Genomic DNA, 113995 nt, shown 5'->3' with positions numbered 1-113995 from the left:
AAAGGCCGGCGTGATGGCGCTGACCAGGTCCGCGGCCATGGACCTCGCCCCGCACGGGATCCGGGTGAACGCCGTCTCGCCGAGCCTGGCGATGCACCCGTTCCTCGCCAAGGTCACCACGGCCGAGTTCCTGGCCGAGTTGAAGGCCCGTGAGGCGTTCGGGCGGGCCGCCGAGCCATGGGAGATCGCGAACGTCATGGTCTTCCTCGCCGCCGACTACGCGTCCTATCTCACCGGCGAGGTGGTGTCGGTGAGCAGCCAGCACCCCTGATCTCGCCGTACCCCGACCCCTGAGGAAGGTTCACATGGCCGAGGCCTACATCATCGAGGCGGTCCGCACGCCGGTCGGCCGCCGTGGTGGCGCACTCTCCGCCGTCCACTCCGCGGACCTGGGCGCCCACGCCATCTCCGCACTCGTGGACCGCAGCGGCGTCGATCCGGGACGCGTCGACGACGTGATCTTCGGTTGCACCGAGACCATCGGCTCGCAGGCCGGGGACATCGCCAGGACCGCCTGGCTGGTCGCCGGCATGCCGGACCACGTGCCGGGCGTGACCATCGACCGGCAGTGCGGGTCCAGCCAGCAGGCGGTGCACTTCGCCGCGCAGGGCGTCATGTCCGGCACGGCCGACCTCATCGTCGCGGGCGGCGTGCAGAACATGTCGGCGATCCCGATCTCGGCCGCGATGGCGGTGGGGGAGCAGTACGGCTTCACCACCCCGTTCGCAGAGTCGCCGGGATGGCGCGCCCGCTACGGGGACCAGGAGGTGTCCCAGTTCCGGGCGGCCGAGATGATCGCCGAGAAGTGGGAGATCTCCCGCGCGGAGATGGAGGAGTTCGCGCTCCGCAGCCATCACCGGGCCATCGCCGCGACCGACGAGGGGCGGTTCGCCAAGGAGATCGCCCCGATCGGCGGTGTCTCCGCCGACGAGGGACCACGCCGCGACACCGACCTGGAGAAGATGGCGGCGCTCCGGACGCTGCGCGAGGGCGGGCGGATCACCGCCGGCGTCGCCAGCCAGATCAGCGACGCCGCGTCCGCTGTCCTGATCGCCTCCGAACAGGCCGTCACCGACCTCGGGCTGAAGCCGCGGGCGCGCATCCATCACATCTCCGTCCGCGGTGACGACCCCGTCTGGATGCTGACCGGCCCGATCCCGGCGACCCGGTACGCCCTCCAGAAGACCGGCATGTCGATCGGCGACTTCGACCTCATCGAGATCAACGAGGCGTTCGCATCGGTCGTCCTCGCCTGGGCGAAGGAGACCGGCGCCGACCTGGACCGGGTCAATGTCAACGGCGGCGCAATCGCCTTGGGGCATCCCATCGGAGCCACCGGGACCCGGCTGATGACGACCATGCTGCACGAACTCGAACGCCGCGGCGGACGCTACGCCCTCCAGACCATGTGCGAGGGCGGCGGCCAGGCCAACGTCACCATCATCGAGCGGCTCTGACCCCGGGCGGACCACCCGGCTTGCGCGAACGTCTACACAGGGAGCAACCATGAACGATACCGGGCGTCAGATGCACCTCGCGGTCTTCGCCCGAGGACTGGGAACGGCGCACTCGGTGTGGCGGTCCCCCCGGACCCGACCCGAGAAGATCCACACTCTGGAGCACTGGACGCGCGTCGCCCAGGTCGCCGAGCAGGGCAAGTTCGACGCGGTGTTCATCGCCGAGGCGCTGAACCTGAGCCCGTCGATCGGCTCCGACGCCACCGAGTGGCCGGACGCCGTCAGCCTGGTGGCCGCGCTGTCGGCGGTGACCTCGCGCATCGGCCTGGTGGGCACCGCCTCGACGACCTACAGCCATCCCTTCACCGTGGCCCGCCAGTTCGCGACCATCGACCATTTGAGCGGCGGCCGGGTCGGCTGGAACATCGTCACCACCGCGATCGCCGCGGCTGCGGGCAACTACGGCTCCGCGGACCTGCCCGAGCACGAGGCCCGCTACGAGCGCGCCGACGAGTTCGTCGACGTGGTCACCCGGCTCTGGGACGGCTGGCGGGACGATGCGATCGTGCTCGACCGGGAGGCGGGTGTGTACGCCGACCTCGACCGGATCCGGCGGCTCGACCACGAGGGCGATCACTTCACCGTGCGCGGCCCTCTGACGATGCCCCGGTCCCCGCAGGGCCGCCCGGCGCTGGTGCAGGCGGGGTCCTCACCGACCGGCATGAACCTGGCGGCCGCGTACGCGGACATGGTGTTCACCACGCAGTTCGACATCAAGGCCGCCACGGCCTTCGTCGACCGGATGCGGGAACTGGTGAGCGCCAAGGGCCGCGACCCGCACGCGGTCGCCGTCATGCCGGGGCTCACCCCGATCATCGGCAGGACCGTCCAGGAGGCCCGGGAGCTGGCACGGGAACTCGGCGGCTTCGTCCAGATCGACGCGACCCTCGCCTTCATGCAGCAGATGTTCGGCGGGATCGACTTCACCGGTTACGACCTGGACGAGCCGTTTCCCGACGTCAGCGGTCTGCTGCCCGCGCACGCCGGTGTCTCGCGTCCCCGGCTGTTCATGGACATGGCGAAGGAGGAGGGGCTGACCCTGCGCCAGGTGGCGCAGCGGATCGGCCTCAGCATCGGCCACCGCTCCTTCGTCGGGACTCCCGACCAGGTGGCGGACGAGATGACCGCCTGGTTCACCGAGGGGGCGGCCGACGGCTTCAACATCCTTCCCGCCGACCTTCCCCGCGGGCTGGAGGACTTCGTGGAGGAGGTCGTCCCGCGCCTGCAGGACCGCGGGCTCTTCCGCAAGGACTACACGGGGACCACTCTCCGCGAGCACCTCGGCGCCCCTGCGCCGGCCCCCGCACCCGGGGACGGCCCCACGTTGAAGGATGCCCGATGAGCGGCCCGTCCGCGCCGTTCGACGGACGGCGGTTCCGGGACGTCCTCGGCCACTACCCGACGGGCGTGGTCGTCGTCACCGGCATCTGCGACACCGGCGAGCCCACCGGAATGGTGGTCGGCTCGTTCTCCTCAGTGTCGCTCGATCCGCCGCTGGTCTCGTTCCTGCCGAGCAGGACGTCGAGCACGTTCGCGCGGCTGCGCACCGCCTCGTCCTTCTGCGTCAACGTGCTCGCCGCCGACCAGGAGCACGTCTGCCGGCAGTTCGCCGCGAAGAGCGGCGACAAGTTCGCCGGCATCCCGTGGCGTCCCGGCCCGTCCGGCGCGCCTCTGCTCGAAGAGGCCGTCGCCTGGATCGACTGCGAATTCGAGGCCGTCCACGAGGCCGGCGACCATCTGATGGTCCTCGGCAGGGTGCGGGACCTCGGAGTGCTCGAACCGAGGTCACCGCTGCTGTTCTTCCAAGGCGGGTACGGCGGGTTCTCACCCGGCGCGCTCGTCGCCCCCTACGAGAGCGACCTGCTGGGCCACATCCGGGTCGCGGACATCGCGCGCGAGCACATGGAGGCGGTATCGGCCGACCTCGGGCTCGAGTGCTACGCGCAGTGCGTCGTCGCCGACGAGATCGTCATCGTCGCCGGCTCCGCCGGTTCGCAGAAGAGCACGGTGCACGGGCACATCGGCCGCCGGATGCCGTTCGCACCGCCCTACGGCGCCCTGTTCGTCGCCGGACGCGAGGACGGGGCGATCGACGCCTGGCTCGCGCGGCGCAACCTCCCCCTGACCGGGGAGGACCGGAACCACTACCGGCGGGCGTTGCAGCGTGCGTCGTCCCGCGGCTGGTCGATCGCCCTACGCGCCCCTGAGCACGACGAGGTCTGGGACGAGATCGACGGGTTCTCCACCGCACAGCGCACCCCCGGGCTGGAGCGCCGGGTCGGTGCCCTGCTCGAACGTCTCAAGGAGCACTACGAGCCCGACGACCTCGATCCCGCCGGCCTGCACGACGTCCGCCTGCTGGGCGCACCCGTCTACGGCCCGCACGGTGATGTCGTGCAGGTGCTCGCCCTGTTCCAGATGCCGCCTCGGGCGAGCGTCGAGCGGATCGCCGGATGGCGGGACCGGCTGGTCCGTGCGGCGGACACGGTCACCGCCGCGATCGGCGGGCGACCCCCGAAGACCCGCTGACAACCGAGCGGCGACCTGCTCCGACCCGGAGCCCGCACATCGATGAGGGAGATGAACCCATGCCCGAAGGACACGTGCCGAGTGAACACGCGGTCGTCACCGGCGGTAGCAGCGGCATCGGACTGGCGGTCGTACGCCGGCTGATGAAGCGGGGGCTCGCGGTGACCGTCCTGGACATGCAGCCGCCACCGGACGGCGTGCCGCAGGCATACCGGATCGACGTGACCGACGAGGCGAGGGTGCGGGAGGCACTGGCCGAGGCGGCGCGCGCGGCCGGGACCCCCACCCGCCTCGTGACCTGCCACGGCATCCGCGGCGAGTTCAAACCCGCGCTGGAGTTGGATCTCGACGTCTACCGGAGGGTGCTCGACGTCCACCTGGTCGGAACGCTCGTCACCGCGCGTTCGCTCGTCGCGGGAATGCTGGCGGCAGGGCTCGGCGGCGGGTCGATCGTGACCATCTCCTCGACGACCGCCTACGGCGGGTGGCGCGACCAGGCGGACTACGGCGTCGCCAAGGCCGCGATCGAGCAGCTCACGCAGAACCTCGCGATCGAGTGGGCTCCGCACGGGATCCGCGTCAACGCGGTCGCCCCGGGGCACACCCTCACGCCGATGGTGCAGGAGATGGTCGACAAGGAGGGCTATGACCTGTCGGCCACCGAGGCGCGGATGCCGCTCGGCAGGCTGTGCACCCCCGACGAGATGGCCGCGGCGATCGAGTTCATGCTGCTCGACGCCACCTTCTCGACGGGCGTCCGGATGCCGGTCGACGGCGGGTGGACCGTGGTCGGCAAATGACGGACGTCGCCCGCCGGCGGCTCGGGGATCTGCGCGTCTCGGCGATCGGCCTGGGAGCGATGACCCTGACCCAGGTGCCGGGCTACGACGAGGAGCGCGGCATCCGTACGGTGCATGCGGCCCTGGACGCGGGTGTCACCCTGCTCGACACCGCCGACGTGTACGGTCCGGCAGGCGGCGATTACGGCGTCAACGAACTCGCGCTCGCCAAGGCGCTCCGGCTGTATCCCGGCTCCACGGACCATGTCGTCGTCGCCACCAAGGGCGGCCATGTCCGGTACTTCGACACCGACACGTGGTGGGTCGACGGCCGTCCCGAGTGGCTGCGCCGTGCCTGCGAGGCGTCCCTGCGCCGGCTCGGCTTGGATGTGCTGCCGCTTTACCTGCACCACCGCCCTGATCCGCGGACCCCGTACGAGGAGAGCATGGGCGGCCTCAAGGAACTGCACGACAAAGGTCTCGTGGAGCGCGTCGGCGTCTCGAACGCGAGCGTCGAGCAGGTCCATATCGCCCACGAGATCCTCGGCGACGTTCTGGTCGCGGTGGAGAACGAGTACTCGCCGCGGGCCAGAGCCGCCGAACCCGTGATCGACCTGTGCGAACGGCTCGGCCTGGCGTTCCTCTCCTGGGGACCGCTCGGCGGGATGCGCGGCGCCAAGGATCTCGGATCGGAGTTCGCCGCCTTCGACGCCGTGGCGAAGGCCCGTGGCGTCAGCCCGCAGCGAGTCGCGCTGGCCTGGCAGCTGCACAGGTCTGCGGCGATCATCCCGATCCCCGGGGCGAGCCGACCGGAGTCCGCGCTGGACTCGCTGGCCGCCGCCGACCTCACCCTCACCCCCGACGAACTCGAACGACTGAACCGGAAATGAGAAGGACCCAGTGACCTCAACGCAGGAGCATCCGGCCGAGAGCACGGACGTCATCGTCGTCGGCTCCGGCGGCGCGGCCCTCGCCGCCGCCTACACCGCCGCGGCCAACGGGCTGCGCACCATCGTGTTGGAGAAGACGGAGTATTTCGGCGGCACCAGCGCGTACTCCGGGTCGGGCATCTGGCTCCCGGGCAACCAGGCGCAGCAGCGCGCGGGCGTGCCCGACAGCGTCGAGCTCGGGACGGAGTACTTCACGGCCCTGGTCGGGGACCGCACCCCCGTGGAACTGCAGCGGGCGTACCTGGCCACCGGCCCCGAGCTGGTCGAGTTCCTCGAACGCGATCCCGCCCTCCAGTTCCAGTACATGCCCTTCCCCGACTACTTCGAGGCTCCCGGCCGCATCGAAAACGGACGGGACATCTTCCCCGTGCCCCTCTCCGCCGCCGAACTCGGCGACGGGCTCGCCCGGCTCCGCCCCACCATCGCGCTCGACCAGCACGGCATCGAGCAGGACCGCGAGACGCTCACCGGCGGCCAGGCGCTCATCGGCCGGTTCCTGCTCGCGCTGGACAAGACCGGTAACGCCGACCTCCGCACCGGCACGCGGATGCGGTCCCTGATCGTCGAAGACGGGCGGGTGACCGGCGTCGTCGCCGACGGCCCGGAGGGCGCGGTGCGGCTGCGTGCCGGCCGGGGCGTCGTGCTCGCCGCGGGCGGTTTCGAGCGCGATCACGAGCTGCGCATCCGGCACCACGGGCTGCCGGGCGGTGGCTGGACATCGACCGCCGTCGGAACGAACACCGGCGATGCACTGGCCGCGCTCCGTGCCGCCGGCGCGTCGGTCGACCTGATGGATGAGGCGTGGTGGTGCCCGGCGACGCTCTTCCCGAACGGGCGCGCCGAGTTCACGCTCGGCCTGCGCGGCGGGATCTTCGTCAACGCCGCGGGACAGCGGTTCGCCAACGAGTCCCTGCCCTACGACCGGATGGGCCACGAGATCCGCCGCGGTCACGCCACCGGGGTGTCCCACCTGCCGGTCTGGTTCGTGTTCGACGACAGGTTCGACAACGTGCCGGCGCTGTGCGAGCCGCGTCCGGATCCCGCCGCGTTCCGCGAGGCCGGCCTGTGGCGCACCGCCGGCACCGTCGCGGGACTCGCCGATCTGATCGACGTTCCCGCTGGGGCGCTGCAGCGCACGGTCGAACGGTTCAACGGCTTCGCCGCCGACGGGACGGACGCGGACTTCCAGCGGGGGGAGGACCCGTTCGACCGCTTCTTCGCGGCGGGCGACGGACCGAACCCCTGCCTGGTTCCCATCGACCGCGGGCCGTTCCACGCCGTCCAGATCGTCCTCGGCGACCTCGGCACCAAGGGCGGGGCGCGCATCGACGCGGACGCCCGGGTGCTGGACGAGTCCGGCGACCCGATCCCGGGCCTGTACGCGGCGGGCAACTCGGCCGCGTCCGTCGCCGGGCATGTGTACCCCGGGCCCGGCGTCCCCCTCGGTTCCGGAATGGTGTTCGGGTACCGCGCCGTACGCCACCTCCTGGCCGGTTGACCTGCCCCGGACATTCCGCAGGCCGGTGAACCGGAGGCGCTGCCTCTAATTCACCGGCCTGCGGGGTTCACGGCCCGGGCGGCGTCACTTACCAGGCGGCGTGAACGCGGCCAGCGGCTCGGAGCCCGACCAGTCGTGGCCCCAGTAGCTGTCGGCGGTGATCTCCTCGGCGGTGTAGTGGGTCTCGTCGACGAGCATCCCCTCGGTGCCGTACTCGATGTCCCAGCCGCCGGGGGCGCGCACGTAGAACGACACCATCTTGTCGTTGGTGTGGCGCCCGAGCGTTGAGGAGATCGAGAAGCCCAGCCGATTGACGTTGTCCAGCGCCCGGCCTACCGCGTCCAAGGTGTCGACCTCCACCATCAGGTGCACCAGCCCGGGATCGCCGTCATGCGGGGCGGGGGCGACGGCAAGGCTGTGGTGGCGCCGGTTGACCCCCATGAACCGGACGCGGACCGGGCCGGCCGGAGTGTCGGCGACCTTCATCGCACCGCGCGGAAGGAAGCCAAGCACCTGGGCGTACCAGGCCACTACCTCCTCCGCGGCGGGAACGGGCAGGACCACGTGGCCCATGCCTTCGGCTCCGGTGATGAACCTCTGGTCCAGGCCCAGCCGCAGCGGGCTGTGGTCGAGCACGGGGCCGAAGAACACCTCGACGGGGGTGCCGCCCGGATCGGTGAAGGCGATCGCGGCCTCGACATCGCGTCCGGTGGCCTCCGCGTGCGAGAGCGCGGAGACCTCCACCCCGGCCTTCTCCACGGCCTCCCGGACGGCGGCCAGCGCGAACTGGTCGCGCACCTCCCACCCCACGGCCAGCACCCGGTCGACGTCGCCCGGCAGGACCGCGAGACGGTACCGGCGCTCGTCCATGCGCAGGTACAGGCCGCCGGAGACCGGACCGGACCCCTCGGCGAAGCCGAGCCCGTCGATGGCGAGTTCACGCCAGCGCTCCAGGTCCCGGGCCTGGACACGCAGATACCCGAGCCCTCGAATGTGCGTCACTGTGCCTCCTGTTGAGCAATGGTCCCCGCCGGTCGCCGGCGGCGACATCCCGGTCAGTGGGAAACGCGTGTCAGATCATCGAGCGCATCGGACCCTCGGGCGGCTCGATGTCCAGGTCGGTCAGCGCGGATACGTGGTAGACGGCGCCGGGGACGTGGATGGCGTGCGCGAGGCCGACATGGACGTCGCGCCAGAACCGCTGGATCGGGTTGTCGACGCGCATGGCGTTGCCGCCGGAACGGATCACCAACTCGTTCGCCGCGCGGGCCGCCCGCCACGCCGACCGGACCTGGAGCCGGCGCCCGGCGGCCCGCTCGCCGAACGAGATCTCCTCGCCCGCGGCGGCCTTGTCGTACATGCGGGAGGCGAAGTCCAGGATCCGGGTGCGGGACGCGGCGATCTCCTCGGCGGCTTCGCTCATCGCGTACAGGACGTACGGGTCGTCCTTGACCTTGGTGCCGACGATCTGCACCCGGTCGCGCTGGTAGGCCATGTGGTGCGCGAGGACGCCCTCGGCCATGCCGATCACGGCGGAGGTGATGCCGAGGGGGAACGCGCAGGAGAACGGCACCAGGTAGGTGGGGTTGGTCAGCCCGGCCTCGCGCGGCGCGGAGCCGTCGATGACCTTGGCGAATCTCATGACGCGGTAGTCGGGGACGAAGGCGTCCCGGACGATGATGTCCTTGCTGCCGGTGCCCTTCAGACCGGCGACCTCCCAGGAGCCCTCCACGATCTCGTAGTCCGAGCGCGGCAGGATCAGGTGCAGACCCTGGAACGGCTCGACGGGCTTGCCGTCCTTGTCGCCCAGGATGCCACCGAGAAAGATCCAGTCGCAGTGGTCGGTGCCGGAGGAGAACTGCCAGCGGCCGCTGAAGACGTAACCGCCGTCCACGGGACGCGCCACGCCCATGGGCGCGTACGGCGACGCGATCCACGTGTCGGGGTCGTCGCCCCAGATCTCCTCCTGGACCTTCGGGTCGGCCATCGCCATCTCCCATGGGTGCAGGCCGACGATCCCGGCGACCCAGCCGGTGGACCCGTCCAGCGCCGCGATCCCCATGACGGCCTCGGCGAACTCCCGCGGGTGTACTTCCAGACCCCCGTGCGCCTTGGGCTGCAGCATCCTGATCACGCCGGAGTCGCGCAGCACCTTGGCCGCCTTGTCGTCGAGCTTGCCGAGGCGCTCGTTGACGGGCCCGAGTTCGCGGATCTCCTCCGCCCGTTCCATGATCGTGTCGAGCACGCGGTTGGTCATCGCCTGTTTCTCCATTGCTCTCTCATGTCGGCCGTGGGACGGCCGGAAGCCGATAAGGCCGGGGCGGGAAGGGGCGTCGAGCCGGCCGCGGCTAGGCGTCGTCCGCACGGGTGAGGAAGGCCAGGACGGCGCTCTCCCAGGCGTGCTTCTGCTCGATCATCACCCAGTGCCCGCAGTCGGGGAAAATGTGTACTTCGACGTTGGGAATGGTCCGCATGGGCAGTAGAGCCATGTCGACCGGGCTGACCCGGTCGTCCCGGCCCCAGGTGATCAGCGTCCTGGCCTTCAGCTTGTGCAGCATCGCCCAGTAGGGCGGCGCGTCGCTCGCGGCGGCCGCCGACGCGGCGGCGGCGAAGGCCGCCTTGCCGTACATGCGCCGCGCACTGGCCAGCGTGGCGGGGTTCGTGGCCTGCCGCCAGCGCTCCTCGATGAGGTCCTCGGTGACCAGCGACGGGTCGTACACCATCGAGTGCAGCCACTGGACCAGGCGCTCGCGAGTGGGGTGCTCGGTGAACTCCGTCAACAGCCTGATGCCCTCGCCGGGAGCAGGGCTGAAGATGTTGCGGCCGATCCCGCCGATCGTGACGAGCCGCCGCACCCGGTCCGGATCGGCCAGAGCCGCCTGGGCGCCCACGATGCCGCCCATCGAGTTGCCGATCACGTCGACCCGGTCCAGGCCGAGGCCGTCCAGGAAACGGGCCACCGCGCCCGAGGCCGCCATCATGGGGTGCTGGTCGGTGGGGTCGCTGACGCCGAAACCGGGGAACTCCAGGATCAGGCAGCGGAAACGCGCGGCGAACAGCGGCAGGTTCCCGCGGAAGTTCCGCCAGCCGGTGACGCCTGGACCGGAGCCGTGCAAGAGCAGCAGGGGAGGGCCCTCTCCTGCCTCGTGATAGCGCAGTACTCCCTGGTCAGTGGCGAGTTCTCGCAGCGTGTTCTCGTACGTCAGCGGCTCGTGGGTCGTCTCCGTGGTCATGTCCCTCAGTTCCTCGGGTGGCTTATTCGGAACGTAGGCGCGGCCGCGGCCCCACCGCCCCGTACCCTCCCAATCAGCGGGAGGCCATCCCCGGAACACCCCTGAGGAATGGACGATGGGGCAGGCAGGACGTCGTCCGCGGACCGCCGTCCCATCTGGCCGACCGACACGCGTGTGCCCCGGCCGGGTTAACGGCCGGGGCACACGCGGTGAGATCAGGACGTGGTCGTGCCGCCGTTGAGGCCGATGGTCTGCCCGGTCATCCAGGACGCCTCCTCGGAGGCCAGGTAGGCGACGAGGTGAGCGGCGTCTTCGGGCGTACCGAGCCGCCCGACCGGGATGGGGTCGGCGAGCTTCCTGACCAGTTCGGGGTCCTTGACGTTGCGGAGGACGAGGCCGAGCGCCACGGTGTTGGCGGTGATACCGGACCGGGCGTTCTCCTTGGCGATATGGCGCATGAACCCGATCGCTCCCGCCTTGGCCGCCGCGTAGGTGGACACGCCGATGTCCAGGCCGACCGTTCCGGCGCCCGACGAGATGGTGACGATCCGGCCCCATCCCTTCTCCACCATCGGGTCGAGTGCGGCCTTGCAGCAGTTGAGGACGCCATACAGGTTGACATCGATGATCTGCGACCAGTAGGCGACCGGCATCTCGCGGAACTGGTGCATCTCCATCGTCCGGTCCGGACCGCCCGTTCCGGCGTTGTTGACCAGGATGTCGACCGCTCCCGCACGGTCGGCGACCTCGGTGAAGCCCGCGGTCACGGCCTCGAGGTCGGTGACGTCGAAGGGGACCGAGAACGCGCTTCCTCCGTCCGCGGCGATGCCCTCGGCGACCCGCCGGGCGCGGTCCGGGTGGTAGTCGTTGACCGCCACTGTGGCTCCCTGCCGTGCCAGGGTGCGGGCGATCCCCTCGCCGACGTTCTGGCCGGCGCCCGTGACCAGCGCGACCTTGCCTTCGAGATTGAACATGGCTGTCTCCTGCCTGTTGGAATGCCGGACCTGCGCGGGTGTGGGGACAACCCGTCCGCGCGTGGTCAGGGCTCGCCCGCCGCACGGGGAACGGCCGAAGCCTCGATCTCTGCCAGCAGCATGTGCGGGTCCGGCGGCGGTGCCCGGTGCGCCAGCTGGTCGGCGCGGGCCCGCAGCGAGGCGATACCCGCGCCGTCGTCGGAGAAGACCCAGAAGTCCCCCGCTGCGAGGGCGTCGGTCATGTGGGCCGCCGCTTCCACCGGATCCATCCCGGCGGCGGCGTTGGCCGCCTGCATCGCGTCGAAGAGCCGGGCCGCCACGGGATGGCCGGTCGGCGCGGACGCCTGGGCGCTCGTGAAGATGCTGCTCCGCACCGAGTACGGCAGAATCGCGGAGATCCGGATGGGGGCTCCCGCCAGTGCCACCTCCTGATGGAGGCACTCGGTGAGCGCCAGCACCGCGTGCTTGCTGACGATGTACGGCGCCTGCAGCGGCGCCGACGACACTCCGCCGACCGAGGACATGTTGGCGACGACCGCGGGCCGCCCCAGCTCGATCATCCGGGGCAGGAAGGCGCGCACCGAGTGGAAGACCCCGTCGACGTTGACCGACATCAGCTGCCGCCAACGGGCGTCCGGGATCTCCCATAGTGGTCCCGCGGTCTCCAGACCGGCGTTGTTGACCAGCAGTTCGACCGAGCCGAACCGGGCGAAGACCTGCTGGGCGAGCATCGACACGGCGTCCGCATCCGTGACGTCGGCGTGCGCGGCGACGACCGCGCCGGGCCCGCCGCCGAGTTCGCCGGCCAGCCGTTCGGCGCCGGCGGTGTCGAGATCGGCGATCACGACGTTCATCCCCAGGCCGGCGAGATGGCGAACGAAACCCTCGCCGATCCCGGCGGCGCCCCCGGTGACGACGGCCGTGCCACCGGCGAAGCGCTTCCTCGCGGCGCGGCGTGCCACGCCGCCTCCGACGTCCTGGCCGGTCATGTCAGCTCCTCGAATTTGGCGCGGGCGAGCGCTCCGATCTCGGTGAAGGCGACGCGGGCCCGGCGGAGGCGGGCGGCCTGCGACAGGAAGCCGTGGCACACCCCGGGGTAGCGCAGCAGCGCGGTCGGGACGGCGGCCTCCCGCAGCCGCCGCCCGTACTCCTCGGCCGCGTCGCGGAGCGGGTCGACCTCCGCCGTGACGACGATGGCGTCCGGCAGATTCGACAGGTCGCGGGCCAGCGCGGGCACCCCGTACTCGGTATCGGCCGCCTCGTCGGGGCCCAGGTACTGCTCCTTCATCCAGATCACGTCCGGGCGGGTCAGGACGGGGCCGTCGGCGAACTCGATCATGGACGGACGGTCCACGGCGCGTTCGAGCCCCGGGTAGAAGAGCATCTGGACGGCGATCGGTGGGCCGTTCTCATCGCGGGAGCGCAGGGCGGCGCCCGCCGCCAGCGCCCCACCGGCACTGTCGCCGGCGACGGCGATCCGCCCCGGGTCGATGCCCAGCGCGGCCGCGTGGGCGTGGGCCCAGGCGACCGCGGCGTACGCCTCATCGCTCGCCACCGGGTATCGATGTTCGGGCGCCAATCGGTACTCGACGCTCAGCACGACCGCCGCGCAGGAGGCGGCCAGATTGCGGGCCAGGCCGTCGAAGGAGTCGAGAGTGCCCATGATCATGCCTCCGCCGTGCAGGTACACGATCGCCGGGCCGCCGCCGGGGTGCGGGCGGTAGAGCCGCACCGGCACGGTGCCGTGCGGCCCGTCGAACACCAGGTCCGCCACTTCCGCCATCTCCGGCGTGCGTGCCGGAGGAAGGGATTCCATGCGCGACCGGACGCCCTCGATGCCGATCTCCCGGAAGGTCTTCGCCCCTGCGGCCTTCGCGGCCTCGACGAGAGCCTGTGCGTCCGGGTCCAGAACCACCATCGCCTGGTCTCCTTTCTCCTGCCGGAGGGTCCGGGCCGGTGAGGGGCGGTGATCGGGGTCACCCATTGAATCGGCGCCGCCGATCACTTGTCAACAATCCTGTTTATCAAGATAGGATCCAATCCAACCCGCCCGTCGGACGTGAGGAAGAGCGGTCACGTGGCACTGAGGATCACAGCGGTCGACGAGCCGCCCGGGGCGCTGCACGAACTGAGACGCGAGGTCGCGGAGTTCCTGGAGCGGGAGATCGCCGCCGGCGGCTTCTCCCCTGAGGCCGATGCCTGGATGTCGGGCGTCGACCCCGCATTCAGCAGGCGGCTGGCCGACCGCGGCTGGGTGGGGATGACGGTTCCGGCGCGGTACGGAGGGCACGGACGCTCGGCGTTGGAGCGGTACGTGGTGACCGAGGAACTCCTGGTCGCGGGGGCACCGGTGGCGGCGCACTGGATCGCCGACCGCCAGATGGCGCCCGGGATCCTGCGCAACGGCAGCGAGGAGCAGAAACGCCGCTACCTGCCCGGGATCGCGCGCGCCGAGCAGTTCATGGCGATCGGGATGTCCGAGCCGGATGCCGGCTCGGACCTGGCTTCCGTCCGGACGCGGGCGGTCGAGGTCGGGGCGGGCTGGCGGCTCACGGGGAGCAAGGTCTGGACGAGCGTCGCGCACGTCGCCACGGCCATCGTCGTGCTCGCCCGGACCGACGACGGCGACGGTGACCGGCACGCCGGGCTGTCGCAGTTCATCGTGGACCTGCCGCATCCCGCGGTGACCGTCTCGCCGATCATCACGATCGACGGGGCGCACCACTTCAACGAGGTCGTCTTCGACGACGCGGTGGTACCAATGACCGCGCTGCTGGGGCGCCGCGGTGACGGCTGGCGCCAGGTCACCGCCGAACTGGGCAACGAGCGGTCGGGTCCGGAACGCGTGCTGAGCACGATGCCGCTGCTGCTGGCCTGGGCGCGCACCGGTGCCTTCGGTGACGACCCCGTCGCACGCGCCGATCTCGGCAGCCTCGTCTCCCGTCTGACCACGCTGAGGCAGTTGTCCCTCGGGGTGGCGGGGCGGCTCGCCGCGGGGGAGGACCCCGCGCTCGAAGCAGCCCTCGTCAAGGACCTGGGCACCGCGTTCGAGGGAGAGGTGGTTGAGGTCGTGCGACGGCATGCCGATCCGGCGTCCGGCACGGTGCCGGACGAACTCGCGGCCATGCTCGCAAAAGCGGTCCTGCACGTGCCCGCGTTCACGCTCCGCGGCGGCACCAGTGAAGTACTGCGGAGCATCGTGGCGAAGGGACTGGCGGGCCGATGACCGATCACCTGACCGACCTCGCCGAGGCCGTCCGCGGAGTCCTGGCGCCGCGGCGGGCCGCCGACGCCTCCGCACCGCCCGGCCTCGACACCGCCCTGTGGGCCGAACTCGAACGGCTGGGATTCATCTCCATCGCCGTCCCCGAACGCCTGGGCGGCGGGGGCGGCACGCTCCGCGAGGCCGCCGTGCTCGTCCGGGAGGCGGCCGGTGCGGGCGCCGCCGCCCCCGTCGCGGAGGCCGCGTTCATCGCCGCACCGCTGCTCGCGGCGGCCGGGGCGTCGCCACCGGACGGCCCGTTCACCGCCGCGCACGGCGAGGTCTGCGCCGAACCCGGGCCCGGCGGTGCGTGGCGTGTGGGCGGTTCGCTGCCCGGCGCCCCCTGGATGCGGCGCGCGGAGCATCTCGTCGCGCTCGCCGGCACGCCGGACGGCCTCGCCGCGGTGATCGTACCGCTCGCCCATCCGGCGGTGCGTCTCGTCGAGTGCCCCGATGTCGCGGGCGAGCAGCGCGCCGGCGCGGTACTTGACGGCGTCGAGACCAGCCAGGTGTTCCCGCTCCCCGAAGGGATGCGGTACCGCGACGTTGAACTGCTCGGCGCCGCCGCGCGGTCCGTTCAGCTGGCCGGTGCCGCCCGCGAGGTACTCGATACGACGCTGCGCCATGTGGGGGAGCGAGAGCAGTTCGGCCGTCCGCTGGCGAGGTTCCAGGCGGTGCAGCACCGGCTGGCGGCCCTGGCCGCCGATGTCGTGACGATGGAGGTCGCAGCAGACGCGGCCGTGCTGGCGCTCTCGCACTCGAGCCGGAACCGCCAGCTCATGGTGGCCGCAGCCAAGGCGGAGACGTCGGCGCTCGCCCGGTCGGTGGCGGCCGCCGGTCACCAGCTGCACGGCGCGATCGGCTTCACGATGGAGCACCGTCTGGGCGCGTTCACCCGGCGCCTGTGGGCCTGGCGGGACGAGTACGGCAACGAGCTGTACTGGCACCGCCGGCTCGCGGACCTGGTGGACGGGCACGGCGGTGACGTGTGGGCGCTCGTGGCCGGGAGCGGCCGCGTGCCGGAAGGAGCACGGGCACATGCCGATGACTGAACCGGCGGCCGGAAGACACGCCGCCTGGGCCGTCCCAGAGCAGGCGACCGGGGTCCTGCACGGGCTGCGCGTCCTCGATCTCAGCCGGGTCCTCGCGGGGCCGCACTGCGCCCAGATGCTGTCCGACCACGGAGCCAGCGTCATCAAGGTCGAGGGCCCGGCCGGTGACGAGACCCGCGGGTGGGGCCCGCCATTCCACCCCGACGGGACGAGCGCGTACTACCACGGGCTGAACCGCAACAAGCGCAACATCGAACTGGATCTGTCGACCGATGCTGGTCGCGAGGTGCTCACCCGGCTCCTCGCCGAGGCCGATGTCGTCGTGGAGAACTTCAAGACCGGCACCATGGCGCGCTGGGGCCTCGGCTACGAGGAAACCCTCGCCGAGCGCCATCCCCACCTGATCTACTGCCGGATCAGCGGGTTCGGTTCGGACGGCCCCATGGGCGGCCTGCCCGGCTATGACGCGGTGCTGCAGGCGTACGGCGGCCTCATGAGCGTCAACGGCTACCCCGACCGGGAACCGCTCAGAGTCGGGGTGCCGATCGTCGACCATGTCACGGCCAACCTGGCATTCGGCGGCATCCTGCTCGCTCTCCACGCGCGCCGCGACGACGGCCGCGGCCAGCTCGTCGACATCGCACTGCTCGATGCCGTCATATCGATCCTGCACCCGCACGCGGCGAGCTGGGCGGCCGACGGACGGGTGCCGCTGCGGACCGGCGGAGCCCATCCGATCGTGGCCCCGTACCAGGTGTTCACCACCCGCTCGGGCGACTTCTTCATCAGCGCGGCCAACGACCGCCAGTTCAGGTCGCTGACGGGCGTCCTCGGACGTCCGGAAATGGCCGACGATCCCCGGTTCGCGGACAACGCGGCGCGCATCACCCATCTGGACGAGCTCGTGCCGTTGCTGGCGGAGCTGATCGAGGCACGCGACGGTGGTGAACTGGCCCGGGAGCTCATCGCGGCAGGCGTCCCGGCGGGCCCGGTGAACGACGTCGGGGGTGCGCTCCGCACGGCACAGGTCGCTCACCGCGGCTTGTTCGTCGACGCCGGCGGCTACCGGGGCGTGGGCGTTCCCATCTCGCTCGGCCGTTCCCCGACACGGCGTCCCACCCCACCGGTGGCGCGGGGTGCGGACACGGAGTCGATCCTGTCCGGGCTCGGCTATGGCCGGACCGACATCGCAAGGCTCGTCAACGCGTCCCACCACGAGACAGAGGCCGGTGCCGCATCGTGATCATCACGTCCTTCGACCGGGGAATCGCCCGGATGACCCTGAGCAACCCGCGGCGCAAGAACGCCATCACGCTGGAGATGGCCGCCGCGATGGAGGAGTTCTGCGCCCGTGTCCGCGCAGACGAGACGATCGGCGCGGCGGTCATCGACGCCGAGGGCGGCTACTTCTGCAGCGGCGCCGACACCCGCGACCTGGCGGACTCGTCGGCCGACCCCGCCTCCCCGGAGGCGGTGGCCCGGACCTCGGCCGTCTACAACGCGTTCGTCGGCGTGGGGCGGCTGCCGGTGCCGTCGGTCTCCCTCGTCGCCGGCGGCGCTGTCGGTGCCGGGCTCAACCTCGCGCTGGCAACCGATCTCCTGATCGTCACGCCCGACGCGGTCCTGGACAGCGGCTTCCTCGCGCGCGGCATCCATCCCGGCGGCGGGCACCTCGCCCTCCTCGGGCGCGCGGTCGGCTACCAGCAGGCCGTCGCCCTCGGCGTGCTCGGCGCCGCGCTCACGGGGACCGAGGCCGTCCGGCGCGGGCTCGCTTGGGCGGCCGTCGAACCCGGTGAACTGCTCGGGACGGCGACAAGGCTTGTCGCCAAGGCCGCCGCCGACCCCGCGCTCGCACGCCGCATCAAGGACAGCGCCACGCTCGAACTCGGCCCTCCGGCCGTCCCGTGGAGCGCGGCCGTCGAGATCGAGCGCGGGGTGCAGATGTGGTCGCTCGGCCGCAAGGGGCACGACGGCTGGGCGCGGAAGCCGGCCGCCCCGGGGACCGGCGCTGACGGCGGTTGACGGGCGGGCCTCACGAGCCGCGCTCGCGCCGATCTTCTGCGTAGAGCTGATCCAGTAACGTGTCCACAGCAATGTCAGGGGTGGGGAGGGGCAGGGTGCCGGCCGAGAAGACCGCCGCCCGCGGGCGCACCAAGGCGGTCGAACGCGTGGTGGCAGAGCTCCGGCGGATGATCATGTCGGGCGAGCTGCTGCCCGGCCAGCAGATCCGCCAGGAGTACATGGCCGAGCGCCTGGGCGTGAGCCGTCTGCCCATCCGGGAGGCCCTGCGCCAGCTGACGGCCGACGGACTGATGAGCCACGTGCACAACGTCGGCTACACCGTCGCGCGGCTGAGCCAGGCGGAGTTCGACCAGATCTACCGGATGCGGCACCTGCTCGAGAACGAGGTCATCGCTGGCCTGCCCAAGCCCGACGAAGAGCGGTTGCAGCACATCATTGGCCTCAATGCCGAGGTCGCCGCCGCCGCCGAGCGGCTCGACCTGGTGGCGATGCGGCTCCGCAACCACGACTTCCACTTCGCGATCTTCCACCTCGACGACCGAAACTTGATCATCGACGAGATCGAGCGTCTGTGGAACTGGGCCGCCCCCTACCACGCCGTCTACCTCTTTTCTCCGGACAGCCGCCGCGCCGTGCTCGACGAGCATGAGGCGATGATCGAGGCCTTGCGCGATGGGGACAACGCTCGGCTGGCCCAACTCATGGACCAGCACCGGCACGGCTCCGAGACCCAACTCGGCCTGATACTGGGCTCTGGTCCGATAGCCCGCCCAAGCTGAACACCGTCCGATAGCCCGCCCAAGCTGAACACCGGACCGCCGGGCTCGGGCGATCGGTGGATGCCCGGTGGGGTCTCTCACCACGGCAAGGGATGCCGGAACTTGGCGTCCAGGAGGGCTCCGATCTCGGAAATCGCCAGGCGGGCACGGGCGAGATGGTCGACCTGCATGACGAAGCCGTGCGTCAGGCCCGGGTAGCGGGTCACCGTGGTCTGGACCCTCGCCTTGACGAGGCGCGCCGCGTACCTCTCGCCCCAGTCCCGCACCGGGTCGCACTCGGCCACGGCCACGATCGTCTGCGGAAGCCCGGACAGGTCTTCCGCCAGGATCGGCAGGACGTAAGGTGACGTGACACCGGCCCCTTCGCCCGCGAGTCCGCGGAGATAGCGGATGTCCTCCAGAGTCAGTCCCGGTCCTTCGGCGAACTCTGTCACCGACTCCGCCGCCATGTCGGCATCGACGCCTGGGTAGATCAGGACTTGGCAGAACAAGTCCGGCCCGCCGCTGTCGCGTGCTTTGAGAGCCACTCCGGCGGCGAGCGTACCGCCCGCACTGTCGCCCATGACGCAGATGCGCTCGTGGTCGATGCCCAGTTCGGCCGCATTGGCCGCTACCCACTCGGTGGCGGCATAGCAGTCCTCCAGTTGAGCGGGCACGGGGTGTTCGGGCGCGAGGCGGTAATCGACGGCGATCACTTTCGCCCCCGAGCTATGGGCGATGTTGATGGCCGTAGGACGGAACGAGTGGTTCGACCCCATCACCATGCCCCCGCCATGGAAATAGACCACCGCCGGCAACGATGGCCGCTCGCCCGGTGTGTAGACGTCCAGCCGCAGATCCCCGCCGGGACCGGGGATTTGGAGGGTGTCGGTGCCGGCCATCTCCGGCAGTCCCGTCGGATGCGGCAGGTCTTCGAGCCAGTCGCGGATGCTCTGGTAGCCGGCGTCTGCCATCCGCACGGGTTTCGTTTTTGCCCGAGCCTCCTGCAAAGCCCGCACATCCGGGTCGAGCCTGGGATCCATCGGCGCTCCGGCTCAGCTCGACGGTTCGATGATCTCGACCAGGTTGCCGCCGGGATCCTTCACGAACACGACCTTGACGCCGTGCTCCGTGATGGTCTGAAGGGGTCTCGCGATCGTGCCGCCGGCCTTCACCGCACGTTCCAATGTCCGGTCGATGTCGGCGACACGCATTCCCAGGATGACTCCGCCGGGCTCCGGAATGGGCCTGGCGAGGAACTTCAGTAGAACAAGCGTGCATCCCCGGTCGTCCGCCGCATGGGTGAGGATCTCTTCCAGCTCCCATTCTGTGCCCGCACTGGACTTGACCCGCCGGACCATCTTGAAATCGAAGACATCGGAGTAGAACGAGAGCAGCCGCTCGGGATCGTCGGTGACGACTTTGACGAAGGGCATCATGGCGGTCTCGGTCGTGGGCGTCATGTATGAGCAGCTCCTTGAAGTCCGATCCACCGGACGGCATTTCGGCGGGGTATTCCGGTCGTCCGCGCACCGGTCGGTTCTTTGCGACCGTAAGAGGTCGTCACGCACCGGTGGCACGCAGTAGTTCACTCAGTGGAACACCCCGCCGGGCCGTCCGGCTTTTGTCCACGCTGGCCGGTGCGGCCAACTACCGGGAGCTGGGGTCGGTGGCCTCTGACATGAGATTCCTCGGGGGTTTGGAGACCGTTGTGCATGGTCGGTCCGCCCGTTCCGAAGGAACACCTTCGGAACGGGCGGGCACGGTCGATTCGGACGAGGTCAGCGCGAGACCGGCACCTGCCGGTAGGGGGTGAGCCGGACCGGGCCGATCAGGCCGTACCGCTGGCGGGGCTGCTGTGCCTGTCCGGGGAAGCCGTCGGTCACCCTCAGGCGGTTGCGCAGCGGGGTGGCCACCTTGACCGTGATGGTGTTGGCGCCTTCGTGCACGTAGCCGGTGAGATCGAGCCGCCCGGTCACCTGGTCGGCCGGTGGCAGGGCTCGTCCGTTCACCGTCACCTCGAAGGTGTCGGTGACCTCGCCGAGGTCGAGGTAGGCGCCGTCCAGGCGGGCGAGTGTCACCGTGGTGCTGTAGGTGCCGACTCCCGACACGTCCTGCAACTCGGGGATGTCGCTCCATGGTGTGAGCCGGGCGAGGTCGAGCTGATGGCGAGTGGTTTCGCGCTTCCCGTCGGCGCCCCGGTGCCAGTCGTCGACCGACAGCGTCCAGGAGTTCAGCGTCCGCAGGGCGTCCGCCTCGGGTACGGTCACGCGGACCGTCCGACCGTTGTCCAGGCTCACGGTGTAGGGGCCCGCCTCTGACGCACGCAGAGCCAGGGCGCGGCCCTCGGTGACGATCTCACCGCCGGTTGTCGCGGTCGCGTGCCGGCCGCCGGGCTTCCCGAGCGCGATGATGGTGGAAGCGCCGGGAGCGAGGCTGACCGGCACTGTCGTGCGCGGGCCCTCGGTGCGGTATCGGCCGATCGCGGTGATCTTCCCGGTCCATGCGTCCAGCTCGTACGGGCCGCCCCTGCCTTCCAGGGACAGCTGCGTGGAGATCGCGGCCGAGGTCGGGTTGTACAGGTAGTAGAGGTCGCCGCCGGGGCGGGCCCGCCGGACGTTCAGCAACCCGGGCGCCGTCGGCTCGGCCGAGGCCCGTACCCCGAGGTCCGCCAGCGTGTCGGCCAGGTCGCCTTGGGCGGCGATGTGCCGGACGGACGGCTGGGCGAGCAGCGCCTTGACGGTCCGGCCGAGTTCGGCGTCCTGGGCAGTGGCCTCGTAGGCACCGGGCGTCCGGCTGGGCGGATCACCGACGATCACGATCGGCAGCCCTTGGCGGGCGTGCGCGAGAAGGAGACGGGCCGTTCCCACTGGAAGCGTCTGCTGCCTGCCGAGGACCAAGGCCCGGTAGGCCGGACCGCCCGGGGCCAGGCGGCGGTTCTCGACGCGGGTCCCGTCGAGCTGACCCGGGCCGGTGAAATCGTAGGTGAACCCGGAGGCGCCGGCGGGCTCGCGGACCTTCGTCCCGTAGCTCTGCCGGTAGACCGCCAGATCGACCCGGGGACTGCCCTGGCGCAGGACGTACTGTGTGCGCGCCGTCCAGTCGCTGATCTTCCGGGTGTCGTCCCAGGTGGGCTGCCGCGGCCCCCAGGCCTCGGAGAACCCGTTTCCGCCCTGCGTCGTGAACGGGGAGAAGCCGGGCCACTGCGCACCGAAGCCCTGCTCGGTGGGGAACCCGTGGTAGACGACCTGGTTGACGCCGTGCGCGAAGGCAGTGTTGAAATGCTTGAGCATCTCCGGCCACGTCTGCCCGTAGGCCTCGCCGTAGGTGGCGCAGCACTCGAGGGAGAACACCTCGCGCCCGGCGAGATGGACCGCACCCGACGATGTCCAGCGGCTCGGCTCGTCGTCGTAGCCCGCCCACATCCCGAGCGATTCGGTTTCGGGCACGTCGAGCGCCGCGTCGACGCTGGGCGTGTCGATCGTCGTCCCGTACGGCTGGGCGCGGAACCGCAGCCCGCGTGCGTGGGCCCAGGTCTGCAGGGGCTTGACGTGCTCGGCGATGTAGAGGTCGGTGAGCGTGCGGTAGTAGTCGTCGCGGACGCGGGCACCGCTGCCGTCGGTGAACTCGAAGTCGGGCGTGTCGTCGGGCGTCACCGCCGTGTACTGCCGGTGGATCTTGTCGATGAACAGGACGGGGAGGTTGTCGCGCAGCGAATAGCCGCGCAGGACGCGGAAGCGTGCCGGCAGGTCTGCGGTCCAGTGCTGGCCGGAGTCCAGTTCGAGGGAGTCCTCGAACAGGTTGCCGCCGTTGAGGAGGCGCCGCATTGCTGGGGTCAGGATGTGCTGGTCCCAGTAGTTCGTCGCGGCCTTCGCTCCCGCAGTGCTGAAGTGGTCCACGACGAAGGCGGGCCGGCCGGAAACGGCCTGGCCCGCGACGGACGCTTGGCCGGTACCGCGCCACCAGTAGGCGAGCAGCAGCCATTCGCCGTCGGCCGGGGCCGTCCATGACACCGACCCATTGCGTACCCGCCCGGTCAGGTCGATCAGGGAGCTCCGATCCAGCTTGACGGGTTTTGCCCCCGTGCAGGCGACCGCACAGCGGACCGCCTGCACGGCCACGAGGGTCTGCTTCTCGACCCCCGCGTGAGGTGCGGGCGCTGCCGGGACCGGACCGGTGTGGGAGGTGCCGCCCTCGACGACGGTGCTTCCATAGGCGATCTCCTGAGCCGCCCCCGGGGAGTCGGGGGTGAGTCCGGGCACGACGAGCGGCCACGATGGCCCGACGGTGAAGTCGATGTTCACGCCGTGCCGCCGACCCGCCTGGACGGCCTTCTCGAGCCGATCGGTGAGCGCGGAACTTCCCCAGCCGTACTCGCCGGGGTTCGAGCTGAACATGCAGGAGATCTCGGCGGCGGAGAATCCGCGGGAGGCGATCTGCCGCACCTCCGCCTCGATGGCCGCGGGCGTGATCTCCCCGCAGGGCCACCAGTAACGGATCTTCGGCCGGGCATCGGTGGGAGGGGAGGCGAAGCCGCGGGCGAACGACACCCCGAACGGCGCCGCCGAGGCCGCCGAGGCCGCGGTCGGGGCGGCTGAGAGGGCCGCGGTGCAGGCCAGTGCCATGACGCCGGCCTGGAGCCGGCGACGAGGGGTGGGACTCATGAAAGCTCCTGGCGAGATCGATGGAGGGGGTGGGAACGCCGGAGTAAAAGGACGCGATGGAGTATTAAAACGTTTTAATTGAACCCTATGTGGTGAAAGTACGGTGCGATTCGCAGGTACGTCAAGGCCAAGACCGAATATTGCTAGGTTTTCGGATTCGAGCTCGGTGTGAGCGAAGAATTCGCGTTCCGCTGAGTGGGAGGTGGGCTTTCCGGTCCGCTCGCACCGGCGGAACCGTGAGGGCGGCCCTCGGGCGCGGCCTGCTGCCGCCCCGGCGAGGACCAGATCATCGGGCGGCTCCTCTCGGAGCCCGGCGAGGAGGGCAGATGGAGCGTTACGCCGGCCGGCGCGTGCTGGTGACGGGAGCCGCGTCCGGGATCGGTCAGGCCGTGGTCCTGCGGATCCTCGCCGAGGGCGGTCGGGTGGTGGCCGCGGACGTCGCCAAGGAGGGCCTGGAGGAGACCGTCCAGCGGGCCGCGGCGGCGGGGAGCGGGGAGCGGCTGGTCGCCGAGGTGATCGACATCTCCGACGAGGCGGCCGTGAACGCGGGCGTGACCGCCGCGGTCGACGGGCTCGGCGGTCTGGACGTCCTGGTGAACGCCGCAGGGATGCTGCGCGGTGCGCACACCCATAAGTGCGGGCTGGATCTGTGGAACCGAGTGATCGGCGTCAACCTGACCGGCACCTTCCTGATGACCCGCGCCGCCCTGCCTGCGCTGCTGGGGTCCGGTAGGGGCGTGGTCGTGAACTTCAGTTCCACCGCGGCCCAGTTCGGCCATCCGTTCATGGCGGCCTACTCCGCGAGCAAGGGCGGCATCCTGTCGTTCACCCACTCCATCGCCCAGGAGTACTCCAGACAGGGGCTGCGGGCCGTCAGCATCATGCCCGGCGGGGTCAGCAGCGGCATCACGAACAACATCGCCTCCCTGGTGCCCGAGGACGTCGACTGGAATCTCTTCCTCAAGCTCAATCCGGCGATCAAGGAGGGGTTCGGGATGCCCGAGGACATCGCCGGCGTGGTCGCGATGGTGGCCTCGGACGACGGCGCTTTCATCACCGGTACGGAGATACGCGTCGATGGGGGCGCCCACCAGTGATGGCGGGCCCGCCCGCCGGCAGCGGGGTTCAGCGGGCGGGCGCGGTCAGCCCGGCGGTGAGGAAGGAGATGAGGGTCTCGGACGCGACCGGGGGGCGGCCGGCGGCGGCGCGGCCGTAGATCTCCAGGAGGAGGGTGAAGGCCAGGCGCCAGCGTTCGGAGATCTCCCGGGCCGGCAGTTCGGGCATGGCGCGGGCGAGCATGACCTCGAAGGGGGCCGCGCTGAACCAGGGGGAGGAGACCGGCAGCCGTCCTTGGGGGAGGGCGGTTCTGGCCAGCAGGTGGCAGAGCATCCGCCCCTTGTCGGTGCGGATCAGCTCCTCGAACGGCTCGACGATCGCCGCGACGAGGTCGGCGACCGGGAGCGGAGACTCCGCGCCGAGCCGTTCCGAGGCTTCGGCGATCGGCGCCAGGCGGTCGGCCCAGACCGGGACGAGTTCGCGCTCCAGGAGGGCGGTGATGAGCCCCTCGCGCGACCCGAAGTGGTAGTGCACCGCTCCGGGGTTCAGGCCGGCCTCGGCGTTGATCACGCGGAGGGAGACCTTGTCGGGGTCCCTGGCGGCGAAAAGCCGCTCGGCCGCGGTCAGCAGGCGGTCCCTGGTCGAAGCAATCTCCTCGGACATCTGGTCATTCCACCACACCTTGCGCAATCATCGTTCAATCAGTGATTGAATGTTGATTGAAACCGGCTTCAGGGAGCCGGCGGAGACAGGGAGGTGAACGATGGCGACCTTCGCAGTCACCGGTTCGGCATCGGGGATGGGCGCGGCCACCGCCGCCCGGCTGGCGGCCGCGGGGCACGCCGTGATCGGGGTGGACCTGCGCGATGCGCAGGTGATCGCCGATCTCGGCACCGCCGAAGGCCGGGCCGAGGCGGCCGCCGCGATCCTGCGGGCGTGCGGGGGCGCGCTGGACGGCGTCGCGGCGATCGCAGGCGTCGGCCCGGACATGCCCGACCCCGCCGCCGTGATGTCGATCGACTACTTCGGCCCGGTCGCGCTGCTGGAGTCGCTGCGGCCCGCGCTGGAGCGCTCGGGCGCGGGACGGGCCGTGGTGATCGGTTCCAACTCGGCGTCCACCGTCCCGCTGGTCGACGACGCTCTGGTGGAGCTCTCGCTCTCGGGCGATGAGGAGGCCGCCCGGGCTCGGGCGGTGGAGCAGCAGGCCGCCATGCCGGCGGAGATCACGCAGATCGTGCCGTCGATCACCGCCTATGCCTCGTCCAAGCTGGCGATCGCGCGCTGGGTGCGCCGCACCGCGGTCACCCCCGAGTGGGCGCGCAACGGCGTGACGCTGAACGCGATCGCCCCCGGCGCGGTGCTCACCCCGCTCATGCTCGGCTCGACCGGCAAGCCCGAGGACCTGGACGCCGACTCGTTCCCCACGCCGATGCCGCTGGGCGTCTTCGGCGAGCCGGAGGACATCGCCTTCTGGGTGGAGCAGTTCCTGAAGCCCGAGGCGCGCTACACCACCGGTTCCGTCCTGTACGTCGACGGCGGCACCGACGCGGCCATGCGCCCCGACGCCTACCCCACGCCCATGACCTTCTGATCCTTGGAGTGCACATGACCGCCCCGGACGTGTTCGCGCCCGCCAAGCTCGGCCCGGTCGAACTGCGCAACCGCATCATCAAGGCCGCCACCTTCGAAGGCATGACCAAGAACGCGCTGGTCGGCGACGAGCTCATCGAGTTCCACCGCCGCCACGCCGCCGGAGGCGTCGGCATGACGACGGTCGCCTACTGCGCCGTGGCCCCCGAAGGCCGCACCGAGCGAGACCAGATCTGGATGCGACCGGAGGCGCTGCCCGGCCTGCGCCGCCTCACCGACGCCGTGCACGCGGAGGGCGCCGCCGCCTCCGCGCAGATCGGGCACGCGGGGCCGGTCGCCAACGGCAAGTCCAACGGGCTGCCCGCGCTCGGCCCGTCCCGCGCCTTCAACCCGCAGGCGCTCCGGATGCTCCGCGCTGCGAGCAAGGCCGACATCGAGCGGATCACCAAGGCGCACGCCGACGCCGCACTGCTGGCGGTCGAGGCCGGCTTCGACGCCGTGGAGATCCACTTCGGCCACAACTACCTGTCCAGCTCGTTCCTCAGCCCGAAGATCAACAAGCGCAGGGACGAGTACGGCGGTTCGCTGGAGAACCGCGCCAAGGTCGTGCGCGGCATCGCCCGCGCCGTCCGCGACGCGGTCGGGGACCGCATCGCGATCCTGGCCAAGCTGAACATGGACGACGGCGTACCCGGCGGCTTCTGGCTGGACGAGAGCCTGCGGGTGGCGCAGTGGCTGGAGCAGGACGGCGGCCTGGACGCGCTGGAGCTGACCGCCGGCAGCTCCCTGCTCAACCCCATGTACCTGTTCCGGGGCGAGGCGCCGTTGCGGGAGTTCGCCGCCGCCATGCCCCAGCCAGTGAAGCTGGGCGTCCAGCTGGTGGGCGGGAAGTTCATCCGCAGCTACCCCTACCGGGAGGCCTACCTGCTGGAGAGCGCCCGCCAGTTCCGCGCGGCCGTGAAGATGCCGCTGGTCCTGCTGGGCGGCATCAGCCAGCGCGAGACCATGGACCTGGCGATGGCCGAGGGCTTCCAGTTCGTGGCGATGGCCCGCGCCCTGCTGCGCGAGCCCGACCTGCTCAACCGCATGCAGGCCGAGCCGGGGACCCGTTCACTGTGCATCCACTGCAACAAGTGCATGCCGACCATCTTCAGCGGCACCCACTGCGTGCTGGCCTGACTCCAGAGAGGAGAGACGATGACGAACGGACGCCTGTCCGGCCGGGTGGCCCTGATCAGCGGTGCGGCCTCCGGCATGGGCGCCGCTCACGCGCGGGCCTTCACCGCGGAGGGCGCGCGCGTCGTGCTGGGCGACATCGATGACGGCAAGGGCGCCCGGCTGGCCGCGGCATTGGGCGAGAGCGCGGCCTACGTACACCTGGACGTCACCAGCTCCGCGGACTGGACGGCGGCCGTGCAGGCGGCCATGGAACGGTTCGGCATGCTGAACGTGCTGGTGAACAATGCCGGCATCCTCGACGGAGGACCGCTGGGCGCCTACACCGAGCAGCAGTGGCGCCGGATCCTCGACGTCAACCTCACCGGTGCGTTCCTCGGCCTGTCCGCCGCACGCGACGCCCTGGTCGCCGGACGGCCCTCGTCGGTGATCAACGTGTCCTCTGCGGCCGGCATGCAGGGGGTTGCGGGGATGCACGGCTACACCGCCTCCAAGTACGGCCTGCGCGGGCTGACCAAGTCCGCCGCACTGGAGCTGGCCGAGCACGGGGTGCGGGTGAACTCGGTGCACCCGGGCGCCGTCATGACCCCGATGATCGCCGGGATGGCCGCCGAGCAGGGCGTGGCCGACATCGACCGCGCCCAGAGCACCCTCACCCGGCTGGCGCACCCCGAGGAGATCTCGACCCTCATGGTGTATCTGGCGAGTGAGGAGTCCAGCTTCTGCACCGGCGGGGAGTTCCTCGCGGACGGCGGTCTCACCGCCGGCTCCATCCACATGTGACGATCCGGCCGTGCCCGCCGCTCGCGACGATGAGCGGCGGGCACGGCCGGTTCGGCGATCACGAGCGCACGTCGGCCGCCTCCGTACGCTCGACCGGGCGCAGTGCCTCGGCGAGCTGGTCGGTGCGCGCCTGCCCCTCGACGAGCTGCCGGAGCAGCCAGAGGCGGAGCACCTGCGCGAGGGCCGCCGCGATGTAGAAGCCGACCCCCGCGATCGCGACCGTGGCGAAGGCCGTCGCGAGGACCTGGCTCGACGCGATGTCGCGCAGGTCGTCCTGTGAGAGCGAGGCGTTGTAGGCGACGAACGCGCCGACGACCCCGACGAGCATCAGCAGGACGCCGACGACGCGCAGCGGCCGGTCGGACCTCGCTGAGCCGGTCTTGAGCCGGTGCGCCGCGACGGCGTCGTGGAACTCGGCGCGGCGGGTCTCGGTGGTCATGTCATCCTCCCAGGTACGTGGTGGAGAGTTCTTCTTCGATCTCGGCCGGAGGACCGGTGCGGACGGCGCGCCCGTTCACCATCAGCACGGCCAGGTCCGCGAGCGGCAGGACGACGCGGGCGAACTGCTCGGCCAGCAGGATCGAGACGCCGTCCGCCGCGAGCCCCGCGACCACCTCGTACATCTCGGTGACCACGAGGGGGGCGAGCCCCATGGAGAGCTCGTCCAGCAGGAGCACGGCGGGATTCCTCCCGAGCGCCCGAGAGAGCGACAGCATTTGCTGCTCGCCGCCCGAGAGGGAACCCGCGAGCTGGTTCCGGCGCTCCCCTAGGCGGGGGAAGCGTGCGTAGGCCACCTCCTCCATGGCGTCGAGGGAGGTGTGCCGGCCCGCGGCGACCCAGAGGTTCTCGCGGACGGTCAGGTTGGCGAAGACGCCCCGTCCCTCCGGGATCGAGCACACGCCGAGCCCCGCGGCCTCCGCGGCCGTGATCCCGGTGACATCGCGCCCCGAGAAGTGCAGCGTGCCCGAGGCGGGGCGCAGGAGCCCACTGACGATCTTCATCGTGGTCGTCTTGCCGGCGCCGTTCGGTCCGAGGAGGGCGACCACCGCCCCTGCCGGCACGGCGAGATCGATGCCGTGCAAGACCTGGATGTCGCCGTACGCCGCGTGGACGCCGCGCAGTTCGACGACGGGGTCCGGGATCGTCATACGGCCGTCTCCGTTCCGATGTAGGCGGCGATGACCTCCGGCGACCGGCGCACCTCCGCGGCCGTCCCGGAGGCGATGAGCGTTCCGTGGTCGAGCACGTGGACGGTGGAGCAGAGGGACATCACGAGCGGCAGGTCGTGCTCCACCAGGCACACGGCGATGCCGTCGCCGGCGAGCCCGCGCAGCAGCTCGGCGAACCGCTCGCTCTCGTGCTCGGTCTGCCCCGACGCGGGCTCGTCGAGCAGCAGGAGCCTCGGCCGGGTCATCAGCGCCCGGGCCACCTCGACGACCCGCGCGCGGCCCGTCGGGATGCCGGCGACGTTCTCGTCGGCGATGTCGGCGAGTCCGGCGAGGTCCAGGATCCGGTCGGTCTCCGCCTCGACGTCGATCCGCTTGCGGGTGTTCGCCCGGATGATGTCCCCGGCGACCCGGACGTTGTCGCGGACGCTCAGCGACAGGAACAGCTCCAGCCGCTGGAACGTGCGCGCCATTCCCATCCGCGCGCGGCGGCCGGGCCCGAGGCGGGTGATGTCCTCGCCTTCGAACAGGACGCTCCCTGACGCCACCGACTGCATGCCCGTGATGCAGTTGAACATGGTCGTCTTGCCCGCCCCGTTGGGGCCGATGAGCCCTGTCACCTGGCCGGGCTCGATGGTGAGGCCGACGTCGCAGAGCGCGGTGTTCCCACCGAACCGGACGGTCACGCCCCGGGTCTCAAGCACTGGCATGGGGCACCCTCTTCTTGTCGCGCAGGGCGTTGATGCCGAGCTGCTCGTCCAGCCGGTCCGCGAGGCCGGACGGGTAGTCGGCGCCGATGCCGACCAGTTCCGGAACCTCGCTCCGCGCGGGTCCGCCGCCCGAGGCGGTCTGCGGCCGCAGCGCCGATCCAATCCGCGGCAGGGCCAGCCAGAGGACCGCGCTGAGGACGAGGAACGACGCCGTGCCGAGAACGCCGAACCAGGCCAGCGCGTAGAGCGCGCACTGCGCGGCGATACCGCCGTACCGAACCTCGGGCGCCTTCGCGAGCCGTCGATGGGCTGCGAAGACGTCGTGGAGGATGCCGCTGGGGTTGCGTGCGACCCCGATGCCGGCGAGTGCGGCGCTGACCGGCACGAGATGGGCGAGGAGCCCGAGCGTCCCGCCGAATTGCGGGTTCGCGGTCTCGGCGTCGCTCAGCAGCGTCACGAGTGCCGTCATCCCCGCGCCGACGACCAGCCCGCCGAGCAGCGCGCCGCTGACGTACCCGATGCCGCTGACGACGGCGAGCATCACCAGCGACAGGCTCAGCGTGAGGATGAAGTGCTCCTTCGTGACCGACCTGAGGGCCATGGCCATGAGGATCCCGCCGAGACCGGCGATCGCGGTCGAGGTGGCGAAGACCGACAGCTTCAGCCACAGCAGCCGCTGGCCGAGCATCGCGGAGGCCGCCGGGCTGTCCTTCATCGCGGCGAGGCGGCGGCCGTAGCCGCTGTTGCGCAGCGCCACCAGCCCGATGCCGAGAACCGCGAACGCGGCCGCGGAAACGAGGAGGAAGACGTCGTCGTCGGCCAGGTCGACCGGCCCGATGGCGAGTCGCGGGAACAGCAGGTTGCCGTTCGGGAAGATCGAGAACGTCCGGCCGAAGAGGGTGTGCTCCTCGATGTCGCGCAGGAGCATGGCGGAGACGAACACGCCGAAGGCCAGCGTCGCGAGTGCCAGGTAGAGACCGCGCAGCCGCAGCGCCGGAACGGCGACGATCGCCCCGGTCACGGCGGCCGCGGCGACCCCGGCGACCAGGCCGCCCATGCTCAGGCGCGTGTCGGCTCCCTCTCCCTGGACCCCCGCGTGGAACGCGACGATGGTGGCGATGGCGGCGAAGGCCAGTGGCGCGAGGTTCAGCTCTCCCGCGTAGCCGGTGAGCAGCGTCTGCGAGAGCGCGATGACCGCGAAGGCGATGCCGAGCTGCAGCAGCCCCACGGACGACGGGTCGATGATCTGGCGGAATGCCAGGACCGCCAGGACGAACACTCCGCCCCACAGCGCCGCACGGCGGACGGTCGGCACCTCGTAGCGCTCCCGCGAGCGGGTCGCGATGCCGCGGAGCCGGTCGTGCCTGAGCACGAGCAGGACCGCGAACAGGACGACCATGGCGAGTGATTGGCGCAGGTTGCTCACCCACGTCCAGTCGGTCGGCGCGTAGGCGACGAGGTAGCTGTTCATCAGTCCGAGCACCACCGCCCCGAGGAAGGTGAGCGGGATACTCCGCAGCCTGCCGAAGAGCGCCGCCGCGAACGCGTCGACGACCAGGAGGGTCAGCGCGTTCGCCTCCAGCGGGCCTCCGATGACCGGCGTGGTGAGGACGCCGGCCAGGACGGCGAGGGTGGACCCGAGCGCCCACGCGCGGGCCGACACCCGGTCGGGGGCGTGCCCGGCCAGGCTCAGCAGGTCGGGGTCGTCGACGGTCGCCCGCATGAGCACCCCGAGCCGCGACCGGACGAACAGCGCGCGCAGGCCCACGGCCAGGACGGCCGCGATGACCAGGCAGATCACCTCGTGGTAGCGGAGCACGACACCGAAAACGGTGACCGTGCGGTCGATCCCGAAGAACATCTCCGGAACCCGTGCCTCCTGCGGATCCCACAGCCACTGCGACAGGGCGACGAGGCCGAGCATCACGGCGACCGTCACCACGATCCGGGTGATCTGCTCGGTGTCGCGAAGCCCGCGCATGATGAGGGCGTGCTGCAGCAGGCCCATCGCGGGGCCGAGCACGCCCAGGACGACGACCAGGGCGAGCCACGCGGGAAGGCCCCACTGCACGTCGAGCTGGTAGTAGGTGAACGCGCCGATCATCGCCTGCGCGCCGTGCGCGAAGTTGAAGATCCCGGAGGTGTTGTACGTCAGGACCAGGCCCGACGCGGCGATGGCGTACACCGCGCCGAGCACCAGGCCCAGCGCGGTGTACGTGAGGAAAGCGGTCACGGCTACTTCTTGAGGAACCGGGTGGAGAGGCGGTCGTCGTTCAGCGTCACGCCGGAGAGCTTGGGATCGAGTTCGACGACCTTGCTCTTGTCACAGCCGAACTCACCCTGCTTCTCGGGGGACACCTGCTTCCACGTGCCGCCGTCGAGCCGGACCACCAGCGCGCAGTCGCTCGGCAGGTTGGCTCCCGGATCGCTGGGTGCGTGCAGGCCGCCACCGGTCCACTTGTGCACCTGGGAGAGGCCCTTGACCATGCAGTCGCGGGTGAGGGTGTCGCCGCATCCCTTCGCGGTGGTCGCCCAGAGCAGGAACGCGGACGTCGCGGACATGCCCAGCAGCGCCGGCTTGTTGCCGTCCGCCTTGACGAGGTCGAGGTACTGCTTCACCGCGGGAACCTGGGCGGCGTTCTCGAAGGGCTGGAAGTACAGGGAGGTGACGAGCCCGTCCGCCGCGTGGGACTTGCCGTTCCACCCCGAGGCGACCTCGCCGTACCACTGCGACTCGACCACCTTCGGCGGCTTGGCGCCGATCCTGCCGAGTGCCTCGAACAGCCCCATCTGGCTGGGGATGGGGCCGTTGCTGGTCCAGAGAGCTGAAGCGCCGCAGTCCTTGTACTTCTGGGCGAACGGCACGTAGTTGGCCTCGCCGTTCTGGCTCATCGAGATGCCGCAGTCCTTGACCTTGACGCCCAACTGCCCGAGGACCGCGGCGACCTTGGCGCTGGCGGCCTTGACCGGCGGCGAGTCGGAGAGCACCATCGTCGGGCTCTGCCCGAACTCGGGGACGAGCTTCAGCGTCTGGGCCAGGCCGGAGGCGTTGTAGCGGTCGGCGGGGAACGGCATCGGCTCGAACTTGTCGGGTCCCATGCCGGCGTTCGGCCCGACGGTGTAGGACGGCACGGAGGGCAGGTCGCAGCCGACCCGGATCGGCTCGGCGGCCTCGTCATAGGCGAACCCCTGCCCGACCAGCATGAAGTCGGACTTGCAGGCTTTCTGCATCACCGCGGCGGCGTTGGTCAGCGCGGCGTCGTACCGGGTTCCGGTGATCTTGCGCCCGAGGATGCCGCCCTGCGCGTTGCACCACTTGATCATCGCTTCGATGGCATCGCCGTTCTCCTCGCCGAGACCCGGCGCGGAGGTGAAGCCGCGGTCGTCGCCGTATCCGATGCGGATCTCGGCGCCGGTGACGCCCTGGTCGGTGGCGCCCTTGGCGGAGCCCGGCCCGCACGGAGTGGGAAGGTCGCCGAACGCCTTGGCCGAGGCGGCCGGGGTCGAGCCGTCAGCGCCGGTGACCGAGTCCCCCGATCGGCTCGATCCGCATGCGGTGGCGGCCAAGGCGAAGGCGAGGACGACTCCTCCGGCCTTCGTTGTCGTGCTGAGTTTCATGACGACGTGGTCTCCTTCGCTCCCGCGCTGCCCTGATCGGCATTGCGTGCAGGGAGACTTTGGGTGTGACGGCGAACACATGTACACGGTGCCTCCCGTTCATCGGGCACACCCCCGCCAAGTGGCGTGGCAGGCGAGGAGGCGTGGGGGGCGGCGGCAAAGGTCTCCCGCTGAGAGGGAGGAAGCGGAGGCCGATCAGAACCAGTCGGTCAAGCGGGGCCAGGTGGCCCAGGCGTCGAGCATTCCGGCGGGCCAGTCGCCGGAGGCGGCCGGACCGCCGCCGTTCCGCCCGGGCCTGGGCGCGCTGAGCCCGACCGCCCGCCAGATCCGCAGCGCGCTCTGCTGGACGGCGGGAGCCAGCCGGTTCAGGTCGAGCTGGCGGATCGGCCCGCACACCGACAGGGCCGCGACGGCCTTGCCGGGCCCGCGCACCGCGGCCGCGACGCACCCGACGCCCTGGACGGCCTCCTCGCGATCGAAGGCCGCGCCGCGCTCCCGCACCTGACGCAGTTCGCGAAGGAACCGGGTGCGATCGGTGATCGTGAAGCGGGTGCGCGCGCGCAGCCCGCCGTCGAGTACCTCCTGCACGGTCCTCTCGTCCGCGTAGGCGAGGATCGCCTTGCCCACGCCCGTGCAGTAGGCGGGCGCGCGCCCGCCGATCCGGGACGGCAGGTCCATGTGCGGGGGATCGCCGATCTTCTCCAGGTACACGATGTCCGTGCGGTCGAGCACGGCGAGGTGGACGACCTGCCGGGTGGTGGCGTGCAGCCGGCGCATCACGGGCAGCGCGGCGTCGTGCAGGGCGTCCTGCCGGAGGGCCAGGGAGCCCAGTTCCAGCATGCGGATGCCGAGCCGGTAGTCGTTGCCCTCCCGGGACAGCCAGCGGACCGCGACGAGCTGGTCCAGGATGCGGTGCGTGGAGGAGCGCGGCAGTCCGCTGCGCTGGACCACCTGGGCCAACGAGAGCCGGGTGGCCCCGTCGAACGTGTCGAGCACCCGCACGACCCGCTCGATCATCGAGACCGGAGTACCGTCCGAGCCTTTGGTCATGCGATTCCGTCCTGCTCAGCAAGATGTGATCTGAGCGACATGCGACCAGATCGGATGAGACGGGGGCTGGTGCGTCTCCCGCTCTACGGGAGGGATTCCACTCCCCGTCTGATCGAGCAAGGGCGGCGGCGGGCGAGGGCCCTCCTTCCCAACCAGTGGGAAGGTGGCCTCATCAGGCGGGCGAACCTCTCCCTACGCTGGCGGCCACCGGCGTTCCGGGGCGCGCAAGGGCGGACAGCCGGAAGCGTCCATGAGGGGATCCACATGACGAACGACCATGCCGAAGCTCCGTCACCCGACCTCCGGGCCGCAGCCGAACCGGTGGCCCTGGCCTCGGTGGAACGGTTCGACCACGAGACCGACGTCCTGGTCGTCGGGTTCGGGTGCGCCGGTGCGGCCACCGCCTACGAGGCCGCGGCCGCCGGCGCCCGTGTCCTGGTGCTGGAGCGGTTCTCCGGACCGGGCGGATCCACGGCCCAGTCCGGCGGAGAGATCTACCTGGGCGGCGGCACCCGCGTGCAGAGCGCGTGCGGGTTCGAAGACACTCCCGAGGACATGTACGCCTACCTGCACGCCGCACTCGGACCCCACCCCGACGAGGAGAAGCTGCGGCTGTACTGCGAGGGGAGTGTGGAGCACTTCGAGTGGTTCCGTGCCCGCGGGGTGCCTTTCGAGGAGTCCCTGTACGACGAGCCGGGCTGGATGGCTCCGACGAAGGACGGGCTGATGTGGCTGGGCGAGAACGCCTGGCCGTACACCACCTTCGCCCGTCCGGCTCCGCGAGGCCATCGTCCTCCCGTGGAGGGGTACGCGGGCGGCATGCTCATGGAGAGGCTCGCCGCCGCGGTGACCGGGGCGGGTGCGCGCGTCCACACCGACACTCGGGCATCCGCGCTCGTCGTCGACGGCTCGGGGCGTGTGGCGGGCGTGGTGGCGAGGCGCTTCGGTGCGGAGGTGCGTTACCGGGCCCGCAAAGGCGTGGTCCTCACCACCGGCGGCTTCGTCGACGACGAGGAGATGCTCGCCGAGCACGCACCGCTGCTATTGGGCCATGGCAAGGTCAGCGACGGCGGCGACGACGGCAGCGGGATCCGCATGGCCGGCGCGCTCGGAGCCGCGACCCGGCGCATGGCGGCCGTCGAGGCGGCGCTGATCGTCACACCCGAAGCGGCGTGCCGGGGACTGCTGGTCAACGCGCTCGGGCAGCGCTTCATCAACGAGGACGTCTACCCCGGCCTGTTCAGCCACGCCGCGCTCCACCAGCCTGCTCCCTGGTGGGTGATTCTCGACGAGGACAGCTTCGCCTCCCTCTCCACCCGGAACCCCGCAGGCCTGCCACCGGACCATGCCGCCGAGACCCTTGCCGAACTCGAGAGGGAACTCGGCATGCCGGACGGTGCACTAGAGAGCACGGTCACGATGTACAACCGCCATGCGTCTCTTGGGCAGGACCCCCTCTTCCATAAGAACCCCAAATGGCTGCGCGAACTGAAGGCCCCGTTCGCGGCGATCGATCCACGCGTCCTGGCGCGGATGGCGGAGAACCGCCGCGAGGCCACCGGGATCTCCGGTTTCACCCTCGGTGGGCTCCACACCACGGTGGACGGGGAGGTGCTGCATGTGACGGGCCGTCCGATTCCCGGCTTGTACGCGGCGGGACGGGCCGCGTCCGGTATCCACGGCGAGGGCTATGTCAGCGGTACGTCGATCGGGGACGGGACGTTCTTCGGCCGACGTGCCGGACGCGCCGCGGCCCGTTAGCGTCCAGGTCCCGGCGCACGGCACCAGATGCGCTCCCGGTCAGCGGGAGAACTTCTCGTCCAGGACGGGAGGAGTCCGAGGGCGGGGAAGTCTTCCGTGCGGAGCGCTTCCCTTTGGTGCGACCGCATGCCTATGCTGTCGCCTCAACATCGCTTCCCACGTGGAGACCCCTCCACATTCCGGCGCCGGGGACGCGCCGAGGAAACCGGTGTTCCTCGCGGGTCGAGGCCTGGCCGCCACCCGCCTTCTCTCTGTGACGTGCTCTCTCCATGAGATCCGACCAACCCACCAAACGGCATTGATTGAGGGTTCATGGAGACTTACACCGCCGAGCGCCTGGCGCAGGGGTTCAGTTGGACCGAGTGCCCGCGCTGGCACGAGGGCCGCTTCCACTTCTCCGACATGTACAACCGCCGCGTCGTGTCACTGACCGAGAACGGCGTGGGCGAGACCATCGCCGACCTTTCCGGCCGGGAGGCCCTGGACGGGGCGGAGATCGTCCCCGTCGGCACGGGCCATCTGCCGGACGGCCGCCTGCTCGTGAACTCCATGTTCGAGAAGGTCGTGCTGGTGGTCGAGAACGGCAGGGCGGAGGTCTACGCCGACCTGCGGGACCTGGCGGTCGGTCCGATCAACGACATGGTCGTCACGGCCTCCGGGCGCGCGTACGTGACGCAACTGGGCTTCGACCTGTGGAAGGGCGAGGAGCCCGCGCCGTCCCCGATCATCATCATCGAGCCGGGCGGCGCGGCCAGGGTCGCGGCGGGCACGGAGCACCTCATGGGCGCCAACGGCATCGCGGTGACCGCGGACGGCACCGGGCTCGTCACCGCCGAGGCGTTCGCCAACAAGGTCACCGCCTTCGACATCGCCGGTGATGGGGAGCTGTCGAACTACCGGCTCTTCGCAGAGCTCGACGAACTGCCCGACGGCATGTGCCTGGACGCCGACGGCGCCGCCTGGGTGGCCTTCCCGATCAGCGGCCGGGTGACCCGGTTCGCCGACGGCGGCGAGGTGCTCGGCCAGGTGTCCGTCCCCCAGGCCGAGGCCGGTTCCAGCACCGCGTGCGTACTCGGCGGCGACGACCGCCGAACCCTGTACGTGGCCTGCGGGTTCGAGGTCTACGACTTCGCCAAGTCCCGGGAGGGCGGCCAGGGGTCCATATGGCAGGCCCGCGTCGGCGTCTCCGGCGGCGAGTCCCGGCCCTGACCTTTCGGCGGCCCCGGAAACGGCGACCGGCCGACCGGGGCCGCGCCGCACCCCTCGACTCTTCCACCGATCCAAGAGGACTCTTCCATGCTCGACTTCACCGGCCGCGTCGTCATCGTGACGGGCGCCGCCCGCGGCATCGGCCGTGCCTACGCCCACCTGCTGGGGGCCCGCGGAGCCTCCGTCGTCGTCAACGACCTGGGCGGCGACACCGATGGCCGCGACCCCTCGGCCGAGCCCGCCGCCGCCGTGGCCGCCGAGATCGAGGCCGCCGGCGGGACCGCCGTGGCCAGCGCCGACTCCGTCGCCGATCCCAAGGGCGTGGAGGCCATCGTCGCCCTCGCCGTCGAGAGGTTCGGACGCGTCGACGCCGTCATCAACAACGCCGGCAACTACCGCCTCGGGACGTTCGAGGAGCTGGAGCCCGAGGTCTACCAGTCCTTCCTCGACGTGCACTACCTCGGCAGCCTCCTGCTGTCCCGGGCGGCCTGGCCGCACCTCGTGGCCTCTGGGAGCGGACGCGTCGTCAATACGGTGTCGGCCGCGCTGACCGGCCAGCCGGACATGGTGCACTACGGCGCGGCAAAGGGGGCCGTCTACGGCTTCACCCGCAACCTCGCGGTCGCCGGCGCTCCCCACGGCATCAAGGTCAACGCGGTCGCCCCCGGAGCCGGCACCCGGATGATGGACATCGCCGGCCCCGCCCTCCCGCCGGGCACCGTCGAGTTCATGCATGAGCAGATGCCCCCGGAGAAGGTGGCCCCGGTCGGCGCCTACCTGGCCCACCCGGACTGCTCGATCACCGGGGAGGTCCTCAGCGCGGCGGGCGGCTACGTCTCCCGCATGGTCATGGTCGGCACCCCCGGCATCCACGACCCGGAGCTCAGCCCCGAAACCGTCGCGGCGCGCATCGGCGAGATCACCGACCCGGCGAACGCCCAGCCCGCCGAGCTCGCCTTCCCGGCCTGACCGGCCGCCGGCATCCAGGAGACACATGAAAGCCCAGTACCCGTTCGGGCCGGTCAGCGCGCGAGAGGCGCAGGAGATCATGCGCGCCATCCGCACCGACCGGCCGATGACGAAGGTGGCCTTCGCGGTCGGTGGTGACGCCTGGCTGGTCCACCGGCACGACGCCTGCCGGGAACTGCTGGAGAACCGCGCCTTCGTCCGCAAGCCCTTCGCGGACGGCAGGCCCGTGCCCTACGGGTTCGAGTTCCCCGAGTTCCTCACCAAGACGATCCAGTTCATGGACCCGCCGGACCACACCAGGCTGCGCCGGTTGGTGGCCAAGGCCTTCACGCTGCGGCGGGTGGAGCGCCTGCGGGACTCGACCCAGGCGCTCGCGGACGGGCTCATCGACGCCATGACCGCGGGCGATGCCAAGACCGCCGACCTCGTCGACGCCTACCTGCTCCCGCTGCCCATCCGGGTCATCGGCGATCTGCTCGGCGTCCCCGAGGAGGGCAGGGACAACTTCGTGACCTGGAGCCACGCCCTGCTGGCGACCTCCGGGCTGGAGGAGTCCACGCTCGTCGAGCACACCACGGCGCTCTACATCTACCTGTCGGAGCTGATGGCGGCCCGGCGCGCCGAACCCCGGGACGACCTGCTGAGCGCACTGGCGGCGGCGAAGGACGCCGACGAGCAGCTGACCGACGCCGAGATCGTCGAGATCGCGATGCTGCTCGTCGTCGGCGGCTTCGACAACACCGCCAACTTCATCGGGATGGGCACCCTGTCTCTCCTCCTCAACCCGGAGCAGCGCGCTGTGCTCACCGAGGACATCGACGGCAGGATCGGGACGGCGGTCGAGGAGATCCTGCGGCACAGTGCCATGGAGGTGGGGCGGCCGATCACCGCCCGGCCCGGCCTGGTGCCGTTCGTGGCGAGCGAGGACACCGAACTCGCCGGCGCCGCGATCAAGGCGGGCGAAGCCGTCATGGTGGACCTCGACTCCGCCAACCACGACGACGGCGTCTTCGACGATTCTGCCGCGTTCGACCTGCGGCGAGCCCGCAACCAGCATCTGACCTTCAGCCACGGGCTGCACCGCTGCCTGGGCGCCGCCCTGGCGCAGATGGAATTGCAGGTCGGGATCGGCACCCTGTTCAAGCGGCTGCCGGGCCTCGCCCTGGCAGGCGACCCCGTCTATCTGAAGGGCGTTCTCACCGGAGGTATGACGGAGTTCCCCGTCACCTGGTGACGGAGGGGCATCGAAAACGGAAGGGCCGTCCGCCGGTTCCAGCGGGCGGCCCTTCCGCCTTCCGCCGATACGCCGGCCAGAGCGTGGCGCGGAGTGTCGGGTCCGGTCTCCCAGTCAGTGGGAGAACTCCTGTTGAGGGGCTTGGCGTGCGACCTAACTTCAAAACGGAGAGAGATGCACCTCACAGTTCCCGAAACGGCTCGTCGCGTGCGTCCCCGGTACGCGACGAGCCGTTTCCAAATCGACATCGCCCCTCGACTCAGGAGCTTTTTTGTGACCACTCCTCACACCGCCGACGGCGACGGAGTCCGTGTCATCGAGGCGACCGCGCCGCCGGCGCGTTACGCGCGGGGCTGGCACTGCCTCGGCCTCCTGGAGCAATTCCGTGACGGCAAGCCGCACGCGGTGGAGGCGTTCGGCGCCAAGCTCGTCGTCTTCGCCGACAGCGCCGGCAAGCTGAACGTCCTCAACGCCTACTGCCCCCACATGGGCGGCGACCTCAGCCAGGGCACGGTGAAGGGCGACGAGGTCGCCTGCCCGTTCCACGACTGGCGCTGGTCGGGCAACGGCCGGTGCGCGAAGATCCCGTACGCCCGCCGTGTTCCGCCGCGGGCCCGCACCCGCTCGTGGACGACGCTGGAGCGCAACGGCCAGCTGTTCGTCTGGCACGACCCGCAGGGCAACCAGCCCCCGCCGGAGGTGACGATCCCCGAGATCGAGCAGTTCGGGTCGCCGGAATGGACGTCCTTCACCTGGAACCGGGTCCTGGTCGAGGACTCCCATTGCCGGGAGATCGTCGACAACGTAGTGGACATGGCCCACTTCTTCTACATCCACTACTCGTTCCCGACCTTTTTCAAGAACGTCTTCGAGGGCCACACCGCCTGGCAGTACATGAAGAGCAGTTCGCGCCCGGACGTCGATCTGGGAACGGGCTCCTCGGCCGACAAGATGACCATTTCCGAGGCCGCCTACTACGGGCCGTCCTACATGATCAACCCGCTGCGGAGCATCGTCGCGGGGCGGACCATGGAGAGCATCCTCATCAACTGCCACTACCCGGTTTCCCCGACCAGCTTCGTGCTCCAGTGGGGCGTGATGGTCAAGAAGGTCGACGGGATGAGCGACCGGGAAGCCGAGCAGTATTGCGCCGCGGTCGCCAAGGCGGTGGAGACGGGCTTCCTGCAGGACGTGGAGATCTGGAAGAACAAGACCAAGATCGACAACCCGCTGCTGTGCGAGGAGGACGGCCCCGTCTACCAGCTGCGCCGCTGGTACGAGCAGTTCTACGTGGACGTGGAGGATGTCACGCCGGAGATGACCCAGCGGTTCGAATTCGAGATCGACACGGCACGCGCCAGAGAGTTCTGGCAGAGGGAAGTCGAGCAGAACCTGGCCGAGGGCCGTCTCGTCACGGTCGGATCCCCGCGGGCCGAGTCCTGAACGGGCTGGAGGGAAACGGCGTGCATCCGGTGTCCTGTCGCCGCTGCGGGACCTGCGTGCTGGTGAAGAAGAACAGCCTCGCGCACACCGAGATCCAGTGGACGACCGACACGAGCGCCTGCGCGGAACTGTGGCGGGACCACCGCCCGGACGTCATGCACAGCGTCACTCCCACGTGCGAGGCGATGCGCGGCAGTGTCGAGCAGGCCGTCCGCGACGGGTTGGTCCCGGTCCCGGGTGAGGAGGAGCGGGTGCCATGACGGTGGTCGGCGGCCGCGAGGTGCTCGCCGGCCCGCCGGCCCACCGGGGAGAAGGGAGACCGATGTCCGTCGAAGCGACGCGAAAGGCGCTTGCCGACGTCCTTCCCCTACTGCGGGAGAGAGCCGCCCAAGCCGATCGCGACCTTGCCGTTCCGCATGCGTCGATCGAGGACCTCGCCTCGGCCGGGGTGTTCCGGATACTGGCACCGAGCGGCTTCGGTGGGGCCGAGTCCGCAGTAGTGGACTTCTTCGAGGTGATCCGCGACATCTCGGCGGCCTGCGGGTCGACCGGCTGGCTCACCAGTTGGTTCGCAGTGCACGCGTGGCATCTGGCCCTCTTTCCCCCCAAGGCGCAGCACGACGTGTGGGGCTCCGCGCCCGAAGCTCTTCTTACGGCCGCCTACGCGGCGACGGGCCACGTCGTCGAGGTACCGGACGGGTACCGGCTGGAGGGGCGCTGGAGTTGGGCGACGGGCTGCGAACACGCGGACTGGGCGCTGCTCGGGGGCATGATCGCCGCTGCGGACGGCTCACCCGCAGATCTCGCCACCTTCCTGGTTCCCATGGCAGACCTGCGGATCGAGCACAACTGGGACACCGTGGGACTGCGCGCGACCGCAGCCCACGACCTCGTCGCCGTCGATGTCCTCGTCCCCGCCCACCGCGCGCTCAGCTTCGCGCCGTGCCTGCGGTGCGCCGCGCCGGGCCAAGAGATGAACGGCGGGCCGCTCTACCGGCTGCCGCTCCCGTCGATGTTCGCCGTCGCCGCGGCGGCGCCCGTCATCGGCATGGCCGAGGGGGCGTACTCCATGCTGGTCGGATGGTTGCGCGCCCGCCTCGGCATGGCATGGGAGGGGCTGGAGTTCGGCAGCGATGACTTCAACAGCGCCCGCCTGGCCGCGGCGAGCGCCGACATCGACGCCTCATCGCTGCAACTCGTGCGCGACATGCGCGAGCTGACCCACTACGCGGAGACCGACCAGCCCATTCCCATGGCCATGCGCCGCCGGATCCGCCGCGATCAGGTGGTCGCGACGCAGCGCGCCGCCGCGGCGGTGGACCAGCTTTTCGAGCACTCCGGGGGAGCGGTGGTCCGCACCGGCAACGCCATCGAGCAGGCATGGCGCAACATCCACACCACCCAGGCCTTCGCCCTCAACGATCTCGACCGCACCCTGGCCATGTACGGAGCAGGCGAGCTCTCAGTCGAAAGCCAACCACCCATGGTCTGAGTCCGACTGGATCGAGCCCCCCGCTCCAACCGGCAAGCACGTCGCTGGATGAGGCGTTCGAGACGAGAGAACATCCTGGCCGGGGCGAAGTCAGGCTCCCTCGCCGGTTCTCGCCTCCTCGAGGCGGCGCAGCCCAGGGATCAGCCCCACGGCCAGCAGGCCGGCGGCGGCGAACCCGGCGGCCAGCCAGAAGCCGTTGGTGAAGCCGCTGTCCAGGTAGAACTGGGTGCCCTTCAGCACCCTGCCGTCCTGAGCCAGCACGACGAAGATCAACTGCGTCACCACGGTGAGGAGCGTGCCCTGCATCATGTTCTGCAGGCCGTTGGCCCGTGCCTGCTCGGTCGGCGACACCACCTCGATCACCATGACGGGGACCAGGGCGACGATCGTTCCGAGTCCGACCGCCGTCACGATCCCCACCATCATGAGCTGCGGCACGGTGTCGTGGAACCGTGCCGAGAGCCCGTAGCCGAACGCGGCGAACAGTGCTCCGGCCGCCAACAGGAGCCGGCTGTCCGTGCGGCGGGCGAGCCACCCCGTCGCGATCGCCACCAGGACGATCACGACGCTGGCCGGTGCGCCGATCCAGGCCAGCTTGGTCGCGCTGAAGCCCAGTCCGTCGGAGATGGTGGGGATCTTCGGCATCAGGCCGAGCAGCTGGCTGATGGTTCCGGCGGACAGTACGGTCCCTGCGAGCAGAGCCGTCGCCAGGAAGACGGACCAGACGGACCGCCGGGAGAGCATGGAGAGCTCGTAGAGGGGGTGAGCGACCCGGCTCTCCACCACGACGAAGGCGGTGATCGCCACCGCCCCGCCGATGACGAAGGCGAGGAACGCGCTGCTGGTCCAGCCCCAGTCGCTTCCCTTGCCGACGCCGTACACGATGGCGGTGATGCCTGCGCCCAGCAACAGGCCGCCGGCCCAGTCCATGGGCGTGCGCTCCGCCCGGACGGGGCTCTCCGGGACGAAGGCCAGCAGCAGTGCCAGGCTCACGGCGGACGCCGCGACGAGGAACCACATGACGCTGCGCCAGCCATGGTCGTCGAGGAGCCATCCGGACAGGAACGGGCCGAACAGCGCGACGAGGCCCACCCCGCCGCCGATGAGGCCGCTGGCAGGCCCGACGAGACGGGGAGGGAAGACGTCCCTCGCGATGGCGAACACCAGGGCGGCGATCGGCGCGTAGAACCCTGCCACGCCACGACCGATCAGAAGGGCGGTGTAGTTCGGCGCGAGGGCCGAGACCAGGTCTCCGATCAGACCCAGCACGGTGAGGACGAGCATGACCCGCCGCTTGCCGTACAGGTCCGCCGCCTTCATCGCGAACGGGGTGAAGAACGCGCCGATCAGCGAGCCGACCAGGATGAACCAGGCGATCTGCGTCGTGTGGAAGTGGAGCGCGATCTTTGATTGGGCGTTGCCGGCGAGCAGCCCGATGACGGAGAGCAGTTGGGCGGGCCAGAGCAGGGCGATCAGCAGCAGCGCATGGCGCGCCGTGAAGCCCGTGCCCTCCGCTCTCTGAGGGGAGGTGGAGGCGGTCGATGTCATGGGGGTGGTCCCTCCTCCGAGGGGTGGGTGGGGCGTCGCGTTCGCCGCGTGCTCCGATCTCGTATGCCGCCTGCCGCCACCCGCTCTGAGCGGTCTCGGTCACCCATGACAGCCGCGGATGTGGCGATCCGACGCCGAGGGGCTCGCGCAGGTGCTCGAGACGAGGGGCCGACACAGACGTTCTCATCGTTGTCCGCAAGTCAGGTAACACGTGTAAACGACGGGTCGGCGAAGCGAAAGGACGGAAGGTGTCGGGCATCCGGGTCTCCGGGACGGAGCGGTGGTAACACGTGTAACTACAGAGTGGGAGGACGTTAACATCGGGGTGGCGCCCCGGCAATAGTCCGGGGCCGGCGAGCGTGAGCGGGGACGGCGGTGGCAGGGAAGAAGGCTTCGCGCAGGGTCACCAGCGCCGACGTCGCGCGGGAGTCGGGACTCTCGCGCGCGACCGTCAGCTTCGTCCTCAACGACAAGCCCAACAAGTCGATCCCGCCGGCGACCCGTGAACGTGTGCTCCAAGCCGCCGCCCGGCTCGGGTACACGCCTTACGCTCCGGCTCGCACGCTGCGCAGCGGCCGCAGTGACATCGTGGTCCTGGTCCTGCCGCCCTGGCCGCAGGGACCCACCGTGAGCGATCTCGTCGAGCGGGCGGCGGAGGTGCTGACCGAGGCCGGCTACACCCTGGTCACTCATGTCCATTCCGGTGGGCCGGACCGACTGGCGGCGATCTCGGTGGCGCTCGCGCCGGCCGCGCTGGTCGGCCTTCAGCCGTTCAGCGCCGCCGAACTCGACGGTGTCCACCGAGCGGGGACCACCAAGGTGTTCCCTCCCCCCGAATCGTCCGCCGGCTACGATCCCGCCGCCACGCTGTGGAGCCGAGGGGTCGGCCGCATGCAGGCGGAACACCTGATCGCCCGCGGACATGCGCGGATCGCCTTCGCCCTGCCGGACGACCAGAGGTTGTCCGAGCTCGCCCGCGGGCGGCTGGAAGGCGTCGCACAGGCATGCGCCGAGGCCGGGCTGCCGCCCCCGGCGGTCTCCACCGTCCCACTGGAAACGGAGGCGGCCGCTCGTGTCGTCGAGGGATGGCGAGATGCGGCGCCGCCCTCCACCGGCGTGTGCGCCTACAACGACGAGACGGCGCTCGCGGTCCTGGCGGGGATGCGGGCGACGGGGCTCTCGGCGCCCGCCGACCTGGCCGTGATCGGAGCCGACGACATCACCGCGGCCCGCTTCGCCGTACCGCCGTTGACGACCGTCGCCATCGACAGCGGCAATGTGGGCGCCGAACTGGCGCGAGCCCTGCTCCTGGCCCTGGACGACGATCGGGGGGACTTCGTCGTGAACCCGAGCGACATCCATGTGGTCGAGCGGGAGTCGGTGTAGCGCCCGCCCTAGGGCGCGGCGGGTGGCAGGGTGATGGGAGTGTCCCGGAACCGTTCGCGATAGGTGCTCGCGCTCAGCCCGAAGTGGGCTTTGAATCGGCGGGCGAAGTAGTTGGGATCGGGCCAGCCGACGGCCTGGGCTATTTGCGAGATCGCACGGTCGTCGCGAATCAGCATGGCGGCGGCGACCTCGGCGCGCTGCTGGGCCAGATACGCCATTGGGGGAAGGCCCACGGCGGACTTGAAGAGGCGCACCAGGGAACCGGGCACCATGTGCAGTTCGTGCGCCAGGTCGGCCAGCGTCCAAGGATCAGCCAGCCGGCTCTCCAGCAACCGCATGGCCTGGCCGACCGCCGGGTGGGGCGGCGGGGTGGCCGAGCGCACGGAACCCGCTGCGGCCCTTGCGAGGCTGCTGAGGAACAGGGTCAGCCGCCCGACGACATCGCCCTGATACGCCTCCGCGGCACAGGGCCGTAGTTCTTCGAGTGCCCGCAGATGGTCGACGCACTCAGCCGCAGAGGTGCCGTCGAGCCGGACGCTCATCATGCCGCGCTGGCCTGTGGCGTAGGGGCCGATCCATAGCAGGTGCGCCAGCAGCGGGTTCTCCCGTGCCCAGGCGAGCTCGCGCTGCAGGAGGCCGGGGCTGAAACAGCAGTTGTAGAGGACGAGATCCGTGCAGTCCTCGTATTCGTGCCAGACGCCGGGCCGCAGCAGGATCGCGTCACCGGCTGCGAGCCGGGTGCGTCCAGCAGGGGAGCGGTGGGTGCCCACGCCGTCCACCACGACCGCCACCTCGATGAAGCTGTGCGTGTGGGCGGGGTAGGCGCTCTCGTGCAGGTGGCGTCCCGCGTAGGCGAGGGAGCCGTCGGTGAAGTACACCAGGCCGCTGGTGTCCACTACGGGGGGCGCATCCATGCAGGCAGGCTACTTGATGGACCCCAGCTTGTTAATTCTGTGCTACTTCCGGTGCACTTCGGGCTACTCGTCCGAGCGGCGGCGGGCGCATCATCTCTTCACCGACCGGCAGAAGTGACACTTCCGCTCCGGGGTTGATTAAAACGTTTTAGTGATCGAGATGAGATGATGACGGACATCTACGAGGTCGCGGCGCCGACGCGCGGGCCGGCCGAGGCCCGAGAGAGGCCGCGGCGGCGGACCAAGCGCACGCCGCTGCGCTCGGTGCCATGGTGGTTCGTCCTACCTGCCCTGGCACTGTACCTCTACGTCGTGCTGATCCCGTCCGTTGAGGGAAGCGGCTATGCCTTCACCGACTGGACGGGCGTCGGCTCCACCGCGTCCTTCACCGGGCTACGGAACTTCCGCAAGATCTTCGCCGACCCGCAGGCCATTGATGCGCTGTGGCAGACGGTCGAACTCACGCTGGCGATCACGGTCGTGCAGAACGTGATCGGACTTGCGCTGGCGCTGGGCGTGCACTCGCGCATCCGCAGCCGAAACGTGCTGCGGGTGCTCTTCTTCGCCCCCGCGGTGATGACGCCGGTGGTGACGGCCTACTTGTGGAAGTACATGTACGCGCCGGACGGAGCGCTGAACTCCGCGCTTCGCGGAACGGGACTGGGGGCATTCGCGCAGAGCTGGCTCGGTGATCCGGACCTGGCGCTGTGGTCGGTGGCGGCCACGGTCATCTGGCAGTTCTCCGGGTACTCGATGGTGATCTTCCTGGCCGGGCTGCAGGGCGTGCCGCCCGAACTCCACGAGGCGGCGGCCGTGGACGGCGCGAGCGCCGTGCAGCGGTTCTGGCACATCACCCGCCCGATGCTCGCGCCGGCGATCACGATCAACCTGATGCTGTCGATGATCGGCGGGTTCAAGCTCTTCGACCAGGTGTACGTCACCACGGGCGGCGGCCCCGGCCACTCGACCGAGACCCTCTCGACACTGATGTACAAGAACGCCTTCCAGTTCGGCGACTACGCCTACAGCACCGCGATCGCCGTGGTGCTGGCCGCCATCGTCGCCGCCGTCTCCGCTGTGCAGTACCGCGGCCTGCAGCGTCAAGGAGGCGCGGCGTGAAGCGCTACACGATGAGGACGGCGGTCCTGGAGGCCGTGATGATCGCGGCCGGCATCGTCGTCGCCTTCCCGATCTACGTCCTGGTGAACCTCTCGGTGCGCGGCGGGCACGACACGGCCTCTCCCGTGGCGCCGACCACCGCGCCCACGCTGTCGAACTACGCGCGCGCCTGGCGCGAGGCCGGATTGGCCTCGGCCCTGGGGAACAGCCTGGTCGTCACGCTGGTGAGCCTGGTCGTGATCGTCACCGTCTCGTCCATGGCCGCCTACCCGCTGGTGAGAGCGACCGGTCGCTGGTCCCGTTGGACGTTCCTGCTGTTCGCACTGGGGCTGCTGCTACCGGCACAGCTGGCGCTCATCCCGCTCTACCACACCGTCCGCGACCTCGGACTCCTCGGATCGGTGTGGTCGCTCGTGCTGTTCTACAGCGGGGTTCAGGTCCCCTTCAGCGTCTTCCTGTACGCGGGGTTCCTCCGGGCGATCCCCGCCGAGTACGAGGAGGCCGCCGCGGTCGACGGGTGCAGCCCGGTACGGGTCTTCTTCTCCGTGGTCCTGCCACTGCTGCGCCCGGTCACCGGCACGGTCGTCATCCTCAACGCGATCTTCATCTGGAACGACTTCCTCACCCCGCTGCTCTACCTGTCCGGCAGCACTCAGCAGACGCTCCCGGTCGCGATCTTCCAGTTCGTCGGCCAGTACGTCGCCGACTGGCAGCTCGTCTTCGCCGGGCTCCTGATCAGCGTCGTCCCGATCCTGTGCTGCTACTTCCTCATGCAAAAGCGGATCATCCGCGGTTTCGCCGGAGGCCTCAAGGGCTGACCCGCCCCATTTGAACCCCTGCGCATCTCCGGCCTTGAGGAAACTCCGATGACCCTGACACCTTACGAACTCACCTGTGAGCAGCGCATCACCCCGCTCGGTCTGGACGAGCCGCACCCACGGTTGTCCTGGAAACTGCGCGACCCGCGCAGGGGACAGCGCCAGAGCGACTACCGCCTGCGGCTCGAAACGGCGGACGGTCCGCTCTTCGACAGCGGCGTGGTCGCCGACGCCGGATCGCTCAACCACGTACCGGCCGGAATCGCTCTCGCGCCCGCGACCCGGTACCGCTGGTCCGTCACCGTCTGGGACGCCGATGGTGCCGAAGGAGGAACGGCCTCCTCCTGGTTCGAGACCGGACTCATGTCCTCCAGCGGTTGGAGCGGGACCTCCTGGATCGAACACGACCCGGCGGCCGATCCCGAGGTCCAGCCTCCGCAGCACCGCGACCCCCTGCCCGCGCGGCTTGCCACCTGCTCGCCGGCCCGGTTGTTCCGGCGGGTCTTCACGGCCCGGACCGCGCCGCTCCGTGCCCGCCTGTACATCTCCGCTCGCGGGCTCTACCTGCCGTTCCTCAACGGCGTCCGTGTCGGCGACGCCGAACTCGCCCCCGGCTGGACCGACTACAGGCACCGGGTGCTTTACCAGACCTACGACGTCACCCACCTGGTGCAAGAAGGCGGCAACGTGCTGGCCGCCCAACTCGCCGACGGCTGGTGGAGCGGATACGTCGGTTTCGACCAGCGTCGCCACGCCGAGCACTACGGCCCGCGGCCACAGTTCATCGCCCGGCTCGTTCTCGACTACGGAGAGGGCGATGGCGACGTCGTCGTCACCGACGGCTCCTGGTGCGAGGCCGACGGGCACGTCCTTCACGCGGACCTGCTCATGGGCGAGGTGCAGGACGCCCGGCTCGAACCTCACGGGTGGAACCGCGATCCGCATTTCGACGTGAGCGGCTGGCGTCGGGCGGCAGTCGCCGCCACCGACCACGACATCCTCTTCGGAGCACCGGATGAGCCCGTCCGGGTCCTGCAGGACGTCGAGCCGGTGTCGGTGACCGCAATGGACGCCCAGCGCATACTGGTCGACCTCGGGCAGAACCTGGTCGGGCGGGTACGGCTGCTCGTCCGCGGTGCCGCCCGAGGTAGCAGGATCACCCTCCGGCACGCCGAGGTCCTCGACGCGAACGGCCGCCCGTACGTGGCCAACCTGCGGACGGCCGAGGCGACCGACGTCTACATCGCTGCGGGCAGGCCCGAGGAGGTCTTCGAACCGACCTTCACGGTGCACGGGTTCCGGTACGTGGAGGTCACCGGCCACACGGACGTCGCGGTGACCGGCCGGGTGCTGCACAACGACACACCCGTCGTCGGCTCGTTCAGCTGCTCCGATCCCGAGATCGAGCGGCTGTGGTCGAACATCCTCTGGAGCCAGCGCGGCAACTTCGTGTCGGTCCCCACCGACTGCCCTCAGCGGGACGAACGACTCGGCTGGTTGGCCGACGCACAGGTCTTCCTGCCCACGGCGTGCTACAACGCAGACGTTTCCGCCTTCTTCGCCCGTTGGATGCGCGACGTCGTCGACGGTGCCTCCGGGCAGGGCGCCTTCCCCGACGTGGCCCCGGTCCTCGACCGGCCGGTCGTCGGTCGCGAAGGGGCGCCGGGCTGGGGAGACGGTGGCGTACTGATCCCCTGGCACCTCTACCGGATCTATGACGACCGCCGCACCCTCGAACGCGCCTTCCCGGCCATGACCCGCTGGATCGACTGGATCGCCCAAGGCAATCCGGACCTGATCTGGCGTGCGCGAACCGGCAACAACTACGGCGACTGGCTGGAGATCGGCACCCGGACGCCCCGCGAGGTGCTGGCGACCGCCTACTTCGCGCACACCACCGCCGTCGTCTCCCGCGCCGCCGGGGTGCTGGGGCGTTCCCGGGACGCGGAGCGATACGGAAAGCTCGCCACCCGAATCCGCCTGGCGTTCCAAAACGCCTTCGTCTCCGCCAACGGGACGATCAAGGGAGACACCCAGGCCTGTTACCTGCTGGCCCTGGCGTTCGACCTGCTCACGCCGGAGATGACGCGATCGGCACTGGGGCGGCTCGCGGCCGCTGTCCGGGGCAACGGCGAGCGGCTGACCACGGGCTTCCTCGGGACGGCGCTCCTCTGCCCGGTCCTCTCCCGCCATGGACGGGGGGATCTGGCCCATGCCCTGCTCCAGCAGACGGAGCCGCCGTCCTGGCTGCATCCGATCCGGCAGGGTGCGACGACCATTTGGGAACGCTGGGACGGCCTGTCCGGCGATGGGGACTTTCAGGCGCCCGACATGAACTCCTTCAACCACTACGCCTTCGGGTCGGTGGGCGCCTGGCTCTACACAGGGGTCGCCGGCATCGACCAGTGCGACGGATCGGTGGCGTTCGCCGAGGTCGAGATCGCCCCCACACCAGGAGGCCGGATCACCTCGGCGGCGGCCCGCTACGACTCGCCTCGCGGCCTCATCGCCACGTCCTGGGAGCAGTCCTCCAAGAGGTTCGAGCTTCACGTCGCCCTCCCTCCCGGTACACGCGGGACGGTTCTGCTCCCAATGCCCTCCGGAGCCGACCCGTCCGGAGCCCGCGAAGGAGACCTCCCGCTCGACCAGGCCCCCGGACTCACCGTCGCACCGCCACAAGGCGATGGCGTCCTCCGCTGCCGCATCACCTCCGGCACGTACCGCTTCACCGTGCCGTCCCACCCCGACACCACAGGAGAACTCCGATGAGACGAACGATCCTCGGTGCGCTCGGCGCACTCACGGCCACGGCCGTTCTCACTTCATGCAGTAACTCCGCCGGCGGCACCGGATCGGACACGCTCCGCATCGCCTCGAACTCCAGCGAGAAGGCGGCGCTCGACGCCACCGTCGCCGCCTTCGAGAAGGCCAACCCGGGAATCAAGGTCAACGTCACCTACGCCGACACCGACCCCTACCTGAGCACCCTGCGCACCCAACTGTCCTCCGGCACGGCGGCCGACGTCTTCTTCACGTTCCCGGCCAAGGGCAACGCCGGATCCGTCCAGCTCCTGGCCCCCGCGGGCTACCTGGAGGACCTGTCGGGCCGGTCGTGGCCGAGCAAGGTTCCGCAGGACATCAAGTCCGTCACCCAGTCCGGAGGCAAGCAGTACATGCTCCCGGTCACCTTCACCGGCATCGGGGCGGTCTACAACAAGAAGGCCTTCAGCGAGGTCAAAGCGACGGAGCCGACTACCTGGACCCAGGTGCTCGCCCTGTGCGACAAGGCGAAGACCGCCGGAAAGGTCGCGTTCGCCCTCGGCAACCAGACGCCATGGGTCACCCAGCTCATCGACTATGCGCTGGTCTCCACCCTCGTATACGGCCAGAACCCCGCATTCGACAGCGAGCAGGCCGCGGGCAGGGCCACCTTCGCCGGTTCGGCGTGGAAGAGCGCCATGAACCAGTACCTGGACATGAACAAGCGCGGCTGCTTCTCGAAGGACCCCGATGGGACCTCCGTCGACGCCGCGGTCAAGCAGGTCGCCCAGGGCAAGGCCCTGGCCGCAGTCCAGGTACTCGCCACGGCAGCCCAGATCAAGGAGACCGCTCAGTCAGGCACCGAACTCGGCATGTTCCCCCTGCCTGCGACCGACGACCCGTCCGCCACCAGGATGCCGGGCGCGGTCGGCAGCTCGTACGCCGTCAACGCCATGGCCAAGAACAAGGAGGCCGCCGAAAAGTTCATCGACTTCCTCGCCACCCCTCAGGCCATGAACGACTACGCCGCCAAGAGCAATGCCGCGGCGGCCATCACCAACCCCTCCTTCACCCCGGATCCGGCCTTCAAGGCGCTCATCGACTACCAGAAGGCCGGCCGGACCGTTCCCTTCATGGATCAGATGTGGCCCAACCCCAAGGTCCAGCAGACCCACCTCAGCGGAGTCCAGGACCTGTTCGCAGGCAAGGCCACCCCGCAGGACGTCCTGAACCAGATGGACAAGGCGTACAAGAACGACTGACCTCGTACCCGTCCAGCCTCGAAGGATCGACATGAACACTCCCACCCCCCGACCTTCGCTCAACCGCCGCGGCTTCCTGCTGGCCTCGGCCGCCGCCGGCGTCGCCGCCGCCGTCCCGCTCACGGGCGCCCGCGCCGCGAGCAGCCCGGCATCCGCGAGCGGCCCCTTCCGGACCGCATTGTCGGTCAGCCCCTTCACCGAGAAGGTGCTCGACAGCGTCTCCCTTACTGACGGCGCGCGGACCGCGAGCACCGTCACCGACGTCCAGCGCCTCTTCAAAGCCCACGGCGCCACCGAGGTCTACGCCCGCATCGCGACCCGCCGGCAGGCACAGTCGGGCGATGCGCAGCACGGCTTCGACCGGGGACTGCAGCGAGCCAGGCTCGCCCGCAACCTCGGCCTGCCCTTCAACCCCGAACTCGGCCTGTGGGCCGTCTACGGCGACATGTCGTACCAGCCCGAACCCGACTTCACCGACTACCCCGCCATCAAACTGCCCGGCCAGTGGACAACGCTGACCATCGACCAGATGGTGCCTGCCCTCCGACGCTACGGAGCCTTGGTCGCCGCGCAGATCCTGCTGACCGGTGCCCAGGTCAAGACGTGGGACCTCGGTAACGAGGTCGAGTTCGGAGTGGCCGGCGTCGCGATCCGCAGTCTGGTCACACAGTCCGACGGCTGGACTTACAGCCCGCCGGACGCGGTCGACCCGGCCATCGGCGAGATGGACTTCTACACCCTCATCTCCATGGCGGAGGACGACCGCATCGCCTGGCTGCAGACCCACCTGTGGCCCCACGTCGGCCGCCTGCTCGCCGCCACCGCCGAAGGCATCCGGTCCGTCTACCGCGGGGCCCGTTTCAGCACCCACACCAGCACGGTCGCCGCTGCCAGCAGCAAACTCTCGACGGCCTTCTGGCAGGCCATGTCCGCCGCCGGCTTCCGGGCCGACGAACTCGGCACGTCCTTCTACCCGACGAGCAACGACTACGGCGACCGTCTGGCCATCTTCAAGGACGTCACCACCACTCTGCAGAGCACCTTCGGCAAGAAGGTGTTCGTGGCCGAACTCGGCTACCCCTCTGCGACCATGTCCGATCCCTACGCCTGGAACAGCCCACTGCCCGGCTACCCGATCTCGCCGCAGGGCGCGCACGACTTCGTCCGCGACCTCGTGGCATGGGGCGGCGGCACCAGCGGCCCCCTGTCCGGCGTGCGCCCCTGGGCCCCCGACTACTGCACCGCGGGGTGGCAGCCGATGAGCCACTTCACCGTGACCGGGACGACCGCAACGGCCGACCCCGTTCTCAACGCGATCGCCCAAGGCCTCCAGCAAGCTGCTGGAGGCTGACTGCACAGACTCACACGTACGAACGCGACTCTGCCATCGGCGGCAGGAAATGCGAACAAGCCGGTGTTGCTCCTGGTCGGCGCCACGCTGCCAGAAGCAACACCGGCGCGCCGCCGTGAGCGTGATCAATCGCGTCGAGCATGCCTTCGCGCCGAAGTGGTGGAACACCTCGCGCGACTGCCGCCGCAAACGCGACGGCGTCTACCTGCCACCCACGGCATCGCCCTCGTGTGCAAGTTCCGCTGGACCCGACCGAGAAGGACCTTTTGACCGGTGTCATGTGCTCGGCACGCATTTCCGGCCAACGTGATCTATCCAGTGAGACGAAAGCCGCTTTCTGGGCCCGAGCCTGCGGGCGTTGGCTCCCCCTGTGGCTCCCCACCCCTGTTGGGGGAGCCGTGGAGCGACTCTGCTTTAGCCCTCTGACCTGCATAAACTCTGTCGGGACGGCGGGATTTGAACCCACGACCCCTTGACCCCCAGTCAAGTGCGCTGCCAAACTGCGCTACGTCCCGGTGCCTGGTGGAGCAGGCGTGAATTACTGTAGCGCAGTCTGCGGGGTCGTGCGTACCGAGATACGGGGGCGCGGATCTCTGGTAGGCAGGCCGGATGGTGCGTTTGCGGGTGGTGCTGGCCGGGGTCGTGGGCCTCGGGCTGGTTTGCGGGTGCGGGGGCGGTGGAGGGGCTCGGCCGGTGGGCGCTAGTCCTGAGCCGCCAGCGTCGCAGGGGAGTTCTGAGCCGCGGGTGTCGGAGACGCCGTCCAGGGCGCCGGTCGTGCGGGTGCCGGCGGGGGTGCGGGCCTCGTACGAGGTGTTCGATCGGCGCTCCGGGCGGGTGGTGGCGGCGCGGGCCACGGCGCGGACGTTCCGGTCGGCCTCGGTGGTGAAGATCCTCATCGCGCTGGACTACATGGACCGGCACGAGGTGTCGGCGGCCGATCGGCGGTTGCTCGTGCCGATGCTGCGGTCGAGCGACGACGGGGCGGCCACGGAGTTCTGGCGGCGGGGCGGGCAGAGGCGGGTCATTGAGCGGATGGTGCGCAAGGTCGGGTTGGAGGACACCGCGCCGCCGCCCGCGGAGAAGCCCGGGTTCTGGGGGTACACGGCGCTCAGCGCGCGGGACGTCGTGCGGATGTACCGGTATCTCCTGGACGAGGCGCCGAAGGGGCAGCGGGAGTTCGTCCTCGAGCAGTTGCGGAGGTCGACGCCGTGCGGGACGGACGGGTTCGACCAGACGTTCGGGATTCCGCGGGCGGTGAAGCGGCCGTGGGCCGTCAAGCAGGGGTGGTCGGGGTTCGGGGAGACGCCGGCGGAGCCGTGCCGCGGTGTGCGGCCGGCGGCGTGGGGGCCCGACCTGGGGCTGGGGCGGCCCGTCCTGCACACGACCGGGGTCGTGGAGGACCGGATCGTGGTGGTGCTGACCCTGCATCCGGCGGGCACCTCGTTCCGGGCTGCCGCAGCGCGGATCACCGCGCTGACCAGGCAGGTCGCGGGGGTGTGACGCCGGTCACACGGTGGGGAACGGTTCGGTCCTGAGAAGGTCACCGGAAGAGGTCGGGTTCGGGCATGAAGGGAAAACCCGGGCAAAGGTACGGCCTCTTTATGAAGAGATGGGCGAATAGTCCCTCACTGACGTATGTAGCTTTTTTCTCCCAGAGGCAGGTGACGCCGAACGGGGGACAGGTTGGCGGAAGCGGAGGGCGTCCAGCCCGGGGCGCACGTTGCGGACCTGGAGGACCTGCACCGCGCGGCGCACGACCGCGCGGTGATGGCCGAGGCGCGGGTCGTGCTGGCCCGCCGGCTCGGCGTCCCGCCGGGGGAGGCCCTGCAGCATCTGATCTGGCTCGCGCGCGACCTCGACATGGACATGGCCGAGGCGGCGTCCCTGCTGGTCAAGGACGGGGGCGGCGGGCCGGTGGGGGCGGTGGCCGCGGGGCGGCGGGCGCCGCGCACCGAGGAGGTCCCGGCGGAGCGCCAGGCGGTGCTGTCGGAGGCCGAGGACGTGCTGCGCCGGGTCACGGCCGAGGACACCGCCGGGGACGCGGAGATCCTCGCGCGGGTGCCCGATGACCCGGCGGCGGAGGCGGTGCTGGACGGGGCGCTCGACTCGGCGGCCCACCTGGTCCCGGTTCGGGGGCCGGACGGCAACGTGGCCGACTTCCTGTTCGCCGAGCTCAACGGGGTCGCCAAGGACATGTTCGGGCGGGGCCGGGAGGAGCTCACCGGGCTGCGGCTGCTGCGGACGGACCCGGGGGCGGTGCTCAGCGGCCTGTTCGACGACTACGTGGAGGTGCTGGAGTCCGGGACGCGGCTGGAACGGCCCTCGATCCAGTACTCGACGGCCCAGCGCGGCCTGTCCCGCTCGTCGCGGATGAGCGTCCGGTGCGTCCGGGTGCCGACCGGCATCTGCGTGACCTGGCGGTACCACCTGGTCGAGGACCGGATCGCGCGGCGGCTCGAGCGGGTCGAGCGGCTCGCCCTGATCGGGTTCGGGGAGTGGGACCTCGCCACCGGTGAGGCGGACTGGACCCCGCAGATGCTGGCCAACTACGGCCTCGCCCCCGACGAGGTGCCGCCGATGCCGCACGACCTGCCGAAGGTCGTGGCCGACGACGACCTCCCGCTGGTCGAGGAGGCCGTCCAGACGATGTTCTCGCGGCGCGAGCCGGTGGAGGCGGAGCACCGCGTGATCGGCCACGACGGGACGCCCCGCCACCTGTGGGTGTTCGCCGAGCCCGTGCTCGGCGAGTCCGGGCTGCCCGTGTCGATCAACATCGTCTCCCAGGACATCACCCGGCGGCGCGGGGTGGAGCGGGCGCTGGCGGAGACCCGGCGGCAGATGCTGCGGCAGCAGGCGCGGACGGCGCAGGAGCGGCGCGTGGCGGTGACGCTGCGGCGGGCCATCCTGCCCGACGAGGACGAGATCGAGCAGCTCCCCGGCCTGTGCACGTCGATACGCAGCATGGCGGCGGAGAGCACGGCCCGCATCGGCGGGGACTGGTTCGCGACCAAGGCCCTGCAGGACGGGCGGGCGATGTTCGCCATCGGGGACGCGGCCGGGCACGGCCTGCCCGCGGCGGCGGCGATGGCGCGGACCCGGAACGGCCTGCTGGGGCTCGCCTGCACCGGCGAGCGGGCGGGCCGGCTGGTCGGCTGGCTGAACGAGCTGATCGGCGCGCTGAACCCGCCCGCGACGGGCACCGCCATCGTCGCCCACTACGACCCCGCCCGGCACGTCCTCGAGTGGACGTGCGCGGGCCACCCGCCGCCGATCCTCGTGCGGGACGGCCGGGCGGCACCGCTGGAGGTGGTCCGCGACCCGATGCTCGGCGCCATGCCCGGGTGGGAGTACACGACGGTCACCACCCGGCTCCACCCGGGCGACATGCTCTTCCTGTACACCGACGGCCTGGTGGAGCGCAGGGACGCGGACCTGGACGAGCGGATCGCCCGCCTGACCCGCATCCTGCGGGACTGCGCCGCGCGCCCCGCCCAGGTGCTGGACGAGGTGCTGGGGCGGATGGAGCACGACCGGGCCGCGGACGACACCACGCTCTTCGCTCTCCACGTGGAGTGACCGTCCGGGCCTCCCGGTGACGAACGCCATGCCCGACCAGCGAAGATCGCCGTGTGTGACGTGTGCCTCACTCGGCGGGTCGGCCGAGGCTCTCCGGGGCCCGGCACAGAGCGCCGGCCGCGCCCTTTTCGATCTTCTTTACCCTTTCTCGGAAGACCTGTAAGCCCGGTGGGCAAGGGCCGGGCGGCGTGTCGGCAAAGATCGGGAAGACGCGCCGCCCCGCCGGTGTTGGGAGTCTCTTGGAAGGGCTTTGAGCAGGCAAGACTTTACTTTATGCCTGGTTTGCTTTTCTTGGGATGGTTGGTACGTTCGATCCCAATCACGCAACGCGTCCCATGCGTTGCCACCGGCCGCACCATGCGCGGCCGAGGATCGCGGAGCGGTATCCGCACGCGATGCGCGCCATGTGATGCGCGCCCCCTCATCAAGATCAGTCAGTGAGAACATCCGTATACCGGCACCGCCCAGGCGGTGCCAGGCCGAGTCCGTCCGGTCGAGGAGATCGGAAACGGAGCCGGGGACCCACGTTTCTGGGGTGAATCGGCGCGCCCGAGAGTCGCGCCGTAGGGCTCTTCCATGCCCGAATCCGTCAGCTAACCCGGTAGGCGCCATGGAAGACAAGGAGATTCCCTGCATGACCGGTCGTTTCGATCGACTTTCGCTCAACCGCTTCTCGTCCGAGGACAAGGCCCTCGGCATCGCCGCCGGGGCCGTCCTCGCGGGCGCGGTCGGGCTCTCCGTCCTCAACCCCCTCGGCGGCGGCCGCGCGGTCGCCGAGACCCCCGCCAATGCGGCGGCGGTGGCCGAGCAGGGCACCGCTTCGCAGAAGTCCTCCAACGTCAAGACCGTGAAGGCCTCGGCCGCCGCCGAGGCGCGCCGCGAGGGATTCAAGGTCCCGCCGCACGCCGTCAAGGCCGACGAAGTGATCAAGCTGGCGAAGAAGCAGGTCGGCGTGCGCGAGGGCAGGGGCGGCGAGACCAAGTACCACAAGTGGTATGTCTCGACTCCGCATGCCAAGGCCACCGCCAAGCGTGACGGCGGATTCTCGGTCAAGGAGTACAACGGCGCCCAGTGGTGCAACATGTTCGTCTCCTGGCTCGGCGCCCAGACCGGCGTCAAGAACATGGGCTGGGACGCCTACACCGTCCAGCACGCCAGCTGGTTCAAGCAGACCGACCGCTGGGGCCACAAGGCCAAGCCGGGCGCCGTGGTGTTCTTCGACTGGCAGGACGGCTCGAAGGCCGGAATCGGCGACATCGACCACGTCGGCATCGTCGTCAAGGACAACGGCAACGGCAAGATCACCACTATCGAGGGCAACACCGAGAACGCGGTGAAGCAAAAGGTCCGCGACAAGTCCGAGGTCGTCGGCTACGGCTACCCCGACTACGCCCGCTGACCTGACACCGACCCCAGAAGGCGCCCTTCCTCCCGGGCGCCCGCCCCACGAAGGCGCCCGGCCTCCCGCCGGGCGCCTTCTGGCGTTCCGGGTGTTGTGCCCTTTGTCTCCGGAGACGGTGGGTAATGGCAAGCGTTGACAGGCTTTGATCCCTCTTGGACCTCACTGCGGCGTTCCTGGAAAGGAATCCAGCACGCCGGAGTCTGCGGAGGGGGGATGCCCATGGGGGCGCGCCCGGATGTCAGCGTCGTGGTGATCGCCTACAACGACGCCCGGAGGCTCCCGAGGGCGGTGGCCTCCACGCTGGAGCAGTCCCTGGGCGGCGTCGAGACGCTGATCGTCGACGACGCGAGCACCGACGGCACGGGCGAGGCCGCCGACCGGCTCGCCGCGGCCCATCCGGGGCGGGTGCGGGCGGTCCACCTGCCGGTCAACTCCGGCGGCTGCGGACGCCCGCGCAACACCGGGATCGAGGCGTCGGCCGGCCGGTACCTGATGTTCCTCGACAGCGACGACCTGCTGGACCGGCACGCCTGCCTCAACCTGCTCGCCGCCGCCGAGGACACCGGCGCCGACATGGTCTCGGGGCTCTGCGACCGGATCTTCCTCGACGTCCCGAGGGGGGCGAAGGGGCGCGTCCGCCCCTGGTATCCGTGGCTCTACCGGCACAGCGCCGTCCACGAGTCCCTGAGCGAGAACCCCGACCTCCTCTACGACACCCTTTCGACCAACAAGGCCTACCGGCGCGGCTTCCTGGAGGAGCACGGGCTTCGGTTCGTCGAGCGGCTGCACTACGAGGACCTGCTGTTCACCGCCGAGGCCTACCTGGAGGCCGGACGGACGGCGCTGATCCCGCACCGCGTCTACAACTGGCTCGTCAAGGAGCGGACGCGGGCGCCGTCGATCTCCAATCGGCGCGCCGAGCTGGCCAACTTCGCCGACCGGCTGGAGATCCACCGCCGCATCGACATGCTCTTCGCGCTGCGCGGCGCCTACGACCTGCAGCGGGCCAAGGACGTCAAGTTCGTCAACCACGACCTCGTGCTCTACCTGCGGGAGCTGCGCGGACACGACCACGCCCACCAGGCCCGCTTCCTGGACCTGGCCGCCGCCTACCTGGCCGAGCTGGACCCGCGGGTCCTCGAGCAGGCCAACCCGCTGCCCGCGATCGCCGCGCACCTCGTCCGCGAGGGCGACCACGCGGGGGCGCTCGCCGCCGCCGAGTACGACCCGGCCAAGCGCCCGGAGCTGCGCGCCCGCCTCGTGGAGCGGGACGGGCGCGTCTACTGGGGCGCCGGCCGCCCGCGGGGCCGGCTCGGCCGCCGCGTCCTGGACGTCACCGGCTTCGGCTTCCACGTGCGGCCCCTCAGAGAGCTGCGCCCGGCGAACACGGTCACGCGGCTGGAGGCCCGCGGTGACCGCGTGCTCATGGCCGGGTACGTGCTGAACCCGCTGGGTCGGGTCCCGCAGGAGGCCGAGCTGACCGGGACGCTGGAGTTCTCCGACAGGCGCCGGCGCTCCAGGAGGGCGCGGGTCCGCGCGTCCGTCCGGCACGAGGGCGACCGGCTCACCTGGCGGGCCGAGTTCGACCCCGCCCGGCGGATCCGCCCGTTCGGGTTCGTCGACCCCGTCTGGGACGTCCGGCTGCGCGTCCGGGTGGACGGCGAGGAGGTGGTCACCCGCCTCGGCGCGGGCCGGGGGTCGCCGCGGCTCGGCGGTGCCGCGCTGCCCGTCCGGCCGCGGCTGACGCGGTTCGCGGGGGACCGGCTCCGCTCGTACGTCACCGAGGGAGGGCACCTGGCGTTCGCCCTGGAGACGGGGAGCCCGTGGGCGAGGCTCTCCCGCGCGGTCGCGCGCCGCGCCGCCGGGTCCCGGCCGGGACGGCTGGCCAGGCGCCGCTGGAGGAGGGTCTCCACGTCGGCGCGCCGGACGCTGACCGGCCGGAACACCAAGATCATCGTCTTCAACGGGGTGCTGAGCAGGCTGCCCGTCCGGACCGGGCTGGCGGTCTTCGAGAGCCAGCTCGGCCGCCACTACGCCGGCAACCCGAAGTACCTCTACCGGGAGCTGCGCAGGGCCGGCCGGCCGGTGACGGCGGTGTGGTCGTACTCGTCGTCCCCCAAGGGGTTCCCGGACGACGCCCGGGTCGTCAAACGCGGATCATGGGCGTACTACCTGGCGCTCGCGCGGGCCCGGGTATGGGTCGACGACCAGGGCTTCCCGGACGGGCTGCGCAAGCGCCCCGAGACCACCTACGTCCAGACCTGGCACGGCTCGGCGTTCAAATTGATGGGGCTGGACCAGCCGCGGCTGAAGTCGGGCCCGGCCTCCGACCAGGCGCGGCTGCGGCGGATGGTGGAGCGGTTCGACTGCTTCCTGGTGCGCTCCGGGCACGACGCCGAGACGCTCTGCAACGGGCTCGGCGTCCGCTCCGAGCTGCTCCCGGCGGGTTACCCCCGCAACGACCCCCTGGTCAACGGGGTGGAGGGGGATCCCGAGCTGGCCGCCGAGGTCGCGGCGCTGCGCGACGCGCTCGGCCTGGACGACGGGCGCCGCGCCGTCCTGTACGCGCCCACCTACGCCACCGGGCCGAGGGGCCGTCCGGTCCGGCTGCTGGACCCGCCCGTGGACCCGGCGGTCTTCGCGCGGGAGCTGGGGGAGGAGTTCGTCCTGCTCGTCCGGCCGCACTACCTGTGCCGGGCGAACGTGCCGCCCGGCGCCCGCGAGGTCATGCGGGACGTCGGCGCGGTGCCCGATGTGACTCCGCTGATGCTGCTCGCGGACGCGCTCGTCACCGACCACTCCTCGATCATGTTCGACTTCGCGCTGCTCGACCGGCCGATCGTCCTGCACCTGCCGGACGGCCGGGACCTCGCCACCGGCTACTTCGACCTGGAGCGGCACGCCCCCGGGCCGATCACCCGCACCGAGGACGAGCTCGTCGCCGCGCTCGCCGGCCTGGACGCCGCCGAGGCCGGGCACGCCGCGCGGCGCCGCGCGTTCGCCGCGCGCTTCGGCGAGCACGACCGCGGCACCGCCGCCAGGACGCTGGCGGACCGCTACTTCCCGGCCGCGCCGCCGAGCGGGAGGGGACCGCGAAAGAGGAGGGAACGCCATGGCCGCGCCGCGTGACGTCTTCATCGTGTGCAACAACGCCGACGAGATGGGCGGCCTCCAGCGCTGGGCGCACCACATGGCGCGGCTGCTGGCCGGGCGCGGCGACCGGGTCGCCCTCGTCGGGATCACGCGGGGCCCGGAGCCGTACTACCACCACGGCCGCGACGGCTCCTACGCCGTCGAGGTGCTGCACGGGGAGTGGCGCCCGCCCGCCATGGCGTGGCGTCCGCGGAAGGCGCTCCGGCGGCTCGATCCGGTGGCGCTGGCCCGTGACCTGTGGCGGACGGCCGTGCAGCGGCGGGGGGCGGCGCGGCTGTCGGAGCTGTTCGCCGCCGCGAGGCCGGGGGCGGTCGTCATCGTCGCGCAGGTCTGGGCCATGGAGTGGGTGCGGCTGGCCGACACCTCCGGGCTGCGCGTGGTGGCCATGAGCCACGAGTCGTACCAGGCGACCCGCGCCTCCTCTCGGTACGCGCGGGTCAAGGAGCACTACGCCCGCGCCGACCGGATGCTGGTGCTCACCGCCGAGGACGCCGACGCCTGGGCCAGGGCGGGCATGACCAACGTCGACCACATCCCGAACCCGCTGCACGTCACGCCCGTCGTGCGTCCGACGCTCGACCTGCCCGTCGTCGCCTGCGTCGGCCGCCTGTCCTACGAGAAGGGCGTGGACCTGATGCTGGAGGCCTGGGAGCGCGTCGCCTGCCGGCATCCCGGGTGGCGGTTGCACATCTACGGCACCGGCCCCGACGAGGCGGACCTGCGGGCACGGGCGGACGCCGCCGGGCTGTCGGGCTCCGTCGAGTTCCGGGGCGCGGTGTCCGACGTCGAGGAGGCGCTCGTCGAGGCGTCGGTGTTCGCGCTGCCCTCGCGGGCCGAGGGCTTCCCGATGTCGGTGCTGGAGGCGATGGCGTACGGGCTGCCCACGGTCGCGTTCGACTGCGCGCCGGGCGTGCGCGTGCTGATCGAGGACGGCCGGGACGGCCTGCTGGCCCCGCCGGGCGACATCGCCGCGTTCGCCGCGGCCCTCGACCGGCTCATCGAGGACCCGGAACTGCGCCGCGCGCTCGGGAGCGAGGCCCGCGCGTCGGTTCCGCGGTTCGGCCCGGACGCCGTCCTGGCCCGCTGGGACCGGCTGTTCGACCTGCTCCACCGCGACCTTCCCGCCCCCGCACCGGGCCCCGCGCCGGACCCGGTGCGGGCCCCGGCACCGGCTCCCGCGCAGGGCCCGGCCGCCTCCCCGGTCCCGGGCCCGGCCGCCGTACGGGGAGCCGAACCCGCGCTGGGGGGTGATTCTTTCTAACAACTGTTTGGTAGAGTTCGCGGCGTGAAGCAGAACGAGTCGCCCGCGGACCGGGCCTTCCGCGCCGAGGTCCGCGACTGGCTCCAGGCCAACCTCTCGGGCGAGTTCGCGCACGCCCGCGGGCTCGGCGGGCCCGGCCGCGAGCACGAGGCCTTCGAGGAGCGGCTGGCCTGGGAGCGGCACATGGCCGCCGCCGGGTGGACGTGCGTCGGCTGGCCCCGCGAGTACGGCGGGCGCGGCGCCACCGTCGAGCAGCAGGTGATCTTCCACGAGGAGTATGCGCTCGCTGATGGGCCCGCCCGGGTCAACCACATCGGCGAGAACCTCCTCGGACCCACGATCATCGCGTTCGGCACCGACGAGCAGCGCGCCCGCTTCCTGCCGCCGATCGCGGCGGCGCGGGAGCTGTGGTGCCAGGGGTACTCCGAGCCGAACGCGGGCTCCGACCTCGCCAACGTGCAGACCCGCGCCGAACTGGCCGGCGACCACTGGCTGGTCAACGGCCAGAAGGTGTGGACCTCGCTGGCCCTCGAAGCCGACTGGTGCTTCGCCGTGTGCCGCACCGAGCCCGGCTCGTCCCGGCACAGGGGGCTGTCGTACCTGCTCGTCCCGATGCGCCAGGACGGCGTGGACATCCGGCCGATCGTCCAGCTCACCGGCACCTCCGAGTTCAACGAGGTGTTCTTCGACGGCGCCCGGACCGACGCGGCCAACATCGTCGGCGCGCCCGGCGACGGCTGGAGGATCGCGATGGCGACGCTCGGGTTCGAGCGCGGCGTCGCGACCCTCGGCCAGCAGGTGGGGTTCCGGCGCGAGTTCGAGGGCGTCGCCGACCTCGCCCGGCGCACCGGCGCCATCGACGATCCGCTGCTGCGCGACCGGTTGACCAGGTCCTACATGGGCCTGGAGATCATGCGGCTGAACGCGGTGCGCACCATGGCGGGCGTCGCGACGGGCGCGCCCGGCCCCGAGTCGTCCATCTCCAAGCTCGTCTGGGGCACCTGGCACCGCGAACTCGGCGAGCTCGCCATGGACGTCCTCGGCGCCGCCGGGCTCGTCGCCGACGGGGCGCCGGGCACGGGCCCCGGCGGCGGGACCGCCCAGGCGGGGCCCTACGACCTGAACGACTGGCAGCGGCTGTTCCTGTTCTCCCGCTCCGACACGATCTACGCCGGGTCGAACGAGATCCAGCGCAACATCATCGCCGAGCGCGTGCTCGGCCTGCCCCGTGAACCGGCCGCCGACAGGAAGGCACGCGGATGACCCCGCCCCCCTACGTTCCCGGGCACGGGCTGCTCGCCGGCCGCGCCGTCGTGATCACCGCGGCGGCCGGAGCCGGGATCGGCGGCGCCACGGCCCGCCGCTGCCTGGAGGAGGGCGCCCGCGTCCTGGTCTCCGACGCGCACGAGCGGCGGCTCGCCGCGACGGCGCAGGAGCTGGAGAAGGAGTTCGGCGCCGACCGGGTCGCCGCGCTGCCCTGCGACGTCACCTCCGAGGAGCAGGTCCAGGCCCTCTACGCCGCGGCCGTGGAGCGGTTCGGGCGCGTCGACGTCGCGGTCAACAACGCGGGCCTCGGCGGGACGGCCGACCTCGTCGACATGGCCGACGAGCAGTGGGGACGCGTTCTCGACATCACCCTCACCGGCACGATGCGCTGCACCCGCGCCGCCCTGCGCCTCATGCGGGACCAGGGCTCCGGCGTCATCGTCAACAACGCGTCGGTGATCGGCTGGCGGGCGCAGAAGGGCCAGTCGCACTACGCCGCCGCCAAGGCCGGAGTCATGGCGCTCACCCGCTGCTCCGCACTGGAGGCCGCCGAGTTCGGCGTCAGGGTCAACGCCGTCTCCCCGTCCCTCGCCATGCACCCCCACCTGGTCAAGGTGACGTCCGAGGAGCTGCTGGAGGAGCTGACCCGCCGGGAGGCGTTCGGCCGCTACGCCGAGCCGTGGGAGGTGGCCAACGTTATCGTCTTCCTGGCCAGCGACTACTCGTCGTACATGACGGGGGAGGTCGTCTCCGTCTCCTCCCAGCACGCATAGGGGCACCGGCACATGAGGAACAGCGCATGAGTCCACGACGGCGCGACGCCGAGGGCACCGCCGCCGCCCGCGCGGGGCGGCGGGCTGAGCTGCTCGCCACGGCCGCCGAGGTGTTCGCCTCCCAGGGGTACTCCGCCACCACCGTCCGGAAGGTGGCCGACGCCGCCGGGATCCTCGGCGGCAGCCTCTATTACCACTTCGACTCCAAGGAGTCGATGGCCGACGAGATCCTGTCGACCTTCCTGGACGACATGTGGGCCGCCTACGACCGCGTCCTGGACGCCGGGCTCAGCGCGCGCGACACCCTGGAGGCCGTCGTCGTCGAGTCGTTCCGCTCGATCGACAGGCACCGCCCCGCAGTCGTCCTCTACCAGAACGAGTCCAAGCACCTCGCGACCAGCGAGCGGTTCCACTACCTCCTGGACTCCCAGCGCCGGTTCGAGGAGATGTGGCTCTCCCTGCTGGACCGCGGCGTCAAGGAGGGCGCCTTCCGCGCCGACCTCGACCGGACCCTCATCTACCGCTTCATCCGCGACACCGTCTGGGTCGCGGCCAACTGGTACCAGCACGGCGGGCGGCTGTCCGCCGACGACATCGCCAAGCAGTACCTCGCCATGTTCCTCGAAGGGATCCAGGCGAGCTAGCCCCGTACGAAGGAGACACCCCCCATGGCCGAGGCATACATCGTCGACGCGGTCCGCGCCCCGGTCGGGCGCCGCAACGGCGGGCTCGCCGGCGTGCACCCCGCCGACCTCGGCGCCCACGTGCTGACCGCGCTCGTGGACCGGACGAGGATCGACCCGGCCGCCGTCGAGGACGTGGTCTTCGGCTGCGTCGACACCCTCGGCCCGCAGGCCGGCGACATCGCCCGCACCTGCTGGCTCGCCGCGGGCCTCCCCGAGGAGGTCCCCGGCGTGACGGTCGACCGGCAGTGCGGCTCGTCCCAGCAGGCCGTCCACTTCGCCGCGCAGGCCGTGCTGTCCGGGACGTCGGACCTGGTCGTCGCGGGCGGCGTCCAGAACATGTCGCAGATCCCGATCGGCTCGGCGATGACCGCCGCGGCGCCGCTCGGCTTCACCGAGGGGCCCTTCGCGGGCTCGGCGGGCTGGACGCGCCGCTACGGCGACGCGGAGGTGTCGCAGTTCAACGGCGCCGAGATGATCGCCCGCGACTGGGACATCTCCCGCGAGGAGATGGAGGCCTTCGCGTACGAGTCGCACCAGCGCGCCATCCGCGCCATCGACGAGGGCCGCTTCGAGCGCGAGACCGCCCCCCTGGAGGGCGTGACCGCCGACGAGGGCCCCCGCCGCGACACCACGCTGGAGAAGATGGCGGGCCTGAAGACGCTCGTGGAGGGCGGACGCCTCACCGCGGCGGTCTCCTCGCAGATCTCCGACGGCGCCGCCGCGCTCCTCATCGCCTCCGAGCAGGCCGTCAAGGACCACGGCCTCACCCCGCGCGCCCGCATCCACCACATTTCCGCGCGCGGCGAGGACCCCGTCCGGATGCTGTCCGCGCCCATCCCCGCCACCGCGTACGCGCTGAAGAAGACCGGGATGACGATCGGCGACATCGACGCCGTCGAGATCAACGAGGCGTTCGCGTCCGTCGTGCTCGCCTGGCTCAAGGAGACCGGCGCCGACCCGGCCACGACCAACCCCAACGGCGGCGCCATCGCCCTCGGCCACCCCCTCGGCGCCACCGGCGCCCGCCTGATGACCACGCTTCTGCACGAGCTCGACCGCACCGGAGGCCGCTACGGCCTCCAGACCATGTGCGAAGGCGGCGGCCAGGCCAACGTGACCATCATCGAAAGGCTCTGAATCCCGTGGAGGTCTTCGAATCGGTGCGGCTCGGACCGGTGACGTTGCGCAATCGCGTGATCAAGGCGGCCACGTCCGAGGGGGTGACGCCCGAATCGCTCGTGACCGACGAGCTGATCGAGTACCACCGGCGGCCGGCCGCCGGGGGAGTGGGCATGACCACCGTGGCCTACTGCGCGGTCGCGCCCGAGGGGCGCACGTCCCGGGGGCAGATCTGGATGCGGCCGGAGGCCGTCCCCGGGCTGCGGCGCCTCACCGAGGCCGTCCACGCCGAGGGCGCCGCCGTGTCCGCGCAGATCGGGCACGCCGGCCCGGTCGCCGACGCCAGCTCCAACGGGCTGCCCGCGATCTCGGCCGGACGGTTCTTCAACCCGCTCGGCATGGCCTTCACCAAGGTGGCCACGGCCGAGGACATCGAGCGCATCACCCGGGCCCACGCCGAAGCGGCGAGGTTCGCGATCGAGTCCGGCTTCGACGCCGTCGAGATCCATCTCGGGCACAACTACCTGGCCAGCTCGTTCCTCAGCCCCCGCCTCAACCGGCGCGGGGACGGCTTCGGCGGGCCGATCGAGAACCGGGCCAAGGTCGCGCTCGGCATCGCCCGCGCCGTCCGGGACGAGGTCGGCGACCGCATCGCGATCACCGGCAAGCTCAACATGCGCGACGGCGTGCGCGGCGGCCTGGAGATCGACGACAGCCTCTACGTCGCCCGCAGGCTCCAGGAGGAGGGCACCGTCGACGCGCTGGAGCTGACCGCCGGAAGCTCCTTGCTCAACCCGATGTACCTCTTCCGCGGCGAGATGCCCGTCCGGGAGTTCGCGGCCAGCTACAAGCCGCTCATGAGGCTCGGGCTGCGGATGTTCGGCAAGCGGTTCCTGCGCGGCTACCCCTACCAGGACGCCTATCTGCTGGAGCATGCCCGCAGGTTCCGCGCCGAGCTCGACCTGCCGCTGATCCTGCTGGGAGGCATCACCGACCGGGCGAGCATGGACACCGCGATGGCGGAGGGCTTCGAGTTCGTCGCCATGGCCCGCGCCCTGCTCCGCGAGCCCGACCTCGTGAACCGGATCGCGGCCGACCCGTCCACGCCGTCCCTGTGCGTCCACTGCAACCGCTGCGTCCCGACGATCTACATGGGCACGCACTGCCCGCTCGTCCCGAAAACGAATTGACCTGGAGCGCGCTCCAGCTTCTAGCTTCGGGGGCATGACCACTCCACAGCACACGATCGGATCGGGATTCGGCTTCGGGAGCACGGCCCGGGAGGTCCTCGAGGGCATCGACCTGTCGGGCCGGCTCGCCGTCGTCACGGGGGGCTACTCCGGGCTCGGACTGGAGACGACGCGGGCGCTGGCGGGCGCGGGAGCGCGGGTGGTGGTCCCGGCCCGGCGGCCGGAGGCGGCGAAGGACGCCGTCGGCGGCATCGACGGCGTCGAGATCGACGAGCTGGACCTGGCGGACCTGGAGAGCGTGCGCGGGTTCGCCGAGCGCTTCCTCGCCTCCGGGCGCGGCATCGACATCGTGATCGACAACGCGGCCGTCATGGCGTGCCCGGAGACGCGGGTGGGGCCGGGCTGGGAGGCGCAGTTCGCCACCAACCACCTCGGGCACTTCGCGCTGGTGAACCGCCTGTGGCCGGCCGTCGGGCCGGGGGCGCGGGTCGTCTCGGTGTCGTCGCGCGGGCACCACTTCTCGCCGATCCGCTGGGACGACGTCCAGTTCGAGCAGGGCTACGACAAGTGGGAGGCGTACGGGCAGGCGAAGACGGCCAACGTGCTGTTCGCCGTCCACCTGGACGCGCTCGCCAAGGACGAGGTGCGGGCCTTCTCGCTCCACCCGGGGAGCATCCTGACGCCCCTCCAGCGCCACATCCCCAAGGAGGAGAAGGTGGCGAACGGCTGGATCGACGAGGACGGGAACGAGATCGCACAAGGGTTCAAGACGCCGGAGCAGGGCGCGGCGACGGCGGTGTGGGCGGCCACGTCACCGCGGCTGGCCGGGATGGGCGGCGTGTACTGCGAGGACTGCGACATCGCCGAGCAGGTCCCGGACGACCGGCCCGCGCCGCGCGGACGGAGCGGCGCGCCCTCCAGCGGCGTGCGGTCCTACGCGACCGACCCGGAGCAGGCCGGGCGGCTGTGGGCGCTGTCGGCGGAGCTGACCGGGGTGAACGCGTTCGCGTAGCGCCTGCGACGATGGGGCCGTGATCGACATCGCGGGGTGGGCCCCGGAACCGCAGGAGACGACCGAGGTCATCGGAGCAGGGCCGGCGGAGGCCCTGGCCGGGGTGCTCGACGTCGAGCCGCCGGGGGAGGAGCTGCCGCCCCTCTGGCAGTGGCTGCACTTCCTCGAACGGCCCGCGCGGCGGGAGCTCGGGCCGGACGGGCATCCGCGCGAGGGGCGGTTCCTCCCGCCGATGCCCGACCGGCGCCGCATGTTCGCGGGTGGGAGGTTCCGGATCCACGAGCCGCTCCGCGCCGGGGACGCCGTGACGCGCCGGGCGGAACTCGCCTCCACCGCCGTGAAGCGCGGACGCAGCGGGGAGATGCTGTTCGTGACCGTCCGGCACACCTTCGTGCGGGACGGCGCCGAGATCGCGGTCGAGGAGCAGGATCTCGTCTACCGAAGCGGTGGCGCGGCGCCCGGTCCCGAGCGGCCGGCGTTCGAGGCGCCCGACGTGGACGCACCGTGGACGCTCCGGACGGCCGCCGATCCGGTCATGCTGTTCCGGTTCAGCGCCCTCACCTACAACGCCCACCGCATCCACTACGACGAGGCGTACGCGACCGAGGTGGAAGGGCACGCCGGCCTCGTCGTCCACGGGCCGCTGCTCGCGATCCTGTGCCTGGAACTGCCGCGCCGGGCGGGCCTGAAGGTGCGCGAACTGTCGTTCCGCGCCCGCAGGCCCGTCTACGCGCGGCAGCCGTTCGTCGCGGCCGGATCCCCGGACGGCACCCTCTCCGTCCACGCGCCGGGCGACGTCACGGCCATGACCGCCACCTTCGCCTAGGCGGCGGTGACCGGCGCCTCCTCGACCGCGGGACCGCCGCGGCGCTCCGCCGCGACCTGCCGGAGATACCGCTTGACCTCGCCGCTCACCCGCTCGCCGTCCCAGCCCAGCCAGGGCGCGACGAGTTCGGCGACGCGGGCCGCCGCGGCGGCGCCGCCGTCCCATTCCTCGATCGAGATGCGCAGCCGCCGCGAGAGGACGTCCTCCAGGTGCAGCGCGCCCTCGTGCGTCACCGCGTAGACGGCCTCGGCGCACAGGTAGTCCTCGGCGCCGGGGACGGGGGCGCCGAGCGCCTGGTCGCCGGCGACCAGGGCCAGGACCTCCCGGGCGCACGACCCGTACCGGTGCAGCAGGTGCTCGATCCGCGCGACGTGCAGGCCGGACTCGGCGGCGAGCCGGCGCCGCTCGTTCCACAGCACCTCGTACCCGTTGGCGCCGAGGATCGGCAGCCGGCCGGTGACCGACGCGGGGACCGAGTCGTCGAGGCCCTCGGCGACGACGTCGACCGCGTCCCGCGCCATCACGCGGTAGGTGGTGAACTTCCCGCCGGTGACGACGACGAGGCCGGGCACCGGCTCGGCGACGGCGTGCTCGCGCGACAGGCGCGTGGTGTCGTCCATCTCGCCGGACAGCAGCGGCCGCAGGCCCGCGTAGACGCCCTCGATGTCGTCGTGCGTGAGCGGCGTCCGCAGGACGGCGTTCGCCTGCTCCAGGAGGTAGCCGATGTCGGTGTGCTCGGCGACGGGCTCGTCGGGGCCGCGGTCGTGCGGGGTGTCGGTCGTGCCGACGAGCCAGTGCCGCCCCCACGGGATGATGAACAGGACGCTCTTGGACGTCCGCGTGATCAGCCCGGTGCCCATCGGGATCCGGTCGCGGGGCACGACGAGGTGGACTCCCTTGGACGCCCGTACGCCGAAGGCGGCCCGCGACCCGGTCATCGCCTGGGCACCGTCCGTCCACACCCCGGTCGCGCACACCACGCTCCGGGCCCGGACGGAGATCTCCCGGTCGCCCTCCAGGTCCAGGACGCGGACGCCGGTCACCCGCTCGCCCTCGCGCAGGAACCCCGTCACCTCGGCGCGGGTGGCCACCTTCGCGCCGTACTGGGCCGCGGTGCGGGCGACCATCATCGTGTAGCGGGCGTCGTCGACCTGCGCGTCGTAGTACTGGACGGCGCCGACCAGCGCGTCCGACCGCAGCGCCGGGGCCTCCCGCAGCGCGGCCCGCCGCGTGAGCTGGCGGTGCCGGGGCAGCGACCGCGCGCCGCCCATCGAGTCGTACAGGGTCACGCCCGCGCTGACGTAGGCCCGCTCCCAGACCCGGTTGCGCAGCGGGTAGAGGAACCGGACGGGGCGCACCAGGTGCGGCGCGAGCCGCTGGAGCAGCAGGCCGCGCTCGCGCAGCGCCTCCCTGACCAGCCCGAAGTCGCGCTGCTCGAGGTAGCGCAGCCCGCCGTGGATCAGTTTGCTGGACCGGCTGGACGTGCCGGCCGCCCAGTCCCGCGCCTCCACGAGGGCGACGGACAGGCCCCGCGAGATCGCGTCGAGCGCCGCGCCGGCGCCGACGATGCCGCCGCCGACGACCACGACGTCGAACTCTGCCTCCGCGAGGTCCCGCAGGGTGTCCTCGCGGTACCGCGGGCCGAGGGCTACGGATGTCACTGCATGCTCCCGAAGAGAGGTCAGATCGAGTGTCCTGCGGCCGGGTTGCGGCGGGCCGTCGCCCGGAGGGCGTCCAGGTGGACGTCCCGCCGCATCCCGGCGAAGAGCGTTCGGCGTCAGGTGCCGCGCGTTCCCTCCGGGGGACCGGGCGGTGCCGTCCCGCTCAGTCGCTCAGGTCGACCCAGTCGAGGGTCCGGTCGACGGCCTTCTTCCAGGCGGCGTAGCCGTCGCGTCGCTGGTCTTCGTTCCAGGTGGGGTGCCAGCGTTTGTCCTCGTTCCAGTTCTGGCGGAGTTCGTCGGTGGTGTTCCAGAATCCGACGGCGAGGCCGGCGGCGTAGGCGGCGCCCAGGGCGGTGGTCTCGGCGACGACGGGTCGCGAGACCGGGACGCCGAGGATGTCGGCCTGGAGTTGCATGCACAGTTCGTTGGCGGTGACGCCGCCGTCGACTTTGAGGACGTCCAGGGAGACGCCGGAGTCTTCGCGCATGGCTTCGACGACGTCGCGGGACTGGTAGCAGATGGATTCCAGGGTGGCGCGGGCGAGGTGGGCGTTGGTGTTGTAGCGCGAGAGGCCGACGATGGCGCCGCGGGCGTCGGATCGCCAGTAGGGGGCGAACAGGCCGGAGAAGGCGGGGACGAAGTAGACGCCGCCGTTGTCGTCGACCTGGCGGGCCAGCGATTCGCTCTGCGCGGCGCCGGAGATGATGCCGAGCTGGTCGCGCAGCCACTGCACCGCCGACCCCGTCACCGCGATCGAACCCTCCAGCGCGTACACCGGCTTCTCGGATCCGAACTGGTAGCAGACGGTCGTCAGCAGCCCGCTCTTGGAGCGGACGAGTTCCTCGCCGGTGTTGAGCAGGAGGAAGTTGCCGGTGCCGTAGGTGTTCTTGGCCTCGCCGGGCGAGAAGCACACCTGCCCCACGGTCGCGGCCTGCTGGTCGCCGAGCGCCGCGGTCAGCGGGACTTCGCCGCCGAGCGGACCGTTCGCGCGGGTCGCCCCGTAACCGCCGGGCGCCGAGGACGGCTTGATCTCCGGGAGCATGGAGCGCGGGATCCCGAAGAACGACAGGAGCTCGTCGTCCCAGGACAGGGTCTCCAGGTCCATGAGCATGGTCCGGCTGGCGTTGGTCGGGTCGGTGACGTGCACGCCCCCGTCGGTCCCGCCGGTGAGGTTCCACAGCACCCACGAGTCGGTCGTACCGAAGATGGCGTCGCCGTTCTCGGCGGCCTCGCGGACCCCGTCGACGTTCTCCAGGATCCACTGGATCTTGCCGCCGGAGAAGTACGTGGCCGGCGGGAGGCCCGCCTTGCGGCGGATGACGTCGCCCTTGCCGTCGCGCTCCAGCGCCGCGGCGATGCGGTCGGTGCGGGTGTCCTGCCAGACGATCGCGTTGTAGTAGGGGCGGCCGGTGCGCCGGTTCCACACCACGGTCGTCTCGCGCTGGTTGGTGATGCCGAACGCGGCCAGGTCGGTGTGGCTCAGGTTCGCCTTGTTCAGCGCGGACTGCACGACCGAGCGGGTCCGCTCCCAGATCTCGGTCGGGTCGTGCTCGACCCAGCCCGCCCGGGGCAGGATCTGCTCGTGCTCGAGCTGGTGGCGGGCGACCTCGTTGCCGCCGTGGTCGAAGATCATGAATCGGGTGCTGGTCGTGCCCTGGTCGAGGGCCCCGACGAAGTCAGCCATGCGTGCGCTCTCCTGGGGTCGTGGTGGACGGGACGGTTCAGGCCTTCTCGTACTCGGGCTCGGGCTTCGTCAGGCCCTGCGGGTCCTCCTCGACGGGGGGCAGGAACCGGCCGATCAGCGCCTTGTAGAGGCCGACGCCGAGCACGCCGCCGATGAGCGGGCCGATGATCGGCACCCAGAAGTACAGATCGCCGTTCTGGTCCCGCCACGCCCCGCCGTAGCCGGTGAAGAAGGAGGCGAGCCGGGGGCCGAAGTCGCGGGCCGGGTTGATCGCGTAGCCGGCGTCGGTGCCCCACGCCATGCCGATCGCGACGACCAGCAGGCCGATCAGGAACGGGGTCAGGTTGGCGAGCGGCGGGGAGTTGCGCACGTCGGTGAGCGCCTTGATCACGAAGAGCAGGATGGCGGTGCCGATCACCTGGTCGCGGAACGCGCCCCAGGTGCCGACCGGGAGGGTGCCGTTGCCCGGCAGGGTGGAGAACACGCCCTGGGTCTTGATGGTGTGGCCGGGGTCGACCTTGGCCAGCACCTCGCTGTAGTTCCAGCGGACGATCAGCGCCGCGACGAACGCCCCCGCGGTCTGCGCGGCTATGTAGGGGGCCGTCTTGCGCCAGGAGAACTCCTTGAAGGCGGCCAGCGCGATGGTGACGGCGGGGTTGAGGTGGGCGCCGCTGATCCGGGCCGCGACGTACACGCCGAGCGTGACGCCGAGACCCCAGGCCCAGGCGATGCTGTCGTGGTCGCCGATCTCGGCTCCGGCGACCTGCGCGACGACGCCGACGCCGAACAGGATGAGGATCATGGTGCCGGCGAACTCGGCGGCGAGCTCACCGGCCAGGGTGGGGATTCTGGGGCGTTCCGCCATGGGTGCTCCTCGGCAGGTGGGGTGGTCAGGGGTCCCGTGAGGTTGGCTGGACGGTAAGCCGGGACGAACCGCCTGACAACGGGAGCGTGCCGACAATGTCGAACACTTTCGTCGTAGCCCGGCGGCGGTTACCCTCCACCATGTGCACCAGATCACAGAATCCGGGCAGCTCGGGGCGCATGGGACGCTGAATGCGGCGGCTGCCGACATTGTCGGCACCCTGCCGGGCGACCTACCATCGGGTCCATGCCCGGACCTGTGCAGTCGATCGAGCGGGCGGCCGCGATCCTGCGCCTGCTGGCGGCGAGCTCGGGCCGGCTCGGGGTCGGGGAGATCGCCAGTTCGCTGGGCCTCGCCCGGGGCACCGCGCACGGCATCCTGCGCACGCTGGAGCGCGTCGGCTTCGTCGAGCAGGACGGCGGCACCGGCAAGTACCAGCTCGGCGCGGCCCTGCTGCACCTCGGCACGAGCTACCTGGACGTCAACGAGCTGCGGTCGCGCGCGATCAACTGGGCCGACGCGCTCGCCTCGCGCAGCGGTGAGGCCGTCCGGATCGGGACGCTGCTGGAGGGCAGGGTCCTGGTCGTCCACCACGTGTTCCGCCCGGACGACACGCTCCAGGCGATGGACGTCGGCTCGCTGCTGCCGCTGCACGCCACCGCGCTCGGCAAGGCGCTGCTCGCGCACGACGCCAACGCGGCGGCGTCCATCCGCGACACCGTCCTCGAGTCCTACTGCAGGCGCACCATCACCGACCCCAGGGAACTCGCACGGGCCGCCACCCGCGTCCGGGAGAACGGCTGGGCCGCCGAGACCGAGGAACTGTCCATCGGCGAGGCCGGCATCGCCGCGCCGATCCGCGGGCACGGGGGGCTCGTCGTCGGGGCCATCGGCATCTCCGGCGCGGTCGAGCGGATCTGCGACTCCCGCCGCGTCCCCGACCCGAGGCTCGTGGCCTACGTGCGCGACGCCGCCCGCGCCGTCTCCAGGGACCTCGGTGGATCGCGCTGGTGACCCGCCGCCGCCCGCACGGCGGTGCGGGGAGGCGCGCCCCGGGGGAGGGGGCCGGCCGTGACCGAACGGTACGTCATGTCGATCGACCAGGGCACCACGTCCACCCGGTGCATCCTGTTCGACCACGGCGGCCGGCTGGTGTCGGTGGCGCAGCGCGAGCACCGGCAGCACTTCCCGAAGCCCGGCTGGGTCGAGCACGACCCGATGGAGATCTGGCGCAACCTGGAGCGGATCGCCCCGGAGGCCCTCGCCCAGGCGGGCGCGACGCCCGGCCAGGTCGCGGCGGTCGGGATCGCCAACCAGCGGGAGACGACCGTCCTGTGGGACCGGCTGACCGGCGTCCCGATCGGCCGCGCGATCGTCTGGCAGGACATGCGGACCGGCCCGCTCGTGGACGAGCTCTCCCGCGCCCCGGGCGCCGCGATGGTCACCGAGCGCAGCGGCCTGCCGCTGGCCACCTATTTCTCGGCCCCGCGCGTCCGCTGGATGCTGGACCACACGCCGGGCCTGCGGGAGCGCGCCGAGCGCGGCGAGGTCCTGTTCGGCACGATGGAGAGCTGGCTGATCTGGAACCTCAGCGGCGGCGTCGACGGCGGCGTCCACGTCACCGACGTCACCAACGCCAGCCGCACGCTGCTGATGGACCTGCACACGCTGAGCTGGGACGACGGCCTGCTCGACTTCTTCGGCGTGCCGAAGGCGATGCTGCCGGAGATCCGCTCGTCCACCGAGACCTACGGCACGGCGCGCCGGGTGTTCCCCGGCGTGCGCATCGGCGCCGCGCTCGGCGACCAGCAGGCCGCGCTGTTCGGCCAGACGTGCTTCTCGCCGGGGGAGACCAAGTGCACCTACGGGACGGGCGCGTTCCTGCTGATGAACACCGGCACGACGCCGGTGAAGTCGGACAACGGGCTGCTCACGACCGTCGGCTACAAGATCGGTGACGAGCCCGCCGTGTACGCGCTGGAGGGCTCGATCGCGATCACCGGCGCGCTCGTCCAGTGGTTCCGGGACGGCCTCGGGCTGATCTCCACGGCCCCGGAGATCGAGACCCTCGCCCGGACCGTCGACGACAACGGCGGCTGCTACATCGTCCCGGCGTTCTCCGGGCTGTTCGCCCCGCACTGGCGCAGCGAGGCGCGGGGCATCATCGTCGGCCTGACCTCCTACATCACCAAGGGGCACCTGGCGCGGGCGGTGCTGGAGGCCACGGGCTGGCAGACGCGCGAGGTCGTGGACGCGATGAACGCCGACTCCGGCCTCTCGCTGAAGGAGCTGAAGGCCGACGGCGGCATGACGTCCGACAACCTGGTCATGCAGATGGTCGCCGACGTGCTGAACGTGCCGGTGGCGCGGCCGATGGTGGTGGAGACGGTGTCGCTCGGCGCCGCCTACGCCGCCGGGCTCGCGGTCGGCTACTGGGCGGGGCTCGAAGGGCTGCGGCGCAACTGGCACCGCGCGGCCCGCTGGGTCCCGGCGATGGAGCCCGCGCGGCGCGCCGCCGAGTACGACAACTGGCAGCGCGCGGTGGAGCGCACGTTCGACTGGATCCGCGCGGGAGAGGACCCGGCCGCCGCGCCCTAGACGTGGCCGCGCCCTAGACCCGGTGGCGCTCGACTAGCTGCTTGACGATCACGTTGCGCTGGATCTCGTTGGTCCCCTCGCCGACGATCATCAGCGGGGCGTCCCGGAAGTAGCGCTCGACGTCGAACTCGGTGGAGTATCCGGCCGCGCCGTGGATGCGGACCGCGTTCAGGGCGATCTGCATCGCCGCCTCCGAGGCGTACAGCTTGGCCATCCCCGCCTCCATGTCGCAGCGCTCGCCCGCGTCCAGGCGCTCGGCGGCGTCGAGGGTGAGCAGCCGGGCGGCGCGGAGCTGGGTGGCCATGTCGGCGAGGTAGTTGCCGATGGACTGGTGCTGCCAGATCGGCCTGCCGAAGGCCTCGCGCTGCTGGGCGTAGCGCAGGGAGTCCTCGAGGGCGGCGCGCCCGACCCCGAGCGCGCGCGCCGCGACCTGGATGCGGCCGACCTCCAGGCCGCGCATCATCTGGGCGAAGCCGCGCCCCTCCTCGCCGCCGAGCACGGCGTCGAGCGGCGCCTCGTGGCCGTCGAAGGACAGCTCGCAGCTCTCCACGCCCTTGTAGCCGAGCTTCGGCAGGTCGCGGGAGACGGTCAGGCCCGGCCCCTTCTCCACGAGGAGGATGCTGATGCCCCGGTGCCGGGGGGACGCGTCGGGGTCGGTCTTGCACATCAGCGCGATCAGGCCGGACGTGCGCGCGTTGGTGATCCACATCTTGGCGCCGTCGACGCGGTAGCGGTCCCCGTCCCGGCGCGCGGTCGTCGCCATGGCCTGGAGGTCCGAGCCGCCGGACGGCTCGGTGAGCGCCATCGTGGCGCGCAGCTCGCCGGTCGCCATCCGGGGCAGGTAGCGGGCCTTCTGCTCCTCGGTGCCGTACACGGCGAGCAGGTGGGAGACGACCGTGTGACCGCCGAACGCGCCCGCGAGCGTCATCCAGCCGCGCGCCAGCTCCTCGGTGACGAGCGCGTAGCAGGCCTTGGAGACGCTCACGTCGCCGTACGGCTCGGGCACGGCGAGCCCGAAGACGCCGAGCTGCTTCATGCGGTCGATGAGGCGGGCCGGATAGGCGCCCTCGTGCTCCAGGTCCCGGGCGACCGGGCGGACCTCCCGGTCGACGAAGTCCGCGACGACCTCGACGATGGCGCGCTCCTCGTCGCTGAGCGTGAACACGGCCCCGCCCTCCTCCGGTCTCGGATTTCATATATTTGATAGGAAACTACCGGGTGTCAACGGCCGGCGGGGACCCGCCCGTCCATAATGTGAACCCACCACGAGGCGCACGGGGAGACGATGAGAGTGGCGATTTCCGGTGACCGGGTCCTCGGCAGGCGCCGCCAGCTGAGCGACGAGGTGGCCGCCTACGTCCGCGAGCTCATCATGTCGGGCCAGGTCAGGCACGGGGAGTTCCTCCGCCTGGAGCGCATCGCCGAGGATCTCGGGATCAGCGTCACCCCCGTCCGGGAGGCCCTGCTGTCGCTGCGCGGCGAGGGCTTCGTCACGCTGGAGCCGCGGCGCGGGTTCATGCCGGCGCCGCTCACCCGGCAGGACGTCCAGGACCTGTTCGAGGCCCAGGCGTACTTCGCCGGGGAGCTCGCCGCCCGCGCCGCCGCGAGGATCACCGGTGCGGAGCTGGAGTCGCTCGACCGGACGCAGGCCCTCCTGGAGGAGGCGTCCCGGACCCGCGACTCGGCCGCCATCGAGCGCGCCAACCACCAGTTCCACCGGACCGTCAACCTGTGCGCGGACTCGCCCAAGACGTCCTGGCTGCTCCAGCTCGTGGTGCGCTACGCCCCGCGCCGCTTCTACTCCAGCATCGAGGGCTGGACGCAGGCCTCGGTCGACGACCACCGCCTCGTCCTCGCCGCGCTGCGGGCGGGGGACGGCGACGCCGCGCGGCAGGCGATGCGCGCCCACATCCGGCACGCGGGGGCCCTGCTCGTGGTGCACCTGGAGGCGCAGGGCTTCTGGGACGAGCAGCCCGCCTGACACCGGGCCCCCTTTCGCCGGTCTCCGGGCCTCGCATATCGTATAAAAAATTTTCAGGAGGGTTGATGGACGACCGGGACTCCGAACCGCCGCGCGGCTCCGTGGTCACCACCGCCGACCAGGGCCCGGCGCGGGTGGTCACGCTGAACCGGCCCGAGGCCCGCAACGCGATCGACATCCCGATGCGCGAGCGGCTCCTGGAGGAGGTGCGCCGCGCGGCGGACGACCCCGGTATCCGGGCCGTCGTGCTGACCGGCGCCGGGGGGACGTTCTCGGCGGGCGGCGACGTCCGCTCGATGGAGGGCGCCGGCCCGGAGGCCGTCCGCGCGCGGCTCGACCCGGTGCACGAGGCCGCCCGGATCATCACCACCTGCGGGACGCCGTTCGTCGCGGCGGTCGAGGGGGCCGCGGCAGGGCTCGGGGTGTCCCTCGCCGCCGTGTGCGACCACGTGGTCGCCGCCGAGGACGCCCGGTTCGTCGCCGCGTTCGGCAGGGTCGGGCTCGTCGCCGACGGCGGGCTGCTCTGGACCCTCCCGCAGCGCGTCGGCATGGGCCGCGCCAAGGAGATGCTGGTGTTCGGGCGGACCGTGCCCGCACCGCGCGCCTACGAGATCGGCTTGGCCGACTCCCTCGCCCCGCCCGGCGCCGCCCTGGAGGCGGCCCTGGAGCTCGCCGCCGAGGCCGCCGCGCTCGCCCCGCTGTCGGTCGCCGCCGCCAAGCGCCTCCTCGCCCGCACCGGCCAGAGCCTGGAGAGCCTGCTGGAGGCCGAGCGGGAGGAGCAGACCGCCCTGTTCGGCAGCGCCGACTTCGCCGAGGGCAGGGCCGCGTTCGCCGAGCGGCGCCCCCCGCGCTTCGAAGGCCGCTAGAAGGAGCCGAAGGTGAGCAGACTGCAGCAGACCCACGGGCTGACCGGCGAGCAGCGGGAGATCCTCGCGACCGTCCGGGCGTTCGTCGACAAGGAGATCCTCCCGGTCGCGACCGAGCTGGAGCACGCCGACGCCTACCCGCAGGCGATCGTGGACGGGATGCGGGACCTCGGCCTCTTCGGCCTGACGATCGGCGAGGAGCACGGCGGGCTGGGCCAGTCGCTGCTGACGTACGCGCTCGTCGTGGAGGAGCTCTCGCGGGGCTGGATGAGCGTCTCGGGGATCGTCAACACCCACTTCATCGTCGCGTGGATGATCGCGCAGCACGGCACCGCCGGGCAGCGGGCGCACTACCTGCCGAGGATGGCGGCCGGTGAGATCCGCGGCGCGTTCTCGATGTCGGAGCCGGGATGCGGGTCGGACGTCTCGGCCATCACGACCCGCGCCGTCCCGGACGGGGACGAGTACGTGATCGACGGCCAGAAGATGTGGCTGACCAACGGCGGCTCGGCGAACCTCGTCGCGACGCTGGTCAAGACCGACCCGGGCGCGGGCCACCGCGGCATGACCGCGTTCCTGGTCGACAAGACCCCGGGCTTCGGCGAGGTCGCGCCGGGCCTGACCGTCCCCGGCAAGATCGACAAGATGGGGTACAAGGGCGTCGACACCACCGAGCTCGTCTTCGACTCCTACCGGATCCCGGCCGCGCAGGTCCTGGGCGGGACGCCCGGCCGGGGCTTCTACCAGATGATGGACGGCGTCGAGGTCGGCCGCGTCAACGTGGCGGCCCGCGGCTGCGGCGTGGCGCGGCGCGCCTACGAGCTGGCCCTGTCCTACGCGCGGCAGCGCGAGACGTTCGGCAGGCCGATCGCCGAGCACCAGGCGGTCCTGTTCCGCCTCGCCGAGATGGCGACCAAGGTCGAGGCCGCGCACCAGATGATGGTGATGGCGGCGCGCCGCAAGGACTCCGGCGAGCGCAACGACCTGGAGGCCGGGATGGCCAAGTACCTGGCCAGCGAGTACTGCAAGGAGGTCGTCGAGGACGCGTTCCGCATCCACGGCGGCTACGCCTACTCCAGGGAGTACGAGATCGAGCGCCTGTACCGGGAGGCCCCGATGCTGCTGATCGGCGAGGGCACCGCCGACATCCAGAAAATGGTCATCGGCCGCCGGCTCCTGGAGGACCGGTGACCGGGGCGGGCGCCTCCCTGCCGCTGGAGGGGATCACCGTCGTCGCGCTGGAGCAGGCGGTCGCGGCGCCGTTCGCCACGCGGCAGCTCGCCGACCAGGGCGCCCGCGTCATCAAGGTCGAGCGCGTGGACGGCGGCGACTTCGCCCGCGCGTTCGACACGGGCGTGCGCGGCGGCCTCGGCACGCACTTCGCCTGGCTCAACCGGTCGAAGGAGTCGGTCGCGCTCGACCTCAAGCAGGCCGGGGGCCGTGCGGTCCTCGCCGACCTGGTCGCGCGCGCGGACGTGTTCCTGCAGAACCTCGCCCCCGGCGCCGCGGCCCGCCTCGGGTTCGGCGCGGACGAGCTGCGGGCCCGCGACCCCCGCCTGATCGTGGTCGAGATGTCCGGATACGGATCGCGCGGGCCGTACCGGGACAAGCGCGCCTACGACATGCTCGTCCAGGCCGAGGCGGGGCTGGTCTCGGTCACCGGCACGCCCGAGACGCCCGTGAAGGCGGGCTCGCCGCTGGCCGACATCGCGGCCGGCATGTACGCCTTCTCAGGGACGCTCGCCGCGCTCGTGCGGCGCGGTACCACCGGTGAGGGCGCGTCGATCGAGATCACGATGTTCGACGCCGTCGCCGAGTGGATGGGCCAGGCGATGTACACGACCCTCTACACCGGTTCACCGCCGCCGCGCACGCGGCTGAGCCACCCGGTGATCGCCCCCTACGACGCCTACCCGACGGCCGACGGCGCCGACGTGGTGATCGGCGTCCAGAACGACCGCGGCTGGGCCGCCCTGGCGACCGGGGTGCTGGAGCGGCCCGACCTCGTGACCGACCCCGAGTACGCGACGAACCGGGCGCGGGTCCGCAACCGGGAGGAGGTGGACGCGCTCGTCGCCGGCGTCACGTCCCGCATGGGGCGGGAGGAGCTGCTCCGGCGGCTCGACGAGGCGGGCGTGCCGAACGCGACGCTCAACGACGGGCACGGCCTCGTCGCCCACCCGCAGCTCGCCGAGCGGGACCGGTGGCGGGAGGTGGGCTCCCCGGTGGGCGGCATCCGGGCGCTGCTCCCGCCGATCACGTTCGCCGGCGCCGAGCCGCGCATGGACCCGATCCCCGCGCTCGGCGAGCACACCGACGCCGTGCTGCGCGAGCTGGGCCGCGACGACGACGACATCGCGGCCCTGCGCTCCGCCGGCGCGATCGCCTGACCGCCGCACCCGCGTGATCCGCGGACGCGCCGTCCCGGGGCCGGCGGATATCGTGGCGGCATGGCCAGCCGCACCCCCGCCCCCGACCGCCGCCGGGAGGAGCTGCGCGGCTTCCTGCGCGGCCGCCGCGCCCGGCTCGCCCCCGCCGACGTCGGGATGCCGGACGGCGGACGCCGGCGGACGCCGGGCCTGCGCCGCGAGGAGGTCGCCGTGCTCGCGGGGGTCGGGGTGTCCTGGTACACGTGGCTGGAGCAGGGCCGCGACATCAAGGTCTCCGGGGACGTCCTGGACGCGATCGCCCGCGCCCTGCGGCTCGACCGCGCCGAGCGCGAGCACCTGTACCTGCTCGCCGGGCTGAACCCGCCGCAGGCGGAGGCGGGGCCCGCCGTGCCGATCACGCCCGAGCTGCGGCGGGTGCTGGACGCCTGGTCGCCGCGCCCCGCCTACGTCCGCGACCGGCACTGGAACTTCGTCGCGATCAACGACGCGGCCCGCGAGGTGTTCGGGTACGGCGACACCGACCACAACTGCCTGGTCACCTACTTCACCAATGTCCGCTACCGGTCCATGCACACCCACTGGGCCGCCGCCGCGCCCGGCGTCGTGGCGCGGTTCCGCGCCGACGCGGCCCGCTACCCGGGCGACCCGGAGTTCGACCGGATCATCGCGGACATGCTGGCGGTGAGCCCGGAGTTCGCCGAGCTGTGGCCCCGCCACGAGGTGAGCGCGGACGCGCAGGCGGTCAAGGGCCTCAGGCACCCGGACGCGGGCGAGCTCGTCTTCGAGGGCACGCTGCTGCCGCTCGCCGACCGGCCGGGCCACCACCTGGTGCTGCACAACCCGCGGCCCGGCACCGGCACGCAGGAGCGCCTCGAACGGCTGATGGCGCGCCGCGGGCTCGCCGCCGCGGGCTGACCCGGCGCCCCTCCAGGGTGGTGGTGCCACACCCAGGATGAGTGGAGTCTGTCTCGGTTCCGGCGCGTCCAGCACGATCGTCCTCATGAGGAACGAAGGAGAGACGATGAGGACGCGCGAGTTCGCCGGAACGCGAGTGGGCGCCGTAGGGCTCGGTTGCATGGGCATGAGCTGGGCCTACACCGAGTCGGAACGCGACGACGACGCGTCGGTGGCGCTGATCCGGGAGGCGCTCGACCTCGGTGTGACGTTCCTGGACACCGCACAGCCCTACGGCGACGGCCACAACGAGACGCTCGTCGGGCGTGCGGTGGCGGGACGGCGGGACGAGGCGGTCGTCGCCACCAAGACGGGCCTCGTCGTGGAGTCGATGGCCACCCGGAACATCGTCCGCGACGGGAGGCCGGAGCACGTCAAGGCGTCCGCCGAGGACAGCCTGCGCCGCCTCGGCACCGACGTGATCGACCTCTACTACCTGCACCGCGTCGACCCGGAGGTGCCCCTCGCCGAGACCTGGGGCGCGATGGCCGAGCTGGTCGCCGAGGGCAAGGCGCGCACGCTGGGCCTGTCGGAGGTCGGCGTCGCGCAGGCCGCCGAGGCGCACGCGATCCACCCGGTCGCCGCCGTCCAGTCGGAGCTGTCGCTGTGGACCCGCGACCCCCTGGGCGCTCCCGGCGGGCGGTCCGGCACCCTGCCGGGCGACACCACCGAGACGGGGGAGGGGCCGGGCGACGTGGTCGGCTGGTGCGCCGCGAGCGGCGCGGCCTTCGTGCCGTTCTCGCCGCTCGGCCGCGGCTTCCTCACCGGCACGGTCACCGCCGCCGACTTCGAGGACACCGACTTCCGCGGCGGCAACCCGCGCTTCCAGGAGGAGGCGCTGAAGGCCAACCTGCGCATCGTCGACGTCGTCAAGGCGGTCGCCGCGCGGCACGGCGCCACGCCGGCGCAGGTCGCCATCGCCTGGACGCTCGCGCAGGGCGAGCACGTCATCCCCATCCCCGGCACCAAGAAGCGGAAGTATCTGCGCGACAACGCGGGCGCGGCCGCCCTCGACCTCACCGAGGCCGACCTCGCCGAGCTGGACGGCGTCCCCGCGGCCGTCGGAGGGCGGTACTGATGCGGGCCGTCACGATCCCCGAGTTCGGCGGCGCGGACGTGCTGCGCCGGGCCGAGGTGGAGGCCCCCGAGCCGGGGCCCGGGCAGGTGTCCATCGACGTCGCGTACGCGGGCGCGAACTTCGCCGAGGTCCTCTACCGGCGGGGCGTCGTCGACGTGCCGCTGCCGTTCGTCCCCGGAATCGAGGTGTCCGGGCACGTCCGGGCGGTCGGGCCCGGCGTCGGCGGGCTGCGCGCGGGTGAGCCCGTCGCGGCGCTCACGATCGTGGACGGCGGCGGCTATGCCGAGGTGGCGGTCACCTCCGCCGATCTCGTCGCGCCGCTCGACGGCCTCGGCCTCGGCCTGGACGTCGCGGCGGCCGTCCCGTCCAACGGGGCCACCGCGTTCCTCGTCCTGGACCGCGTCGCGCGCATCGAGCCGGGCGAGACCGTGCTGGTGCACGCGGCCGCCGGGGGCGTCGGCAGCCAGCTCGGCCAAGCCGCCCGGCTGCTCGGCGCGGGCAGGGTGGCCGGCACGGTCGGCGGGCCCGCCAAGATCGAGGCCGCGCGCGGGTTCGGCTACGACGACGTCGTCCTCCGCGACAAGCTGCCGGGCGAGGTCGCGGGCCTCACCGGCGGGCGCGGTTTCGACATCGTGGTGGACATGGTGGGCGGCCCGGCCCGCCGCGCGAGCCTCGACGCCCTCGCCTCGATGGGCCGGATGGTCGTGATGGGCAACGCGTCCGGCGCGGACGACGTGGGCGTCCCCGCGAACGAGCTGTGGTTCGCCAACAAGACCGTGTGCGGCTTCAACCTCGCGGCGTTCGCGGGCGTCGCACCGGCCGAGGCGGGGCGCGCCCTGCGCCGTGCCGTCGCGGCGGCGGCCGCGGGCGACCTGCGGGTCCAGGTGGAGGAGCTGCCCCTGGAGCGGGCCGCAGAGGCCCACGAGCGCATCGAGTCGGGCAGGACGACCGGCAAGCTCGTGCTCGCGGTCAACGGCTGACGCTCAGGCGCTCCCCGGCCGGAGGGCGGCCCGACTCCCCGTCCTCCGGCCGGCGCATCGCCTAGGTCGTCTGCCGCACCAGGTGCGACTGCTGCGCGGCGATGGCCTCGGCGGCCTGCCGCACGATCGCGCCGATCAGGTCGGCGCAGTTCGGCAGGTCGTCGATCACGCCGACGACCTGGCCTGACGCCATCACACCGAGGTCGGGCCTGCCGTCCACCATGGCGGCCTTCAGCAGCATCGGCGTGTTGGCGGCCATCAGGACCTGCGACCACGACAGGTCCTTTCCGTGCTTCATCGCCTTCCCGTCGGCGATCATCTCCCGCCACGACATGCCGGACAGCTTCTTGAACCGGGCTCCGTTGCGCAGCGCCCGGACGAGCCCGCCGACACGGCCGGAGCCCTCCAGCGTGTCGACCAGCTCGCTGCGCAGCACCCGGTGCGGCATCCCGTCGACCTGCCGCGTCACCACGGTCTCGCCCGTCTCGAGGTAGACCCGCTTGACCGCGTCGGGCACCGAGCTGTCGGAGGTCAGCAGGAACCTGGTGCCCATCGCGACGCCCGCCGCGCCGTAGGCGAGCGCGGCGGCGAGGCCGCGCCCGTCGAAGAACCCCCCGGCTGCGATGACCGGGATGTCGACGGCGTCCACGACCTGGGGGAGCAGCAGCGTGGTGGCGACGGGGCCGGTGTGCCCGCCGCCCTCGCCGCCCTGCACCAGGACGGCGTCAGCCCCCCAGCCCGCGACCTTCTCCGCGTGCCGCCGCGCGCCGACCGAGGGGATCACCACGACCCCGGCGTCCTTCAGCTTGGCGATCAGCTCCCGCTTCGGCGCGAGCGCGAACGAGGCGACCTTCACGCCCTCCCTGACGAGCAGGTCGATGCGGGCGCCCGCGTCCCCGGCGTCGGCCCGCAGGTTGACGCCGAACGGGGCGTCCGTGCGGTCCTTGACCTCGTGGATCGCGTCCGCGAGCTGGTCTAGCGTCATCGTCGCCGACGCCAGCACGCCGAGCCCGCCGGCGTTCGCCACCGCTGTGACGAGCCGGGGCCCCGCCACCCACCCCATGCCGGTCTGGACGACCGGGTGCCGCACTCCCGTCAGCCGGGTCAGCGGAGTGTCGAGCACCTGGCCGGCGTCCTCCCCGCTCATGCCTGTTCCTGGCGGGGGGGCGACCCCCCGCACCCCCCGGTTCGCTTCGCTCATTCGGGAACCTCGCGCTCCCGCAGGCCCTTCGGATCGAGGACTTCGCGCATGATCCGCAGCTCCTCGGCGTCCGGCAGCCGCGTCTCGGGCACCTCGCCGGTGACGGCGAGCTCGAAGCCGGTCGCCGCGAGCACGTCGTCGACCCCGACGCCGGGGTGGACCGAGCGCAGGCGCATCCGCTTCTCGGGGGTGTCGAAGTCGAGCACGGCCAGGTTGGTGACCACGGCGCGGATCTCGTGCGCGCCCCGGTCCCAGCCGACGCCGCTCACCATGTCGACCTTCTCGGTGAAGACGCGCGCCGAGTGCTTCGGCACCCAGTAGCTCGTCGTGTTCAGCAGCGTGTTGCCGGGCCCGCCGCGCACCCCGAGCAGCTGCCGCGTGGGCTGCTTCCAGTCGCCGATGCACGAGATGTTGGTGTTGCCGTGCGCGTCGATCTGGCTCGGCCCCATCACCACGTGCCGCCGCCCGTTCAGGACGAGCCAGAGGTGGTCGCGGAAGGGCAGCCAGCCCTCGACGGTCCCGGCCGACCCGCCGAGCGGGACGGGCTCGGCGCTCAGCGACGGACCGCCGTCGGTCGTCAGCAGGTCGGGCGCGAACGTCGCGCGCGCCAGCCGGGACCCCAGCATCGGGACGAACCCCGCCACCGCCGCCGCGACGATCTCCCCGTCGCCCCGGAACAGGTCCGCGCACGCCGCCGCGCACACCTCGGCCCTGGTCGCCCCGCTCATCGCGCCTCCTCCCGCCATACCCGGACCGCGTCCTGGTAGGCGGTCTCGTCGCCGGACAGGAACCGCTCGCCGAACGCCGCCCACTTGTCGGGATCGGCCGCCGACTGCGCGTACAGCTTCTGGAACGCCTCGTCCCGCCCGAAGTCCGGCAGGCAGTCGGTGAAGTGCGCGCCGTTCGGCGTCTCGACCACGCCCGCCACCTGCGAACGGCTGATCAGCAGCGACTGCACCGGCCCCTCCTTGGCGAAGTCGGCGGTGTCGACGAGCCGCTCGCACGAGACGTACGTCCGGTCGGCCGCCTTGGCGAACAGGTCGTCCATGTACGGGTCGGGGCCGAGGTACTGCGCGTTGCCGCGCGCGTCGGCGCGGTTCATGTGGACCAGCGCCGCGTCCATCCGCAGCGCGGGGACCGCGACGAGCTCCTGCCCGTCCTCGTACGGCGACCGGACCGTCCGCAGCTCCGGGTTGACCCTCATCACGTCCGAGCCGAGGCCGACCGGGGTGGGCAGGAACGGCAGCCGGTGCGCCGCCGCGTACAGCCCGAACATGAACATGCCCTCGTCGTACTCGGTCAGCTCGATCGCCCCGGACTGGCGCGCCTGCCGGAAGTGCGGCTCCAGCGGGATCGAGTCCATGGTCACGAACGCGGTGACCAGCCGCCGGACCTTGCCCGCCGCGCACAGCAGCCCCACGTCCGGGCCCCCGTAGGCGACGACGGTGAGGTCGGTGACGGGGGAGCGCAGGATCGCCCGTACCAGCGCCATCGGCTTGCGACGCGAGCCCCAGCCGCCGATCCCGAGCGTCATGCCGCTCTCCAGCGACCCCGCGACCTCCTCGACGGACATCACCTTGGAACTCATCGGGCCCCCTTGGAGACGAAGGCGTCGCGGTGCTCGTCGCCCGCGCCGACGAGGTTCAGCTCGAACGTGAAGCCCTGCTCGTAGCGGTAGCTGCGCTTGACGTCGACCGGGTCGATGCCGTTCAGCGACTCCTTGGCGCGGCGGATCACGTACCGGTCCTTGGCGGCGATGCCCGCGGCGACCTCCATGGCCTTGGCGCGCAGCTCCTCCGCCGGGACGACCTCCAGTACCGAGCCGTGGTGGTGCAGCTCCTCGGCCGTGACGTTGCGGCACGTGTAGACCATCGCGCGCATCAGGTGCTGCGGGACGAGCCGGGCCAGGTGGGTGGCGGCGCCGAGCGCGCCCCGGTCCACCTCCGGCAGCCCGAAGTAGGCGTCGTGCGAGGCGATCACGATGTCGGCGTTGCCGGCGAGGCCGACCCCTCCGCCGAGGCAGAAGCCGTGGACCGCGGCCACGACCGGGACCTCGCAGTCGTAGACGGCGCCGAACGCCGCGAAGCAGCCGCGGTTGGCGCCGACCAGCGCGGTGTGGCCGTCGGTGCTCTGCATCTCCTTGATGTCGACGCCCGCGTTGAAGCCCCGGCCCTCGGCGCGGAGCACGACGGCGCCGACCCCGGGGTCGCGGCCCGCCGCGAGCACCGCGTCGGCCAGCTCGTACCAGCCCGCGACGGTCAGGGCGTTGACCGGCGGCGCGTCCACGACGATCTCGGCGACCCCGTCCAGGGTCGTGGTGGAGACTCCCATGCGCTACCTTTCCACCAAACATTTGTTAGAACAGACGGTAGCAGAGGCGTACGGAGGAGGCGGGATGTCACCGGAGCTGGAGGCGGCAGGCCACTCGCGGCCGGAGGCGTCATGTCACTGACGCTCGACCTAGGGGGCCGGACCGTCGTGGTGACGGGGGGCGTTCGCGGGGTGGGCGCGGGCATCAGCCGCGCCTTCCTGGAGGCGGGCGCCGACGTGGTCGCGGTGGCGCGCCGCGAGCCCGAGGCGCTGCCCGAGGCGGGCGGGCGGACCGCGCGGTTCGCCTCGCTGGACGTGCGCGACCCGGACGCCGTGCAGGCGTTCGCGGACGGCCTCGACCAGGTGGACGTGCTCGTCAACAACGCGGGCGGCGCCCCCTACCTGCCGGTGGCCGACGGCTCCCTGCGCACCCACGTCAAGATCATGGAGCTGAACCTGACGGCGCCGCTGATCATGGCCCGCGCGCTGCGGCCGCGGATCATGGAGCGGGGCGGCGGCTCGATCGTCAACATCGGCAGCGTGAGCGGCGTGCGCCCGTCGCCCGGCACCGCCGCCTACGGCGCCGCGAAGGCCGGGCTGCACAACCTCACCCAGTCGCTGGCGGTCGAGTGGGCACCGCACATCCGGGTCAACACGCTGGTCCTCGGCATGGTCCGCACCGAGCTGTCTCACCTGCACTACGGGGACGAGGACGGCGTCGAGGCGGTGGCGAGGACCGTCCCGCTCGGCCGCCTCGCCGACCCCTACGACATCGGCGCCGCCTGCGTGTTCCTGGCGTCCGACCTGGCGTCCTACGTGACCGGCTCCTCGATGCAGGTGCACGGCGGGGGAGAGCGCCCCGCCTTCCTGGACGCCGCCACCGTCAACAAGGAGGAAACGCGATGATCTGCAAGGACCGGGTGGTCGCCGTCACCGGCGCCGGACGCGGCCTCGGCCGGGCGCACGCGCTGGAGTTCGCCCGCCAGGGCGCCCTCGTCGTCGTCAACGACCTCGGCGTCGCGCGCGACGGCACCGGCGAGCGGTCCGGCGGCCCCGCCCACGACGTGGTCCGGGAGATCGAGGCCCTCGGCGGGCGGGCCGTCGCCAGCACCGACGACATCGCGACCGACGAGGGCGCCGCCGCACTGGTCGCCGCGGCGACCGGCGCGTTCGGACGGCTGGACACCCTGGTCAACAACGCCGGGTTCCTGCGCGACCGGATGCTGGTCAACCTCGGCGAGGACGAGTGGGACGCCGTCATGCGCGTGCACCTCAAGGGCCACTTCCTGCCGCTCAAGCACGCCGGGCGGTACTGGCGGGCCGAGAGCAAGGCCGGCCGCGCCGTCGACGCGCGCGTCATCAACACCTCCTCCGGCGCCGGGCTGCTCGGCAGCGTCGGCCAGGGCAACTACTCCGCGGCCAAGGCGGGCATCGTCGGGCTGACCCTCGTCGCGTCCGCCGAGCTCGGCCGGTACGGCGTGACGGTCAACGCGATCGCCCCCGCCGCCCGCACCCGGATGACCGAGGAGGTCTTCGCGCAGACGATGGCCGCCCCCGCCGAGGGCGAGTTCGACGCCATGGCGCCGGAGAACGTCTCACCGCTCGTCGTCTGGCTCGGTTCGGCCCAGTCGCGGGACGTCACGGGACGGGTCTTCGAGGCCGAGGGCGGCAAGATCTGCGTGATGGACGCCTTCCGCCACGGCCCCGCCGCGGACAAGGGCGCCAGATGGGACCCGGCCGAGGTCGGCGACGTCGTCAAGGACCTCCTGGCGAAGGCCCCCGCGCCCGAACCGGTGTACGGGGCGGGCTGACCGTCGTCTCAGCGGGGCCGGTAGTCGTCCATGTACCGGCGGACCCGGTCGGTGTAGGGCCGGAACCTCGCCGGGACGCCGCCCGACTTCACGACCGTCTTCGCCGAACTCCGGTAGGCGGCGGCCAGGTTGAGCGCCGGGTCGCCCGGGACGTCCTTCAGGTCCTTGCCCCAGTAGCACAGGAACCGGCCCATCGCGGGGATCGACAGCTCCGGCGTGATCTGCGCGGGCTTCGGCTCGGGGTTGTCGAGCCCGCCGGGCTGCCAGAACACCAGGACGCGCGGCGTCCACCGGGCGATGCCGTACTCGTCGTGCGCCGGGTCGGCCAGCCGGGGGTCGAACCCGCTCTCGGCCTTCAGCATCGCCGCGATCAGCGCCGGGCTCAGCCCCCGCATGTCGCACCACGTCCCGGCCTGGACGATCAGGTCGCGGTAGCGGGCGGGGACGTCGGACCCCGCGCGCAGCCACTGCGCGGTCCGGTCCCGCGGCACCGGGCCGTCGTCCTCGCGGTGGGGGAGCCAGAACGCGGCGGCCGCCACGGCCAGCGCCGCGGCCGCCCCGGCCCCCGCGACCGCCCGGCGGCCGCGCGGGCGACGCCCCGGCGGGCGCCGCCGCGGCGGGCGCCGCCGCGGCGGGAGGGCGCCGGTCGGCGTCCCTGCGGAGGCCCGCGCCAGCGCCTCCCCGAACTCGGCCGCCGACGCCCAGCGCTTCTCGCGCTCGGGCTCCAGCGCGCGGAGCACCGCCGCGTCCACGCCGGACGGGACCGGGACCCGCGTCCTCGCGGGCGGGCTCGGCGGCGCGGCGGGCGGCTCCCCGGTCAGCAGGTGCTGGGTCAGCGCGCCCAGGCCGTAGACGTCCGCGCGGCGGTCGGGCGCCCCGTCCACCTGCGTCTGCTCGGGCGCCATGTAGCCGGGCGAGCCCGCCGGAAGCGTCAGCCTCGACAGGTGCTCCCCGGTCCGCGCGATCCCGAGGTCGGCGATCATGATGCGCTCGCCACCGCCGGGCGCCGAGCGCAGTAAGACGTTGGACGGCTTCAGATCGCGGTGCACGATGCCGAGGTCGTGCAGCTCCTGCACGCCCTGGACGATCTCCTGCGCGGTGCGCAGCGCCTCGGCCGGAGGGAGCGGCCCGCCGGCCAGCCGCTCGGCCAGGGTGCCCCGGTCGGCGTAGGTCATCACGAAGTAGGGCCGGCCGTCGGGCAGTTCCCCGATGTCGAAGACCTGCACCAGCCGGTGCGAGTCGGCGCGCCGCAGGAGCCGCGCCTCCTGGACGAACCGGTCCCGCACGTCGGTGCGCAGCGCCCAGTGGCCGGCCAGGATCTTGATCGCGACCGGGGAGTCGAGGTCCGGGTCGTGCCCCAGCCAGACCGAGGCGAATCCGCCCGAACCCAGGTGGCGGTCGATCCGGTAGCGGCCGGCGGCGGTCGGGGTCTCCACGTCTCCCAATCATGAATGACGGGCGGGGCGCGGCGCAGTGGCTTTACGTGAAGGATCAGGTGCGGAGCGTGCCCCGGGCGGGTGGAATGCGCCTCATCCGCGCGGCGTTGTAACCGCCGGATAATGGATCGCCCCGCGCCGGGGTTCCGGCTACGGTGCGAAGGTCGTGGGGTGAGCGGGGCCCGGAGGGCCTGGAACCCTATCCTTGTCGATGGTTATGGGGACGAGTGTGGAATCGCCGCTCGCCGGCCTGCGCGCGCGCCTGCCGCAGTTGATGCTGCGCGACCAGCACCGGCTGCGCCGCAGGATCGACGGCGTCCAGAAGATGCGCGACGCCGGGCGCCGGGCCGGGGCGGCCGAGGAGATCGCCGCCGACGTCGAGGCCGCCGAGCGGCGGGTCGAGCGGCGGCGCCTCGCGGTGCCCGCGGTGACCTACCCGCCGCAGCTGCCGGTGTCGCAGAAGAAGGACGACATCCTCGCCGCGGTCCGCGACCACCAGGTCGTGATCGTCGCGGGCGAGACCGGCTCCGGCAAGACCACCCAGATCCCCAAGATCTGCCTCGAGCTGGGCCGGGGCGTGCTCGGCTCCATCGGCCACACCCAGCCGCGCCGGCTCGCCGCCCGGACCGTCGCCGACCGCATCGCCGAGGAGCTCGGCACCGACCTCGGCGACGCCGTCGGCTACAAGGTCCGCTTCACCGACCGGTCGAGCGACGACACGCTCGTGAAGCTGATGACCGACGGCATCCTGCTCGCCGAGATCCAGACCGACCGGCTGCTGCGCCAGTACGACACGCTCATCATCGACGAGGCGCACGAGCGCAGCCTGAACATCGACTTCCTCCTCGGCTACGTCAAGGAGATCCTGCCCCGCCGCCCCGACCTCAAGGTGATCATCACCTCGGCGACGATCGACCCGGAGCGGTTCTCCGCGCACTTCGGCGACGCCCCGATCGTGGAGGTGTCCGGGCGCACCTACCCGGTCGAGGTCAGGTACCGCCCCGTCACCGACCCGGACGACCCGTCCGCCGATCCCGACCGCGACCAGATCCAGGCGATCGTCGACGCGGTGGACGAGCTCGGCCGCGAGGCCCCGGGCGACGTCCTCGTGTTCCTCAGCGGCGAGCGGGAGATCCGCGACACCGCCGACGCGCTCACCAAGCACTTCACCCGGCGCAAGGCGGCGACCGAGGTCCTGCCGCTGTACGCGCGGCTGTCGTCGGCCGATCAGCACCGCGTCTTCCAGCCGCACCGCGGGCGGCGGGTCGTGCTCGCCACCAACGTCGCCGAGACGTCGCTGACCGTCCCCGGCATCAAGTACGTCGTCGACCCCGGCACCGCGCGCATCTCCCGCTACAGCCACCGCCTGAAGGTGCAGCGGCTCCCGATCGAGCCGGTCTCGCAGGCGTCGGCGAACCAGCGCAAGGGCCGCTGCGGCCGTGTCTCCGAGGGCGTGTGCATCCGGCTCTACTCCGAGGAGGACTTCGAGTCCCGCCCGGAGTTCACCGAACCGGAGATCCTGCGGACGAACCTCGCGTCGGTCATCCTGCAGATGACCGCGCTCGGCCTCGGCGACATCGCCGCGTTCCCCTTCGTGGAGCCGCCGGACCGCCGCAACGTCAAGGCGGGCGTCGACCTGCTGCACGAACTCGGCGCCGTCGACCCGGCCGAGAAGGACCCGCGCAAGCGGCTCACCCCGCTCGGCCGCAGGCTCGCCCAGCTGCCCGTCGACCCCCGGCTCGGGCGCATGATCCTGGAGGCCGACCGCAACGGCTGCGTCCGCGAGGTGCTGATCATCGCGGCGGCGCTGTCCATCCAGGACCCGCGCGAGCGCCCCGCCGAGCACCAGCAGGCCGCCGACGAGCGGCACCGCCGGTTCGCCGACCCCGGCTCGGACTTCCTCGCCTACCTGAACCTGTGGAACTACCTGCGCGAGCAGCAGAAGGAGCTGTCGGGCAGCGCGTTCCGCCGCATGTGCAAGAACGAGTTCCTGCACTACCTGCGCATCCGCGAGTGGCAGGACCTGCACGGCCAGCTCAAGCAGGTCGCCAGGTCCCTCGGCGTCACGCTCAACACCGCCGACGCGCCGCCCGACCGCATCCACACCTCGCTGCTCGCGGGCCTGCTCTCCCACATCGGCCTGATGGACGCCGAGAAGAAGGACAAGCAGCGCCGCGGCCAGGAGTACCTCGGCGCCCGGGGCGCGAGGTTCGCGGTGTTCCCGGGGTCGTCGCTGTTCAAGAAGCCGCCGCGCTGGGTGATGTCGGCCGAGCTGGTCGAGACGTCCCGGCTCTGGGGGCGGACCAACGCCAGGATCGAGCCCGAGTGGATCGAGCCGCTCGCCCAGCACCTGGTGAAGCGCAACTACAGCGAGCCGCACTGGTCGAAGAAGCAGGCGGCCGTCATGGCGCGCGAGAAGGTCACCCTCTACGGGGTCCCGATCGTCGCCGACCGCCGCGTCAACTACGGCGCCATCGACCCGGCGCTGTCGCGCGAGCTGTTCATCCGGCACGCCCTCGTCGAGGGCGACTGGGAGACCCACCACCGCTTCTTCCACGACAACCGCGCGCTGCTCGAGGAGGTGGAGGAGCTGGAGCACCGCGCCCGGCGCCGCGACATCCTCGTCGACGACGAGACCCTCTTCGACTTCTACGACGCGCGGATCCCCGACGACGTCGTCTCCGGGCGGCACTTCGACGCCTGGTGGAAGAAGGCCCGGCGCGCCGATCCCGACCTGCTCGGGTTCGAGAAGTCGATGCTCATCAACGAGTCGGCCGGCGGCGTCAGCGAGGCCGACTACCCGGACGCGTGGCGGCAGGGCGCGCTGCGGCTGCGGCTCACCTACCAGTTCGAGCCGGGCACCGACGCCGACGGCGTCACCGTGCACGTCCCCGTCCAGGTCCTCAACCAGGTGCGGCCGGACGGCTTCGAGTGGCAGGTGCCGGGCCTGCGCACCGAGCTGGTGACCGAGCTGATCCGGTCGCTCCCCAAGCAGCTGCGGGTCAACTTCGTCCCGGCGCCCGACTACGCCCGCAAGGTCCTCGACCGGGTCGCGCCGCGCACCGAGCCGCTGCTGGACGCCCTGGAGCGCGAGCTGACCGCGCTGACGAGCGTGCCCGTCGCGCGAGAGGCGTGGGACCCGTCCCGGCTGCCCGCCCACCTGCGCATCACGTTCCGGGTCGTGGACGGCGGGGGCCGGACGCTCGGCGAGGGCACCGACCTCGACGAGCTGAAACGCCGCCTCGCCGGGAAGGTGCGCGGGACGCTGTCGAAGGCGGCGTCCACGATCGAGCGGTCCGGCCTCACCGAGTGGACGATCGGCGAGCTGCCCCGCACCTACGAGCGCAACCAGGCCGGCTACGACGTCAAGGCCTATCCGGCGCTCACCGACGAGGGCTCCTCCGTGGCCGTCCGCATGTACGAGACGGAGGCCGAGCAGCGCCGCGCGATGTGGCTCGGCACGCGGCGGCTGATCCTGCTCAACGCCCCGTCACCAGTGAAGCTCATCCAGGGCCGGCTGACCAACAAGGGCAAGCTCGCGCTCAGCCACAACCCGCACGGCTCCGTCGCGGCGCTCTTCGACGACTGCGTCACCGCCGCGGCCGACCGGCTCATCGCCGAGGCGGGCGGGCCCGCGTGGGACGAGGACGGCTTCCGCGCCCTGTACGACCGGGTCCGCGCCGACCTGCACGACGCGACGGCGCAGATCGTCGCCCTGGTGGAGCGGATCCTCGCCGAGGCGCACGAACTCGACCGGCGGCTGCGCGGCACGGCGAGCCTCACCCTCGTCCCGGCGCTCACCGACGTCCGCGGCCACCTCGGCACGCTGATCCGTCCGGGGTTCGTCACCGCGACCGGCTGGGCCCGGCTGCCCGACCTGCCGCGCTACCTGCGCGCCCTGCAGGTCAGGCTCGACAAGCTCCCCGAGAACCCCGGACGCGACCGGATGCTCGCGCACCAGGTCGACGTCCTGGCGCAGGAGTACGAGCAGGCGCTGCGCAGGCTCCACCCGTCCCGCCGCGAGGAGGAGCCGGCCCGGCAGATCCGCTGGATGCTGGAGGAGCTGCGGGTCAGCCTCTTCGCCCAGCAGCTCGGCACCCGCTTCCCCGTCTCCGACAAGCGCATCCGCAAGGCGATGGCCCAGCTCTAGACGGGGGTGCGGGCGAACAGCTCCAGGTGCCCGCACCGGCGGCAGCGCAGCGCGTCGATCTGCCATCGGGGCCTTCCCATCCGCTTGGCCCCGCCGAAGAGGCCCCGCTCGATCGGCCCGAGGATCCAGCGGGCGTAGCCGCGGGAGTTGTCGCCCGCGTCCTCGATGAAGCCCAGTTCGAGTTCGTCGCTCTCGCACTGCGTGCACGTCGGGTGCGTCATGCCGGGAGGTTAGCGGCTCTACCGGGAGGAGGGCCGTCGGTCAGAGCATGATCACATCCGGGTCATACTGGGGCATGGCGCCGCGCGAGTTCTATCCGCCGATCGAGCCCTACGCTTCGGGGCTGCTGGACGTCGGCGACGGCAACCGTATCCACTGGGAGACCTGCGGCAATCCGGACGGGCTGCCCGCGGTGGTCCTCCATGGCGGGCCAGGGGGAGGGCTGCTGCCGCTCCTGCGGCAGTTCTTCGACCCGTCCCTCTACCGGATCGTGCTGTTCGACCAGCGCAACTGCGGACGGAGCCTGCCCTTCGCCGGCGACCCCGCGGTGTCGCTGGAGCACAACACGACGCCGCACCTGGTGGCCGACATCGAGCGGCTGCGCGAACACCTGGGGATCGAGCGGTGGCTGGTGTTCGGCGGCAGCTGGGGGAGCACCCTCGCGCTCGCGTACGCGCAGGCGCACCCCGAGCGGGTCGGGGCGATGGTGCTGCGCGGCATCTGGCTCGTCCGGCCGTCGGACGAGGAGTGGGGGCTGGCCCCCACCGGAGCGGCGCGCCTCTTCCCCGCCGAGTGGGCGGCGTTCCGGGACGCGGTCCCGCCCGCCGAGCGGGACGACCTGCTCGCGGCCTACGGCCGCCGTGTCGGCGACCCGGACCCGGCCGTCCACGTCCCGGCGGCGCGCGCGTGGGGCGCCTGGGAGCTGGCGGCCAACACGCTCCTGCCCGTCCCGCCGCCGGAACTGGAGGACGGGGTCCTGGTGGCCTTCGCCCGCATCATGCACCACTACATCGCGAACGGGGGCTTCCTGCCGGCAGGAGGCCTGCTCGCAGGGGTGGACCGCATCCGCCACGTCCCCGCGGTGATCGTGAACGGGCGCTACGACGTGAAGACGCCGCCCGAGCAGGCGTGGGACCTCCACCTCGCCTGGCCGGAGGCGAGGTTCCACATCGTCGAGGACGCCGGGCACGGCGGCAGCGAGCCCGGCACGCGCGATCTCCTCATCCGGGCCACCGACGACTTCGCCGCTCACTTTCCCTCGGGGTGGGCGGCCCCACATGTACCACCCAAGTCACTGCAGTGACGCGCGGGGGTGCGTATCGTTCATTCCATGCCTTACAGCGAAGAGCGCGACAATAGCGGCCCCGAGGGGACGGCCGCGGCTCCCCAGGGCGCGGTCTCCGAGGGCTCGGGGTACGGGGGCACGGCGCCTGGGGCGCCCGCCGAGACGGCGGTCGCGCGCATGGGCGAACCGGTCACGGTCTGGCCGTGCGCCAACTGCGGGCGCCCCGTCCCGCAGCCGGTGGGCACGGTCCGCACCGTCCGCTACTGCCAGGACAACGACGGCGCGTGCGCCCGCGAGGCGCGCGAGCGCCGCGACCGCGGGCGGGACGCGCCGGGACTCACCGGGCAGGTCGCGTCGGCATGGGAGATCGTCGAGCGGCTGGAGAAGACCGCTGACGCGCTCGCCGACTCGCTGACCTCCGAGCTGAGCGTCGCCGGGGTGGAGCGGCGCGTCGCCGAGGTGCGTGCCGAGGCCGCCCGCGAGCTCGCCATCGCGCAGAGCGAGCGTGACGCCTCCCAGCGCAAGGCCGAGGAGGCGTGGCAGGAGGCCACCTCGGCCCGCAAGCGGGCCGAGACGGCCGAGACCGTCGCCGGGCGCGCCCGCGAGGAGGCCAAGCTCGCCACCGCCAAGCGCGACGCCGCGCAGCAGGCGTGGGAGGAGGCCCACCAGATCGCGCAGCAGTCGATGACGGCCAAGCTCGCCGCCGAGAGCGAGCGCGACCGGGTCGCGGCCCGCGAGAGCGAACTGCTCTCCGCACTGGAGGCGGCGCGGGCCGAGCTCGTCGGGCTGCACGCCAAGCTCGCCGAGAGCGAGAGCGCCGCCGAGACGCAGCGCGTGGAGGCCGCGGTCGCCAAGCAGGGCGCCGAGGACCTGCGCAACGCCATGCGCGACACCGAGGCCCAGCGGCAGCGCGCCATGCAGGCCGCCAGCAAGGCCGAGGCCGAGCGCACCGCCGCCCTGCGCACCCAGTCCGAGGCCGAGGCGGAGGCCGTGCGCGCCAGTGCCCGCGCCGAGGAGGCGGCCAAGGAGCGCGACGCCGCGCTGGCGCAGGCCAAGGCCGCGGCCGCCGAGCGGGACGAGCTGAACACCAAGATCAACGATCAGGCGGTGCAGCTGCGGCAGCTCGCGCAGTCGGTCGCCGAGCAGCAGGCCGCGCTCACCGCCCTCGCCGAGGAGCGCGACGCCGCCCGCGCCGAGGCCGACCGCGCCCGCCGGCAGATCGACCAGCTCACCCACAACACGCTGTCGTCCAACTTCCCGCCCGGCGGCCGGATGTCGGGGGGCGGCCACCCGGCGCCCCCGCCCGGCGCTCCGCCCTCCGGCGGTCCCGGTACCGGGCCGGTACCCGGAATGCCGCCGGGCCCGCCGCCCGCCGGCGGCCGCGTCCCGGGCGGGCCCCCCGTCCAGACGGGCGCGCCGGTCCCCCTCGGGGCACCCGTGCCGAACCCGCCCCCCGGCGTGAACCCCCTCCCCGGCGTGACCCCGCCCCCTGGTGCGAACCCGCCCTCCAGCCCGTACGGGGTGCCGGGCCCGGCCGCCGGCGGCCACCCCGTCCCGGGCGGTGCGCTGCCGGACCAGGGCCGCCCGGTCAACGGCGCGGACCGTGAGGACCCCCTGTTCACCGGCCCCTGACGGCCCGGCCCGGACGGCCGCGCCGTCCGGGCTCAGCCGAACCCGGCCACCAGGGCCAGCGCCAGGGCCAGCGCCGCCACCCCGGCCGACATCAGGGCCTGGGCGCGCTCCGCCGCCGCCGTGCGCCGCGGCGCGAGGACCCTCCGGTGGCCGAGCGCCATGTCCGCCGCCGCGCGGCGGGCGCTCTCCCAGTAGAGCCCCGTGTAGACGGCCAGCGCCGCCAGCCCCAGAATCAGTAACCCGTCTCCCCGCATCGATCCGCCTCCCGTTTTCCGCGGAAGCTCAGATTGAACAGCGGATCGGGCCTGGGTGACAGTGTCGGGCGACACGTTCCGGCGAAACAGGCAGGACCGGGCCTGCCGCGCCGCCGGATCGTCGGCCGGGCGGTCAGCGTCCGAACGTCTCGGGGTCGACCTCGATCCAGATCTGCTCGGCGCGGCCCAGCAGCCGCCCGTCGGCCCCGTACAGCGCCGTCGCCGCGTGCATCTTGCGGCCCTCGCGGCTGCGGGCGAGCCCCGTCACCACGCACCGCTCGCCGGCCTCCGGAACGTCCATGACCTGCGCGGTCATGGTGCCGAGGACCGCGGGGCGGCCCGCCACGTCGAACGACCAGCCGCCCGGGCAGTCGAGCGCGGCCCACACCAGCTCCCGCTCGGGCACCCGCTCGGGCACCCACGGCGCCGCGACGGCGCCCTCGGCGACGGCCCCCGGTTCGAGCCGCAGCCCGTCGCCGGGCTCGCGATCGGGCCCGCACACGAAGCAGCCGGGGAACGGGTGGTTCTCCACCGCCCGGAACTTCTCGGCCGCCTCCAGCGCCTCCTCGAACAGCACGGGCGCGACGGGCGGCACCACGATCGCCCCCGCGAGCGCCTCGGCTACCAGCCGGTCGCCGTCCCACAGCCGGGCGCTGTGCCCGCGCTCGCCGTCGACCGTGACGGTCAGGTCGGTCTCCAGCGGCGGCGGCCGCCGCAGCGTCACGGTCACCGTGTCGATCGGCACCCGCCCGGCCAGGCGCCCCGCCACGTATCCGCCGTTCCCGGACCCCTCCGGCCCGTGGAACCGCCTCTCGATGATCACTTGACATCCCCCGTGCTCACGTACACCACACCGAAAACGGACCGATCATAGTGAGCCCCGCCGACATTCCACCCCCCAGGGGTAGCCGGGCGCGGCGTCGCTACACCGCCCGGGAGGGCTGGGGGCGGCCGGGCCGGGTGGTGAAGAAGATCGAGAGGGAGCCGCGCAGCCGGGCCCGGACGGTCTCCTCGTCGACGGGGCCGTCCGCGGGGACGGGGGTGTGGTCGAGGGCGCGGGTGATGAGGAGCTCGACGCTGCGGTCGGCGACCAGCACGGAGCACGTGTCGCACGCGTACCAGGGATAGAGCATGTTGAGGACGGCCACGGCGGTGTCGTCGTCGGACAGGTGCGTGGTGTCGAGCTCGACCTCGAACATGTCGGTGTCGTCGGGGTCGAGGGTGGGGTAGTAGAGCCAGCTCGGCCCGGGGGCTCCGCAGAAGTCGCATCCCTGGTGCGGCGGTGCGGGCTCGCCCACCGCGAGCTCGAGCTCGTGGTCCCACGGCTCCACCCGCCGGTTGTGGCGGTAGCCGACGCCGTCGAGCGAGCCCTCGCGGTTGTGGGTCACGTCGTGCACCTCGCCGCCGCAGCGGGCGCACATGAAGCCGAGGTCCTCCATGTCCCTCCCCGATCGCTGAGGCACCGGCTCTCACAGTATCCGGCCGGACGCCTCACTCGAACCAGGCCGCGGCGGTCGGGTAGCTTGAGTTCGATCACCGACGCGCCACCCCGGCGACCCCGGCCTTCCGCGTCCCGCGCGCCGCGCACCCCTCCGCGTGCCCTCTTCCAGCGTTGCCGAGCAGCCGCGTTCCGAGCGGCCGCGTTCCCGAGTGGGAGGTCCCCGTGTCCGAGGTCGTGCTGAACGCCGACAAGGTCGATCTGGTCCGCGAGCGGCGGACGCTGCTCGACCGGGTGACGCTGACGGTGCTGCGCGGCGAGCACTGGGCGCTGATCGGCCCGAACGGCGCCGGGAAGAGCACGCTGCTCGGCATCCTCGGCGCCTACACGCACCCGACGCGCGGCTCCGTGGAGATCCTGGGGCACCGGCTCGGCCGCGTGGACGTCCAGCGGCTGCGCAGGCTGATCGGGCAGGTCAACCCGCGCCACCCTCTGGAGTCCGCGCGGACGGTGCGGGAGGTCGTCCTGACCGGGGTGACGGGGACCATCGAGCTCGTCCCGCGCTGGACGCCGTCCGAGGACGACCTGCGCCGGGCCGGCGAGCTGATCGGGCTGATGGGCCTCGCGCGCCGCGCGGACGCGCGCTGGCCGAACCTGTCGCAGGGCGAGCGGGGGCGCACGCTGATCGCGCGGGCGCTGATGCCCGACCCGCCGCTGCTGCTCCTCGACGAGCCCGCCACCGGACTGGACGTCGCCGCCCGCGAGCGGCTGCTCGCCGCCATCGACCAGCTGCGCGCCGGGCGCCCCGACCTGACCAGCGTGCTCGTCACGCACCACCTGGAGGAGCTGCCCGCCAGCACCAGCCACGCGCTGCTGCTGCGCGAGGGGCGGGTGCTCGCCTCCGGTCCCGCAGACGAGGTGCTCGCGACCGGTCCGGTCAGCGCGTGCTTCGACCACCCGATCACCATCACGCGGAACCAGGGGCGCTGGGCCGCGACCGCCGGGCGGGCCTGACCGGCCCGCAAGGCGCGCCGGCGGGGTCCGGGTCAGCCGCCGGCGACGCGGTGCCCGGCCAGGTGGGCGAGGACCGACTGGTTCGCCTCCCAGCCGTCCGGGAACTTGACCGGCACCCCGAGGTGCACCGGCTCGGCGGACGGGTGCGCGTCCAGCAGCTCGGGGATCCCTGCGCGCGCCACCACGACGCACGCGTGCCGGTGCCGCGACGCCAGCACGCACAGCCGCCCCGACTCCAGGTGGAACGCGGTGGCGTCGCGGCGCCCCGACAGCGGGTGCAGCACGACGGTCACGTCGTACTCGCGACCCTGGAGCCGGTTGGCGGTGTCGACGGTGATGCCCTCGCCGTGCGGACCGAGCGCGGCGCGGATCGCGGTGACCTGGTCGCGGTGCGCCGCGCCGATCGCCACGCGCGCGGCGTCGACCGGGTTCGACCCCTGCTCGGAGTGGGCGACGGGGCCGCGCTGGAGCAGCCGGACGGCGAGCGCCGCCGTCGCCCGGACCGCCTCGGCGTCGGTGCGCAGCGTGTGCCGGGCGGGCAGCTCGTAGAGGGCCCAGCCGGTGGCCGCGGCCTCCTCGAGCGCGTGGTCGTAGGTGGTGCCCATGCCGCGCGCGGCGAACTCCAGCCGCCGGTCGCCCGGGCCCGTCCCGGCGCGGAACCCGGTGAAGGGGTAGAACGCCTCCGACACCACCGGCGCCGCCGACGCGGGCAGGCGCCACGACACCGGCAGCCGGTGGACGGGGAGCTCGGGGTTGTGCGCGAGCAGCACCGACACGGCGCTGCGCATCGGGTCCCAGGTCAGGCCCGCCCAGCGCTCGACCTCGACGCTGGAGAACGGGTCGAGCTGGCCGGGGTCGCCGACGAACAGCGCCCGCTCGAACCGCCCGGCGATGCGCAGCAGGAGGTCCGAGCGCATCTGGTACGCCTCGTCGACGATCGCCCACGGCCAGGACCCGTCCGAGAGCGTCGCCCACTTGGCGCCCGTCGCGATGACGACGGTGTGCTCGGAGAGGTCGTCGGCCTTCTGCGCGACCCGCACCGACGGGTGCGCCATGACCCGCTCGGACGGCACGTACCCCGACGCCGACAGCCGCCCCAGCGTGATGCCGGGGTGCTTCGCGGCGATCCGGTCGATGAGGTCGTCGACCTGCTCGTTGGTCTGCGCCACGATCATCAGCCGCTCGCCGGCCTCGGCCAGGTGCGCGGCGGCGCGGACCACCAGCGTCGACTTGCCCGCGCCCGGCGGGGAGTCGACCACCACGCCGCGGTGCCCGCCGCCGAGGTCGGCCAGGACGCCGTCGACGACCCGGGCCGCCGCCTCACCGGGGTCGGCGGGGGTCAGGTCGGGCGCCTGCGCCGCCACCGGCATCAGGTGGCGGTTCGCTTGTCCGGTCACGACCATTCCTCTTCGGCGTCCTCGTCTGTCGGTACGTACTCGCCGGGCGGCCCGCCGTGCGTCCACGGCGTGTCCTCCCGGTCGGGGAACTTCGCCGCGCCGAACGAGCCCTCGGTGAGCGAGGTGAAGCACACCCGGTCGCCGACCCCGGGGACGACGCCCGCCTCCGGGGTGAGCTTGCGGCCCATCCCGCCGGTCAGCTCCAGCAGCACGCCGCCGTCCTCCACGTCGACGATCCTCCCCTTGAGCGCCGGCCGGGCCGCGCTGCACACGGTCGTGCCGGCGTCGAGCCGGACCGGGTCGCGCGTGCCGACCCGCAGCAGCGGACGCAGCTTCGGGCGCTTGCCCGTCTCGTCCAGCCGGGCGGGGTCGCACTCGGTGACGACGCCGCCGAACGCCTGGCCGGCCAGCCGGTGCTCCGCCATCACCAGGGGATCGTCGAACGCCCGCTGCGCGTCGTAGGCGTCCTGCGCGCGTTCGAGGTCGTGCAGCCGCCGCGCCGCCCGGACGGGCGGGTCGCGGCGCGCCTGAGGATACGCCTCGCCGAACGTCTGGTGGTAATAGGTGAAGGCGTCCCGGTCGCGCTCCCAGCGGCGGGGGACGCTCGCCCCCTCAGGCAGCGCGCGCAGCAGGCCGACGGCCCGCCACATCAGCTCCCAGGTGGGGGTGAGCTGGGAGGCGAGCGCGTCGCGCAGCCGCTCCTCGGCGCGCGGGGCGCCGCCCGACCGGTCGTAGGCGGCGATCGCGGGCGCGAGGACCTCGTTGTCGAACGTCGGGTCGGTCGTCGGGCCCGCGGGCGGGTGGAGGACGGGGTCCTCGGCGCGGGCCGCCGCGGCCGGGCCGTCCAGCCCGTCCGGTGGATCGATCCAGCCCATCAGCGCGGCGAGGTTGCCGTCCTCCAGCGAGCTCTGCCCGGTCGCCCAGTGCAGCCGCAGCAGCTCTGTCACCGCCCCCAGCAGGGACGACCCCGGATGGTCGTTGCGGTCGGCGAACCACGTCAGCCACCGGCCGAGCACCGGGACCGCCGGGTCCACCGCGTACGGGCCCTCGGTGCTGCGGAACCGCGTCGAGCGGCCCATCAGCCGCAGGAAGGCGACACCGCCCCGGTTCGGCACGAGCAGCTGCGGCGCGTCCCCGTACCGGATGCGCTCGTCGCCGTCCTTGCCGGGCGGCAGCTCCTCGACCGCGCCCCGGCTCGTCTCGATGTGGTTCAGGACGAGCTTGGCGAGGCTCGCCGCGAACGCGAACCGCAGATCGCGGTTGCGCGGCTGCGGGACCGCGAGCAGCGCCGGGTCGTCCGGCGCGCTGCCGACCATCACGGCCAGCGGCGCCGCCGCCTCCCCGGCGAGCTTCAGCGGGACGAGCACGAGCGGGGCGTCGGAGACGTGGCAGTGCCGCACGGTCGCCAGCGGCTGCGCGACCCCGGCGGCCGCCGCCTGCAACCGCGCGAGCGAGGACAGCGCACTCATGGGCGGATCACGCGGCCCCGTGCAGCGCCTCGTCGCGCAGCCGCGCCGCGGCGCGCAGCTGCTCGGCCGTCTCGGCCAGGTCGTCGGAGGGGTGCAGCGACCCGTCCGCCAGCGCCAGCGCGGTGCCGATCGTGTCGAGGCCGCCGAGGTCGTCGCGGACCGACCGGCCGAGCGCGCCCGTCGCGCCGCACGCCCGCGCCTCGTCCCGGCAGAACAGCGCCATCTCGCAGCCCGCCATGCACTCGGGCGCGTACCGCGCCTCGACCGCCCGCACCGACTCGGCCAGCGCCTCGCCGGGCTCGAACGTCAGGTCGTCCGGCAGTTCCGCGAGGATGTCGTCGACGCGGGTGAGGCGGGCGAGCTGCCGCTCCAGGACGGCGAGCTGGGGCCGGACGTCCAGCGGCGTCGCGGTGGGGCGGTTCGAGAAGTTCTCCGGGCAGACGAGGAACACCTCGTGCGACACGCGCGCCGGGTCGTGCCCGAGCTCGGCGGCCAGCCGCCGCAGCGCCAGCACGTACACCGCCGACTGGCGGGCCGCCGCCGCGACCTGCTCCGGCTCGGCCTGCCCGTCCACGACGGCGAACGACTTGATCTCGATGACGTGCATCCGGCCGTCGAGCTGGAAGGCGATGACGTCGGGCTCCAGGTAGGCGGGCCGGCCGGCGATCTCCAGCCGCAGCAGCGGGTGGTCGAACAGCGTCCCCTCGCCGGTCTCCAGCGCGCGGGCGACCAGCCGCCGCGTGCGCGAGTGCCGCAGCTCCCGGCCCTCGTTGCCCGCGACCACCTCCAGGTCGTCGTAGGCGACCTCGGGGACGGCGAGGCCGAGCCCCTCGCGCAGCAGCGTCAGCAGCTCCGCGCAGCCGTCGGCCTTCACCTGCGCCTCGAACGCGTTCCCGCGCGTGATCGCGAACTGCGACTGGCCGAACGGCGCGGGGAACCCGAGCGCCCGCGCCACCGCGTCCTTGTCGACGCCCGCCGCGTCCATCACCCCGCGGCGGGCGCAGCCCGGGTTGGAGGTGAGCGCGGCGATCGTGCGGGCGTCGTGGTTGCGCGGCGGCGTGTCGCCGCGCAGCCGGTCGAGGTCCGGCGCGGTGTCGGTCATCGGTCCGTCTCTCCGTTGATGGCGGGGCGCCGGCCGGGAGCCCGCAGGGCCCGCAGCCGGGTGCCGAACAGCCGTTCGGCGTCGTCGAGCCGCTCCCGGGCGCGTGCCGCGGCCGCCTCGCGGCGCCGCCGGTCCGGGTCGCGGTGCACGTCCAGTTCGGCCCGGGCGGCCTCGGCGAGCACGGCCGGATCGACTGTACCGACCGTACCGGTGACCGCACCGGGAATGTTGGACGCGAAACGCCACAGCAGCCGCTGCACGCTCGGCGCCGGCGCCGAGCGCCCGGCGTGCTCGGCGAGGCGCAGCGCGCTGGTGAGGAAGTCGGTGCGCGGGCTGAGCGGCCCGACGATCCGCTGCTCCAGCGGCCACGTGCTGACGGTGAGGAGCCCGCGCGCGGGCGCGAGCAGGTCGGCGGTGAGCGCGGCGCACAGGTAGTACGGGCGCGCGTACGGCGCGGTGCGGAAGGAGCGCTCCTCGTCGCGGCGCAGGCTCGTCAGGCGGCTCCCCGGGATCTCGCCGGGGAAGAACGCGGCGTACACCGACCCGATCAGCTTCGGCGCGGCGGGCGCGCCGAGCAGGGTGAGCGCCTGGTGCACCTGCTCCCGGACGGGCAGGAGGCCGCGCGGGCCGCCGTCATCGCCGCCGCGGGCACGGGTGCGGCCGGCGGGGCGGTCGGTAGGGCCCGTGGGGCGTGCGCCGGGTCCGGCGGCGTCCCCGAGGACCGCGTCGTCCCACGCGCTCTCGGTGCTGCGCAGTTCGGCGCGCAGCTCGCGGGCGCCCGGCCGGTCGCCGGCGGCCATGGCCCGCCGCACGGCGGCGCGCAGCTCGGCGATGCGCGTCTCCAGCTCGTCGGGGGTCGGGACGCCGGGGGACCGGGGCATGCGGCAGACAGTACAGGTGCTTCCCGACACTTCCAGTGTTTTCCAGTTTCATGGGATCCGGACGCGCTCACCGCGGCCCGCGCCGCTCGAAGGGGCAGCGCCACGGCAGGTGCCGGCGGCACGCGTCGCGCGTCGCCCTCACCGCAGGGTTCAGGACCGCGGGTCGCGGCGGAGGGGGTGGCCCTCCGGGACCTCCACGATAACGATCTTGACGCCGTCGGGATCCTCGATCCACGTCTCGACCAGCCCCCAGGGCTCCTCCCGCGGCTCCCGCGTGACGCGCGCGCCGGCGGCCGCGAGCCGCTCGTGCTCGGCCCGGACGTCCCTGACCTGGAGCCAGAGCATCGGCGACGAGCCAGTCTCGCCCGCGCCGTGCCCCGACACCTCAAGGAAGCCCGGGCCGAGGAAGAACACTGTGCCGGGGGAGTCGGCCGGGCCGAACTCCCGGTACACGGCGAGGCCCAGCACGTCGCGGTAGAAGCGCCGGGCGCGCGCCGGGTCGGCCGGGCGGAGCAGGATGCGGCTGCTGAGTACGTCCATGCGCCCCATCCTGGTCCGCCGCCGCCCGCCGCGCGCACCGGCGCGCCCGGTCTCAGTCCGCGAAGCTGGCGCGGTAGGTGGCGGCCATGTCCTCGTCGCCGTGGCCCTGCTCGATGACGCGCCGGAACCGCTCGCCCACCGCGTCGTTCACGTCGACGCGGATGCCCGCCGCCTCGGCGGAGTCGTGGATGAGCCGGGTGTTCTTCTCGGCGTTGCGGACGGCGAAGCTCGGCTCGAAGTCCCCCTCGAGCATCGCCTTCATCTTGACCTGGAGGTAGGGGCTGTCGAGCGGGCCGCCGGTGAGGACCTCGCCGAGCATGGCCGGATCGACCCCGAGGCCCTTCGTGAGCGCCACCGATTCGGCGACGACCGAGGTCAGCGAGATGGCGTAGCTCACGGCGGCCAGCTTGAGCCGGGTGCCCGCGCCGCTCGCGCCGTCCTCGTCCAGCCACACCGTCCTGCTCCCGACCGCGTCGAAGACCGGGCCCAGGACTTCGCGCGCGTCCTGCGGCCCCGCGGCGAGGACGACGAGCTTGCCCTGCTCGGCAGGCTGCTTGGTGCCCTGGACGGGGGAGTCCACGAACGTCAGCCCGTGGCCGGCGGCGAACGCGGCCAGCCGCGGCACGTCCCCGACGCCGACCGTGCCCGCCTGCGCCCACACCTGCCCGGCGCGCAGCGCGGGCGCGGCGTCGTCCATCACCGCGAGGGCCGCGTCCGCGTCGTTCAGCATGGTGAGGACGACGTCGGCGTCCCGGACGGCCTCGGCGGGGGAGTCCGCGACGGCCGCGCCGTCGGTGGCCAGCGGCTCCGCGCGGGCGGCGGTGCGGTTCCAGGCGGCGACCCCGTGCCCGTTCCTGAGCAGGTTGCGGGCCATCGCGGCCCCCATGATCCCGGTGCCGAGCACTGCGACCTGAGTCATCTGCGGCTCCTTTTGGACTGTTCGATACAGAAATGGACGGACCCAAGATTCGCACATCGCGGTCCCATGCGCATTCGCTGGGTCCCTACCCGCCGAGGGCCGGGGATGCCTCGCCGCGCCGTCCGATCGGGGGCGGGCCGACCGCTCAGCCGTAGGCGGGGCTGTCGCCGGGGGTGCCCGCGTACTGGGCGGTGTAGGGCACGGCGAACGCGTCGAGGGTGCGGTCGAGGTTGGCCGACCACCAGCCCACGAGCGTGGCGGCGCCGCGCTCGCCCGCGCCGTCCTCACCGAGGTAGCGGTGCCGCAGCGGGGCGACGTCGCAGAGCCGCTCCCACCATTCGCGGTGCACGGCCGACTGGATCTGCCCGGCGTCCAGGGGGAAGGCGGAGCGGTGCCCGCGCACGAACGCCTCGACGCGGTCGAGGTCGAGGTTGCGCTCGTCCTCGCAGGCGAACAGCCGGGCCGCCGAGCGCACGACCTCCCCGGCGACCGGGCCCGTGGTGAGGCCGTCCCACCCGAGCACGGCGGTGACGTTGCCCGAGCCGCCGTAGCGCAGGTGCTCGCCGTGGAAGGAGCCGTGCAGGTGCCCGACCGTGCTCACCTCGATGTCGGGCGGCTGGTGCCCGGCGAACTCGGCGAGCAGGCCGCGGCGCTCGCGCAGGCGGCGCGCGGTGAGCGCGTCGAAGTCGGTGCCGTCCTCGCCGTCCGGCACGTCGCGCAGCATCTCCTCGACGGCGGTGGCGGCGTCGGCGGCCCGCGGCGTCGGCACGAGCATGCTCTGCTGGACGGGAGGCGTGAGCCGGTCGAGCGCGGCGTGCAGCCGGCCCAGCAGTTCGCCGAGCGCCTCGCACTGGGCGAAGGTCAGTTCCAGCCCGCCGCGGCCGCGGCCGCCGACCCACGGGTACAGGACGTACCCGCGGCCGGCGGCGGTGACCAGCGTGCGCCCGCCGCGCGCGGGCACGGGCGCGAGCACCGGGAGGCCGGCCGAGTCGAGCGCGGCCGTGACACCGTGCTGGAACAGCACGCGGCGCCGGTCGGGGGCGGCGTGCTCCCTGAGGAAGAACGCCCCGCCCGCGGTGTCGACGCGCCAGCTCCGGCCGCCGTTCCCGGCGGTCAGCGGCGTGGTCGCGTCCGGCGCCGCGATCTCCCAGCGCCTGAGCAGGCGCGGCGGGAGCGGCTCATCGCCGCCGCCCGCCCGCTTCCCGGTCTCGGGCCGGTTCCTCGCGCCCGTCCGCCTCCCGGTGGCCGCCCGCTCTTCGGCGTCGGCCCGGCCCCCGGCGTCGGCCCCGGCTGTCGTTTCAGCGCCTTCTCGCATGTCAGCGCTATCGGACGTCGGCACCTGGGCACCTCGGCTGCGTCGGACGGACGGCGGTCGAATGGATGTTCTACGCCGACGCTACACGTCCCGGCGGCGGCGCGAAAGTGAACCGCGCGGACCGGCGCCTCAGACGCGTTCGAGGACGACGACCGGGATGTCGCGGCTCGTCTTCTTCTGGTACTCGTCGTAGTCCGGCCAGGTGGCGGCCATCTTGCGCCAGAGCGGAGGCTTCTCCTCCGGAGTCGCCGTACGGGCCCGCGCGGTGAACTTGTCGCCCTTCACCTGCACCTTCACCTCGGGGTTCTCCTGGAGGTTGCGGTACCAGGCGGGCGGCTCGTCCGCCCCGCCCTTGGAGGCCACGACGAGGTAGGCGTCGCCCTCCGGCTGGTAGATGAGCGGGGTGGTGCGCTCCTTGCCGCTGCGCCGCCCGGTCGTGGTGAGAAGGAGGGTGACGGTGCCCTGCCAGTCGTGCCCCTCCTCACCGTCGGTCGCCTGGTACCGCTCGACGTGCTCCTTGCCGTAAAGCATGGTGTTCTCCTCACTCGCATCGCCATCAGGGCGCCCTCCTGTAACCCGCGGGCGAGGGCGGCCCTTCCCGGGATCACTACCCTGGCGTGGTGGATGATGCGGCGGAGGTGGCGCGGCGGTGCGCCGAGACGATGTACGCCAAGGACAAGGTGGCGCAGGACCTCGGCATGCGGATCACCGAGATCGCGCCGGGACGGGCGCGGCTGCGGATGACCGTGGCCGACACCATGGTGAACGGCCACGGGATCGCCCACGGCGGCTACCTGTTCCTGCTCGCGGACTCGGCCTTCGCCTACGCGTGCAACACCCATGACTCCGTGACGGTCGCCGCGTCCGCGGACGTGGTGTTCGTCGCGAGCGCGCGCGGCGGCGACGTCCTGGAGGCGACGGCGGTCGAACGCACCCGGTACGGGCGGAGCGGGATCTACGACGTGACGGTCCGCCGCGTGCCCGGCGGCGAGGTCATCGCGGAGTTCCGCGGCGGGAGCCGCAGCCGGGACCAGCGCGTCCTGGACGGCGGCGCGCCCTGACGGCGCGGGTCACAGCTCGTTCAGCACCCGGGTGAGGTAGCGCGCCGTCTCGTCGGGGCGCTCCGCGGTGATGCAGAGGTTGTTCATCGCACGCATGTACGTGTCGACGTCGGTCGGCTTGTCCAGGTACAGCGCGCTGGTGAGCTGCTCCAGGTAGACGACGTCGGACAGGCCCGGCTCGGCGAAGCGCAGGATGGTGAACGGGCCGCCCGCGGCGGCGTGCCCGCCCGCGCCGAACGGCACGATCTGCAGCGTGACGTTGGGCAGCTCCGACACCTCGATCAGATGCCGGATCTGGTCGCGCATCACCTGGCGGCCGCCGAGCGGGCGGCGCACGACCGCCTCGTCCAGCACGGCCCACAGCGTCGGCGCCTCGGGAGAGGTGAACCGCTCCTGCCGGGTGGTGCGGATCTGGACGCGGCGCTCGACCTCCTCGTCGCTCGCGTCGGAGTACCCGAGCCGGACGACGGCGCGGGCGTAGTCCTCGGTCTGCAGGAGCCCGGGAACGAACTGGAGTTCGTAGGTGCGCAGCAGGGAGGCGGCCTCTTCCAGCCCGAGGTAGACCTCGAACCAGCTGGGCAGGATGTCGCCGTACCGGTGCCACCAGCCGGGGGTGTTGGCCTCCTTGGCGAGCGCCAGCAGCGGGGCGCGCTCGGCGGGGTCGGACACGCCGTAGAGGGTGAGCAGGTCGGCGACGTCGCGCTCCTTGAAACCGACCCGGCCCAGTTCCATTCGGCTGATCTTGGAGTGCGAGCCGCGGATCTCGTAGCCCGCCTGCTCGGTGGAGATGCCGTGCGCCTCGCGCAGCCGCCGCAGTTGCGCGCCGAGGAGAATGCGCAGGACGGTCGGCCCGCCGCGGCGCGGATAATCGATCAGCCGTCCGGCCGGATCATCACCTTCGGACGGAGGTGTTGGCGCAGCTGAATCCTGGGGCAAGGGGTCACCAGCCAGTCGACGGGTCTGCTCGTGGGGCGGAACGGCACCGCCCTATGTTAGAGGATGCGCGAGCGTTTTTGGGAAGGCGGAATACCGCCCCGCGCCCCGGGGGTGCCAGACCGGCGCTGACGTGGGATAACCCGCTGCCAGGGCCCGTGACCAGTGCTGTCGGTGGCGATGCGGCTGCGGAACGTCGTCCCGCCGCCCCGCGGAGTTGGCCGGGCGGTCATTTTTTCGCGAGCCCGCCCCGGCGATGGCGCGGGAATTGCCGGGCGCTCTCACGCTTTGCGGGCGGCCAATCCTGACAGGCCATTTCGCAGGCCGTCGCATGCCTCGTGAATGTCCCTGACCACTTATTGGCCTGGCATTCCCCGCGGTACGTGCCGCGCGGCCGGCGCGCCGAGTGATGAAGCTCTCGTTCCGCGCGGGCGCGATCCCGGGCTCCCGCGGCGTTCAATCTTCAGGACGGCGGCCGCGGCCGCCGCCCGTGCAGACAGGCGACCACACCCCGCGCGTATGGGAGGACACATGAACGCTACCCGTGAGCGGCCGGAGATCCGGTTCCTGACCTCGGGCGACGTCTCCGCGCACGAGCGCGCGGCGGCCGAGCGGGCCGTCCGCGACGCACTGGCCGGCGCCCGCGGCGTCACGGCCGTCCAGGTGACGCTGAGCGTGGTGGCCGACCGGTCGCTGCCGCGCCCCGCCCTGGCCCAGGCCGTCGTCGAGTTCGACGGCCGGCGCGTGCGCGCCCAGGCCGCCGCGCCCCGCATCGACGAGGCCGTCGACATGCTCCGCGAGCGGCTGGCGGTCCGGGCGACCTCGCTGCAGGCCGGCTGAACCTGCCCGAAGACGAACGGCGGCGCCCCACCGGGGACGCCGCCGTCGGTGGCTTTCGGGGACCTCAGGCGTCTCGCCCGCCGAGGACGAGGGCGGCGAGGCCGAGCGGCACGAGCGCGTACGCGAGCAGCACGGCGGTCGCCGCACCCGGGGACAGCAGGTCGCCGTAGATGGAGTTGTCCGCGCCGAACCCCGCCATCTGGGCCGGCAGGCCGCCGGGCATGACCGAGCCGACGCGCTCGCTCCACGGCCGCGGCAGGTGGAAGGCGAGCAGCGGCAGGACGTGCCACAGGAACACCACCGACACGAGCGTCCCGGCGGTCGACCGCAGCAGCACGCCGAGCGACAGGCCGAGCAGCGCGAACACCGGGACCGCCGTCCCCTCGACGAGGAGGCCCGGCAGGTCGTGGACGAGGGAGGCGTGCTGGTCGGGGAACGGCCGGTCGCCGACGGCGAGGCGGGTGCCGAGGAACGAACCGGCCGCCGCGGCCTCCCCGGCGGCCAGGGCGACCGCCCCGACCACCACCGCCTTGGCCAGCAGCAGGGCGCGGCGCCTCGGGACAGCGGTGAGACTCGCGCGGATCATGCCCGTCCGGTACTCGGACGTGACCGACAGCGCGCCCAGCACCGCCAGGCACAGCGACGCCACCCACGTGCTGATCTCCTGCAACGGGCGCAGTCGCATCTCGTCGCGGCGCTCGGCGGGCAGGCCGTCCCAGACGTGCGCCATCTGGAGCGCCAGCAGGATGGTGAACCCGGTGAACGCCACCGTCACCGCCAGGACCCGGTAGGTCGAGCGCACCGACCACAGCTTGCGCCACTCGGCGGCGACCGCGCCTGTGATCACGCGTCCCTCCGCGTGAACGCCAGGGCGCCCGCTCCCACCGCGGCCGCCGTGTACGTCACCAGCAGCGCGATCGCGACGGGCGGCGACAGCACGCCGTGTGCCGTCGACGATCCCGGCGCGCCCGCGATCTGGTTGGACAGACTGCCCGGCAGCGCCGACCAGATCCGCTCGTCCCACGGCGCCGGCAGCAGCTGCGCCAGGCCGGGCGCCACGAACAGCACGGCCATGCCCGCCGTGATCGTCCCGGCCGTGGAGCGCAGGACGGCCCCCAGCCCGCACGCGATCAGCGTGAGCGCCGCCGTCGTCAGGCCGAGCCACAGCAGGTGGACCGCTACGTCCGCCGCGGGCCCCTGGAACGTGGCGACGGGACGCTCGCCCACGATCGCGTCCCCCGCCGCGGACCCGGCGGCCAGCGCCGCGAGCGCCGCCGCGAGCGCCGCCGCCGCGGCCACGCCCGCCTTGGCCGCGAACAGCGCCGGCCGGTTCGGCAGCGCGGCCAGCGTCGTCCGGTGCATGCCGTGCGCGTACTCCGAGGTGATCGTGAGCGCTCCCAGCACCACCGCGCACACCGGCAGCGCCACGGCCAGGGGCTGCTCCGCCGGAGCCGCCTCCGCCGTCGCCCTCCTCGCGGCCGACAGGCCGTCCCAGTAGCGGGCCACGTACCAGGACCACAGGAGGCAGAGCAGCATGAACACCGCGACCGTCGCGAGAAGGGCGAGGGTCGAGCGGACGGTCCGGAGCTTGTACCACTCGGCGGCGAGCGCGTCGATCACGGTGCCACCGCCCTGAACTCGGTTCCGGCCGCGGTCAGCTCCATGTAGGCCTCCTCCAGAGTGGCGCTGTGCGGCGTCACCTCGTGCAGCGGGATGCCGTTCGCGGCGGCCGTGTCACCGATGGCGGCCACGTCCAGCCCGGTGACCGTCAGGGCCCCGCCCGGCGCGGACTCGACGAGGCCCCCCGCCGCGGCGAGGACGGCGGTCAGCTCGGCCGGGCGCGGCGAGCGGACCAGGACCCCGCGGTGGAAGCGGTCCGCCAGCTCCCGTACCGAGGTGTCCGCGATCAGCCGGCCCCGCCCGATGATGACCAGGCGGTCGGCCGTCAGCTCCATCTCGCTCATCAGATGGCTGGAGATCAGCACCGTCCGGCCCTCGGCCGCCAGCGCCCGCATCAGCTCGCGGATCCAGCG

101 protein-coding genes, 1 tRNA gene and 1 riboswitch (2 of these 103 cut by a window edge) are annotated in these 113995 nt (G+C 72.2%); of the genes, 58 read left to right on the top strand and 44 right to left on the bottom strand.

Going from position 1 to position 113995, the window contains the following annotated elements:
* The 7 genes in view from FKD65_RS06260 to FKD65_RS06230 are tightly spaced (at most 59 nt apart) and all read left to right on the top strand, a layout consistent with a single transcriptional unit that may run on beyond the window.
* A protein-coding gene (locus FKD65_RS06260; protein ID WP_141576580.1) for an SDR family oxidoreductase crosses the window boundary here: on the top strand, nt 1-271 show its 3' portion. Its footprint begins 533 nt before the window's first position; 271 of the gene's 804 nt are visible here — the last part of the coding sequence; its start codon lies off the left edge, out of view; the stop codon is at nt 269-271.
* A gap of 34 nt (nt 272-305) precedes the next feature.
* Entirely contained in the window at nt 306-1457 is a 1152-nt protein-coding gene (locus tag FKD65_RS06255; RefSeq protein WP_141576579.1) for an acetyl-CoA C-acetyltransferase, read from the top strand.
* A gap of 49 nt (nt 1458-1506) precedes the next feature.
* Nucleotides 1507-2859, top strand: a complete 1353-nt coding sequence (locus FKD65_RS06250; RefSeq protein ID WP_141576578.1) for an LLM class flavin-dependent oxidoreductase — start codon at nt 1507-1509, stop codon at nt 2857-2859.
* On the top strand, nt 2856-4046 hold the full coding sequence (locus FKD65_RS44775) for a flavin reductase (protein WP_141576577.1): 1191 nt from the start codon (nt 2856-2858) through the stop codon (nt 4044-4046). The genes FKD65_RS06250 and FKD65_RS44775 overlap by 4 nt, the downstream gene beginning before the upstream one ends.
* A 59-nt stretch (nt 4047-4105) precedes the next feature.
* Nucleotides 4106-4846, top strand: coding sequence for an SDR family NAD(P)-dependent oxidoreductase (locus tag FKD65_RS06240; RefSeq protein WP_205718563.1), 741 nt, complete (start codon nt 4106-4108; stop codon nt 4844-4846).
* Complete coding sequence (locus FKD65_RS06235; protein ID WP_141576576.1) at nt 4843-5715, top strand: aldo/keto reductase; 873 nt, start codon at nt 4843-4845, stop codon at nt 5713-5715. The genes FKD65_RS06240 and FKD65_RS06235 overlap by 4 nt, the downstream gene beginning before the upstream one ends.
* A gap of 10 nt (nt 5716-5725) precedes the next feature.
* Entirely contained in the window at nt 5726-7273 is a 1548-nt protein-coding gene (locus FKD65_RS06230; RefSeq protein WP_141576575.1) for an FAD-dependent oxidoreductase, read from the top strand.
* An 84-nt stretch (nt 7274-7357) separates the two neighbouring features.
* Here the strand turns inward: FKD65_RS06230 and FKD65_RS06225 are convergent, their stop codons facing one another.
* From FKD65_RS06225 to FKD65_RS06200, 6 genes are all read right to left on the bottom strand, one after another.
* Nucleotides 7358-8275: a VOC family protein gene (locus FKD65_RS06225; RefSeq protein WP_141576574.1), complete on the bottom strand. Its 918-nt coding sequence runs from the start codon at nt 8273-8275 to the stop codon at nt 7358-7360.
* A gap of 70 nt (nt 8276-8345) precedes the next feature.
* Nucleotides 8346-9530 carry an acyl-CoA dehydrogenase family protein gene (locus FKD65_RS06220; protein WP_141576573.1) on the bottom strand — a complete coding sequence of 395 codons (1185 nt, stop codon included), beginning with the start codon at nt 9528-9530 and terminating at the stop codon, nt 8346-8348.
* A 91-nt stretch (nt 9531-9621) separates the two neighbouring features.
* On the bottom strand, nt 9622-10506 hold the full coding sequence (locus tag FKD65_RS06215) for an alpha/beta fold hydrolase (RefSeq protein ID WP_141576572.1): 885 nt from the start codon (nt 10504-10506) through the stop codon (nt 9622-9624).
* A 215-nt stretch (nt 10507-10721) separates the two neighbouring features.
* A complete protein-coding gene (locus FKD65_RS06210) occupies nt 10722-11480 on the bottom strand; it encodes an SDR family NAD(P)-dependent oxidoreductase (RefSeq protein ID WP_141576571.1) in 759 nt (252 codons plus the stop codon).
* 65 nt (nt 11481-11545) lie between these two features.
* Nucleotides 11546-12469 (bottom strand): SDR family NAD(P)-dependent oxidoreductase, encoded by a 924-nt coding sequence (locus tag FKD65_RS06205; protein WP_141576570.1) that lies wholly within the window; start codon nt 12467-12469, stop codon nt 11546-11548.
* The gene (locus FKD65_RS06200; protein ID WP_141576569.1) at nt 12466-13398 is read right to left on the bottom strand and encodes an alpha/beta hydrolase; all 933 of its coding nucleotides are present in this window, start codon (nt 13396-13398) and stop codon (nt 12466-12468) included. The genes FKD65_RS06205 and FKD65_RS06200 overlap by 4 nt, the downstream gene beginning before the upstream one ends.
* A gap of 159 nt (nt 13399-13557) precedes the next feature.
* On the opposite strand from FKD65_RS06200, the gene FKD65_RS06195 reads away from it, so the two are divergent.
* The 5 genes from FKD65_RS06195 (at nt 13558) to FKD65_RS06175 (ending at nt 18595) form a co-directional block, all read left to right on the top strand.
* Entirely contained in the window at nt 13558-14706 is a 1149-nt protein-coding gene (locus tag FKD65_RS06195; protein ID WP_141576568.1) for an acyl-CoA dehydrogenase family protein, read from the top strand.
* Nucleotides 14703-15794, top strand: a complete 1092-nt coding sequence (locus FKD65_RS06190; protein WP_141576567.1) for an acyl-CoA dehydrogenase family protein — start codon at nt 14703-14705, stop codon at nt 15792-15794. The genes FKD65_RS06195 and FKD65_RS06190 overlap by 4 nt, the downstream gene beginning before the upstream one ends.
* Nucleotides 15781-17037 (top strand): CaiB/BaiF CoA-transferase family protein, encoded by a 1257-nt coding sequence (locus FKD65_RS06185; protein ID WP_141576566.1) that lies wholly within the window; start codon nt 15781-15783, stop codon nt 17035-17037. Before FKD65_RS06190 ends, FKD65_RS06185 begins: the two co-directional genes overlap by 14 nt.
* Nucleotides 17034-17816: an enoyl-CoA hydratase/isomerase family protein gene (locus tag FKD65_RS06180; RefSeq protein WP_205718562.1), complete on the top strand. Its 783-nt coding sequence runs from the start codon at nt 17034-17036 to the stop codon at nt 17814-17816. The genes FKD65_RS06185 and FKD65_RS06180 overlap by 4 nt, the downstream gene beginning before the upstream one ends.
* A gap of 95 nt (nt 17817-17911) precedes the next feature.
* Nucleotides 17912-18595 carry a GntR family transcriptional regulator gene (locus tag FKD65_RS06175; protein WP_205718561.1) on the top strand — a complete coding sequence of 228 codons (684 nt, stop codon included), beginning with the start codon at nt 17912-17914 and terminating at the stop codon, nt 18593-18595.
* A 77-nt stretch (nt 18596-18672) separates the two neighbouring features.
* On the opposite strand, the gene FKD65_RS06170 is transcribed toward FKD65_RS06175, so the two are convergent.
* The 3 genes from FKD65_RS06170 to FKD65_RS06160 all read right to left on the bottom strand — a co-directional run bounded on the left by FKD65_RS06170 (nt 18673) and on the right by FKD65_RS06160 (nt 23238).
* The gene (locus FKD65_RS06170; RefSeq protein WP_141576564.1) at nt 18673-19617 is read right to left on the bottom strand and encodes an alpha/beta hydrolase; all 945 of its coding nucleotides are present in this window, start codon (nt 19615-19617) and stop codon (nt 18673-18675) included.
* 12 nt (nt 19618-19629) lie between these two features.
* Complete coding sequence (locus FKD65_RS06165; RefSeq protein ID WP_141576563.1) at nt 19630-20037, bottom strand: VOC family protein; 408 nt, start codon at nt 20035-20037, stop codon at nt 19630-19632.
* 318 nt (nt 20038-20355) lie between these two features.
* A complete protein-coding gene (locus tag FKD65_RS06160; RefSeq protein ID WP_141576562.1) occupies nt 20356-23238 on the bottom strand; it encodes a glycosyl hydrolase in 2883 nt (960 codons plus the stop codon).
* Nucleotides 23239-23564: 326 nt separating this feature from the next.
* Here FKD65_RS06160 and FKD65_RS06155 point away from each other — a divergent pair, with 326 nt between their 5' ends.
* Nucleotides 23565-24335 (top strand): SDR family NAD(P)-dependent oxidoreductase, encoded by a 771-nt coding sequence (locus FKD65_RS06155; RefSeq protein WP_141576561.1) that lies wholly within the window; start codon nt 23565-23567, stop codon nt 24333-24335.
* Nucleotides 24336-24363: 28 nt separating this feature from the next.
* Here FKD65_RS06155 and FKD65_RS06150 read toward each other — a convergent pair whose 3' ends face one another.
* A complete protein-coding gene (locus tag FKD65_RS06150) occupies nt 24364-24957 on the bottom strand; it encodes a TetR/AcrR family transcriptional regulator (RefSeq protein ID WP_141576560.1) in 594 nt (197 codons plus the stop codon).
* 100 nt (nt 24958-25057) lie between these two features.
* Between FKD65_RS06150 and FKD65_RS06145 the strand changes: the two genes are divergently transcribed.
* The 3 genes from FKD65_RS06145 to FKD65_RS06135 are packed head-to-tail and all read left to right on the top strand — an operon-like array spanning nt 25058 to nt 27843.
* Nucleotides 25058-25885, top strand: a complete 828-nt coding sequence (locus FKD65_RS06145; protein WP_141576559.1) for an SDR family oxidoreductase — start codon at nt 25058-25060, stop codon at nt 25883-25885.
* Nucleotides 25886-25899: 14 nt separating this feature from the next.
* The gene (locus tag FKD65_RS06140; protein WP_141576558.1) at nt 25900-27063 is read left to right on the top strand and encodes an NADH:flavin oxidoreductase; all 1164 of its coding nucleotides are present in this window, start codon (nt 25900-25902) and stop codon (nt 27061-27063) included.
* An 18-nt stretch (nt 27064-27081) separates the two neighbouring features.
* Nucleotides 27082-27843, top strand: coding sequence for an SDR family oxidoreductase (locus tag FKD65_RS06135; RefSeq protein ID WP_141576557.1), 762 nt, complete (start codon nt 27082-27084; stop codon nt 27841-27843).
* A gap of 58 nt (nt 27844-27901) precedes the next feature.
* Here FKD65_RS06135 and FKD65_RS06130 read toward each other — a convergent pair whose 3' ends face one another.
* The 6 genes from FKD65_RS06130 to FKD65_RS06105 all read right to left on the bottom strand — a co-directional run bounded on the left by FKD65_RS06130 (nt 27902) and on the right by FKD65_RS06105 (nt 34387).
* Nucleotides 27902-28282: a hypothetical protein gene (locus tag FKD65_RS06130; RefSeq protein WP_141576556.1), complete on the bottom strand. Its 381-nt coding sequence runs from the start codon at nt 28280-28282 to the stop codon at nt 27902-27904.
* Nucleotide 28283: 1 nt separating this feature from the next.
* The gene (locus tag FKD65_RS06125) at nt 28284-28991 is read right to left on the bottom strand and encodes an ABC transporter ATP-binding protein (protein ID WP_141576555.1); all 708 of its coding nucleotides are present in this window, start codon (nt 28989-28991) and stop codon (nt 28284-28286) included.
* The gene (locus tag FKD65_RS06120) at nt 28988-29719 is read right to left on the bottom strand and encodes an ABC transporter ATP-binding protein (protein WP_141576554.1); all 732 of its coding nucleotides are present in this window, start codon (nt 29717-29719) and stop codon (nt 28988-28990) included. Before FKD65_RS06120 ends, FKD65_RS06125 begins: the two co-directional genes overlap by 4 nt.
* On the bottom strand, nt 29706-31952 hold the full coding sequence (locus FKD65_RS06115; protein ID WP_141576553.1) for an ABC transporter permease: 2247 nt from the start codon (nt 31950-31952) through the stop codon (nt 29706-29708). Before FKD65_RS06115 ends, FKD65_RS06120 begins: the two co-directional genes overlap by 14 nt.
* A 2-nt stretch (nt 31953-31954) precedes the next feature.
* On the bottom strand, nt 31955-33337 hold the full coding sequence (locus FKD65_RS06110; RefSeq protein ID WP_141576552.1) for an ABC transporter substrate-binding protein: 1383 nt from the start codon (nt 33335-33337) through the stop codon (nt 31955-31957).
* A gap of 195 nt (nt 33338-33532) precedes the next feature.
* Nucleotides 33533-34387: an IclR family transcriptional regulator gene (locus tag FKD65_RS06105; RefSeq protein ID WP_141576551.1), complete on the bottom strand. Its 855-nt coding sequence runs from the start codon at nt 34385-34387 to the stop codon at nt 33533-33535.
* A 264-nt stretch (nt 34388-34651) separates the two neighbouring features.
* On the opposite strand from FKD65_RS06105, the gene FKD65_RS06100 reads away from it, so the two are divergent.
* The 7 genes from FKD65_RS06100 to FKD65_RS06070 all read left to right on the top strand — a co-directional run bounded on the left by FKD65_RS06100 (nt 34652) and on the right by FKD65_RS06070 (nt 42495).
* On the top strand, nt 34652-36148 hold the full coding sequence (locus FKD65_RS06100; RefSeq protein WP_141576550.1) for an FAD-dependent oxidoreductase: 1497 nt from the start codon (nt 34652-34654) through the stop codon (nt 36146-36148).
* A gap of 312 nt (nt 36149-36460) precedes the next feature.
* Nucleotides 36461-37357 (top strand): SMP-30/gluconolactonase/LRE family protein, encoded by an 897-nt coding sequence (locus tag FKD65_RS06095; protein ID WP_141576549.1) that lies wholly within the window; start codon nt 36461-36463, stop codon nt 37355-37357.
* An 87-nt stretch (nt 37358-37444) separates the two neighbouring features.
* Nucleotides 37445-38326: an SDR family NAD(P)-dependent oxidoreductase gene (locus FKD65_RS06090; protein WP_141576548.1), complete on the top strand. Its 882-nt coding sequence runs from the start codon at nt 37445-37447 to the stop codon at nt 38324-38326.
* Nucleotides 38327-38351: 25 nt separating this feature from the next.
* Complete coding sequence (locus FKD65_RS06085; protein ID WP_141576547.1) at nt 38352-39560, top strand: cytochrome P450; 1209 nt, start codon at nt 38352-38354, stop codon at nt 39558-39560.
* A 273-nt stretch (nt 39561-39833) separates the two neighbouring features.
* Nucleotides 39834-41003 (top strand): Rieske 2Fe-2S domain-containing protein, encoded by a 1170-nt coding sequence (locus tag FKD65_RS06080; RefSeq protein ID WP_240809988.1) that lies wholly within the window; start codon nt 39834-39836, stop codon nt 41001-41003.
* Between the two features lie 20 nt (nt 41004-41023).
* The gene (locus FKD65_RS06075; RefSeq protein WP_205718560.1) at nt 41024-41263 is read left to right on the top strand and encodes a hypothetical protein; all 240 of its coding nucleotides are present in this window, start codon (nt 41024-41026) and stop codon (nt 41261-41263) included.
* Entirely contained in the window at nt 41260-42495 is a 1236-nt protein-coding gene (locus FKD65_RS06070) for an acyl-CoA dehydrogenase family protein (RefSeq protein WP_141576545.1), read from the top strand. The genes FKD65_RS06075 and FKD65_RS06070 overlap by 4 nt, the downstream gene beginning before the upstream one ends.
* A 90-nt stretch (nt 42496-42585) precedes the next feature.
* Here the strand turns inward: FKD65_RS06070 and FKD65_RS06065 are convergent, their stop codons facing one another.
* On the bottom strand, nt 42586-44043 hold the full coding sequence (locus FKD65_RS06065) for an MFS transporter (protein WP_141576544.1): 1458 nt from the start codon (nt 44041-44043) through the stop codon (nt 42586-42588).
* Nucleotides 44044-44418: 375 nt separating this feature from the next.
* Between FKD65_RS06065 and FKD65_RS06060 the strand changes: the two genes are divergently transcribed.
* On the top strand, nt 44419-45429 hold the full coding sequence (locus FKD65_RS06060) for a LacI family DNA-binding transcriptional regulator (protein WP_141576543.1): 1011 nt from the start codon (nt 44419-44421) through the stop codon (nt 45427-45429).
* Nucleotides 45430-45437: 8 nt separating this feature from the next.
* On the opposite strand, the gene FKD65_RS06055 is transcribed toward FKD65_RS06060, so the two are convergent.
* Nucleotides 45438-46343, bottom strand: a complete 906-nt coding sequence (locus FKD65_RS06055; protein ID WP_141576542.1) for an AraC family transcriptional regulator — start codon at nt 46341-46343, stop codon at nt 45438-45440.
* Nucleotides 46344-46508: 165 nt separating this feature from the next.
* On the opposite strand from FKD65_RS06055, the gene FKD65_RS06050 reads away from it, so the two are divergent.
* The 5 genes from FKD65_RS06050 to FKD65_RS06030 are packed head-to-tail and all read left to right on the top strand — an operon-like array spanning nt 46509 to nt 53653.
* Nucleotides 46509-47462, top strand: coding sequence for a carbohydrate ABC transporter permease (locus FKD65_RS06050; protein WP_240809987.1), 954 nt, complete (start codon nt 46509-46511; stop codon nt 47460-47462).
* Nucleotides 47459-48280, top strand: a complete 822-nt coding sequence (locus FKD65_RS06045; RefSeq protein ID WP_141576540.1) for a carbohydrate ABC transporter permease — start codon at nt 47459-47461, stop codon at nt 48278-48280. Before FKD65_RS06050 ends, FKD65_RS06045 begins: the two co-directional genes overlap by 4 nt.
* A gap of 48 nt (nt 48281-48328) precedes the next feature.
* Entirely contained in the window at nt 48329-51049 is a 2721-nt protein-coding gene (locus FKD65_RS06040; RefSeq protein ID WP_141576539.1) for an alpha-L-rhamnosidase, read from the top strand.
* Nucleotides 51046-52302, top strand: a complete 1257-nt coding sequence (locus FKD65_RS06035; protein WP_141576538.1) for an ABC transporter substrate-binding protein — start codon at nt 51046-51048, stop codon at nt 52300-52302. Before FKD65_RS06040 ends, FKD65_RS06035 begins: the two co-directional genes overlap by 4 nt.
* Nucleotides 52303-52333: 31 nt before the next feature.
* Nucleotides 52334-53653: a glycosyl hydrolase 53 family protein gene (locus FKD65_RS06030; protein ID WP_141576537.1), complete on the top strand. Its 1320-nt coding sequence runs from the start codon at nt 52334-52336 to the stop codon at nt 53651-53653.
* A 441-nt stretch (nt 53654-54094) separates the two neighbouring features.
* On the opposite strand, the gene FKD65_RS06025 is transcribed toward FKD65_RS06030, so the two are convergent.
* Nucleotides 54095-54168: transfer RNA gene (locus FKD65_RS06025), tRNA-Pro, on the bottom strand.
* A 229-nt stretch (nt 54169-54397) separates the two neighbouring features.
* Between FKD65_RS06025 and FKD65_RS06020 the strand changes: the two genes are divergently transcribed.
* The 12 genes from FKD65_RS06020 (at nt 54398) to FKD65_RS05965 (ending at nt 69917) form a co-directional block, all read left to right on the top strand.
* Entirely contained in the window at nt 54398-55153 is a 756-nt protein-coding gene (locus tag FKD65_RS06020; protein WP_240809986.1) for a hypothetical protein, read from the top strand.
* Nucleotides 55154-55336: 183 nt separating this feature from the next.
* Nucleotides 55337-57229, top strand: coding sequence for a PP2C family protein-serine/threonine phosphatase (locus FKD65_RS06015; RefSeq protein ID WP_240809985.1), 1893 nt, complete (start codon nt 55337-55339; stop codon nt 57227-57229).
* Nucleotides 57230-57696: 467 nt separating this feature from the next.
* Nucleotides 57697-57852, top strand: a riboswitch (cyclic di-AMP (ydaO/yuaA leader).
* 11 nt (nt 57853-57863) lie between these two features.
* Nucleotides 57864-58628, top strand: coding sequence for a CHAP domain-containing protein (locus tag FKD65_RS06010; protein ID WP_141576535.1), 765 nt, complete (start codon nt 57864-57866; stop codon nt 58626-58628).
* Nucleotides 58629-58844: 216 nt separating this feature from the next.
* Nucleotides 58845-61760, top strand: a complete 2916-nt coding sequence (locus FKD65_RS06005; RefSeq protein ID WP_205718559.1) for a CDP-glycerol glycerophosphotransferase family protein — start codon at nt 58845-58847, stop codon at nt 61758-61760.
* A complete protein-coding gene (locus FKD65_RS46195) occupies nt 61744-63045 on the top strand; it encodes a glycosyltransferase (protein WP_141576534.1) in 1302 nt (433 codons plus the stop codon). Before FKD65_RS06005 ends, FKD65_RS46195 begins: the two co-directional genes overlap by 17 nt.
* A gap of 24 nt (nt 63046-63069) precedes the next feature.
* Nucleotides 63070-64308: an acyl-CoA dehydrogenase family protein gene (locus FKD65_RS05995; RefSeq protein ID WP_141576533.1), complete on the top strand. Its 1239-nt coding sequence runs from the start codon at nt 63070-63072 to the stop codon at nt 64306-64308.
* Complete coding sequence (locus tag FKD65_RS05990; protein ID WP_141576532.1) at nt 64305-65084, top strand: SDR family oxidoreductase; 780 nt, start codon at nt 64305-64307, stop codon at nt 65082-65084. Before FKD65_RS05995 ends, FKD65_RS05990 begins: the two co-directional genes overlap by 4 nt.
* A 26-nt stretch (nt 65085-65110) precedes the next feature.
* Complete coding sequence (locus FKD65_RS05985) at nt 65111-65728, top strand: TetR/AcrR family transcriptional regulator (protein WP_141576531.1); 618 nt, start codon at nt 65111-65113, stop codon at nt 65726-65728.
* Nucleotides 65729-65752: 24 nt separating this feature from the next.
* Nucleotides 65753-66907 (top strand): acetyl-CoA C-acetyltransferase, encoded by a 1155-nt coding sequence (locus FKD65_RS05980; protein ID WP_141576530.1) that lies wholly within the window; start codon nt 65753-65755, stop codon nt 66905-66907.
* A gap of 5 nt (nt 66908-66912) precedes the next feature.
* Nucleotides 66913-68079, top strand: a complete 1167-nt coding sequence (locus FKD65_RS05975) for an NADH:flavin oxidoreductase (RefSeq protein ID WP_141576529.1) — start codon at nt 66913-66915, stop codon at nt 68077-68079.
* 34 nt (nt 68080-68113) lie between these two features.
* Nucleotides 68114-69091, top strand: a complete 978-nt coding sequence (locus FKD65_RS05970) for an SDR family NAD(P)-dependent oxidoreductase (RefSeq protein ID WP_141576528.1) — start codon at nt 68114-68116, stop codon at nt 69089-69091.
* 19 nt (nt 69092-69110) lie between these two features.
* On the top strand, nt 69111-69917 hold the full coding sequence (locus FKD65_RS05965; RefSeq protein WP_141576527.1) for a MaoC family dehydratase N-terminal domain-containing protein: 807 nt from the start codon (nt 69111-69113) through the stop codon (nt 69915-69917).
* On the opposite strand, the gene FKD65_RS05960 is transcribed toward FKD65_RS05965, so the two are convergent.
* The 3 genes from FKD65_RS05960 to FKD65_RS05950 all read right to left on the bottom strand — a co-directional run bounded on the left by FKD65_RS05960 (nt 69914) and on the right by FKD65_RS05950 (nt 74127).
* A complete protein-coding gene (locus tag FKD65_RS05960) occupies nt 69914-71536 on the bottom strand; it encodes a glycerol-3-phosphate dehydrogenase/oxidase (protein WP_240810295.1) in 1623 nt (540 codons plus the stop codon). The two genes, FKD65_RS05965 and FKD65_RS05960, sit on opposite strands and share 4 nt — an antisense overlap.
* 205 nt (nt 71537-71741) lie before the next feature.
* Nucleotides 71742-73262, bottom strand: a complete 1521-nt coding sequence (glpK, locus tag FKD65_RS05955; RefSeq protein WP_141576525.1) for a glycerol kinase GlpK — start codon at nt 73260-73262, stop codon at nt 71742-71744.
* Nucleotides 73263-73299: 37 nt separating this feature from the next.
* Nucleotides 73300-74127 (bottom strand): MIP/aquaporin family protein, encoded by an 828-nt coding sequence (locus FKD65_RS05950; protein ID WP_141576524.1) that lies wholly within the window; start codon nt 74125-74127, stop codon nt 73300-73302.
* 246 nt (nt 74128-74373) lie between these two features.
* On the opposite strand from FKD65_RS05950, the gene FKD65_RS05945 reads away from it, so the two are divergent.
* Both FKD65_RS05945 and glpK (FKD65_RS05940) read left to right on the top strand, forming a co-directional pair.
* Complete coding sequence (locus tag FKD65_RS05945) at nt 74374-75141, top strand: IclR family transcriptional regulator (RefSeq protein ID WP_141576523.1); 768 nt, start codon at nt 74374-74376, stop codon at nt 75139-75141.
* 57 nt (nt 75142-75198) lie between these two features.
* Nucleotides 75199-76725, top strand: a complete 1527-nt coding sequence (gene glpK / locus FKD65_RS05940; RefSeq protein WP_141576522.1) for a glycerol kinase GlpK — start codon at nt 75199-75201, stop codon at nt 76723-76725.
* Between the two features lie 13 nt (nt 76726-76738).
* Here the strand turns inward: glpK (FKD65_RS05940) and FKD65_RS05935 are convergent, their stop codons facing one another.
* The gene (locus tag FKD65_RS05935) at nt 76739-77890 is read right to left on the bottom strand and encodes an acyl-CoA dehydrogenase family protein (protein WP_141576521.1); all 1152 of its coding nucleotides are present in this window, start codon (nt 77888-77890) and stop codon (nt 76739-76741) included.
* Nucleotides 77891-78010: 120 nt separating this feature from the next.
* Here FKD65_RS05935 and FKD65_RS05930 point away from each other — a divergent pair, with 120 nt between their 5' ends.
* From FKD65_RS05930 to FKD65_RS05900, 7 genes are all read left to right on the top strand, one after another.
* Nucleotides 78011-78706, top strand: a complete 696-nt coding sequence (locus FKD65_RS05930) for a GntR family transcriptional regulator (RefSeq protein ID WP_141576520.1) — start codon at nt 78011-78013, stop codon at nt 78704-78706.
* A 65-nt stretch (nt 78707-78771) separates the two neighbouring features.
* The gene (locus FKD65_RS05925) at nt 78772-79572 is read left to right on the top strand and encodes an enoyl-CoA hydratase/isomerase family protein (protein ID WP_141576519.1); all 801 of its coding nucleotides are present in this window, start codon (nt 78772-78774) and stop codon (nt 79570-79572) included.
* A gap of 12 nt (nt 79573-79584) precedes the next feature.
* Nucleotides 79585-80763 (top strand): acyl-CoA dehydrogenase family protein, encoded by a 1179-nt coding sequence (locus tag FKD65_RS05920; protein ID WP_141576518.1) that lies wholly within the window; start codon nt 79585-79587, stop codon nt 80761-80763.
* Nucleotides 80760-81962, top strand: coding sequence for a CaiB/BaiF CoA-transferase family protein (locus FKD65_RS05915; RefSeq protein WP_141576517.1), 1203 nt, complete (start codon nt 80760-80762; stop codon nt 81960-81962). Before FKD65_RS05920 ends, FKD65_RS05915 begins: the two co-directional genes overlap by 4 nt.
* Before the next feature lie 60 nt (nt 81963-82022).
* Nucleotides 82023-82877: a helix-turn-helix transcriptional regulator gene (locus FKD65_RS05910; RefSeq protein WP_141576516.1), complete on the top strand. Its 855-nt coding sequence runs from the start codon at nt 82023-82025 to the stop codon at nt 82875-82877.
* A 106-nt stretch (nt 82878-82983) separates the two neighbouring features.
* Nucleotides 82984-83994 (top strand): aldo/keto reductase, encoded by a 1011-nt coding sequence (locus tag FKD65_RS05905; RefSeq protein ID WP_141576515.1) that lies wholly within the window; start codon nt 82984-82986, stop codon nt 83992-83994.
* A complete protein-coding gene (locus tag FKD65_RS05900; RefSeq protein WP_141576514.1) occupies nt 83994-84974 on the top strand; it encodes a zinc-binding dehydrogenase in 981 nt (326 codons plus the stop codon). The genes FKD65_RS05905 and FKD65_RS05900 overlap by 1 nt, the downstream gene beginning before the upstream one ends.
* A 61-nt stretch (nt 84975-85035) precedes the next feature.
* Here FKD65_RS05900 and FKD65_RS05895 read toward each other — a convergent pair whose 3' ends face one another.
* Genes FKD65_RS05895 through FKD65_RS05880 form a run of 4 tightly spaced genes read right to left on the bottom strand, consistent with a single transcriptional unit; the run spans nt 85036 to nt 88506 of the window.
* The gene (locus FKD65_RS05895) at nt 85036-86121 is read right to left on the bottom strand and encodes a nitronate monooxygenase family protein (RefSeq protein WP_141576513.1); all 1086 of its coding nucleotides are present in this window, start codon (nt 86119-86121) and stop codon (nt 85036-85038) included.
* A gap of 50 nt (nt 86122-86171) precedes the next feature.
* Complete coding sequence (locus FKD65_RS05890; RefSeq protein ID WP_240809984.1) at nt 86172-86903, bottom strand: CoA-transferase subunit beta; 732 nt, start codon at nt 86901-86903, stop codon at nt 86172-86174.
* Nucleotides 86900-87763, bottom strand: a complete 864-nt coding sequence (locus FKD65_RS05885; RefSeq protein ID WP_141576511.1) for a CoA transferase subunit A — start codon at nt 87761-87763, stop codon at nt 86900-86902. Before FKD65_RS05885 ends, FKD65_RS05890 begins: the two co-directional genes overlap by 4 nt.
* Entirely contained in the window at nt 87760-88506 is a 747-nt protein-coding gene (locus FKD65_RS05880; protein ID WP_141576510.1) for an enoyl-CoA hydratase family protein, read from the bottom strand. Before FKD65_RS05880 ends, FKD65_RS05885 begins: the two co-directional genes overlap by 4 nt.
* Nucleotides 88507-88617: 111 nt before the next feature.
* Here FKD65_RS05880 and FKD65_RS05875 point away from each other — a divergent pair, with 111 nt between their 5' ends.
* Both FKD65_RS05875 and FKD65_RS05870 read left to right on the top strand, forming a co-directional pair.
* Nucleotides 88618-89391: an SDR family oxidoreductase gene (locus FKD65_RS05875; protein ID WP_141576509.1), complete on the top strand. Its 774-nt coding sequence runs from the start codon at nt 88618-88620 to the stop codon at nt 89389-89391.
* A complete protein-coding gene (locus tag FKD65_RS05870; protein ID WP_141576508.1) occupies nt 89388-90296 on the top strand; it encodes an SDR family oxidoreductase in 909 nt (302 codons plus the stop codon). Before FKD65_RS05875 ends, FKD65_RS05870 begins: the two co-directional genes overlap by 4 nt.
* 8 nt (nt 90297-90304) lie before the next feature.
* Here the strand turns inward: FKD65_RS05870 and FKD65_RS05865 are convergent, their stop codons facing one another.
* On the bottom strand, nt 90305-91732 hold the full coding sequence (locus FKD65_RS05865; protein WP_141576507.1) for a serine/threonine-protein kinase: 1428 nt from the start codon (nt 91730-91732) through the stop codon (nt 90305-90307).
* 217 nt (nt 91733-91949) lie between these two features.
* On the opposite strand from FKD65_RS05865, the gene hrpA reads away from it, so the two are divergent.
* Nucleotides 91950-95882, top strand: coding sequence for an ATP-dependent RNA helicase HrpA (gene hrpA, locus FKD65_RS05860; RefSeq protein WP_141576506.1), 3933 nt, complete (start codon nt 91950-91952; stop codon nt 95880-95882).
* On the opposite strand, the gene FKD65_RS05855 is transcribed toward hrpA, so the two are convergent.
* On the bottom strand, nt 95879-96103 hold the full coding sequence (locus FKD65_RS05855; RefSeq protein WP_141576505.1) for a hypothetical protein: 225 nt from the start codon (nt 96101-96103) through the stop codon (nt 95879-95881). The two genes, hrpA and FKD65_RS05855, sit on opposite strands and share 4 nt — an antisense overlap.
* 74 nt (nt 96104-96177) lie before the next feature.
* Between FKD65_RS05855 and pip the strand changes: the two genes are divergently transcribed.
* On the top strand, nt 96178-97185 hold the full coding sequence (pip, locus tag FKD65_RS05850) for a prolyl aminopeptidase (protein WP_141576504.1): 1008 nt from the start codon (nt 96178-96180) through the stop codon (nt 97183-97185).
* A gap of 27 nt (nt 97186-97212) precedes the next feature.
* A complete protein-coding gene (locus FKD65_RS05845; RefSeq protein ID WP_240809983.1) occupies nt 97213-98799 on the top strand; it encodes a chromosome segregation ATPase in 1587 nt (528 codons plus the stop codon).
* 32 nt (nt 98800-98831) lie between these two features.
* On the opposite strand, the gene FKD65_RS05840 is transcribed toward FKD65_RS05845, so the two are convergent.
* From FKD65_RS05840 to FKD65_RS05830, 3 genes are all read right to left on the bottom strand, one after another.
* Nucleotides 98832-99053 carry a hypothetical protein gene (locus tag FKD65_RS05840; protein WP_141576503.1) on the bottom strand — a complete coding sequence of 74 codons (222 nt, stop codon included), beginning with the start codon at nt 99051-99053 and terminating at the stop codon, nt 98832-98834.
* Nucleotides 99054-99186: 133 nt separating this feature from the next.
* On the bottom strand, nt 99187-99876 hold the full coding sequence (locus FKD65_RS05835; protein ID WP_141576502.1) for a hypothetical protein: 690 nt from the start codon (nt 99874-99876) through the stop codon (nt 99187-99189).
* 100 nt (nt 99877-99976) lie between these two features.
* Nucleotides 99977-100492, bottom strand: coding sequence for a hypothetical protein (locus FKD65_RS05830; protein ID WP_141576501.1), 516 nt, complete (start codon nt 100490-100492; stop codon nt 99977-99979).
* Nucleotides 100493-100716: 224 nt separating this feature from the next.
* On the opposite strand from FKD65_RS05830, the gene FKD65_RS05825 reads away from it, so the two are divergent.
* A complete protein-coding gene (locus FKD65_RS05825) occupies nt 100717-101505 on the top strand; it encodes an ABC transporter ATP-binding protein (protein WP_141576500.1) in 789 nt (262 codons plus the stop codon).
* A gap of 32 nt (nt 101506-101537) precedes the next feature.
* Here FKD65_RS05825 and FKD65_RS05820 read toward each other — a convergent pair whose 3' ends face one another.
* The 8 genes from FKD65_RS05820 to FKD65_RS05785 all read right to left on the bottom strand — a co-directional run bounded on the left by FKD65_RS05820 (nt 101538) and on the right by FKD65_RS05785 (nt 109659).
* Nucleotides 101538-102902, bottom strand: a complete 1365-nt coding sequence (locus tag FKD65_RS05820) for an AAA family ATPase (protein ID WP_240809982.1) — start codon at nt 102900-102902, stop codon at nt 101538-101540.
* Nucleotides 102899-104371 (bottom strand): hypothetical protein, encoded by a 1473-nt coding sequence (locus FKD65_RS05815; protein WP_141576499.1) that lies wholly within the window; start codon nt 104369-104371, stop codon nt 102899-102901. Before FKD65_RS05815 ends, FKD65_RS05820 begins: the two co-directional genes overlap by 4 nt.
* A 7-nt stretch (nt 104372-104378) precedes the next feature.
* Complete coding sequence (locus FKD65_RS05810; RefSeq protein WP_141576498.1) at nt 104379-105473, bottom strand: hypothetical protein; 1095 nt, start codon at nt 105471-105473, stop codon at nt 104379-104381.
* A complete protein-coding gene (locus FKD65_RS05805) occupies nt 105470-106354 on the bottom strand; it encodes a hypothetical protein (RefSeq protein WP_141576497.1) in 885 nt (294 codons plus the stop codon). Before FKD65_RS05805 ends, FKD65_RS05810 begins: the two co-directional genes overlap by 4 nt.
* Nucleotides 106355-106504: 150 nt before the next feature.
* Nucleotides 106505-106894, bottom strand: coding sequence for a VOC family protein (locus FKD65_RS05800; protein WP_141576496.1), 390 nt, complete (start codon nt 106892-106894; stop codon nt 106505-106507).
* A 52-nt stretch (nt 106895-106946) separates the two neighbouring features.
* The gene (locus FKD65_RS05795) at nt 106947-107813 is read right to left on the bottom strand and encodes an NAD(P)-dependent oxidoreductase (RefSeq protein ID WP_141576495.1); all 867 of its coding nucleotides are present in this window, start codon (nt 107811-107813) and stop codon (nt 106947-106949) included.
* A 145-nt stretch (nt 107814-107958) separates the two neighbouring features.
* A complete protein-coding gene (locus FKD65_RS05790; protein WP_141576494.1) occupies nt 107959-109128 on the bottom strand; it encodes a phosphotransferase enzyme family protein in 1170 nt (389 codons plus the stop codon).
* A gap of 129 nt (nt 109129-109257) precedes the next feature.
* Nucleotides 109258-109659, bottom strand: a complete 402-nt coding sequence (locus FKD65_RS05785) for a nitroreductase family deazaflavin-dependent oxidoreductase (RefSeq protein ID WP_141576493.1) — start codon at nt 109657-109659, stop codon at nt 109258-109260.
* Nucleotides 109660-109790: 131 nt separating this feature from the next.
* Here FKD65_RS05785 and paaI point away from each other — a divergent pair, with 131 nt between their 5' ends.
* The gene (gene paaI / locus FKD65_RS05780) at nt 109791-110189 is read left to right on the top strand and encodes a hydroxyphenylacetyl-CoA thioesterase PaaI (RefSeq protein WP_141586428.1); all 399 of its coding nucleotides are present in this window, start codon (nt 109791-109793) and stop codon (nt 110187-110189) included.
* A gap of 9 nt (nt 110190-110198) precedes the next feature.
* Here paaI and FKD65_RS05775 read toward each other — a convergent pair whose 3' ends face one another.
* Nucleotides 110199-111065 carry a helix-turn-helix transcriptional regulator gene (locus FKD65_RS05775; RefSeq protein WP_141586425.1) on the bottom strand — a complete coding sequence of 289 codons (867 nt, stop codon included), beginning with the start codon at nt 111063-111065 and terminating at the stop codon, nt 110199-110201.
* Between the two features lie 588 nt (nt 111066-111653).
* On the opposite strand from FKD65_RS05775, the gene FKD65_RS05770 reads away from it, so the two are divergent.
* A complete protein-coding gene (locus tag FKD65_RS05770) occupies nt 111654-111962 on the top strand; it encodes a hypothetical protein (protein ID WP_141576492.1) in 309 nt (102 codons plus the stop codon).
* 64 nt (nt 111963-112026) lie between these two features.
* Here FKD65_RS05770 and FKD65_RS05765 read toward each other — a convergent pair whose 3' ends face one another.
* The 3 genes in view from FKD65_RS05765 to FKD65_RS05755 are tightly spaced (each overlapping or abutting the next) and all read right to left on the bottom strand, a layout consistent with a single transcriptional unit that may run on beyond the window.
* Complete coding sequence (locus tag FKD65_RS05765) at nt 112027-112809, bottom strand: ABC transporter permease (protein ID WP_141576491.1); 783 nt, start codon at nt 112807-112809, stop codon at nt 112027-112029.
* Nucleotides 112806-113582: an ABC transporter permease gene (locus FKD65_RS44050; protein ID WP_168220956.1), complete on the bottom strand. Its 777-nt coding sequence runs from the start codon at nt 113580-113582 to the stop codon at nt 112806-112808. Before FKD65_RS44050 ends, FKD65_RS05765 begins: the two co-directional genes overlap by 4 nt.
* Nucleotides 113579-113995, bottom strand: partial view of an ABC transporter ATP-binding protein gene (locus tag FKD65_RS05755; protein WP_141576490.1) — the final stretch only. Its footprint extends 489 nt past the window's final position; only the last 417 of its 906 coding nucleotides appear in the window; its start codon lies beyond the right edge, outside the window; its stop codon occupies nt 113579-113581. Before FKD65_RS05755 ends, FKD65_RS44050 begins: the two co-directional genes overlap by 4 nt.

Source organism: Actinomadura sp. WMMA1423 (assembly GCF_006547145.1).
Classification (GTDB): Bacteria; Actinomycetota; Actinomycetes; order Streptosporangiales; family Streptosporangiaceae; genus Spirillospora.
The sequence above is the reverse complement of the archived record's forward strand: the minus strand, read 5'-3'. Positions and strand labels throughout refer to the sequence as shown.

Bases quoted from the DNA above. Each gene is read 5' to 3' on its own strand.
- FKD65_RS06255 (WP_141576579.1), top strand. From the start codon at position 306: ATGGCCGAGGCCTACATCATCGAGGCGGTCCGCACGCCGGTCGGCCGC.
- FKD65_RS06250 (WP_141576578.1), top strand. From the start codon at position 1,507: ATGAACGATACCGGGCGTCAGATGCACCTCGCGGTCTTCGCCCGAGGA.
- FKD65_RS44775 (WP_141576577.1), top strand. From the start codon at position 2,856: ATGAGCGGCCCGTCCGCGCCGTTCGACGGACGGCGGTTCCGGGACGTC.
- FKD65_RS06240 (WP_205718563.1), top strand. From the start codon at position 4,106: ATGCCCGAAGGACACGTGCCGAGTGAACACGCGGTCGTCACCGGCGGT.
- FKD65_RS06235 (WP_141576576.1), top strand. From the start codon at position 4,843: ATGACGGACGTCGCCCGCCGGCGGCTCGGGGATCTGCGCGTCTCGGCG.
- FKD65_RS06220 (WP_141576573.1), bottom strand. From the start codon at position 9,530: ATGACCAACCGCGTGCTCGACACGATCATGGAACGGGCGGAGGAGATC.
- FKD65_RS06215 (WP_141576572.1), bottom strand. From the start codon at position 10,506: ATGACCACGGAGACGACCCACGAGCCGCTGACGTACGAGAACACGCTG.
- FKD65_RS06210 (WP_141576571.1), bottom strand. From the start codon at position 11,480: ATGTTCAATCTCGAAGGCAAGGTCGCGCTGGTCACGGGCGCCGGCCAG.
- FKD65_RS06205 (WP_141576570.1), bottom strand. From the start codon at position 12,469: ATGACCGGCCAGGACGTCGGAGGCGGCGTGGCACGCCGCGCCGCGAGG.
- FKD65_RS06200 (WP_141576569.1), bottom strand. From the start codon at position 13,398: ATGGTGGTTCTGGACCCGGACGCACAGGCTCTCGTCGAGGCCGCGAAG.
- FKD65_RS06190 (WP_141576567.1), top strand. From the start codon at position 14,703: ATGACCGATCACCTGACCGACCTCGCCGAGGCCGTCCGCGGAGTCCTG.
- FKD65_RS06185 (WP_141576566.1), top strand. From the start codon at position 15,781: ATGCCGATGACTGAACCGGCGGCCGGAAGACACGCCGCCTGGGCCGTC.
- FKD65_RS06170 (WP_141576564.1), bottom strand. From the start codon at position 19,617: ATGGATCCCAGGCTCGACCCGGATGTGCGGGCTTTGCAGGAGGCTCGG.
- FKD65_RS06165 (WP_141576563.1), bottom strand. From the start codon at position 20,037: ATGACGCCCACGACCGAGACCGCCATGATGCCCTTCGTCAAAGTCGTC.
- FKD65_RS06160 (WP_141576562.1), bottom strand. From the start codon at position 23,238: ATGAGTCCCACCCCTCGTCGCCGGCTCCAGGCCGGCGTCATGGCACTG.
- FKD65_RS06155 (WP_141576561.1), top strand. From the start codon at position 23,565: ATGGAGCGTTACGCCGGCCGGCGCGTGCTGGTGACGGGAGCCGCGTCC.
- FKD65_RS06150 (WP_141576560.1), bottom strand. From the start codon at position 24,957: ATGTCCGAGGAGATTGCTTCGACCAGGGACCGCCTGCTGACCGCGGCC.
- FKD65_RS06145 (WP_141576559.1), top strand. From the start codon at position 25,058: ATGGCGACCTTCGCAGTCACCGGTTCGGCATCGGGGATGGGCGCGGCC.
- FKD65_RS06140 (WP_141576558.1), top strand. From the start codon at position 25,900: ATGACCGCCCCGGACGTGTTCGCGCCCGCCAAGCTCGGCCCGGTCGAA.
- FKD65_RS06135 (WP_141576557.1), top strand. From the start codon at position 27,082: ATGACGAACGGACGCCTGTCCGGCCGGGTGGCCCTGATCAGCGGTGCG.
- FKD65_RS06130 (WP_141576556.1), bottom strand. From the start codon at position 28,282: ATGACCACCGAGACCCGCCGCGCCGAGTTCCACGACGCCGTCGCGGCG.
- FKD65_RS06125 (WP_141576555.1), bottom strand. From the start codon at position 28,991: ATGACGATCCCGGACCCCGTCGTCGAACTGCGCGGCGTCCACGCGGCG.
- FKD65_RS06120 (WP_141576554.1), bottom strand. From the start codon at position 29,719: ATGCCAGTGCTTGAGACCCGGGGCGTGACCGTCCGGTTCGGTGGGAAC.
- FKD65_RS06110 (WP_141576552.1), bottom strand. From the start codon at position 33,337: ATGAAACTCAGCACGACAACGAAGGCCGGAGGAGTCGTCCTCGCCTTC.
- FKD65_RS06105 (WP_141576551.1), bottom strand. From the start codon at position 34,387: ATGACCAAAGGCTCGGACGGTACTCCGGTCTCGATGATCGAGCGGGTC.
- FKD65_RS06100 (WP_141576550.1), top strand. From the start codon at position 34,652: ATGACGAACGACCATGCCGAAGCTCCGTCACCCGACCTCCGGGCCGCA.
- FKD65_RS06095 (WP_141576549.1), top strand. From the start codon at position 36,461: ATGGAGACTTACACCGCCGAGCGCCTGGCGCAGGGGTTCAGTTGGACC.
- FKD65_RS06090 (WP_141576548.1), top strand. From the start codon at position 37,445: ATGCTCGACTTCACCGGCCGCGTCGTCATCGTGACGGGCGCCGCCCGC.
- FKD65_RS06085 (WP_141576547.1), top strand. From the start codon at position 38,352: ATGAAAGCCCAGTACCCGTTCGGGCCGGTCAGCGCGCGAGAGGCGCAG.
- FKD65_RS06070 (WP_141576545.1), top strand. From the start codon at position 41,260: ATGACGGTGGTCGGCGGCCGCGAGGTGCTCGCCGGCCCGCCGGCCCAC.
- FKD65_RS06065 (WP_141576544.1), bottom strand. From the start codon at position 44,043: ATGACATCGACCGCCTCCACCTCCCCTCAGAGAGCGGAGGGCACGGGC.
- FKD65_RS06055 (WP_141576542.1), bottom strand. From the start codon at position 46,343: ATGGATGCGCCCCCCGTAGTGGACACCAGCGGCCTGGTGTACTTCACC.
- FKD65_RS06050 (WP_240809987.1), top strand. From the start codon at position 46,509: ATGATGACGGACATCTACGAGGTCGCGGCGCCGACGCGCGGGCCGGCC.
- FKD65_RS06040 (WP_141576539.1), top strand. From the start codon at position 48,329: ATGACCCTGACACCTTACGAACTCACCTGTGAGCAGCGCATCACCCCG.
- FKD65_RS06035 (WP_141576538.1), top strand. From the start codon at position 51,046: ATGAGACGAACGATCCTCGGTGCGCTCGGCGCACTCACGGCCACGGCC.
- FKD65_RS06030 (WP_141576537.1), top strand. From the start codon at position 52,334: ATGAACACTCCCACCCCCCGACCTTCGCTCAACCGCCGCGGCTTCCTG.
- FKD65_RS06010 (WP_141576535.1), top strand. From the start codon at position 57,864: ATGACCGGTCGTTTCGATCGACTTTCGCTCAACCGCTTCTCGTCCGAG.
- FKD65_RS06005 (WP_205718559.1), top strand. From the start codon at position 58,845: ATGCCCATGGGGGCGCGCCCGGATGTCAGCGTCGTGGTGATCGCCTAC.
- FKD65_RS46195 (WP_141576534.1), top strand. From the start codon at position 61,744: ATGGCCGCGCCGCGTGACGTCTTCATCGTGTGCAACAACGCCGACGAG.
- FKD65_RS05990 (WP_141576532.1), top strand. From the start codon at position 64,305: ATGACCCCGCCCCCCTACGTTCCCGGGCACGGGCTGCTCGCCGGCCGC.
- FKD65_RS05985 (WP_141576531.1), top strand. From the start codon at position 65,111: ATGAGTCCACGACGGCGCGACGCCGAGGGCACCGCCGCCGCCCGCGCG.
- FKD65_RS05980 (WP_141576530.1), top strand. From the start codon at position 65,753: ATGGCCGAGGCATACATCGTCGACGCGGTCCGCGCCCCGGTCGGGCGC.
- FKD65_RS05970 (WP_141576528.1), top strand. From the start codon at position 68,114: ATGACCACTCCACAGCACACGATCGGATCGGGATTCGGCTTCGGGAGC.
- glpK (WP_141576525.1), bottom strand. From the start codon at position 73,262: ATGGCTGACTTCGTCGGGGCCCTCGACCAGGGCACGACCAGCACCCGA.
- FKD65_RS05950 (WP_141576524.1), bottom strand. From the start codon at position 74,127: ATGGCGGAACGCCCCAGAATCCCCACCCTGGCCGGTGAGCTCGCCGCC.
- FKD65_RS05945 (WP_141576523.1), top strand. From the start codon at position 74,374: ATGCCCGGACCTGTGCAGTCGATCGAGCGGGCGGCCGCGATCCTGCGC.
- FKD65_RS05930 (WP_141576520.1), top strand. From the start codon at position 78,011: ATGAGAGTGGCGATTTCCGGTGACCGGGTCCTCGGCAGGCGCCGCCAG.
- FKD65_RS05925 (WP_141576519.1), top strand. From the start codon at position 78,772: ATGGACGACCGGGACTCCGAACCGCCGCGCGGCTCCGTGGTCACCACC.
- FKD65_RS05910 (WP_141576516.1), top strand. From the start codon at position 82,023: ATGGCCAGCCGCACCCCCGCCCCCGACCGCCGCCGGGAGGAGCTGCGC.
- FKD65_RS05905 (WP_141576515.1), top strand. From the start codon at position 82,984: ATGAGGACGCGCGAGTTCGCCGGAACGCGAGTGGGCGCCGTAGGGCTC.
- FKD65_RS05900 (WP_141576514.1), top strand. From the start codon at position 83,994: ATGCGGGCCGTCACGATCCCCGAGTTCGGCGGCGCGGACGTGCTGCGC.
- FKD65_RS05895 (WP_141576513.1), bottom strand. From the start codon at position 86,121: ATGAGCGGGGAGGACGCCGGCCAGGTGCTCGACACTCCGCTGACCCGG.
- FKD65_RS05890 (WP_240809984.1), bottom strand. From the start codon at position 86,903: ATGAGCGGGGCGACCAGGGCCGAGGTGTGCGCGGCGGCGTGCGCGGAC.
- FKD65_RS05885 (WP_141576511.1), bottom strand. From the start codon at position 87,763: ATGAGTTCCAAGGTGATGTCCGTCGAGGAGGTCGCGGGGTCGCTGGAG.
- FKD65_RS05880 (WP_141576510.1), bottom strand. From the start codon at position 88,506: ATGGGAGTCTCCACCACGACCCTGGACGGGGTCGCCGAGATCGTCGTG.
- FKD65_RS05875 (WP_141576509.1), top strand. From the start codon at position 88,618: ATGTCACTGACGCTCGACCTAGGGGGCCGGACCGTCGTGGTGACGGGG.
- FKD65_RS05870 (WP_141576508.1), top strand. From the start codon at position 89,388: ATGATCTGCAAGGACCGGGTGGTCGCCGTCACCGGCGCCGGACGCGGC.
- hrpA (WP_141576506.1), top strand. From the start codon at position 91,950: ATGGGGACGAGTGTGGAATCGCCGCTCGCCGGCCTGCGCGCGCGCCTG.
- FKD65_RS05855 (WP_141576505.1), bottom strand. From the start codon at position 96,103: ATGACGCACCCGACGTGCACGCAGTGCGAGAGCGACGAACTCGAACTG.
- pip (WP_141576504.1), top strand. From the start codon at position 96,178: ATGGCGCCGCGCGAGTTCTATCCGCCGATCGAGCCCTACGCTTCGGGG.
- FKD65_RS05845 (WP_240809983.1), top strand. From the start codon at position 97,213: ATGCCTTACAGCGAAGAGCGCGACAATAGCGGCCCCGAGGGGACGGCC.
- FKD65_RS05840 (WP_141576503.1), bottom strand. From the start codon at position 99,053: ATGCGGGGAGACGGGTTACTGATTCTGGGGCTGGCGGCGCTGGCCGTC.
- FKD65_RS05830 (WP_141576501.1), bottom strand. From the start codon at position 100,492: ATGGAGGACCTCGGCTTCATGTGCGCCCGCTGCGGCGGCGAGGTGCAC.
- FKD65_RS05815 (WP_141576499.1), bottom strand. From the start codon at position 104,371: ATGAGTGCGCTGTCCTCGCTCGCGCGGTTGCAGGCGGCGGCCGCCGGG.
- FKD65_RS05810 (WP_141576498.1), bottom strand. From the start codon at position 105,473: ATGACCGACACCGCGCCGGACCTCGACCGGCTGCGCGGCGACACGCCG.
- FKD65_RS05805 (WP_141576497.1), bottom strand. From the start codon at position 106,354: ATGCCCCGGTCCCCCGGCGTCCCGACCCCCGACGAGCTGGAGACGCGC.
- FKD65_RS05800 (WP_141576496.1), bottom strand. From the start codon at position 106,894: ATGGACGTACTCAGCAGCCGCATCCTGCTCCGCCCGGCCGACCCGGCG.
- FKD65_RS05795 (WP_141576495.1), bottom strand. From the start codon at position 107,813: ATGACTCAGGTCGCAGTGCTCGGCACCGGGATCATGGGGGCCGCGATG.
- FKD65_RS05790 (WP_141576494.1), bottom strand. From the start codon at position 109,128: ATGCGAGAAGGCGCTGAAACGACAGCCGGGGCCGACGCCGGGGGCCGG.
- FKD65_RS05785 (WP_141576493.1), bottom strand. From the start codon at position 109,659: ATGCTTTACGGCAAGGAGCACGTCGAGCGGTACCAGGCGACCGACGGT.
- paaI (WP_141586428.1), top strand. From the start codon at position 109,791: ATGTACGCCAAGGACAAGGTGGCGCAGGACCTCGGCATGCGGATCACC.
- FKD65_RS05770 (WP_141576492.1), top strand. From the start codon at position 111,654: ATGAACGCTACCCGTGAGCGGCCGGAGATCCGGTTCCTGACCTCGGGC.